This window comes from Allobosea sp. 05T439 (assembly GCF_056396005.1).
In genome coordinates, this window is the sequence record NZ_JBFTKP010000009.1 from 56,145 (window position 1) to 169,871 (window position 113,727).

General features: G+C 64.7%; 113 protein-coding genes and 2 pseudogenes (2 of these 115 running past the window's edge). 63 read left to right on the plus strand and 52 right to left on the minus strand.

The window, feature by feature from the left end; all coding sequences use genetic code 11:
* Together AC1DIO_RS12660 and AC1DIO_RS12665 are read right to left on the minus strand one after the other, a co-directional pair.
* A protein-coding gene (locus tag AC1DIO_RS12660) for a hypothetical protein (RefSeq protein ID WP_441506170.1) crosses the window boundary here: on the minus strand, positions 1-342 show its start. 1,008 nt of this gene lie to the left of the window's left edge; only the first 342 of its 1,350 coding nucleotides appear in the window; it begins with the start codon at positions 340-342; its stop codon lies beyond the left edge, outside the window.
* Positions 343-604: 262 nt separating this feature from the next.
* Positions 605-1,492: a hypothetical protein gene (locus AC1DIO_RS12665; RefSeq protein ID WP_441506171.1), complete on the minus strand. Its 888-nt coding sequence runs from the start codon at positions 1,490-1,492 to the stop codon at positions 605-607.
* Between the two features lie 454 nt (positions 1,493-1,946).
* Between AC1DIO_RS12665 and AC1DIO_RS12670 the strand changes: the two genes are divergently transcribed.
* On the plus strand, positions 1,947-2,876 hold the full coding sequence (locus AC1DIO_RS12670; protein WP_441506172.1) for a DMT family transporter: 930 nt from the start codon (positions 1,947-1,949) through the stop codon (positions 2,874-2,876).
* Positions 2,877-2,947: 71 nt separating this feature from the next.
* Here the strand turns inward: AC1DIO_RS12670 and gpt are convergent, their stop codons facing one another.
* From gpt to AC1DIO_RS12695, 5 genes and pseudogenes are all read right to left on the minus strand, one after another.
* A complete protein-coding gene (gpt, locus tag AC1DIO_RS12675) occupies positions 2,948-3,457 on the minus strand; it encodes a xanthine phosphoribosyltransferase (RefSeq protein WP_476853471.1) in 510 nt (169 codons plus the stop codon).
* Positions 3,458-3,572: 115 nt separating this feature from the next.
* Positions 3,573-4,505, minus strand: coding sequence for a methyl-accepting chemotaxis protein (locus AC1DIO_RS12680; RefSeq protein ID WP_476853502.1), 933 nt, complete (start codon positions 4,503-4,505; stop codon positions 3,573-3,575).
* 159 nt (positions 4,506-4,664) lie between these two features.
* Positions 4,665-5,409 (minus strand): annotated as a pseudogene (locus AC1DIO_RS12685) (PAS domain-containing protein); the annotation flags it as partial.
* Positions 5,410-5,757: 348 nt separating this feature from the next.
* A complete protein-coding gene (locus tag AC1DIO_RS12690) occupies positions 5,758-6,516 on the minus strand; it encodes a competence/damage-inducible protein A (RefSeq protein WP_476853472.1) in 759 nt (252 codons plus the stop codon).
* 221 nt (positions 6,517-6,737) lie between these two features.
* Positions 6,738-7,595 (minus strand): FkbM family methyltransferase, encoded by an 858-nt coding sequence (locus AC1DIO_RS12695; protein WP_441491426.1) that lies wholly within the window; start codon positions 7,593-7,595, stop codon positions 6,738-6,740.
* Positions 7,596-7,801: 206 nt separating this feature from the next.
* Between AC1DIO_RS12695 and AC1DIO_RS12700 the strand changes: the two genes are divergently transcribed.
* The 4 genes from AC1DIO_RS12700 (at position 7,802) to radC (ending at position 11,524) form a co-directional block, all read left to right on the plus strand.
* On the plus strand, positions 7,802-9,196 hold the full coding sequence (locus AC1DIO_RS12700; protein WP_476853473.1) for a selenium-binding family protein: 1,395 nt from the start codon (positions 7,802-7,804) through the stop codon (positions 9,194-9,196).
* Positions 9,197-9,235: 39 nt separating this feature from the next.
* A complete protein-coding gene (locus AC1DIO_RS12705) occupies positions 9,236-9,853 on the plus strand; it encodes a hypothetical protein (RefSeq protein ID WP_441476648.1) in 618 nt (205 codons plus the stop codon).
* Between the two features lie 112 nt (positions 9,854-9,965).
* Positions 9,966-10,790: a type I methionyl aminopeptidase gene (gene map / locus AC1DIO_RS12710; protein ID WP_069880041.1), complete on the plus strand. Its 825-nt coding sequence runs from the start codon at positions 9,966-9,968 to the stop codon at positions 10,788-10,790.
* The gene (gene radC, locus AC1DIO_RS12715) at positions 10,787-11,524 is read left to right on the plus strand and encodes a RadC family protein (RefSeq protein WP_476853474.1); all 738 of its coding nucleotides are present in this window, start codon (positions 10,787-10,789) and stop codon (positions 11,522-11,524) included. The genes map and radC overlap by 4 nt, the downstream gene beginning before the upstream one ends.
* Before the next feature lie 146 nt (positions 11,525-11,670).
* On the opposite strand, the gene AC1DIO_RS12720 is transcribed toward radC, so the two are convergent.
* On the minus strand, positions 11,671-12,678 hold the full coding sequence (locus AC1DIO_RS12720; protein WP_441491430.1) for an NAD(P)-dependent oxidoreductase: 1,008 nt from the start codon (positions 12,676-12,678) through the stop codon (positions 11,671-11,673).
* Positions 12,679-12,804: 126 nt separating this feature from the next.
* Here AC1DIO_RS12720 and AC1DIO_RS12725 point away from each other — a divergent pair, with 126 nt between their 5' ends.
* From AC1DIO_RS12725 to AC1DIO_RS12750, 6 genes are all read left to right on the plus strand, one after another.
* Positions 12,805-13,425 (plus strand): TetR/AcrR family transcriptional regulator, encoded by a 621-nt coding sequence (locus AC1DIO_RS12725; RefSeq protein ID WP_476853475.1) that lies wholly within the window; start codon positions 12,805-12,807, stop codon positions 13,423-13,425.
* Positions 13,426-13,595: 170 nt separating this feature from the next.
* A complete protein-coding gene (locus tag AC1DIO_RS12730) occupies positions 13,596-15,011 on the plus strand; it encodes a circularly permuted type 2 ATP-grasp protein (protein WP_441491432.1) in 1,416 nt (471 codons plus the stop codon).
* A 73-nt stretch (positions 15,012-15,084) separates the two neighbouring features.
* Entirely contained in the window at positions 15,085-16,026 is a 942-nt protein-coding gene (locus AC1DIO_RS12735) for an alpha-E domain-containing protein (protein WP_069882628.1), read from the plus strand.
* 84 nt (positions 16,027-16,110) lie between these two features.
* The gene (locus AC1DIO_RS12740; protein WP_441506177.1) at positions 16,111-16,938 is read left to right on the plus strand and encodes a transglutaminase family protein; all 828 of its coding nucleotides are present in this window, start codon (positions 16,111-16,113) and stop codon (positions 16,936-16,938) included.
* A 100-nt stretch (positions 16,939-17,038) separates the two neighbouring features.
* Positions 17,039-17,788: a proteasome-type protease gene (locus AC1DIO_RS12745; RefSeq protein WP_441506178.1), complete on the plus strand. Its 750-nt coding sequence runs from the start codon at positions 17,039-17,041 to the stop codon at positions 17,786-17,788.
* Positions 17,789-17,873: 85 nt separating this feature from the next.
* Positions 17,874-20,099, plus strand: a complete 2,226-nt coding sequence (locus AC1DIO_RS12750) for a putative bifunctional diguanylate cyclase/phosphodiesterase (RefSeq protein ID WP_441506179.1) — start codon at positions 17,874-17,876, stop codon at positions 20,097-20,099.
* 12 nt (positions 20,100-20,111) lie between these two features.
* Here the strand turns inward: AC1DIO_RS12750 and AC1DIO_RS12755 are convergent, their stop codons facing one another.
* The 6 genes from AC1DIO_RS12755 to AC1DIO_RS12780 form a co-directional block, all read right to left on the minus strand.
* Positions 20,112-20,708, minus strand: a complete 597-nt coding sequence (locus AC1DIO_RS12755; protein ID WP_113514166.1) for an exopolysaccharide biosynthesis protein — start codon at positions 20,706-20,708, stop codon at positions 20,112-20,114.
* Between the two features lie 77 nt (positions 20,709-20,785).
* Positions 20,786-21,055: an usg protein gene (locus AC1DIO_RS12760; RefSeq protein WP_043237212.1), complete on the minus strand. Its 270-nt coding sequence runs from the start codon at positions 21,053-21,055 to the stop codon at positions 20,786-20,788.
* A gap of 220 nt (positions 21,056-21,275) precedes the next feature.
* Entirely contained in the window at positions 21,276-22,877 is a 1,602-nt protein-coding gene (locus AC1DIO_RS12765) for an NTP transferase domain-containing protein (protein WP_441506180.1), read from the minus strand.
* Positions 22,874-23,566 (minus strand): XdhC family protein, encoded by a 693-nt coding sequence (locus AC1DIO_RS12770; protein WP_113514162.1) that lies wholly within the window; start codon positions 23,564-23,566, stop codon positions 22,874-22,876. Before AC1DIO_RS12770 ends, AC1DIO_RS12765 begins: the two co-directional genes overlap by 4 nt.
* A gap of 3 nt (positions 23,567-23,569) precedes the next feature.
* The gene (locus AC1DIO_RS12775) at positions 23,570-24,199 is read right to left on the minus strand and encodes a LysE family translocator (RefSeq protein WP_441506181.1); all 630 of its coding nucleotides are present in this window, start codon (positions 24,197-24,199) and stop codon (positions 23,570-23,572) included.
* Complete coding sequence (locus AC1DIO_RS12780) at positions 24,199-24,522, minus strand: XdhC family protein (protein ID WP_476853476.1); 324 nt, start codon at positions 24,520-24,522, stop codon at positions 24,199-24,201. The genes AC1DIO_RS12775 and AC1DIO_RS12780 overlap by 1 nt, the downstream gene beginning before the upstream one ends.
* 210 nt (positions 24,523-24,732) lie before the next feature.
* Here AC1DIO_RS12780 and AC1DIO_RS12785 point away from each other — a divergent pair, with 210 nt between their 5' ends.
* Both AC1DIO_RS12785 and AC1DIO_RS12790 read left to right on the plus strand, forming a co-directional pair.
* Complete coding sequence (locus AC1DIO_RS12785) at positions 24,733-25,056, plus strand: esterase/lipase family protein (RefSeq protein WP_441506182.1); 324 nt, start codon at positions 24,733-24,735, stop codon at positions 25,054-25,056.
* A 71-nt stretch (positions 25,057-25,127) separates the two neighbouring features.
* Entirely contained in the window at positions 25,128-25,379 is a 252-nt protein-coding gene (locus tag AC1DIO_RS12790; protein WP_441506183.1) for a hypothetical protein, read from the plus strand.
* Here AC1DIO_RS12790 and AC1DIO_RS12795 read toward each other — a convergent pair.
* The 7 genes from AC1DIO_RS12795 to AC1DIO_RS12825 form a co-directional block, all read right to left on the minus strand.
* Positions 25,376-26,578, minus strand: coding sequence for a vWA domain-containing protein (locus tag AC1DIO_RS12795; RefSeq protein WP_476853477.1), 1,203 nt, complete (start codon positions 26,576-26,578; stop codon positions 25,376-25,378). The two genes, AC1DIO_RS12790 and AC1DIO_RS12795, sit on opposite strands and share 4 nt — an antisense overlap.
* Before the next feature lie 54 nt (positions 26,579-26,632).
* Positions 26,633-27,007: a nuclear transport factor 2 family protein gene (locus tag AC1DIO_RS12800; protein WP_162768090.1), complete on the minus strand. Its 375-nt coding sequence runs from the start codon at positions 27,005-27,007 to the stop codon at positions 26,633-26,635.
* A gap of 108 nt (positions 27,008-27,115) precedes the next feature.
* Entirely contained in the window at positions 27,116-28,024 is a 909-nt protein-coding gene (locus AC1DIO_RS12805; RefSeq protein ID WP_113514152.1) for an AAA family ATPase, read from the minus strand.
* 30 nt (positions 28,025-28,054) lie between these two features.
* The gene (locus AC1DIO_RS12810; protein WP_441476659.1) at positions 28,055-28,438 is read right to left on the minus strand and encodes a RidA family protein; all 384 of its coding nucleotides are present in this window, start codon (positions 28,436-28,438) and stop codon (positions 28,055-28,057) included.
* Between the two features lie 79 nt (positions 28,439-28,517).
* Positions 28,518-29,321, minus strand: a complete 804-nt coding sequence (locus AC1DIO_RS12815) for an FAD binding domain-containing protein (RefSeq protein ID WP_441506185.1) — start codon at positions 29,319-29,321, stop codon at positions 28,518-28,520.
* Positions 29,322-29,338: 17 nt separating this feature from the next.
* Complete coding sequence (locus tag AC1DIO_RS12820) at positions 29,339-31,702, minus strand: xanthine dehydrogenase family protein molybdopterin-binding subunit (RefSeq protein ID WP_441506186.1); 2,364 nt, start codon at positions 31,700-31,702, stop codon at positions 29,339-29,341.
* Between the two features lie 84 nt (positions 31,703-31,786).
* On the minus strand, positions 31,787-32,287 hold the full coding sequence (locus tag AC1DIO_RS12825) for a (2Fe-2S)-binding protein (protein ID WP_113514142.1): 501 nt from the start codon (positions 32,285-32,287) through the stop codon (positions 31,787-31,789).
* A gap of 358 nt (positions 32,288-32,645) precedes the next feature.
* On the opposite strand from AC1DIO_RS12825, the gene AC1DIO_RS12830 reads away from it, so the two are divergent.
* A complete protein-coding gene (locus AC1DIO_RS12830; RefSeq protein ID WP_441506187.1) occupies positions 32,646-33,989 on the plus strand; it encodes a methyl-accepting chemotaxis protein in 1,344 nt (447 codons plus the stop codon).
* A gap of 106 nt (positions 33,990-34,095) precedes the next feature.
* Here the strand turns inward: AC1DIO_RS12830 and AC1DIO_RS12835 are convergent, their stop codons facing one another.
* Positions 34,096-34,548 carry an SRPBCC family protein gene (locus tag AC1DIO_RS12835; protein ID WP_069880024.1) on the minus strand — a complete coding sequence of 151 codons (453 nt, stop codon included), beginning with the start codon at positions 34,546-34,548 and terminating at the stop codon, positions 34,096-34,098.
* A 166-nt stretch (positions 34,549-34,714) separates the two neighbouring features.
* Here AC1DIO_RS12835 and pcaB point away from each other — a divergent pair, with 166 nt between their 5' ends.
* Genes pcaB through pcaC form a run of 5 tightly spaced genes read left to right on the plus strand, consistent with a single transcriptional unit; the run spans position 34,715 to position 38,946 of the window.
* Positions 34,715-36,079: a 3-carboxy-cis,cis-muconate cycloisomerase gene (gene pcaB / locus AC1DIO_RS12840; protein ID WP_441506188.1), complete on the plus strand. Its 1,365-nt coding sequence runs from the start codon at positions 34,715-34,717 to the stop codon at positions 36,077-36,079.
* 1 nt (position 36,080) lies between these two features.
* Complete coding sequence (locus AC1DIO_RS12845) at positions 36,081-37,340, plus strand: aconitase X (RefSeq protein WP_441506189.1); 1,260 nt, start codon at positions 36,081-36,083, stop codon at positions 37,338-37,340.
* On the plus strand, positions 37,331-37,741 hold the full coding sequence (locus tag AC1DIO_RS12850; RefSeq protein WP_441506190.1) for an aconitase X swivel domain-containing protein: 411 nt from the start codon (positions 37,331-37,333) through the stop codon (positions 37,739-37,741). Before AC1DIO_RS12845 ends, AC1DIO_RS12850 begins: the two co-directional genes overlap by 10 nt.
* A 19-nt stretch (positions 37,742-37,760) precedes the next feature.
* Entirely contained in the window at positions 37,761-38,540 is a 780-nt protein-coding gene (gene pcaD, locus AC1DIO_RS12855) for a 3-oxoadipate enol-lactonase (RefSeq protein WP_441506191.1), read from the plus strand.
* Positions 38,541-38,550: 10 nt separating this feature from the next.
* Positions 38,551-38,946, plus strand: a complete 396-nt coding sequence (gene pcaC / locus AC1DIO_RS12860) for a 4-carboxymuconolactone decarboxylase (RefSeq protein WP_441506192.1) — start codon at positions 38,551-38,553, stop codon at positions 38,944-38,946.
* A gap of 7 nt (positions 38,947-38,953) precedes the next feature.
* On the opposite strand, the gene AC1DIO_RS12865 is transcribed toward pcaC, so the two are convergent.
* Together AC1DIO_RS12865 and AC1DIO_RS12870 are read right to left on the minus strand one after the other, a co-directional pair.
* Complete coding sequence (locus tag AC1DIO_RS12865; protein WP_441491450.1) at positions 38,954-39,472, minus strand: flavin reductase family protein; 519 nt, start codon at positions 39,470-39,472, stop codon at positions 38,954-38,956.
* A gap of 145 nt (positions 39,473-39,617) precedes the next feature.
* Positions 39,618-40,316 carry a GntR family transcriptional regulator gene (locus AC1DIO_RS12870; RefSeq protein ID WP_441506194.1) on the minus strand — a complete coding sequence of 233 codons (699 nt, stop codon included), beginning with the start codon at positions 40,314-40,316 and terminating at the stop codon, positions 39,618-39,620.
* A 509-nt stretch (positions 40,317-40,825) separates the two neighbouring features.
* On the opposite strand from AC1DIO_RS12870, the gene AC1DIO_RS12875 reads away from it, so the two are divergent.
* The 8 genes and pseudogenes from AC1DIO_RS12875 (at position 40,826) to AC1DIO_RS12910 (ending at position 48,481) form a co-directional block, all read left to right on the plus strand.
* Entirely contained in the window at positions 40,826-41,152 is a 327-nt protein-coding gene (locus AC1DIO_RS12875; protein WP_476853478.1) for a cupin domain-containing protein, read from the plus strand.
* Entirely contained in the window at positions 41,149-42,381 is a 1,233-nt protein-coding gene (locus AC1DIO_RS12880; protein ID WP_441506196.1) for an NAD(P)/FAD-dependent oxidoreductase, read from the plus strand. Before AC1DIO_RS12875 ends, AC1DIO_RS12880 begins: the two co-directional genes overlap by 4 nt.
* A gap of 538 nt (positions 42,382-42,919) precedes the next feature.
* Positions 42,920-43,837 carry a branched-chain amino acid ABC transporter permease gene (locus tag AC1DIO_RS12885; RefSeq protein ID WP_113514119.1) on the plus strand — a complete coding sequence of 306 codons (918 nt, stop codon included), beginning with the start codon at positions 42,920-42,922 and terminating at the stop codon, positions 43,835-43,837.
* Positions 43,838-43,840: 3 nt separating this feature from the next.
* Positions 43,841-45,223 (plus strand): high-affinity branched-chain amino acid ABC transporter permease LivM, encoded by a 1,383-nt coding sequence (livM, locus tag AC1DIO_RS12890; protein WP_476853479.1) that lies wholly within the window; start codon positions 43,841-43,843, stop codon positions 45,221-45,223.
* Positions 45,223-46,032, plus strand: a pseudogene (locus AC1DIO_RS12895) (ABC transporter ATP-binding protein); the annotation flags it as partial. The gene livM and the pseudogene AC1DIO_RS12895, both read left to right, overlap by 1 nt.
* A gap of 26 nt (positions 46,033-46,058) precedes the next feature.
* Positions 46,059-46,790 carry an ABC transporter ATP-binding protein gene (locus AC1DIO_RS12900; protein ID WP_113514113.1) on the plus strand — a complete coding sequence of 244 codons (732 nt, stop codon included), beginning with the start codon at positions 46,059-46,061 and terminating at the stop codon, positions 46,788-46,790.
* Positions 46,791-46,861: 71 nt separating this feature from the next.
* Positions 46,862-47,215: a DUF6867 family protein gene (locus tag AC1DIO_RS12905; RefSeq protein ID WP_441506197.1), complete on the plus strand. Its 354-nt coding sequence runs from the start codon at positions 46,862-46,864 to the stop codon at positions 47,213-47,215.
* 150 nt (positions 47,216-47,365) lie between these two features.
* On the plus strand, positions 47,366-48,481 hold the full coding sequence (locus AC1DIO_RS12910) for a branched-chain amino acid ABC transporter substrate-binding protein (RefSeq protein WP_476853480.1): 1,116 nt from the start codon (positions 47,366-47,368) through the stop codon (positions 48,479-48,481).
* 77 nt (positions 48,482-48,558) lie between these two features.
* On the opposite strand, the gene AC1DIO_RS12915 is transcribed toward AC1DIO_RS12910, so the two are convergent.
* The 6 genes from AC1DIO_RS12915 to AC1DIO_RS12940 form a co-directional block, all read right to left on the minus strand.
* Entirely contained in the window at positions 48,559-49,110 is a 552-nt protein-coding gene (locus AC1DIO_RS12915; RefSeq protein ID WP_441506198.1) for an RBBP9/YdeN family alpha/beta hydrolase, read from the minus strand.
* 78 nt (positions 49,111-49,188) lie between these two features.
* Positions 49,189-49,341: a hypothetical protein gene (locus tag AC1DIO_RS12920; RefSeq protein ID WP_441506199.1), complete on the minus strand. Its 153-nt coding sequence runs from the start codon at positions 49,339-49,341 to the stop codon at positions 49,189-49,191.
* Between the two features lie 9 nt (positions 49,342-49,350).
* Positions 49,351-50,652, minus strand: coding sequence for an adenylosuccinate lyase (gene purB, locus AC1DIO_RS12925; RefSeq protein WP_441506200.1), 1,302 nt, complete (start codon positions 50,650-50,652; stop codon positions 49,351-49,353).
* Positions 50,653-50,798: 146 nt separating this feature from the next.
* Positions 50,799-51,482, minus strand: a complete 684-nt coding sequence (gene rpe, locus AC1DIO_RS12930; protein WP_441506201.1) for a ribulose-phosphate 3-epimerase — start codon at positions 51,480-51,482, stop codon at positions 50,799-50,801.
* A gap of 53 nt (positions 51,483-51,535) precedes the next feature.
* Positions 51,536-52,213, minus strand: a complete 678-nt coding sequence (locus tag AC1DIO_RS12935; protein WP_441506202.1) for a glutathione S-transferase family protein — start codon at positions 52,211-52,213, stop codon at positions 51,536-51,538.
* A gap of 45 nt (positions 52,214-52,258) precedes the next feature.
* Positions 52,259-53,239 (minus strand): hypothetical protein, encoded by a 981-nt coding sequence (locus tag AC1DIO_RS12940; protein WP_441506203.1) that lies wholly within the window; start codon positions 53,237-53,239, stop codon positions 52,259-52,261.
* Positions 53,240-53,502: 263 nt separating this feature from the next.
* Here AC1DIO_RS12940 and AC1DIO_RS12945 point away from each other — a divergent pair, with 263 nt between their 5' ends.
* From AC1DIO_RS12945 to AC1DIO_RS12960, 4 genes are all read left to right on the plus strand, one after another.
* The gene (locus AC1DIO_RS12945) at positions 53,503-54,750 is read left to right on the plus strand and encodes an NAD(P)/FAD-dependent oxidoreductase (protein ID WP_476853481.1); all 1,248 of its coding nucleotides are present in this window, start codon (positions 53,503-53,505) and stop codon (positions 54,748-54,750) included.
* Positions 54,751-54,939: 189 nt separating this feature from the next.
* Entirely contained in the window at positions 54,940-56,082 is a 1,143-nt protein-coding gene (locus AC1DIO_RS12950) for a dipeptidase (protein WP_441506205.1), read from the plus strand.
* Positions 56,083-56,317: 235 nt separating this feature from the next.
* Positions 56,318-58,201, plus strand: a complete 1,884-nt coding sequence (locus AC1DIO_RS12955) for a methyl-accepting chemotaxis protein (RefSeq protein ID WP_476853482.1) — start codon at positions 56,318-56,320, stop codon at positions 58,199-58,201.
* 83 nt (positions 58,202-58,284) lie between these two features.
* Positions 58,285-59,094, plus strand: a complete 810-nt coding sequence (locus AC1DIO_RS12960) for an RNA methyltransferase (protein ID WP_441506207.1) — start codon at positions 58,285-58,287, stop codon at positions 59,092-59,094.
* A gap of 79 nt (positions 59,095-59,173) precedes the next feature.
* Here the strand turns inward: AC1DIO_RS12960 and AC1DIO_RS12965 are convergent, their stop codons facing one another.
* Positions 59,174-61,441, minus strand: coding sequence for a TonB-dependent hemoglobin/transferrin/lactoferrin family receptor (locus AC1DIO_RS12965; protein WP_476853483.1), 2,268 nt, complete (start codon positions 61,439-61,441; stop codon positions 59,174-59,176).
* A gap of 349 nt (positions 61,442-61,790) precedes the next feature.
* Between AC1DIO_RS12965 and AC1DIO_RS12970 the strand changes: the two genes are divergently transcribed.
* A complete protein-coding gene (locus AC1DIO_RS12970) occupies positions 61,791-63,110 on the plus strand; it encodes a flavin monoamine oxidase family protein (protein WP_441506209.1) in 1,320 nt (439 codons plus the stop codon).
* Here AC1DIO_RS12970 and AC1DIO_RS12975 read toward each other — a convergent pair.
* Positions 63,107-64,039: a bifunctional helix-turn-helix transcriptional regulator/GNAT family N-acetyltransferase gene (locus AC1DIO_RS12975; RefSeq protein WP_476770159.1), complete on the minus strand. Its 933-nt coding sequence runs from the start codon at positions 64,037-64,039 to the stop codon at positions 63,107-63,109. The two genes, AC1DIO_RS12970 and AC1DIO_RS12975, sit on opposite strands and share 4 nt — an antisense overlap.
* Before the next feature lie 145 nt (positions 64,040-64,184).
* Here AC1DIO_RS12975 and murI point away from each other — a divergent pair, with 145 nt between their 5' ends.
* Positions 64,185-65,054: a glutamate racemase gene (gene murI / locus AC1DIO_RS12980; protein WP_476853484.1), complete on the plus strand. Its 870-nt coding sequence runs from the start codon at positions 64,185-64,187 to the stop codon at positions 65,052-65,054.
* A gap of 201 nt (positions 65,055-65,255) precedes the next feature.
* A complete protein-coding gene (gene rpsD / locus AC1DIO_RS12985) occupies positions 65,256-65,873 on the plus strand; it encodes a 30S ribosomal protein S4 (protein WP_043237713.1) in 618 nt (205 codons plus the stop codon).
* A 183-nt stretch (positions 65,874-66,056) separates the two neighbouring features.
* Here the strand turns inward: rpsD and AC1DIO_RS12990 are convergent, their stop codons facing one another.
* From AC1DIO_RS12990 to AC1DIO_RS13000, 3 genes are all read right to left on the minus strand, one after another.
* Entirely contained in the window at positions 66,057-66,956 is a 900-nt protein-coding gene (locus AC1DIO_RS12990; RefSeq protein ID WP_476853485.1) for a heparin lyase I family protein, read from the minus strand.
* A gap of 239 nt (positions 66,957-67,195) precedes the next feature.
* Positions 67,196-67,348, minus strand: coding sequence for a hypothetical protein (locus AC1DIO_RS12995; protein WP_476769222.1), 153 nt, complete (start codon positions 67,346-67,348; stop codon positions 67,196-67,198).
* A gap of 216 nt (positions 67,349-67,564) precedes the next feature.
* Complete coding sequence (locus AC1DIO_RS13000; protein WP_441506214.1) at positions 67,565-68,224, minus strand: Spy/CpxP family protein refolding chaperone; 660 nt, start codon at positions 68,222-68,224, stop codon at positions 67,565-67,567.
* 190 nt (positions 68,225-68,414) lie between these two features.
* On the opposite strand from AC1DIO_RS13000, the gene AC1DIO_RS13005 reads away from it, so the two are divergent.
* Positions 68,415-69,416 carry a P1 family peptidase gene (locus AC1DIO_RS13005; protein WP_476853486.1) on the plus strand — a complete coding sequence of 334 codons (1,002 nt, stop codon included), beginning with the start codon at positions 68,415-68,417 and terminating at the stop codon, positions 69,414-69,416.
* A 27-nt stretch (positions 69,417-69,443) separates the two neighbouring features.
* The gene (locus AC1DIO_RS13010) at positions 69,444-69,839 is read left to right on the plus strand and encodes a methyl-accepting chemotaxis protein (protein ID WP_441506216.1); all 396 of its coding nucleotides are present in this window, start codon (positions 69,444-69,446) and stop codon (positions 69,837-69,839) included.
* 41 nt (positions 69,840-69,880) lie between these two features.
* Here the strand turns inward: AC1DIO_RS13010 and AC1DIO_RS13015 are convergent, their stop codons facing one another.
* Both AC1DIO_RS13015 and AC1DIO_RS13020 read right to left on the minus strand, forming a co-directional pair.
* Positions 69,881-70,384, minus strand: coding sequence for a GNAT family N-acetyltransferase (locus AC1DIO_RS13015; RefSeq protein WP_441506217.1), 504 nt, complete (start codon positions 70,382-70,384; stop codon positions 69,881-69,883).
* Positions 70,385-70,442: 58 nt separating this feature from the next.
* Positions 70,443-70,700, minus strand: coding sequence for a YjhX family toxin (locus AC1DIO_RS13020; RefSeq protein WP_441506218.1), 258 nt, complete (start codon positions 70,698-70,700; stop codon positions 70,443-70,445).
* Between the two features lie 264 nt (positions 70,701-70,964).
* Between AC1DIO_RS13020 and AC1DIO_RS13025 the strand changes: the two genes are divergently transcribed.
* Both AC1DIO_RS13025 and AC1DIO_RS13030 read left to right on the plus strand, forming a co-directional pair.
* Entirely contained in the window at positions 70,965-71,753 is a 789-nt protein-coding gene (locus AC1DIO_RS13025; RefSeq protein WP_476853487.1) for an ATP12 family chaperone protein, read from the plus strand.
* A gap of 89 nt (positions 71,754-71,842) precedes the next feature.
* Positions 71,843-73,372: an acyl-CoA carboxylase subunit beta gene (locus AC1DIO_RS13030; RefSeq protein ID WP_441491476.1), complete on the plus strand. Its 1,530-nt coding sequence runs from the start codon at positions 71,843-71,845 to the stop codon at positions 73,370-73,372.
* 11 nt (positions 73,373-73,383) lie between these two features.
* Here the strand turns inward: AC1DIO_RS13030 and fabF are convergent, their stop codons facing one another.
* The 7 genes from fabF to AC1DIO_RS13065 all read right to left on the minus strand — a co-directional run bounded on the left by fabF (position 73,384) and on the right by AC1DIO_RS13065 (position 78,943).
* A complete protein-coding gene (fabF, locus tag AC1DIO_RS13035; protein ID WP_441506220.1) occupies positions 73,384-74,649 on the minus strand; it encodes a beta-ketoacyl-ACP synthase II in 1,266 nt (421 codons plus the stop codon).
* 9 nt (positions 74,650-74,658) lie between these two features.
* Positions 74,659-75,174, minus strand: a complete 516-nt coding sequence (locus AC1DIO_RS13040) for a winged helix-turn-helix transcriptional regulator (protein WP_441506221.1) — start codon at positions 75,172-75,174, stop codon at positions 74,659-74,661.
* A gap of 81 nt (positions 75,175-75,255) precedes the next feature.
* The gene (locus AC1DIO_RS13045) at positions 75,256-75,897 is read right to left on the minus strand and encodes a hypothetical protein (RefSeq protein ID WP_441506222.1); all 642 of its coding nucleotides are present in this window, start codon (positions 75,895-75,897) and stop codon (positions 75,256-75,258) included.
* Positions 75,894-76,511 carry a hypothetical protein gene (locus AC1DIO_RS13050; protein ID WP_441506223.1) on the minus strand — a complete coding sequence of 206 codons (618 nt, stop codon included), beginning with the start codon at positions 76,509-76,511 and terminating at the stop codon, positions 75,894-75,896. The genes AC1DIO_RS13045 and AC1DIO_RS13050 overlap by 4 nt, the downstream gene beginning before the upstream one ends.
* Positions 76,508-77,467 carry an ABC transporter substrate-binding protein gene (locus AC1DIO_RS13055; protein ID WP_441506224.1) on the minus strand — a complete coding sequence of 320 codons (960 nt, stop codon included), beginning with the start codon at positions 77,465-77,467 and terminating at the stop codon, positions 76,508-76,510. Before AC1DIO_RS13055 ends, AC1DIO_RS13050 begins: the two co-directional genes overlap by 4 nt.
* Positions 77,464-78,216, minus strand: coding sequence for an ABC transporter ATP-binding protein (locus AC1DIO_RS13060; protein ID WP_476853488.1), 753 nt, complete (start codon positions 78,214-78,216; stop codon positions 77,464-77,466). The genes AC1DIO_RS13055 and AC1DIO_RS13060 overlap by 4 nt, the downstream gene beginning before the upstream one ends.
* A complete protein-coding gene (locus AC1DIO_RS13065) occupies positions 78,209-78,943 on the minus strand; it encodes an ABC transporter permease (RefSeq protein ID WP_476853489.1) in 735 nt (244 codons plus the stop codon). The genes AC1DIO_RS13060 and AC1DIO_RS13065 overlap by 8 nt, the downstream gene beginning before the upstream one ends.
* Positions 78,944-79,280: 337 nt before the next feature.
* Here AC1DIO_RS13065 and AC1DIO_RS13070 point away from each other — a divergent pair, with 337 nt between their 5' ends.
* The 3 genes from AC1DIO_RS13070 to dksA all read left to right on the plus strand — a co-directional run bounded on the left by AC1DIO_RS13070 (position 79,281) and on the right by dksA (position 82,276).
* Positions 79,281-80,654, plus strand: coding sequence for an MBOAT family O-acyltransferase (locus AC1DIO_RS13070; RefSeq protein ID WP_441506227.1), 1,374 nt, complete (start codon positions 79,281-79,283; stop codon positions 80,652-80,654).
* Between the two features lie 82 nt (positions 80,655-80,736).
* A complete protein-coding gene (locus tag AC1DIO_RS13075) occupies positions 80,737-81,666 on the plus strand; it encodes a hypothetical protein (protein ID WP_441506228.1) in 930 nt (309 codons plus the stop codon).
* Between the two features lie 187 nt (positions 81,667-81,853).
* Positions 81,854-82,276, plus strand: a complete 423-nt coding sequence (gene dksA / locus AC1DIO_RS13080) for an RNA polymerase-binding protein DksA (protein ID WP_113513504.1) — start codon at positions 81,854-81,856, stop codon at positions 82,274-82,276.
* A gap of 238 nt (positions 82,277-82,514) precedes the next feature.
* Here the strand turns inward: dksA and flgH are convergent, their stop codons facing one another.
* Genes flgH through flgF form a run of 4 tightly spaced genes read right to left on the minus strand, consistent with a single transcriptional unit; the run spans position 82,515 to position 85,907 of the window.
* Positions 82,515-83,267 carry a flagellar basal body L-ring protein FlgH gene (gene flgH / locus AC1DIO_RS13085; RefSeq protein ID WP_441491486.1) on the minus strand — a complete coding sequence of 251 codons (753 nt, stop codon included), beginning with the start codon at positions 83,265-83,267 and terminating at the stop codon, positions 82,515-82,517.
* 23 nt (positions 83,268-83,290) lie between these two features.
* Positions 83,291-84,346 carry a flagellar basal body P-ring formation chaperone FlgA gene (gene flgA, locus AC1DIO_RS13090; RefSeq protein WP_476853490.1) on the minus strand — a complete coding sequence of 352 codons (1,056 nt, stop codon included), beginning with the start codon at positions 84,344-84,346 and terminating at the stop codon, positions 83,291-83,293.
* Between the two features lie 5 nt (positions 84,347-84,351).
* Positions 84,352-85,143, minus strand: a complete 792-nt coding sequence (gene flgG, locus AC1DIO_RS13095; protein WP_069879979.1) for a flagellar basal-body rod protein FlgG — start codon at positions 85,141-85,143, stop codon at positions 84,352-84,354.
* A 20-nt stretch (positions 85,144-85,163) separates the two neighbouring features.
* Positions 85,164-85,907: a flagellar basal-body rod protein FlgF gene (gene flgF / locus AC1DIO_RS13100; RefSeq protein WP_069879978.1), complete on the minus strand. Its 744-nt coding sequence runs from the start codon at positions 85,905-85,907 to the stop codon at positions 85,164-85,166.
* Positions 85,908-86,198: 291 nt separating this feature from the next.
* Between flgF and fliL the strand changes: the two genes are divergently transcribed.
* The 5 genes from fliL to AC1DIO_RS13125 all read left to right on the plus strand — a co-directional run bounded on the left by fliL (position 86,199) and on the right by AC1DIO_RS13125 (position 92,736).
* Positions 86,199-86,708, plus strand: a complete 510-nt coding sequence (fliL, locus tag AC1DIO_RS13105; protein ID WP_441491488.1) for a flagellar basal body-associated protein FliL — start codon at positions 86,199-86,201, stop codon at positions 86,706-86,708.
* Between the two features lie 39 nt (positions 86,709-86,747).
* Positions 86,748-87,884: a flagellar motor switch protein FliM gene (gene fliM / locus AC1DIO_RS13110; RefSeq protein ID WP_113513509.1), complete on the plus strand. Its 1,137-nt coding sequence runs from the start codon at positions 86,748-86,750 to the stop codon at positions 87,882-87,884.
* Positions 87,885-87,901: 17 nt separating this feature from the next.
* Entirely contained in the window at positions 87,902-88,360 is a 459-nt protein-coding gene (locus AC1DIO_RS13115) for a DUF6468 domain-containing protein (RefSeq protein WP_441491489.1), read from the plus strand.
* Entirely contained in the window at positions 88,357-89,190 is an 834-nt protein-coding gene (locus tag AC1DIO_RS13120; protein ID WP_441506230.1) for a MotE family protein, read from the plus strand. Before AC1DIO_RS13115 ends, AC1DIO_RS13120 begins: the two co-directional genes overlap by 4 nt.
* 114 nt (positions 89,191-89,304) lie before the next feature.
* The gene (locus tag AC1DIO_RS13125) at positions 89,305-92,736 is read left to right on the plus strand and encodes a hypothetical protein (RefSeq protein WP_476853491.1); all 3,432 of its coding nucleotides are present in this window, start codon (positions 89,305-89,307) and stop codon (positions 92,734-92,736) included.
* Positions 92,737-92,739: 3 nt separating this feature from the next.
* On the opposite strand, the gene fliP is transcribed toward AC1DIO_RS13125, so the two are convergent.
* Together fliP and AC1DIO_RS13135 are read right to left on the minus strand one after the other, a co-directional pair.
* On the minus strand, positions 92,740-93,441 hold the full coding sequence (fliP, locus tag AC1DIO_RS13130) for a flagellar type III secretion system pore protein FliP (protein ID WP_441506289.1): 702 nt from the start codon (positions 93,439-93,441) through the stop codon (positions 92,740-92,742).
* A 197-nt stretch (positions 93,442-93,638) separates the two neighbouring features.
* Entirely contained in the window at positions 93,639-94,946 is a 1,308-nt protein-coding gene (locus AC1DIO_RS13135) for a hypothetical protein (RefSeq protein WP_441506232.1), read from the minus strand.
* A gap of 258 nt (positions 94,947-95,204) precedes the next feature.
* Here AC1DIO_RS13135 and flgB point away from each other — a divergent pair, with 258 nt between their 5' ends.
* The 11 genes from flgB (at position 95,205) to AC1DIO_RS13190 (ending at position 106,426) form a co-directional block, all read left to right on the plus strand.
* A complete protein-coding gene (gene flgB / locus AC1DIO_RS13140) occupies positions 95,205-95,606 on the plus strand; it encodes a flagellar basal body rod protein FlgB (RefSeq protein WP_113513518.1) in 402 nt (133 codons plus the stop codon).
* Positions 95,607-95,633: 27 nt separating this feature from the next.
* Positions 95,634-96,044: a flagellar basal body rod protein FlgC gene (gene flgC / locus AC1DIO_RS13145; RefSeq protein WP_043237671.1), complete on the plus strand. Its 411-nt coding sequence runs from the start codon at positions 95,634-95,636 to the stop codon at positions 96,042-96,044.
* 29 nt (positions 96,045-96,073) lie between these two features.
* Entirely contained in the window at positions 96,074-96,400 is a 327-nt protein-coding gene (gene fliE, locus AC1DIO_RS13150; RefSeq protein ID WP_441506233.1) for a flagellar hook-basal body complex protein FliE, read from the plus strand.
* 26 nt (positions 96,401-96,426) lie between these two features.
* Positions 96,427-96,693, plus strand: a complete 267-nt coding sequence (fliQ, locus tag AC1DIO_RS13155; RefSeq protein ID WP_069879968.1) for a flagellar biosynthesis protein FliQ — start codon at positions 96,427-96,429, stop codon at positions 96,691-96,693.
* Positions 96,694-96,767: 74 nt separating this feature from the next.
* Complete coding sequence (gene fliR, locus AC1DIO_RS13160; protein WP_069882615.1) at positions 96,768-97,526, plus strand: flagellar biosynthetic protein FliR; 759 nt, start codon at positions 96,768-96,770, stop codon at positions 97,524-97,526.
* A gap of 9 nt (positions 97,527-97,535) precedes the next feature.
* Positions 97,536-98,603, plus strand: coding sequence for a flagellar biosynthesis protein FlhB (gene flhB / locus AC1DIO_RS13165; protein WP_441506234.1), 1,068 nt, complete (start codon positions 97,536-97,538; stop codon positions 98,601-98,603).
* Between the two features lie 75 nt (positions 98,604-98,678).
* Positions 98,679-101,180, plus strand: coding sequence for a cell cycle histidine kinase CckA (gene cckA / locus AC1DIO_RS13170; protein ID WP_441491497.1), 2,502 nt, complete (start codon positions 98,679-98,681; stop codon positions 101,178-101,180).
* A 57-nt stretch (positions 101,181-101,237) separates the two neighbouring features.
* A complete protein-coding gene (locus tag AC1DIO_RS13175; protein ID WP_441506235.1) occupies positions 101,238-101,717 on the plus strand; it encodes a hypothetical protein in 480 nt (159 codons plus the stop codon).
* A 166-nt stretch (positions 101,718-101,883) separates the two neighbouring features.
* The gene (gene recA, locus AC1DIO_RS13180; protein WP_113514031.1) at positions 101,884-102,930 is read left to right on the plus strand and encodes a recombinase RecA; all 1,047 of its coding nucleotides are present in this window, start codon (positions 101,884-101,886) and stop codon (positions 102,928-102,930) included.
* 181 nt (positions 102,931-103,111) lie between these two features.
* Positions 103,112-105,754 (plus strand): alanine--tRNA ligase, encoded by a 2,643-nt coding sequence (gene alaS / locus AC1DIO_RS13185; protein WP_441506236.1) that lies wholly within the window; start codon positions 103,112-103,114, stop codon positions 105,752-105,754.
* A gap of 27 nt (positions 105,755-105,781) precedes the next feature.
* Complete coding sequence (locus tag AC1DIO_RS13190) at positions 105,782-106,426, plus strand: hypothetical protein (RefSeq protein WP_441506237.1); 645 nt, start codon at positions 105,782-105,784, stop codon at positions 106,424-106,426.
* A 323-nt stretch (positions 106,427-106,749) separates the two neighbouring features.
* Here the strand turns inward: AC1DIO_RS13190 and AC1DIO_RS13195 are convergent, their stop codons facing one another.
* Positions 106,750-107,964: an NADP-dependent isocitrate dehydrogenase gene (locus AC1DIO_RS13195; RefSeq protein WP_441491501.1), complete on the minus strand. Its 1,215-nt coding sequence runs from the start codon at positions 107,962-107,964 to the stop codon at positions 106,750-106,752.
* A gap of 221 nt (positions 107,965-108,185) precedes the next feature.
* Between AC1DIO_RS13195 and AC1DIO_RS13200 the strand changes: the two genes are divergently transcribed.
* The 4 genes from AC1DIO_RS13200 (at position 108,186) to AC1DIO_RS13215 (ending at position 111,876) form a co-directional block, all read left to right on the plus strand.
* Positions 108,186-109,025 carry a hypothetical protein gene (locus tag AC1DIO_RS13200; protein WP_441506238.1) on the plus strand — a complete coding sequence of 280 codons (840 nt, stop codon included), beginning with the start codon at positions 108,186-108,188 and terminating at the stop codon, positions 109,023-109,025.
* A gap of 62 nt (positions 109,026-109,087) precedes the next feature.
* Positions 109,088-109,810: an SDR family NAD(P)-dependent oxidoreductase gene (locus tag AC1DIO_RS13205; protein ID WP_441506239.1), complete on the plus strand. Its 723-nt coding sequence runs from the start codon at positions 109,088-109,090 to the stop codon at positions 109,808-109,810.
* A 106-nt stretch (positions 109,811-109,916) separates the two neighbouring features.
* The gene (locus tag AC1DIO_RS13210) at positions 109,917-110,462 is read left to right on the plus strand and encodes a 2,4'-dihydroxyacetophenone dioxygenase family protein (RefSeq protein ID WP_441506240.1); all 546 of its coding nucleotides are present in this window, start codon (positions 109,917-109,919) and stop codon (positions 110,460-110,462) included.
* A 121-nt stretch (positions 110,463-110,583) separates the two neighbouring features.
* Positions 110,584-111,876, plus strand: a complete 1,293-nt coding sequence (locus AC1DIO_RS13215; RefSeq protein ID WP_476853492.1) for an alpha/beta fold hydrolase — start codon at positions 110,584-110,586, stop codon at positions 111,874-111,876.
* A gap of 31 nt (positions 111,877-111,907) precedes the next feature.
* On the opposite strand, the gene AC1DIO_RS13220 is transcribed toward AC1DIO_RS13215, so the two are convergent.
* Positions 111,908-112,315 (minus strand): flagellar assembly protein FliX, encoded by a 408-nt coding sequence (locus tag AC1DIO_RS13220; protein ID WP_113513540.1) that lies wholly within the window; start codon positions 112,313-112,315, stop codon positions 111,908-111,910.
* Between the two features lie 227 nt (positions 112,316-112,542).
* Between AC1DIO_RS13220 and AC1DIO_RS13225 the strand changes: the two genes are divergently transcribed.
* On the plus strand, positions 112,543-113,676 hold the full coding sequence (locus AC1DIO_RS13225; RefSeq protein WP_476853493.1) for a flagellar basal body P-ring protein FlgI: 1,134 nt from the start codon (positions 112,543-112,545) through the stop codon (positions 113,674-113,676).
* Positions 113,676-113,727, plus strand: partial view of a rod-binding protein gene (locus AC1DIO_RS13230; protein WP_113513544.1) — the start only. Its footprint extends 317 nt past the window's final position; only the first 52 of its 369 coding nucleotides appear in the window; the start codon lies at positions 113,676-113,678; its stop codon lies beyond the right edge, outside the window. Before AC1DIO_RS13225 ends, AC1DIO_RS13230 begins: the two co-directional genes overlap by 1 nt.

The following is a 113,727-nucleotide window of genomic DNA, read 5'->3' on the forward strand; positions in this document are numbered from 1 at the left end:
CGCCGAATGTGATGAGGCTGCCGGAGGCGGAGCGCCGGCTCCGGAGCGAGACCGGGTTTCAGCCGGCGCCTGAGTAAAGCTGAATGTGACAACCAGGCAGGCTGCCAGGAGCAGCAACGCACCAGCGCCGATACTGCGCGACTTAAGTTGAAGGAATGAAATCATTCCGCCCCTTTCTTTATTCTTATGATAATTGACAATATAATTCACCGCGAACCACCCTTCGCGGGGAACGTCAATCGACCATAGAGAGAAGGATCTCGGACTTATGACCAAGAGGAAGGCATAGGTAGCGATGATAGGCTTAAGCGCAGGCACAGAGTTGGCAAATTCAATTTGCAAACGCTGCCGGACGACCGCTCACTAACCTTGGTTTACGGCAAAAATGTGCACCGCAACAAATGTTATGTCACAATGAAGTCGAAGCAGTGCAGTGAGAGGGATGGTCGCGCGTCCAGGAAACGACGATGTCGCAAGACCTTAATTGGTTCTCCTCACCCATATCGCCGGAACGGTTGCATGCGCCGCGAACGACCGGGCGCCCACCGGATTTGCACCGCCAACGTTCTGCTGGAACGAGCACCCGAGCCGAAATCGATCCGACTCAGATTGCTTCGGCAAGGGTGAACGCGAACGCCGCCGATATCGTCATGGCCACGGGTAGCCAGTTCCTCGGCCGCTCCTCGCCAATCGTGAAGAAATTGAGCGGAAAAAGGTGCCGGTGCGCTGCCGTCGCCGAGGCCTCCCTCGGCGCTTCCATGAAGCATTCCTCGTCGAACCATGCCCAGTTATCGTCCCAGGTCCAGCAATTGTGCTTGCGGTAGACGTCCGCGACCGCATTGGCGAAGACCTTGTCGGTCGGCAATCTGATGTAACCGCCGGGCGCACGCGAGAAATGACGCATCGCCAGGGGCAAGGCGCGTTCGGTGCAGTAATTCGACATCCAGAGCCGAAAGCCGATCTCCTCGCGCAGCACATTCAGGGCGCGGAACACCTGGATGTGCTCTTCATGCCCGTACTCGCCCCAGGGATTATGCGTGAAGACGTTCATCTCTGGCCGCAGGCGCCGTCTCAGCAACTCGCATATGATCTGGAAGTTCGTTTCATAGGCCCTGGATACGCTGGCGGCGGCGATGCGCTCGAGCTTCACCGCCGGCAGGGCTGCAACGGACTTGCGGGCGAGGCGCGTCATTGCCCGGCGCTCGGCCTCGATGCCGAAACCGATACCGGCCCCGGTCAGCACGGGATCAGCCCAGTTGGCGCAGCCATAGGCGCCCGACTCGTCGACATCGAGACAGGTGACGTTGCCGCGGGGATATTCGGCGATTGCGGCCGCCCGCGCTTCGCCAATCCCGGGCTTCCCCCAGAAATGGCGGTAGACGATGATGACCTCGTCAGCGTCGCGCAGGATTGAATTGAACCAGAGCAGTTCATCGTCGGGGTGGGCGCCGATGATGACGGAATTTTCCAGAAATCCTGGCCTTTGCTGCATTGCCCTTGCCCTCGCCGTCCTGCTCATCTCATTTCGGGCTGCCATCAGCGGGATCGCGCTGCAAACAGAGGGGAACAATATGCCCCCGAAAACGCACGCACCGCCGCGCCTGCGACCATCGACGCTCATAGCCCGGCCGCCGCCGGCCATGACGTAACGGCAAACAATGCAAAAGCTGTTAAGGCAATGACGATCTAACGGAGGAGCTGCATCCCTCGTGCAGGGCTTTCTCTCCTCCCCAGCGCTCGTCCGACCTGAGTTAGCGGGCCTGTGTGAGGGGCCTGCAGAAGCAGTGCAGAGGGCAGGCTCCATCGTCGCGACGGCTCMATGCCAGGCAAACTCGCATTGCTGCGCCATGCGCCGCCAACAGCCCCGTCGCCTGTCCGCCGCGCTTGTCGCGCGATGGCTAGAGCCCGCATATGGCGCTGCCTCGCCGCCCTCCGAGAGTTTTCGCGTGAACCAAGCCATCCGGCCGCAATCGCTGTCTCTCGCCAGGCAGCAACGCCCCTGGCTCGGCTTTGCCTGCGGCATCCTGGCGGCAGCGATCTGGGGCATTCAGGCCGTGATCTCACGGCAATCGGTCGCAGATGGCATGACCGCAGCCGATGTCACGATCCTGCGCTTTGCAGCCGCCGCACTCGTGCTGCTGCCCTTCGCGCTCAGGCGCATGAAGCCTTTTCCGGTCGGCAAGCTCGGCTGGMGGCGAGCCCTCATCCTGACCGCGATCGTAGGCCCGACCTACAGCCTAATCCTCGTCGGCGGCGCCCATTTCGCCCCCGCCCTGCATTCCTCGGTCATCTCGCCCGGACTGATCCCGGTCTGCACCGCATTGCTCGCATGGTGGGTGCTCGGCGAGCGCGCGAGCACGGCCCGCCTCGCCGGTCTCAGCGTCATCGTTCTCGGCGTCGCGCTGTTCTCGATGGAGGCCCTGGCCAACACGCCGACCCGCGAAGGCGCCTGGATCGGCGACATGCTCTTCGTGCTGATCGCCTTGCTCTGGTCGGCCTTCGGCCTGCTCTGCCGGCGCTGGGGCGCTGATGCGATCGAAGTCACCATGGCGACATGCCTGCTGTCGGTGCCGCTCCTGCCGCTCGTCGCACTGGTGATGCCCGTGCATCTGACGCAGGCGGCACTTTCAGCCATAGCGCTGCAGGCGATCTATCAGGGATTGCTGGTCGGCGCCTTCGCGCTGTTTCTCTACACGCAGGCCGTCGCCATCCTTGGCGCCGGACGGGCGGCCCTGTTCCTGCCGCTGGTACCGGTCGTGACCGCGCTCTCCGGCACGCTCCTGCTCGGCGAGCGACCGTCCCCAGTCGAGATCGCCGGCATGGCGCTCGCAATCACCGGCATGTTGATCGCGCTGCGCGCGCGCAGTCTGGCGTAACGAGCCCTTGCCGGTCATTCCAGACAGGTTGCCGCGCCCGGAATGACCGCTCAAGCGGCGAAGCCCGGGGCTCAGCCCTTGTGATCCTTGGCGATCGGCTCGACATAGGCCAGCCCCATATCCCAAGGAAAATAGATCCAGGTGTCCTGGCTGACCTCGGTAACGAAGGTGTCGACCGTCGGCACCCCAGCCGGCTTCGCATAGACCGTTGCGAAATGGGCATTGGGCAGCATTTCGCGCACGACACGTGCCGTCTTCCCGGTGTCGGTGAGGTCGTCGACCACCAGCACGCCCTTCCCCTTGCCGTCACCGATCGCCCTGATCGAGGGAGCGACGTCCTTCAGCACCTTGAGCTCGKACTGGTTCTTGTAGTCGTGGTAGCTCGCGACGCAGACCGTCTCGATCAGGCGCAAGCCCAGTTCGCGGCAGATGATCGCCGCCGGTACCAGACCACCGCGGGTGATGCAGACGATGGCCTCGAAGGGCCCCTTCTCGGCCAGCCGCCAGGCGAGCGCGCGCGCATCGCGATGGAACTGGTCCCAGGAGACGGGGAAGGCCTTGTTGGAGGTCGGTTCGGCCATTGGGGGCTCCGGAGCGGCTGTCACGGTTTCTGTGACAATCCGGAAAGCCTATAAGCGGGGCGCTGGCAAGAGGCGCGTCCCGCTTCATCCCCAATCGGTCGTGTTTCAGCGGGTATCAGAACTCCGACCAGCCATCGGCAGTGCCGCCCGACATGACGCGCCTCAGCTTCGGCGCCCCCTTGGCAGGCGGCGAAAGCGGAGCGGTAATGGCCCTGGTGAGATGTGGCGCCCACTGCTCGATCTGGCGCGCAATCACGGTCTCGAAACCTGGTCCGCCATCTTGCAGCCGGAATGCTGCGACCATCGCGCTCAAGCGCTCGGTATCCTGCCTCAGCTCCTGCGCCACCTTCGCGCTCTCATCGGCAAGCAGGGCATTCTGCTGGGTGATCTCGTCCATATGAGCGACGGTCCTGGCCATCTCATCGATACCATTGGCCTGCTCGGCCGTTGCTTCCGAGATTTCGTTGACCGTGGAGGCGACGCGGCTCGCAGCCGAGACGATTTCCTGAAGTGTCGCGCCGGCATTCTTCACCAGACTGACGCCGGTTTGGATCTGCTCGCTCGAATTGGCGATCAGCGATTTGACGCCGTTAGCGGATTCGCTGCAACGCGCGGCAAGAGCCCTCACCTCGGTTGCCACGACCGCGAACCCGCGCCCGGCATCCCCCGCGCGGGCCGCCTCGACCGCGGCATTCAGCGCCAGCAGATTGGTCTGGAACGCGATGCCGTCGATCATCGAGATGATCTCGGATATGCCGGCCGAAGCCTGCTCGATCCGCGTCATCGCACTCACCGCCTCGGCAACGATCGTGCCGCCACGCTCCGCGACGTCGCGCGCCTCGTGGCCGAGGCTGACGGCGGTGCGGGAGTGACCCGCGCTGTGCTTCACGGACKCCGCGAGCTCCTCGGTTGTCTTCGCAGTCTCCTGCAGGCTGGAGGCATTGGCTTCGGTGCGCTCGGCGAGCTGGGCACTGTCGGACGAGATCTTGCTCAATGCGCTGGCGATCTGGTGCGAGATGTCGCGGACCGAGCCAACCATCTCGGACATGGTGTCGAGCAGATCGTTGACGCCGGCGCAGAGCTGCGCAACCTCGCCGCTCTTGCCCGCGAGCGCGATGCGCCCCGTCAGGTCCTTGCCCTTGGCACGAGCGATGACTTCGCCAGTCTCCTTCACCGCGGCCTCGAGCTGCTGACCGCGGAAGGTCGCGGTGATGTCGGTTGCGAACTTCACGACCTTGAAGGGCGTGCCCTTGGCGTCGAAGATCGGATTGTAGGATGCCTGGATCCAGACCTCCTTGCCGCCCTTGCCGATGCGGCGATATTGCGCGGCATCGTATTCGCCACGCCCGAGGCGCTCCCAGAACTGGCGATAGGCCAAGCTCTCGCGCTCGACCGGATCGACGAACATGCGGTGATGCTGCCCCTGGATCTCGCCAAGCGAATAGCCGAGTACAGCAAGAAAGTTCTCGTTGGCCGTCAGCACATGCCCCTTGAGGTCGAATTCGATCACCGCCTGCGCCTTGCTGATGGCAGCCTGCTGCCCTTCAAGGTCAGCGAGGCGGTTCTTCTGTGCCGTGACATCAAAGGCGTATTTGATCACTCCCCGCGGTTTGCCGCCGGCACCAAGGAGCGGGTTGTAGCTGGCCTGGATCCAGACCTCCTTGCCTCCCTTGCCGACACGCAAGTACTGGCCCGTCGAGAATTCACCACGCCCGAGATCCTCCCAGAACCTGCGATAGGCCGCGCTCTCCCGCTCGGCCGGATCGACGAACATGCGGGTGGTGCTGCCCCCTGATTTCGTCGAGGGTATAGCCCAGCACGTTCAGGAAATTCTCGTTGGCGTTGAGGATCATGCCGTTCAGATCGAATTCGATGACGGCTTGTGAGCGGTTGATCGCCGCGACCTGGGCGGCAAGGCGTCGATTGGAGAACAGGCTGGAAAGGCGCGACATACAACCTCCCGATCGCTGTTCCGGCACGGGAGCGCAGAGCACTCCGCACGGGCCGGACACATGCAGCCCACACCGACACCGTTCCCCCCGGAACCGCCGGAACCGCCGCGTCGACATGAGCGCTGCCGGCAAGCCGACCGCAAGTCGAGGATGAATTATGACCGTTTATAAATTGTTTAACAGGCACTATTAGCGATGTATTCACGGCAACGAATACATCAAAAACTATAGTTTTCTATTCATAAAGACTTAAAATCAATTGATTCTGACAATCATCAAAAGTAAACAATGCAATAAAAAGAATAATCTTAAAATATATGATCAAAAATAACTAAAGAAGGAAAGAGATCACCGACGTAATCGAGCGCGCTCATGCTMGATCATCTGCTTCACCGCCGCCATCGCCTGATCTAATTTCTCAGGATCGCGCGAGCGCACCACGACATTCGTATCAGGACCAGTCTCGGACCAGAAGGGATAGGAGCCGATCGCGACCTGCGGATGAGACTGAGCGATCTCGCCGAGAGCCGTGCCGATATCGCCTTCACGCAGACCGGCCCGCACGGTGTCGGACAGGATGCGCGTTCCTGTCTTGAGAGTGGGTCCGACCACGTCGAGCATCGCCTGCATGATCGCCGGCACGCCCGCCATGACGATGACATTGGCGATGATGAAGCCCGGAGCCTTCGAGACGGAGTTCGCGATCAACTCCCCGCCCTCGGGGATGCGCGCCATGCGCATGCGCGCTTCGTTGAGCTGGTCCGGCGGAAAGCGCTCTGACAGCATCGCAACCGCGCGCGGATCGACATTGATCGGCACGCCGAAAGCCGCTGCAACCGAGTCGGCCGTGATGTCGTCATGGGTCGGGCCGATGCCGCCCGTGGTGAAGACATATGTATAGCGAGAGCGCAATGCATTGACCGCAGAGACGATCTCGTCAAGGGAATCGGGCACGACACGAACCTGGCGCAACTCGATGCCGATATTGGTCAGATACTCGGCGATGTAGCCGATATTCTTGTCCTTCGTCCGCCCCGACAGAATCTCGTCGCCGATCACCAGGATTGCGGCCGTGACGGGGGGACGATTCAGCGGTGCGTCGGTCATGGCCGGCTCCTCTCAGGTGCCGGACGGCAAGACATGCCGCCAGCTCGTGACGATGATGCTGATCCGCCGCCCGCTCATGCCGCGCCGGGTTAGGAGCGCTGCGACATGAGCTTTCCTGATCACGCTTTAGAGCTAGGACCTTGGCGCAAACGGCTCAAGCGGCAGAAACGCCGTGTATGGCCTGCCCGCTATGCATGAGGCGCTGAACAGCAGCGAAAACGTCAGCCGCGCTTGCGTTCGAAGATGAGGTTGATGCGTGTCTGAGCTGTGAGCACATAACCGCTCGCGGTCAGGAGGGCGATGAGATCGCTCTGCCAACGGTTGCGCGAATCCTCGATGATGATCAGCTCGGGCCAAAGCGCTTCGGGCGCATCGCGCAGGAAGGGCTCGAGGATCAGGTCCTCAGCCCCCTCGACATCGAGCTTGACTGCGTCGAGGCGGTCATAGCCCTCGTTCTCCATCAGGGCGAGCAGTGTCGTCGCCGGCACCCGAACCGTGCTGCCGGCACTGGAGCGCAGGATGCGGACGCTCGACTCGCCACGGTTGTTCGGGTCGAGAAACAGCGTCAACTCGCCCGGCTTATCGGCCAGCGCGCACGCAATGGCCTTGACCGAGCCAAACGGATTTTGCGCAATGTTGAACGTCAGGCGCGAAAAGATCTCGGGCTGCGGCTCGACGGCCAGGATACGCGCTCCCGGGCCAGCTGCCGCCGCAACGCAAAGCGAATAGGCGCCGATATTCGAGCCGATATCGATGAAGCGGAAACCCTCACGCTGGCGCGCCCGCCCCGTCAGCAGTTCCCGCTCGTAAGGATCAAAATATTGCGGCGTRAACAATACGCGCTTCTCGCAGACATTGCCGTCTGGATGGAGGCGCATCTGCACGCCAAGCGCTTCGATATCGACGGGCTGGCCCGCAAGCGAACTCAGCCCGATGCGGCGCAGCGCATAGGCGAATTTGCGACCGAGGTAGCTGTCCGGAGCCCCGCGTGTCCAGTTGATGATCTGGGCCACGAGGCCCTGAGGTGCGAAAGCGCCGAAGGGACGGGCTTCCGTCGATTGGATATCGTTCATTGCCATTGGAGCGCCTGATACACGTCAAAGCCGTCGCGCGCCAGCAACTTGATCGATCGAGGGGTACCAGGCCCTCCGCCATGGTGCAGCGGGCCCCCACGGATCAGGCAGACCGCTTCAACGTCGAGCCAGAAAACAGCAAGCCGCAACGCAAGGTCTGGGCTATAGAGAGGCCTGTTGTCCGGGGTGCTGGGGTGCTCGGGAGAATGATCATGGTAAGCTGGCGACCCGATCCTTCCTTTTACCCCTCGCCGCGGCTGGCGGCCAAGGCTCCCGCCGAGCGGCTGGCCTACGTGGCCTCCTTCGATCCGGAGCGCAGGAAACCCGACGCGATCGCCGTCGTCGACGTCGATCCCGCGTCGTTGAGCTATGCGCAGATCGTCGGTCAGGTCGAGATGCCGAATACCGGCGATGAGCTGCATCATTTCGGCTGGAATGCTTGCTCGTCCTGTCTGTGCCCGAATGCGCCGCACCCCCATATGGAGCGACGCTACCTCGTCGTTCCCGGCCTGCGCTCATCGCGGCTGCATATCATCGACACCAGACCCGATCCGAGGAAACCGACGATCGCGCGGGTCATCGAGCCGGAGGAGATCGCCGAGAAGGCCAGGTATTCGCGGCTGCACACCATTCATTGCGGGCCGGAGGGCATTTACGTGAATGCACTTGGCAATGCCGAAGGCAAGGAACCCGGCGGCATCTTCCTCCTCGACCCCGTCAGCTTCGACGTACTGGGGCAATGGGAGATGGATCGTGGCTCCCAGAAGCTCGCCTATGATTTCTGGTGGCATCTCGGCCACGACACCATGGTGACCAGCGAATGGGGCACGCCCGATACGTTCGAGAATGGACTGGTTCCGGAAGTTCTGCTCAGCAGCAAATACGGGCGGCGGCTCCATTTCTGGGACCTGCACACGCGCAAGCATCAACAGGAGATCGATTTCGGCGAGGAGCATCAACTCGTCTTTGAACTGCGCCCAGTCCATGACCCGAGGAAGGCCTATGGCTTCGTCGGCTGCGTCATCAGCTTGAAGGATCTCTCCGCCTCGATCTGGACCTGGTATCGCGAGGGCACGAAATGGGCGGTCAGGAAAGTCATCGAGATCCCTGCCGAGCCGGCTGATCCTGATCTCCTGCCACCGGTCCTGAAGGGGTTCAAGGCGGTTGCGCCCCTCGTCACCGACATCGACCTCTCGATGGACGATCGCTACCTCTACGTGTCCTGCTGGGGCACCGGCGACATGATTCAGTACGATGTGTCGGATCCGTTCAAGCCTGTGGAAACCGGCCGGGTCCGCATCGGCGGCATCGTTTCCCGCGCCTCCCACCCCGGAGCGAAGAACGGGCATCTCAACGGCGGCCCGCAAATGGTCGAGATCAGCCGCGACGGCAAGCGGGTTTATTTCACGAACTCGCTCTACGGGGCCATCGATCCGCAATTCTATCCCAATGGAATCGACGGTTGGATGGTAAAGCTCGATGTCGGGGAGAAGGGCGGCATCCGCTTCGACGACAAGTTCTTCGTCGACTGGCCCAAGGGGCACCGGCCTCACCAGGTCAGGCTGGAGGGCGGTGACTGCTCGTCCGATTCCTATTGCTACCCCTGACGCCCCTGCCCGGCATGATCGCTCGAACGGGAGCCTGAKATGTCGCCTTGGCTCATGCTCGCCGGGCTCGGTGCCTTCCATGGCCTGAACCCGGCCATGGGCTGGCTCTTTGCGGTTGCGCTCGGTCTGCATCGCGAGAGCCGTCGCGTTGTGTGGTTGTCCCTCCTTCCGATCGCGCTGGGGCATGCGGCCTCGGTCGCCGTGGTGGTCGCGGCGGTAGTTGCCCTCGGGACCATCATTGACCACGAAGCGCTGCAAAGGCTCGCGGGCCTTCTGCTTCTGGGGTGGGCAGCCTCCCATGCCGTCTTCGGTCACCGGCATCGCGTCCGGGTCGGCATGCAGACGGGGCTTGCCGGACTCGGCGCCTGGTCATTCCTGATGGCGACCAGCCACGGGGCCGGCCTGATGCTTGTACCGGTCATCATCCCGCTCTGCCTTGCTGCGACGCCGGCGCGGGAATTGACTGCCGCGGGGTCGTTGCCGGTCTCGCTGGCCGCCATCGCCCTTCACATGGCTGCAATGCTGGCTGTGACAGCAACGATTGCGGCGATCGTCTATGAATGGCTGGGGCTGGCCTTCCTGCGGCGGGGCTGGATCAATCTCGACACACTCTGGATCATCGTTCTGGCGGCGACAGGCCTCAACCTGGTCCGCTAAGCACCGCCAAAACAGCGCCTGCACCCTTCAGTTCGAGCTGGCACGGGCGCAATCATCTTGCGCAGCCGGCCAAACGCAATAGATATGATGGGCAAGGAGCTTCTTGCCCATCATGACATTCGACGAAAATCTGGGACGGGCGCGGATGCGCGAACCGGCCATCAAACTTCATGGTCCCGAAGCCTTCGCGGCCATGCGCAAGGCCGGCCGCCTGACGGCAGAAGGCCTCGACATGCTCGGCGAGCACGTCCGGCCAGGCGTCACCACGCAACGCCTCGACGAGCTTGCCTTCCAGTTCGCCATGGACAATGGCGCCTACCCGGCGACCCTGTTCTATCGCGGCTATACAAAATCGATCTGCACCTCGATCAACCATGTGGTCTGTCACGGAATCCCGGACGACAAACCCCTGCGCGAAGGCGACATCCTCAATATCGACTACACGCTGATCGTCGATGGCTGGTATGGCGATTCCAGCCGGATGTACGGGGTCGGCGACATTCCCCGCAAGGCCGAGCGGCTGGTCGAAATCACCTATGAAAGCCTGCTCCGCGGTATCAAGGCCGTGCGCGCCGGCGCGACGACCGGCGATATCGGTTTCGCCATCCAGCGCTATGCCGAAGCCGAGCGTTGCTCGGTGGTGCGCGATTTCTGCGGCCACGGCCTGGGCCAGGTCTTTCACGATGCACCCAACATCCTGCATTACGGCAGTCCCGGCGAAGGCGTCTTGCTCAAGCCCGGGATGCTTTTCACCATCGAGCCGATGATCAACCTCGGCAAGGCGGGCGTGAAGGTGCTTTCCGACGGCTGGACGGCGGTCACCCGCGACCGCTCGCTTTCGGCCCAGTTCGAGCACACGGTCGGTGTCACAGAGACCGGCTGCGAGATCTTCACGCTGTCGCCGGCAGGCCGCGACAATCCGCTCGCGGCACGATGAAGCAAGAGGACGGTCAGCGCGGATCACAAGTCCCGTTGCCGGAAGAACCCACGGCCGTTGCCGTGCCGCACTACCACGGTCATCGCCAAAGGCTTCGCGATCGCTTCCAGGAGTCGGGCGCCGACACCCTGCCCGATTACGAGTTGCTCGAGCTTCTGTTGTTCCGCTCCATCCCGCAGCGCGACGTGAAGCCGCTCGCCAAGGACCTGATCCGGCGCTTCGGCTCATTCGCCGAGGTGCTTGGCGCGCCGGCCGCGCGATTGACTGAGGTCAAGGGCGTCGGCTCCGGCGTTGCGCAGGATCTCAAGATCGTCGCGGCCGCCCTGCAGCGCATGGCGAGGGGAGCGGTGGCGAAACGCCCGGTGCTGTCATCCTGGTCGGCGGTTCTCGACTATTGCCGAATGGCGATGGCCTTTGCCGAACGCGAGCAGTTCCGCATCCTCTTCCTCGACAAGAAGAACGCGCTGATCGCCGACGAGGTCCAGCAGACCGGAACGGTCGACCACACTCCCGTCTACCCCCGCGAGGTGATGCGCCGCGCCCTGGAACTCTCAGCAAGTGCGATCATCCTTGTCCACAACCATCCGTCAGGCGACCCGACCCCCTCGGGCGCCGACGTGAAGATGACGCGCGATCTCGTCGATATCGCAAAGCCCCTCGGCATCGTGATCCACGACCACGTCATCGTCGGCCGCGATGGCCGTGCGAGCTTCCGGGGGCTCGGGCTGATCTAAGGCATCGGCCCGAAAAGTGGATTGTGGTTTTCGGGAAAGCCGATGCAATCACAGAAGGTTAGGTCATCGGATTGGATACGATATCCGATCCGAGGATCAAGGCGGCGCGAAGMCTMGCGCCGCCTTGATCCTGCTCAGTCTCTGTCTCAGGTCTGGCGGAACTGAGCACCGAACTCCTTCATGCGGCCGACATAGTAATCAGGAGCCAGGATCGATTCCGGCAGATAGAGGCCGGGCTGCGGAGCGGCGCCGCCTGCGAGTCCCAGCATCCTTTCGACGGCGAGCGCGACGCCAAGTGCAGTCAGGGGCGCCTGGCCATCGGGATGGACGATCTCGTGGCGCATCGTGCTGCGCTCGCCATTCCTCAGCACGCCGTCGATCGCGATCGTGATTTCGGTCGAGAAGGGCTCGCCACGGCGGCGGCTGGCGGATTCGGAGAAGGCAAGGTCGAGCCGCACCGATCTGGCATCGGTCACCGCGGCGAGGCTGACGATATCGAGTGGAGAATAGGCGGTTGCGTCGAGCTCGACACCATCGACGCTACGATAGCGCGCCTTGGCATCCTCACCATTGACCCAGCTGAACTTGCCGCCCGTCAGCGTCAGCGCGGCCGGTGCCGCTCCCGTGATGCGGTTGTAGTCCGTCAAGGCCGCCGGGCCACCCATATCCTGCTCGTCGAGCAGTGCGCCGATCGCAATGGAATCGATCGTGCGGAAATCCTTGGCAATGACCAGGGCCGGAAACACCGCAGCACCGGCCAGCCACTGGCTTGCGAGAAGCACCGGGGCCTTCGTTGCCGCGTGAATGAACTGCGCGACCTCCGGACCGATCTCGAAGGTGCCGCTCGATACGCTGATATAGGGGATACCGTGATCCTGCGCGTAGCGCATCGAGTTCAGGCCATCGTCCTTCACGAAGACGACTATGGCGCTGTACTGCGCTCCCTCCGGCTGGCCGAGGTCCCGGCGGTCAAGATCGACCCGCGTCGCAATCGCGCCCCCGACCTTCTGAGCAACCACCTGCGCCTTGGCGAGATCGCGCCCGCCGATGGCGATCGGAAGGTCGAATTGCAAGCGGCGCAGCGCTGCGGCCGCCTGGCCGCCTACGACGCCCGATCCACCAATGATCAGGACGGGGCGTTGGGGGGTGGACATGGACAAATCTCCTGGAGCGCCAAGCCGCGATCGGTCTATTGATCGCCTACTAAAAGTAAGTTACCTTTAGTAGGATTGCATAGAAGCATTGTCAACTGCGCTGCAAGGGGAGAAGCGGAGACGCCGATGTCGACGGGATCTGCGAAGAAGCTGCCCAGGGTGGAGCGCCGCGAGCAGTTGCTCGATTGCGCCATGACGATGGTGGGCGAAGACGKCGCAGACGCGCTGACGCTCGGGCGCGTCGCMGAACGGGCCGGCGTCAGCAAGCCGGTGGCCTATGATCATTTCGGCTCGCGCKAGGCATTGATGATCGCGCTCTATTGCCGGATCGACGAACAACAGGGCGGAGCACTGGCGGAGGCCCTCGACCAACTGGAGCCGCGCCTCGACAAGGTCGCACGCGCGGTCGCCGAATCCTATCTCTCCTGCGCAACGTCGATCGGCCCGGAATGGCACTCGCTTTCAGCCGCCCTCAAGGGCACGGAAGCGATGGAGGCCGTCCAGCGGGAGCTCGTCGACGGCTATATCTCACTCTATCGCGAGGCACTGGCTCCCTATGCCGGCCAGCTCCCCGCAGAGGACCTGCACCTACGCTGTGTCGCGATCCTAGGAGCTGCCGAATCCGTGTCAGGCGAGGTGCTGCGCGGCGAGGCCAATGAGGCAAGAGCGACCGAATTGCTGGCCGCGCTGATCGTCCGGCTGATCGGTAAGTCGAGCAGCGCATCTTCAGGCGAGGACGCATCGTAAACCGCACCAGGCCCAATGCGCCCAGGCCCGCCTGCACCTCGGCCACGTTGCAATCGGCCCGAATGCTGCCCAAGGATTGGGCAGGGCTCGATTTATCCGTGATCAAGCGCCCCCTTTCCGAACCGTCACGAATGCGCATAGGCTGGTCAAAATGGGGAAAGACGCCTGACATGGTCGCCTTCGACGAAATGACCGGTATCGGTGCCGAATTGCGGCCCGCCTACGCAGCGCTTGATCGTTGGTTGAAGGAAGCCCCACCCGAAATGCTGGCTCTGCGACGCAGCCAGGCTGAACTCTTCTTCCGGCGCATCGGCATTACCTTTGCCGTCTATGGCGACGAAGAATCCACCGAACGGCTGATCCCGTTCGACATCATCCCGCGCGTCCTGACCAAGCCGGAATGGGCCAAGCTCGAGAAAGGCCTGCGCCAGCGCGTCACCGCTCTGAACATGTTCCTCGCCGACGTCTACGGGCCGAAGGAATGCCTGAAGGCCGGGATCATTCCGCCGGACCTGGTCTACCGCAACGCCTGCTACCAGTTGGAGATGGTCGACTTCCAGGTGCCGCACGGCATTTACTGCCATATCGCCGGCATCGACATCGTGCGCGTCGACGCCGACACATTCTATGTGCTCGAAGACAATGCCCGCACCCCCTCCGGGGTCTCCTACATGATGGAGAATCGCGAGGTGATGCTCCGGCTCTTCCCGGAGCTCTTCGCGATGCACCGCGTCGCACCGGTCGACAACTATCCCGACCAGTTGCTCGCGACCCTGCGCTCGGTCGCGCCGCGCCGCGCCTCGTCAGATCCGACGATCTGCCTGCTCACGCCCGGACAGTATAATTCGGCCTTCTACGAGCACTCCTTCCTCGCCGACAAGCTCGGCGTCGAGTTGGTCGAGGGCTCGGACCTGCTGGTCAAGGACGATGTCGTCTATATGCGCACGACGCAGGGGCCGAAGCGCGTCGATGTGATCTACCGCCGCATCGACGACGACTTCATCGACCCGCTGGTCTTCCGCGGGGATTCGGTGCTTGGCGTGCCGGGCATCATCGGCGCCTACAAGGCGGGAAATGTTACGCTCGCCAATGCGGTCGGCACCGGCGTCGCCGACGACAAGGCGGTCTACAGCTACATGCCGGAGATCGTGAAGTTCTTCACCGGCGAGGAGCCGATCCTGAAGAACGTCCCGACCTTCCGCTGCCGCGAGCCGGAGGCCAATGCTTATGTGCTCGACAATCTCGACAAGCTCGTCGTCAAGGAGGTCAACGGCTCCGGCGGCTATGGCATGCTTGTCGGCCCCCATGCCAACAAGGCCCAGATCGAAACATTCCGCAAGAAGCTGAAGGCCCAGCCGGAAGGCTTCATCGCCCAGCCGACGCTGGCGCTCTCCACCTGCCCGACCTTCGTCGCCTCCGGCGTCGCACCGCGGCATGTCGACCTGCGGCCCTATGTGCTCTCCGGCGCCAACGGCATTTCCTGCGTGCCCGGCGGCCTCACCCGCGTTGCGCTGAAGGAAGGCTCGCTCGTGGTCAATTCCAGCCAGGGCGGCGGAACAAAGGACACCTGGGTGCTCGATGCATGATGGCAACAGCGCATTTCCGCATTCCCGCTTCCAGGACGCAGCCCCGCGCATTGCGAAAAGGCCGGATCTGACCATGCTCTCCCGCACCGCCGACAGCCTCTACTGGGTCTCCCGCTACGTCGAGCGCGCCGAATATCTCGCCCGCATCCTCGATGCGACGATGCGGCTCACCAACCTGCCCTCGTCCTATGGTGGCGCCGGGACCGAATGGCACAGTGCGGTCGCGACCGCCGGTTGCGAAGAGACCTTCGCCAAGGCCTATGGCGAGGCGAATGAGCGCAATGTCTGCGATTTCCTCACCTTCAACCCGGATAACCTGTCCTCGATTCGCAATTGCTTCGCGCTGGCCCGCTCGAATGCTCGTGCGGTACGCACCGCGCTCACCTCGGAAATGTGGGACGCGCTGAACAGCGCCTGGCTGGAACTGCAACGGTTCGAGAAGAAGCGCATGGACCGCGAGGAGTTCGCCCGGTTCCTCGACTGGGTGAAGAACGTCTCACTGGTCTTCGACGGCTCGGCCTACCGGACCATGCTGCGCGACGACAGCTACTGGTTCTCGCGGCTCGGCGTCTATATCGAGCGCGCCGACAACACCGCCCGCATCCTCGACGTGAAATACCATGTGCTGCTGCCCGAGAGCGAACAGGTCGGCGGCTCGCTCGACTATTTCCAATGGACCACGGTGCTGCGCGAGGTCTCGGCACTGACTGCCTATCACTGGGTTTATCGCGAGGCCGTGAAGCCGCAGCTGATCGCCGATCTGCTGATCCTCAACCGCCGGATGCCGCGCTCGCTCGCCGCCTGCTACGAGAACATCTCACGCTTCCTCGACGCTCTCGGCGATGCCTATGGCCGGCACGGCCCGGCTCAGCGCCAGGCTCGCAAGACGCTGGCAAGCCTTTCGAACGCGCGCATCGACTCCGTCTTCCAGCACGGGCTGCACGAATTCATCGAGGATTTCATCAGCGAGAACGGCCGCCTCGGCCTCACGATCTCGGAGCAGTATCTGCAATAAAGAACGCGGCGGGCTCGCCTGCCCGCCCGCAGAACACTAGATATGGACCGGAAACCAACGCGCCCGTCGAGACAGCGATCGCCCATGCGGATCAGGATTTCCCACTCGATTACCTATGCCTATGACGAGCCCGTACGCCAGCTGACGCAGATTCTGCGGCTGACCCCGCGCGATCATGACGGCCAGCATGTGATGTCCTGGCGCATCGAGCCGACCGTCGACGGAAATCTGCGCGCGGGCCAGGATGCGCATGGCAACATCGTCCATACCTTCTCGGCCGATGGCCCGATCTCCGATCTCGCGATTCATGTCGGCGGCGTCATCGAGACTCTGGATCTGGCCGGTGTCATTCGCGGAACGATCGAGCGCGTGCCGCCCGAAGTGTTCCGGCGCGATACCTTGCTGACGACGCCCGACGACGCCTTGCGCGACTTCGCCGTGGCGGCAACGCGCGCCGACTCGACACCGCTCGCCAAGATGCACGCGTTGACAGAAGCGCTGCACGACTTGCTTGCCTGCGACCGTTCCGGCCAGCGTACCGGCGTAGGGGCTGCAGCCGCCTTCGCGGCCCGCGGCGGCATCCCGCAGGATCTCACACACGTTTTCATGACCTGCGCGCGCCAGCTCGGAGTCCCTGCCCGCTACGTCTCCGGCTATGTCGCGCAATCCGATGCCCTGCCCGAGGCGGAAGGGGCGCATGCCTGGGCCGAGGTCTATCTCGAAGATTATGGCTGGATCGGATTCGATTGCGCCAACGGCTTGTGCCCGATCGACACTCATGTCCGCATCGCAGCCGGCCTCGATTTCGCCGATGCGGCGCCTGTCCGCGGTGCGCGCAAGGGCGGCAGCGGCGAAAACCTCGCCGTGCTGGTCAGCGCCCGCGCTGCGAACGCACAGCTCGCCAATCAATAGGCTACGCGATTGCGACCGCCACAGCAGCCAGGGCGGCCCGATCAAGATTTCCCGGCGCGCATGAACGCGCCTGGACCGGCAAGCTGAAGGAACCGACCCCGTGACCTATTGTGCCGGACTTCTCGTGCAGGACGGGCTCGTGATGATCGCCGACACCCGCACCAATGCCGGGCTCGACGACATCTCGACCTTCCGCAAGCTGCATGTCTTTTCCTGGCCGGGCGAACGCAGCTTCGCGCTGGCGACGGCAGGCAATCTCTCCGTCACCCAATCGGTGGTGAGCCTGCTCCATGAAGGACTTCTCAATCCCGAGACCGGAGAACTCGATACGCTCCAGAGCGTTGGCTCGATGTTTAGGGCAGCGCAGCTCGTCGGCCGCGCCGTCCGCACCGTCAGGGAGATGGACGGTCCGGCCCTGGCGGAGGCCGGGCTGAAATTCGATATCTCTCTCCTCTTTGGAGGCCAGATCATGGGCCAGCCCATGCGGCTCTTCATGGTCTACGGCGCGGGAAACTTCATCGAATGCGGCATGGACGCGCCCTTCCTCCAGATCGGCGAGCACAAATATGGCAAGCCGATTCTGGACCGCGCCGTGACCTTCAAGACCCATCTCTACGACGCACTGAAGGTTGGTCTGATCTCGATGGATTCGACGATGCGTTCGAATCTCGGAGTTGGCCTGCCGATTGACCTGATCGTAATGCGGCGAGATGGCGAAGAGCCCGAGCTCAATCGGCGTATCGAGGCGGGGGAACCCTATTTCCACGACCTGCGCGAGCGTTGGTCCGCGGCACTGCGCGCGGCGCATCAGGCGATCCCGCGACCTCCTTACGGACCATCCGGAGGTTGAAATTTGATGTCTGCCTGCMCGTTTAGCAACCGGATATCAAGAATCGGCTGCAAAGGTGCAGGTTCCGACGGTTCTGAGACCCTTGATGCATTCGCCCTTTGTCGCGAAGACGACCAACGCGGACTCCTCGGCGCGGATGCTCACCAGCACCGTGACGACGCTCGCCTGTGCCTTTTTGCTGGTCATGGCTGCAGCGATCACCGTCGTCCTGACGATTGCGCATAACGCGAATACCGTCGAAGCAACCCGTCAGCGCGACCGGATCGAGGCCGCGATGGAGAACCAGCTTCGGCTGCGGCGCCTACGGCTGGAAAGCCTGGCGTCTACCGGCACGCTTCAGGCGGCCTTCCACCCGGCCATTCCGGCGGCAACACTGAGGTGGGCCTTCACGAAGCTGAGCCAGCGCTTTGAGGAATTTGACGGCGTCTATCTCGTCACCAGGAGCGGCCGCGTCCTGGCAGGCGTCGAGAACAACGTCGAAGCCTATCAGGCGGGCTACGAGGGCCTGCGTCTCTTTGACCCCACACTCCCGAGCCCGTCACAAAAGCCAGCGAACGACAATGCAGCCACCCGCGCAGGGTTCATGCCAGGCTTTCGTTCGAGCCTGATCTATGATGGCCACGAAGTCCTGGCCATTTTGACCGCCGATCTCGAGCAGCTTCTCAATCTCCACCTTCTGAAGGCGGACGCGCCGGTCAACCTTATCGGCTATCGGCGCGTGACGAGCACGATCTTCGACGAGATGGCCACGCGCTATCGCATCAACGGCCTGCGCATCACCCGGACGATGCCAGCCAATCCCTTGGTGCGCCGCGACCTCGCCGCCCCCGACGGCGTCACCAGGGCCTGGTTGACCTGGACACCGGAGCGCCCCGGGGATGCCATGATCCGGCAGTTCATCTGGGCGCTGGCGGCAGCCGGGCTGATCTTTGCCGGCATCCTGCTCTATGCGATCCGCCGTCTGCGCGGAGCGGCCAATGAAATCCGGCTGCGCGAAGTGCAGATCCAGCGCCTTGCCGCACAGGACGAACTGTCGCTGCTGCCCAACCGTCGGACCTTCGATCTCAGGCTCGACCAGGAGCTGGCTCAGATCAGCCGGACCAAGACCGGGCTGTCCGTACTCCTGCTTGATCTCGATCGCTTCAAATCCGTCAACGATACCTATGGCCACAAGGCCGGCGACGAGCTGATCCGGCAGGTCGCCGAACGACTCGCAGGCGTCATGCGGACCGGCGATACCGTCGCTCGCATTGGCGGCGACGAGTTCGGCATCATCCAGACCAACCTGCACGATGCCAGCGGCAGCGCTGCACTGGGAGAGCGCATTCTCGAAGCGCTGACGCGCCCCTTCAACCTGATGGGCATCGACACCGTGATCGGTTGCTCGATCGGCATTGCGCTCGCTCCCCAGGACGGGCACGACCGCGAGACGCTGCTCAGACTGGCCGATACGGCGCTCTACCAATCCAAGAACGAGGGCCGGAACCGCTACTCCTTCTTCGAGCCGCGCATGAACCGCGCGCTCCAGATGAAGCGCGTGGTCGAAGAAGACCTGCGCAAGGCGATAGCAAGAGACGAGCTGCAGCTGCACTTCCAGCCCCAGGTCTCCGTCGACGGAACCGTCATCACCGGTGTCGAGGCCCTCGTGCGGTGGCCACATCCGCTCCATGGCATGGTTCCCCCCTCGGAGTTCGTCGCCATCGCGGAGGAGCGCGGGCTGATCGTGCCGCTGAGCGAATGGGTGCTGCGCCGCGCCTGCCTCGAGGCAAAGCACTGGCCGGAGTTGCGGCTTGCCGTKAACGTCTCGCCGGTGCAGTTCCGACACAAGGATTTCGTCCAGAATACCATCCGGATCATCGAGGAAACCGGTTTCGATCCGAGCCGTCTCGAGCTGGAGCTGACTGAAGGCGTCGTCGTCGAAGACGCCGACGCCGCCGAGGCCGCGCTGATGGATCTGCGCGCCTATGGTGTCGGCCTCGCGCTCGACGATTTCGGGATCGGCTATTCCAGCCTGATCTACTTGCGGCGCTTCGCCTTCGACAAGATCAAGATCGACCGGTCCTTCCTGGAATATATGGAGACGACTGGCGAATCCGCGATCCTTGTCCACTCGATCGTGCATCTCGGCCGGGCTCTCGGCCTGCGGGTCTGCGCCGAGGGCGTCGAGACGCCCGAGCAGCACCGCTTCCTGCAGGCGATCGGTTGCCACGAACTGCAGGGCTTCCTGTTCTCCAAGGCAGTTCCGCCTGAGGAGATCGAGCGGCTGCGCGCCCTCGACATGCCATTCGCCGCCAGTCTCGTTGCCGCCTGACCGGGCCGATCGTCAGATCAGTTCGGAGATTCCGCTGACGATCGCGTAGGCAAATCCGGCGCTCAGGACAAGGCCGCCAATACCGACCAGCGTCCCCGCGATGATGAACAGCCCGTCGCGCTCGACCAGCCCCAGCCCCACCAGGCACACGGCAAGACCGAGCGGGATCTGTCCGATGAACGGTGCCGACACCACGAGGCCAAGCGCGAGGATCAAGATCAGCAGGCCAAGGATCGGGATCGCGACCGTCCCTCCCAGCATCGTCAGGCGCGGCCGCGAAATCCGTTCCAGCCGGACCAGTGGAGGCAACGCGCGCGACACGGCCTTCGCCAGTTCCGGTTTGCCGATGGTCTTGTCGAGCAGCCCCTCGGGCAACCACGGCATGGCGCGCCCGGCCAGCATCTGCGCCGCCACGAAGGCAAGCACGAGCCCGCAGACCAGCGGAATGGGCGGCGGCATAGGCAGGCAGTTCGGCAGCCCGAGCAGGACCACGAGCAGTGCGTAGGTCCGATCCTTCAGAGCTGCGACGATGGTTCCGACGGGAATACGCTCACCGGGTAAGGTCGCGAGAGCCGTCAGCAGTCCGGATGTGCGCAAGGGCGATGACAAGCGTGATGGTCTGCCATTGGGGAGCTGCGACCTAGCACGCTCGCCCTTTGCCCAACAAGCGCCCTTGGCGCAGACGCTCAATGCAGCGTCAGCACGCCGTTGACGTTTACGATCTCAGCCGGCCTGAGCAGACGCGAATGCGCAACGACCACTGAATGCAGCGGTCCATCGAGTTCACGACGCCAGAAGTCGAGGAAATCGCGGAGCACCGGAAAGCGCGGCGCCACATCATAATGCTGCCAGATGAAAGTCTGCAGCACACTGGGATGATCCGGCATGCGATAGAGGATCGTCGCCGTGGTCAGTCCGTAGCCCTTGAGCTGCTTTATGAAGTCCTCTGATACCATCGCCCCCTCCCTCGTCGCGATGCGATGAAAGTGTAGCCGATTTCTTGAGGCTGCGCCTGCCTGGTTAACAAAAGCCTGCAAAACCAATGCCAAAGCGACAGCACATCGCCTGCATCCGCGACCATCGTTGGTCGCCGCGGCGCGAGCGGGCCCCCCGCGTGGCTGCGCGTATCTAGGTTACAGCGTACAGCCCGCGGGCAATGTCAGGTCTACCAGGGCTCTATCCCGTCAGTGCCTTCAGGGCCTCAGGCGTATCGACATCGATCGCAATCGCGGGATCGTCGAGCGGCACCTCCACGACCGACTCTCCGGCGGCGTCCAGCAGGCGGCGAGCCCCCTGGTCGCCCGAGAGGCGCTCCACCGCCGGGAAAAGCGCACGCGACAACAGCGCCGGGTTGCCGCGCTGACCGAACAGGGTTGGCACCACGGCGAGAGCGTCGGGCCGGTCGGCGAAGGCCTCGGCCAGCCGATTGATCACCTGCGGGGTCACGTTCGGCATATCGCCGAGCGAGACCACCGCACCCGGGACATCGTCCGGCAAGGCTCTGAGGCCGGCGCGGACCGAGCTGGATAGGCCGGCCGCGAAATCGGGGTTGTCCACAAATGCGACATCGAGCCCCGCGAGCGCMGCCCTGACCTCGGCCGCCTGATGCCCGGTGACCACCAATACGGGCGCAGCGCGGGAGGCGAGCTGCGCCTTCACGGCATGACGAACGAGAGGCTCGCCACGTACCGTCTGCAGCAGCTTGTTGCATTCCCCCATCCGGGTCGAGCGCCCGGCCGCGAGCACAAGCCCGGCAACGGGTGCCACAGCCTGATGGCCAGGTGCACGCGGCTGCGGCCGCGTGACGATCTCCATCAGCAGGCCGCCGACCCCCATCTTCTGAATGTCCGCACGGGTCACGGGAACACCGGCTAGCGCGCGCTGCAGCACCCAGTCGAACCCATTCTCCTTGGGCGAACGGGCGCAGCCCGGCGCGCCGATCACCAGCTTGCCGTCAAGATCACCGAGCAGCAGCAGGTTGCCGGGGTCGACCGGCATGCCGAGATGTTCGATGCGGCCGCCTGCCTCTTGCAGAGCCAGCGGGATCACGTCGCGGCGATCGGTGATCGCCGAGGCACCGAAGACGACGACGATATCGGCAGGTCCCGCCACCGCCCTGCGGATGGATTCCGCGAGCGGCCCCGATTGATGCGGCACACGCTCGTCCGATTCGACCCTTGCACCTGCCGGAGCAAGACGCTCCGCCATTACCCGCAGCGTCTTGTCGACCACCGAAGGCTTGAGACCGGGCAGTAATGTCGAAACCACGGCCACCGATTTGAGGTGGTATTCGGTGACCGCGATCGGCCGGATCGCTCCGATCCGCCCGATCGCGTCGTCGACGCGCTGACTCGGGACGCCATAGGGAATGATCTTCACGGTGGCGACCATTTCGCCCGCAACGACCGCTCTGAGGGCTGGCAGCGTCGCGACGGTGATGGCCTCGTCGATCGTGTTGAAGGCGTCGAGCGCCGGCACGTCGAGCATCAGAACACCCGCAGTCGCGGCAAAGAGATTGACCCTGCCGGTAAAGGGAGCCTCGGTCACCACGCCGCGCCCGGCGAGCGCCCGGGCAAGACGTTCGGCAGCCACATTCTCGTCGACGTCGCCGGCTTCGAGCTGGACTGCGACCAGTTCGGTGACGCCAGCTCCCGCCAGGCGGCGCGCATCATCCTCCGTGATCGTCGCCCCCTTGCGGACGATGACCTCGCCTGCCCGCACCGAATGCGCCGTAACGGAGCCGACGGCATCGGCGATAGCGACCGGGCCGAATTTCATGAGAGTGCCCTGCGCGGGCCACGCAGTGTCATCACGATCTCACCGAGAATGGCGAGCGCGATCTCTGATGGAGAGACCGCGCCGATGTCCAGGCCGATCGGCGCATGGATGCGGGCCAGCGTCGCCTCATCGAAGCCAGCCGCCGTCAGGCGCTCGATGCGCCTGCCATGCGTCTTCCGGCTGCCCAGCGCCCCGATATAGAAGCAGTCCGAGCGCAAGGCCGCCTCCAGCCCGGGATCGTCGATTTTCGGATCGTGGGTCAGGGCGACGAAGGCGGTATAGCTATCGAGGCCGAGCTGCTTGATCGCTTCATCCGGCCACTCCGGCAGCAGCGTCACGTCGGGAAAGCGTTCGGGCGTAGCAAAGGCGGTCCGCGGATCGATGATGGCGACATCGAGATCCAGCAACTTCGCCATCGGCGCCATCGCCTGCGAGATATGCACCGCACCGGTGACCACGACGCGCGGCGGAGGCACCTGCACGGTCAGGAAGTAACGTGTCCCCTCCGTCTCGACCGTACCGCTCTTGCCGGTACGCAATTGCTTGTCGAGCAGGCCAGCCAGCGGATCGGTCGCGAGATCGGCCTCCCCTACCAGCCGTTGAGCACCGCTGCCGATATCAGTGACCAGCACTGCGGCACGGCGGGCGGCGCGCTCGACATTGAGCGCGGAGAGCAGCGAAAGATCCATGCCTCAGCCCCTGTCGGTCGCAAGCTTGACGCCAAGGCCGATCATCAGAGAACCACCGAGCCAGCGGCCGAAGGCAAATCCGGACTTGGTCTTCTTCATCGTCTTGACGACCGCCGATGCTCCCAGCACCGTCACGAAATCGGCCGAGGAAAAGGCGAAATTCACGATCGTGCCGAGGATCAGGAACTGCGCCCAGACCGGCAGGGACGCCGCGGGGTTAACGAACTGCGGCAACAACGCGATGAAGAACAGCGCCACCTTGGGGTTCAGCACCTCGACGATGAAGGAATCGAGCAACGCCCGTTTCACGGTCTTGGGCGGCGAGACATCGACATCCGTTCCGCCGAGCCTGGAGCGGATCATGCCGATGCCGAGCCAGACCAGATAGAGCGCGCCGGCGAGCTTCACCGCGACATAGAGTTCCGGCACATGCTTGAACACGGCCGAGAGGCCGAAGGCAGCTGCGATGACATGCAGGTAGCAGCCGAGATGGATGCCCAGCATCGCCATGAAGCCAGCGCGGCGGCCATGAGTAATCGTCTGCGCCGCCGTGTAAAGCAGAGCCGGGCCGGGGAAATAAGCGACAGCGATCGTCAACACCGCGAAGGCGGCAAGTGTTTCCCAGGAAGCCATCAGTGCACCTTCTCGACATAGACCMGAATGCGACCGCCGCAGGAGAGACCGACCTTCCAGGCCGTCTCGTCCGCGACGCCGAATTCAAGCGTGCGCGCCTGTCCATCGGCGATGACGTCGGCAGCCTCTTCCACCACGGCGCCCTCGACGCAGCCTCCGGAGACCGAGCCGAGGAAATTACCCTCTTGATCGATGACAAGATGCGAGCCCACCGGGCGGGGGGCGGAGCCCCAGGTCTCGATCACAGTGGCAAGCGCCACGCCGCGCCCGGCCTTGGCCCAACTCTCGGCCGTGGCGAGAATATCGGTGTCGGTACTGATCATGGCTATCGGTCCCTGTTCGGCCCGCGGCGCCGGAGCGCAGTTTAGACGCACCGCATCATACGCGCGAGCGGGCCGCGAGCCCCGCCTACTTAAGCATAGTCGCCGCAGGTTTCGAGCATGCGGCGGGCATCCGGATGGCGAAAACACGTGCCCCTCCTCGACCTACGGTAACGATCCCTCTATCCAGCGCGCAGTAAGGCATGGCGGCCCATGGACGGCATCGTTCTACTGCACGGCATTGCGCGGCGCTCCGGATCGCTCTCGGGGCTCGAACGCATTCTGAAGGCCGATGGCTACGGGACCCTGAACCTCGACTATCCCGCGCGCAGCAACGGCCTCGACGACATTGCCTCGCAACTGCATGAGCCGATCGCGCGCTTCAGCGGCGGGCTCGACGGCCGACTGCATTTCGTCACTCATTCGATGGGAGGGCTAGTGGCGCGCTCCTATATCACCCGCCACCGCCCAGAGCGGCTCGGCCATGTCGTGATGCTGGCGCCCCCCAACGAGGCAGCGAGATCGCCGATCTGCTGAAGGGAAACCCGCTCTATCGCGCGTTCTTCGGTCCGGCCGGCGCGGAGCTGGTTACGGCAAGGCCGGAGCAGTTGCTCCGCATCCTCGGCCCAGTCGACTATCCGCTCGGCGTGATCGCTGGCCACCGCTCGTTCTATCCACTCTCGTCCCTGCTATTGCCGCGGCCAAATGACGGCCGGGTCTCGGTTGTGCGCACCCGCGCCACCGGGATGAGCGATCACATCACGCTGCACGCGACACATCCACTGATCATGCGCAACCGCGAGGCGATCGAGCAGACGCGGCACTTCCTACAGCATGGCCGCTTCAGCAGACCCGCCTAGCCCGCCTTCTTCAACCACAGGCGTGGATCACTTCTCCGGTCTGCGTCCGGCGAGAGTGCGGCGCAGAGATCAGCCATCGCCGCGAGGTTGTGAATCGGCCTGAACGAATCGACATGCGGCAGCATCGCCCGGATGCCGCTGGCCCGCGCCTGAAAGGCATCGAAGCGCAGCAGCGGATTGAGCCAGACGAGCTGGCGGCAGGAGCGGTGCAGCCGGTCCATCTCGAAGGCGAGCTCGCCATCGAGATGTCGCTCCAGCCCGTCGGTGAAAAGCAGCACGATCGCCCCGCCCGAAAGCACGCGCCGCGACCAGACGCGATTGAAGCTGTGCAGGGCATCGGCAATGCGGGTGCCACCTTCCCAGTCCGGCGCTGCCCTGCCGGCAAGGGCCAGCGCCTCGTCAGGGTCCCGCGCCCTCAGGCCCCGCGTGACATTGGTCAAGCGCGTGCCGAAGACGAAGGAATGCACCCGGCGGCGCTTCTCCGTGATCGCGTGCAGGAAATGCAGAAAGATGCGCGAATACTCTGCCATCGAGCCCGAGATATCGACGAGCGCGACCACCGGGGGATGGATCTCGGCGCGCTCGCGAAATGCGAGGTCGATCGAGCCGCCTCCCCCCCTGAGCGAACGCCGGAAGGTGCGGCGTGGGTCGATGCGCGCGCCGACATGCGATGCCTGGAAACGCCGCGTCGGCACGGTATCCCGCGGCAGGCGCAGCTCGGACATCAGCTGCTTGGCCTTGGCGATCTCCGCCGCACTCATCTGGGCGAAGTMGCGTGACTTCAGCATTTCGCGATCGGAGACGGTCAGGCGCGCCGAAAGCTCGGTCAGTTCGACCGGGGGTTCGTCATGCTCGTCTCGCGGCGGAGCAAATGCTTCAGCGACCCGCAACGCACCCGCTTCCGCCTTCTCCGGCTGACTATCCGCCCCCGGAGAGACGGGGGACATTTGCGCCATGATCTTCTCGATCAGATTGCGCCGCCGCCAGAACAGACGAAAGGCCTGGTCGTAGATCACGCTGTCCTCGTGCCGCTTCACGAAGATCGCATGCAGCGCCCAGTAAACGTCGTCGCGTGCACCGAGCGCACCATCCGCCAGCGCCTCGACGGCCTCGACCACCGCCCCCGCACCAACGGGCACACCGGCGATGCGCAGCGCCCGCGCGAAATAGACGATGTTCTCAGGCAGCTTGCCGGTCACGAGGTTCTCACCGTCATGGTAGACGCGGATCGCCGGCCAGGGCTTGCCGCGCGATCACGCAGCGGTCTCGGTCATGAAGACCTTCTGCGCAATGACCCATTTGCCGTCGACTTTTACGAAGGAGAGCAGATCCGTGAAATAGCGCGGCGGCATCTGGCATTTTAGCTTCACCAGAGCCAGGGCCGGGCCCACGAGATCGATGGTCAGGATATGGTCGCTGCGCTCCATCCCAGCAGCCTTCGGAGACTGGCGATTGCGCACGGCCTCGAACCACTCGGCGCGCGGCACGATCTTCAGTTCGCCGTGGAGCGATTGGGTCAGTGCGCTTGTCGGATGAAAGATCTGGCTCAGCTTGCCGACATCGCCCTCATAGAGCCCGTCGAGATAAGTCCAGGTAGCGGCTTCGATCGCCTTGATGTCGTCGTTCATCGCTTGCTCCATCATGCGCGGGCCGGTCCCGCGCATCCACCTGCTGCGACGCGAATGAGAGGAAAGACCTGGGTCGGTACACAAGGCCTGTCCTCACGGCAGGCGCGCCTATCCCCGCACGTCGGCCTTCACCTGGTCCAGCAGTTCCTTCACCTTCGAGCCCTGCATCGCCTGGATGTCGTCCTGGTACTTGAGCAGCGCCCCCAGCGTGTCCGAGACGATCGCGGGGTCAAGCGCGACTGCGTCGAGTTCGACCAGCGCACTTGCCCAATCGAGTGTCTCCGCGACGCCCGGCGCCTTGAACAGCTCCTCCTTGCGGATCGCCTGCACGAAGGCGACGACCTGCTTTGCCAGCTTGGCCGGGGCCTCCGGTGCGCGCGCTTTCAGGATGGCAAGCTCGCGAGCCGTGTCGGGGTAGCCGACCCAGTGGTAGAGGCAACGGCGCTTCAACGCGTCGTGGATCTCGCGTGTACGGTTCGAGGTCAGGATMACGATCGGCGGCTCCGCCGCCTTGATCGTGCCAAGCTCGGGAATCGTCACCTGCGCGTCGGCCAGCACCTCGAGCAGGAAGGCCTCGAAGGCCTCGTCGGTGCGGTCGAGTTCGTCGATCAGCAGGATTGGCGCCCCGCCCTCCTGCGGCTCCAGCGCCTGTAAGAGCGGGCGCTTGACCAGATAGCGCTCCGAGAAGATGTCGGATTCGAGTCGGGCACGATCCCCCGCAGCGCCACCCGCCTCCGCGAGACGGATCGCCATCATCTGGCCCGCATAGTTCCACTCATAGACTGCGGAGGCGAGATCGAGCCCCTCATAGCATTGCAGCCGGATCAGGCGCCGCCCGAGCGCGGCCGCCAGCACCTTGGCAATCTCGGTCTTCCCCGTGCCGGCCTCGCCCTCCAGCAGGAGCGGTCGCTTCATGCGCAGAGCCAGATAGAGCACAGTCGCCAGCGCCCGATCGGCGACATAGCCCTGCGATTGCAGGAGAGAAAGCGTGGCGTCGATGGAACCGGGAGTTTTCAAGGGCTTCTCGCGACAAAAGAGCAGAGCCGGTCAGGCGGCAGCTATGGCCTCGATCTCGAGAAGCCAAGCCTCGTCGAAGATCCCAGCGATGACGACGGAGAGCGCAACCTTCCGGTCGCCGAGGATCTCCTTGCGCGACTGCCGGCTCTCGGCGGCATAGCGGCGATCGGAGAGAAAGGTCGTGACCTTGACGAGGTTGTCGAGCGTCATGCCGGCAGCGTGCAACTGGGCCTCGATATTGCGCCAGACCAACCGTGATTGCTCGGCAAAGCTCTCCGGCACCGTTCCATCGCGCGTGCTCGGAATCTGCCCGCTGATGTAGAGCTGTCGGCTCGCGCCGGAAACCAGCAGGGCCTGGGCATAGCCGCCGGCTGCTTCGGGCGCTTCGGGCGCCGTGATGACCATCTTGTCCATGTTCCGCTCGCAACCAGCCAATCAGCAAAAATCCTCCCCTGTGTGGGGGAGGATTCCGTCGCAGGTCAATCGGCTTCGGCTATTTGCCCGTCGCCCTGGCAACCGCTTCCCGTGCCATCACGCCAATCAGATGGGCCCGATACTCGGCATCGGCATGCATGTCGGCATTGATGCCCTTGGCCGTGTGCTTGATGCCATCGAGAGATTTCGCAGCGAACCGGGCCTTCAGGGCGGCCTCGGCCTCCGGCCAGCGGAAAACGCCGCCTTCGCCGGCTCCCGTCACCGCGACACTGACCTCCGAGCCCCGCTTGGCCACGAAGACGCCGACCAGTGCATAGCGGGAAGCCGGGTTGCGGAACTTGGCGTAGCCCGCCTTCGACACTAGCGGGAAGGAGATCCTGACAACGATCTCGCCCTCCTCCAGCGCCGTCTCGTAGAGGCCGGTGAAGAACTCTTCGGCCGTGAGCTTGCGTTTGTTGGTGACAATGGTGGCGCCGAGCGCCATGAGCGCCGCCGGATAATCCGCCGCCGGGTCGTTATTGGCGACAGAGCCGCCGATCGTGCCACGATGGCGCACATGCGGGTCGCCAATATGCGAGGCGAGATAGGCCAGCGCTGGGATCGCCTCCCGGACGACAGCCGAGTCCGCCACTTCGGCATGGGTCGTCATCGCACCGATGACGACATTGCGCCCCTTGCGCTCGATGCCCTTGAGATCGGCGCAACCGCCGAGATCGACGAGGTGTGTCGGCGACGCGAGGCGCTGCTTCATGGTCGGCAGCAGGGTGTGCCCGCCGGCCAGCAGCTTGGCATCCTCCTTCTTGGCGAGGAGGCCAGCGGCCTGGCGGGCCGTGGCCGGGCGATGATAGGTGAAAGCGTACATCGTGTTGTCCTTTCAGATCACTCGGCGGCCATTCGCTTGATGCTCTTCTGCGCTGCGCGCCAGACCACCTGCGGCGTTGCCGGCATGGTGACCTCCTCATGGCCGAGCGCATCGGTGATGGCGTTGATCACGGCCGGCGGGGAGGCAATCGCGCCCGCCTCGCCGCAGCCCTTGATGCCCAGCGGGTTGGACGGGCACGGCGTCACCGTCATGCCAACATCGAAGGACGGCAGATCGTCCGCGCGCGGCATGCAGTAATCCATGAAGCTCGCAGTCACGAGCTGGCCGTCCTGATTGTAGCGCGCCCCTTCGAGCAGCGCCTGGCCGACGCCCTGGGCAATGCCGCCATGGACCTGGCCCTCGACGATCATCGGGTTGATCACGATGCCGAAATCGTCGACGGCCGCCCAGCGCTCGATTCTGGTGATGCCGGTCTCGGGATCGATCTCGACCTCGCAGATATGGACGCCGGCCGGGAAGGTGAAGTTCGTCGGATCGTAGAACGCACCTTCCTTCAGCCCCGGCTCGAGATCCTGCCCGTTGAACTTGTGGGCGACATAGGCCTGCAGCGCACAGGAGCCGAAATCGAGCGTCTTGTCCGTGCCCTTCACGCGGAAGTTGCCATCCTTGAAATCGATATCGGCCTCGTCCGCCTCGAGCACATAGGCCGCGACCTTCTTGCCCTTGGCGATGACCTTGTCGACAGCCTTGGCGATCGCGGACATGCCGACCGCGCCCGAACGGGAGCCGTAGGTACCCATGCCCATCTGCACCTTGTCGGTGTCGCCATGGATGATCGAGACATTCTCGATCGGGATGCCGAGCCGGTCGCTGACGAGCTGGGCAAAGGTCGTCTCATGGCCCTGGCCGTGGCTGTGCGAGCCGGTCAGCACCTCGACGGTCCCAACGGGGTTGACCCGCACCTCCGCCGATTCCCACAGGCCGACGCCAGCCCCCAGCGAGCCGACCGCAGCCGACGGTGCGATACCGCAGGCCTCGATATAGGAGGAGAAGCCGATGCCACGCAGCTTGCCGTTGCGGGCCGAGTCGCGCTTTCGCTTGGCGAGCCCCTTGTAGTCGATGATCTCCAGCGCCTTCTTCATCGAGGCAGCATAGTTGCCGGTGTCGTACATCATGATCACCGGCGTCTGATGCGGGAACTTCTTGATGTAGTTCTGCATCCGGAACTTGGCCGGATCCTTGCCGAGTTCGCGCGCCGCAATCTCGACCAGGCGCTCGACCACGAAGGTCGCCTCCGGCCGGCCGGCGCCTCGATAGGCATCGACCGGAGCCGTGTTGGTGTAGACCGCATCGACCTCGCAATAGATCGCCGGGATATCGTACTGGCCCGACAGCAACGGGGCGTAGAGATAGGTCGGCACCGAGGACGAAAAGGTCGAAAGGTAGGCGCCGAGATTGGCCGTCGTCTTCACCCGCATGCCGATCATCTTGCCATCAGCGTCGGTCGCGAGCTCGGCATGGGTGACATGGTCGCGGCCATGCGCGTCGGAGAGGAAGGCCTCGGTACGGTCCGAGGTCCATTTCACCGGCCGGCCCACCTTCTTGGCGGCCCAGACGCAAACCGTCTCCTCGGCATAGATGAAGATCTTGGAGCCGAAGCCGCCGCCGACATCCGGCGCGACGACACGCAGCTTGTTCTCCGGCGCAATGCCGATGAAGGCGGAAAGGACGAGCCGCGCGACATGCGGGTTCTGGCTCGTTGTGTAGAGCGTGAAGGCGCCCTCGCCCTGGTCGTAATCGCCGACAGCCGCGCGCGGCTCCATCGGGTTCGGCACCAGGCGGTTATTGACGAGGTCGAGCTTCGTGACGTGCTTGGCCGCCTTGAACGCCTTTTCGGTCGCAGCCTTGTCGCCGAGATGCCAGTTAAAGACCGTGTTGTCGGCAGACTCGGCATGGACCTGGGTCTTCGAGCTCGCGGCACTCGCCGTGTCGACCACCGCCGGCAGCACGCCGTAATCGACGTTGATCGCCTCAGCCGCGTCCCTGGCCTGCGCCAGCGTCTCGGCCACCACGACCGCGACATGGTCGCCGACATAGCGGACCTTGCCCTGCGCCAGCGCCGGGTGCGGGCCGGCCCGCATCGGCGAACCGTCCTTGTTATGGATCATCCAGCCGCAGATCAGCCCACCGATCTTATCGGCGGCAAGATCCTCGCCTGTATAGATCCCAAGCACGCCCGGCATCGTCGCCGCGGCCTTGGCGTCGATCCTGTTGAGCGTGGCATGGGCATGCGGCGAACGCAGGAAATAGGCGTAGGTCTGGCCCGGCCTGTTGATGTCGTCGGTGTAGCGGCCCTGGCCGGTGATGAAACGGTGATCTTCCTTGCGGCGGACAGCGGCGCCGATTCCGGTTGCGGACATGGTGTTCCCTCCTCGCACAGCGCCTCTGGCGGACGCCTCATGGCTTGAGAACCGGCCTGCGCGGGAGCGCGCCGGCCGAAGGCGTCACTCGGCAGCCTTGCGCGTCGGCGTCGCCGCCTTGCCCATCGCCTCCGCCCCGGCAGCGATCGCCTTGACGATGTTGTGGTAGCCCGTGCACCGACAGATATTGCCATCGAGATCATCACGGATCGTCGCTTCATCGAGCGAATGGCCACGACGGCTCACCATATCGACCGCAGCCATGATCATGCCTGGAGTGCAGTAGCCGCATTGCAGGCCGTGATGCTCGCGAAATGCCTCCTGCATCGGATGCAGCACGCCGTTCACGGCGAGCCCTTCGATCGTCGTCACCGTGGCGCCATCGACCGAAAGAGCAAGCGTCGTACAGGACTTCACGGCTTTGCCGTCGAGATGGACCACACAGGCACCGCACTGGCTGGTGTCGCAGCCGACATGCGTACCGGTCAGTCGTAGGTTCTCGCGCAGGAGCTGCACCAGCAGGGTGCGAGGATCAACATTCGCGGTGACGGCCTTGCCGTTCACCGTCAACGAAACCGTGGCCATGAGCACATCTCCTGGGACCCTACGTCCGGCGCCCGGCCAGTGACCCTCCCAGCCACTGAAATCCGGAGCCGGAGCCGTTCGCGAAACCTCTAGCCTCATCAGGCAGTTTTTTCTTGGAACAGCTCGAAACGGAATGTGGACCCGGGATTTTGCGCGGTCAAGCGCGATGGCGACAAGATGAAGCGGCGATTTTGCGGACTTTGAGTGCTGTTTTCGCCAAGCATCAACGCTGCACTGCAACAAACACACGCGTACGAAAACGCGCGCGAGAACGGCCTGCATTCGCAGAATGTTAACGCCGGAGATCACAGCTTTGCTGATCGCTATCGAAGCCTTGCTCGGGATCATGAACGTGTCGGTGTCGACCATCTCTGATCAAATCCAGCGGCGCCTGCGCGCCATCGGCTTCGACGAGGCCCAGCGCGAGCGCCTGCGAAGCTATCGCTCCATTGTGGACCGTGTGATCGAGGGCCTCGTGGCCAAGGATTTTGCCCGTGCCTTCGTGATCCATGCGCCCCTGCGCAGCACGGTGGAGCCCGTCGCCGAAACGCTCTATCCGGCCGAAGCCGCACATTTCAAGCAGCTGTTCGATGGAGAGTTCGGCGAAGCCTATTGCAATTCGATCGAGCGCTTATGTGTGCTGGAGCGCGTGGCCAAGGTCGGTCCACGCCCGCGGGTCTCGATCGCCTTCGCATTGTACCAGGCGATCTCGGTCGCCAGCCGTTGGCGCCTTGTCCTGTCGCCGAAGAAGGTGGGCCGCGATCTCTACATCATCGAGCGGATCCTGACCTACGACATCAATACCGCGATCACGATCGATCAGCAGATCGAGGCTGGCGAGGCCGAACGGCGCGGACAGGCCCTCGACAACGCCGCTGCGCTGATGAAGTCCCGCATCGGTCAGCTCGATACGACGATCAGCGGCGCGGTCGACCAGTTCGTCTCGACCTCGTTCGAGACGACCGAAGCCACCACCTTCATCAAGAATCAGATCGGTAGCCTCGCCCACGCCTCCGCCCTCGTGCGCGAAAAGGCGATCCAGACGGCTGCCGCCACAGAAGAGATGTCGGCCAATATCGCCGAGATCGGACACCGCGCCCGGCAAAGCCTCGCGATTGCCAATCGGGCCGTCGACGACGCGGAGGCGATGAATTCGGCCGTCGCAAGGCTGCGCGAGGTCACCGGCAGCATCGGTACCGTAGTCGGGCTCATCGCCGATATCGCGGCACAGACCAATCTGCTCGCGCTGAACGCAACCATCGAGGCCGCACGCGCCGGGGAGGCTGGCCGAGGCTTCGCGGTCGTCGCCTCCGAAGTGAAATCGCTGGCGACCCAGACCGCCAGCGCGACGCAGGATATTGCCCGGCAGATCGCCGAACTGGCCGCCAGTGCCGAGGTCTGCGGCGTCCGCTCTGCGTCGATCGGCAAGACGATTGGTGAGATCAGGGGCGATTCCGAAGCGATCTCGGATGCCGTCGCCCAGCAAAGCTTCGTCACGACCAGCATCGCCCGCGATGCGGCCGAGGTCGCAAACAGCTCCGACGAAGCCATCGCCAGTGCGACCGCCGTCAATGACGGACTTGCCACGACGGCAAGAGCGCTCGAGCGTGCCAACACAGCCGCGTCGGACATCGCGCTCCAGATCGGAGCGGCGGAAGCGTCCGTCAGCGAGGCTCTCGCGTCGCTGCGCAAGGCCTCGTAGATCACCGAACCGGATAGTGTATCCGGTTCGGTGATCTAACCTCCTGCGTTTGCATCGGATTTTCCGAGAACCGCATCCACGTTTCGGGCCGATGCTTTGGGCGCGCTCAGCCTTCGCTGACCGCCTTGGCGAAATTCGCAAAGAATTCGTCGGCAAGCTTCTTCGAGACCGAATCGATCAGTCGGGATCCAAGCTGCATCAGCTTGCCGCCGACCTGCGCCTCGACCTCGTAACTCAGCAATGTCTGCCCTGCTTCCGCGTCACTGAGCACGACCTTGGCGCCGCCCTTGGCGAATCCGGCGATCCCGCCCTCGCCCTCGCCCGCGATCCGGTAGCCATTCGGCGGATCGAGATCGGCAAGCTCGACCTTGCCGCGGAAGGTCGCCTTCACCGGCCCGAGCTTGACCTTCACCACCGCCGAGAAATGCGTATCGTCGTCCTTGGTAAGCTGTTCGCAGCCGGGAATGCAGGCCTTCAGCACCTCGGCATCGTTGAGCTTTGCCCAGACCACATCCTTGCTGGCGGGTAAGGTGACCTCGCCATTCATCGTCATCGCCACGGCGTCACTCCTCCATCTTGGCTGCGCCGAACGGCCCATATTGCGGGCGAGCGCGCCTCGGGTCTATCCAAGGACCCATTGGTCTATCCTTGATCGGAAAGCGCCAGCCTAGACAAGGGGAGCGAGCCTGCATTGCGCCACGCATTTCCGAACACGCGGAGCCGCCATGACTGACCTGCCCGGTCTCTATGGCGAGCTCTTCGCCGATCACGAGATGGCAAGCCTGTTCGAAGACCGGGCACTTCTGCAAGGCATGCTGGATTTCGAGGCCGCGCTCGCTCGCGCCGAAGCGGCCGCCGACGTCATCCCCGCGGCCGCCGCCGACGTGATCGCGGCGGCCTGCAAGGCCGAGCTTTATGACATCGGCGCCATCGGCAGGGCCGCGACTCTTGCAGGCAACCCCGCAATCCCGCTGGTCAAGCAATTGACCGCCCAGGTCGCTGCGGTCGATCCGGAAGCGGCCAAATGGGTGCATTATGGCGCAACCAGCCAGGATGTGATCGATTCCGGCCAGGCCCAGCAATATCGCACGGCCTACCGGCTGATCCTCCGGCGCTCCGCCCGTCTCGCCCACGCCCTCGCCGAACTGACGAAGCGCCATCGAAACACTCCGATGATCGGGCGCACCTTCCTCCAGCATGCCGTGCCGATCAGCTTCGGCGTCAAGGTGGCGCAGTGGCTTGGGCCGATCGTTCGCTTCCATGACGATTTCATGATCTACGGCCAGGCTTCGCATCAGTTGGGCGGAGCAGCCGGGACCCTGGCCTCGCTCGGCGACAAGGCTGAAGCCGTGCTCCAGAATTTCTGCAGGACGATGCCGGCGATCGGCGCAGTCCTGACGCCCTGGCACACGGAGCGGCACCGGCCGGCGCGGATCGCGGCCGAGCTTGGCATCGTCCTGGGGCATCTCGGCAAGATCGCCCAGGACACGGCGCTGATGGCGCAGACCGAAATCGGCGAACTGGCCGAGCCGGAAGCGCCCGGAAAGGGCGGCTCCTCCGCCATGCCGCACAAGCGCAACCCGGTGCTGTGCACGCTGATCCTCGCCGGAGCGAAGCGCGCTCCGGGGCTGGTTTCGACCATGCTCGCAGCGATGCCGCAGGAGCACGAGCGCGCCATGGGCGGCTGGCATGCCGAATGGCGCACGCTTGCCGAACTCTTCATCATCGCCGGTACGGCACTCCATCAAAGTGTGGCGCTGATCGAGGGCCTGCAGGTCTTTCCGGAACGGATGCGGCAGAATCTCGAGCTCACCCACGGCCTGGTCATGGCCGAGCGGGTTTCGCTCGCGCTTGCGGCGTCGATCGGCCGGGCCGAGGCGCATCACCTGCTCGAGGAGGCAAGCCGCGACTGCGTGGCCAGCGGCAGGCATCTCAAGTCCATTCTCGCCGAGCATCCGGCGCTCGCCGGCCGCCTTGGTGAAAACGAACTCGACATCTTGTTCGATCCGGCGACCTATCGCGGAGCGAGCGACTGCATCATCGACCGGATACTCGCGCTCTACGAAGAAGAGCGCGAGTATATGGACTGACATGCTGCAACTGACCGACGAGGAGCGGGCGATTGCCTCCGGCGCGCGAGGCGGTGGCTCAGCGATGGCCTTGCGTATCGTCGCCGAAGCCGCTCGCCTGATGGGTGCACGGAGGTTGATACCCGTTGCCTCGGCCCATATCGACGGCGCGCTCTACCACGGTGATTCCGGCACGCTCTTCGCGGAGAAACTGGTCGAGGGCGGCGCCAGGGTCGCTGTGCGGGCGACGCTGAATGTCGGCTCCCTCGCCCCCGCCGGCTGTGCCGTGATCCGCCTCGCCGCACATCAGCGCGATATGGCGGCCCGCATGATGCGCGCCTATGAGGCGATGGGCTGCGAACCGAGCTGGACCTGTGCGCCCTACCAGGCCGGACACCGCCCCGCACAGGGCAGCGACGTCGCCTGGGGCGAGTCGAATGCCGTCGTCTTCTGCAACTCGGTGCTGGGCGCGCGCACCAACCGCTATGGCGATTTCCTCGACATCGCCTGCGCGATTGCCGGGCGCGCCCCGGATTACGGCCTCCACCGCGCCGAGAACCGTGTCGCGGAGTTGCTGCTCGACGTCGGAGGGCTCTCGAAGGAGCTGCGCCGGTCGGATGTGTTCTATCCCGTGCTCGGCACCTTTCTTGGACGCGCTGCCGGGAGCACGGTCGTCGTCATTGAGGGGCTTCAGGATTGTACGACCGAGGACCGTCTAAAGGCGCTCGGTGCGGCTGCTGCCTCGACCGGAGGCGTCGGCTTGTTTCATGTCGCCGGTGTCACGCCCGAAGCTCCTGATCTCGCCACGGCACTCGGGGACCGCCCCCCGAAACAGCGCATCGTGCTGACGCATCTGGAGGTGCAGGCGACCCTTGCGCGGCTCTCCACGGCAGGCACCACCGACCGTATCGACGCAGTCGCGATCGGCTCGCCACACCTTTCCCTGAAGGAGATGGGTGAGCTGGAAAACCTGCTCGCGGACCGCACGCTCTCTCGCCCGCTTTACGCCAATACCGGTCGCCACGTGCTCCAACCTCTGGAAGCGCAGGGGCGCCGCAAGCGCCTGGAAGCCGCCGGCGTCATCTTCGTCGTCGATACCTGCGTGGTGGTGACGCCGATCCTGCCCGAGATCGAAGGCGCGGTGCTGATGACGAACTCCGGCAAGTTCGCGCAATATGCACCGGGCAATACCGGCTACGCCGTGACCTACGGCTCGCTCTCCGAATGCGTCGAGAGCGCCGTCGCCGGTCGCCTCGTCAGGGAGCCCCGGACATGGTCTTGAAGGGCGAAATCCTGATCCCCGGCGGCGACGTGAAGGGCGAGTGCCTGGCGCTCAGCGCAGCAATCAGCTTCTGGGGCGGCGTCGATCCGCGCACGGGCATGATCATCGATGCGCGCCATCCCGAGCGAGACCGCAACATCGCTGGCACTGTGCTCGCCCTGCCCGGCACGATCGGTTCGTCCTCTGCCTCGGCCGTGCTGCTCGAACTCGTCCATGCCGGGAACGCGCCCGCGGCGATCCTGATGGATGCGCCCGATGCGATCCTGCTGCTCGGCCTCGTCGTCGCGCGTGAGATGGGTTGGCCGACGCCGCCGGCTCTGCGGCTGCCCGCATCGCAGCAAGCGGCGCTTGCAGGTAAGACGCTTCTGATCAGCAGCGACGGCAACATCGCGGTACAATAGGCCAGGGAGAGACAGGACGATGCCGATCGAGACCATCCGGGGCGAGCCCTTCAATATCCGCTTCGACGGGCCTGAGGACGCACCTGTCCTGATGCTCTCGAACTCACTCGGCACCGATCTGCACATGTGGGATCCGCAGATTCCCGAATGGACCAAGCAGTTCCGCGTCCTGCGCTACGACTCGCGCGGCCATGGCAAATCGACGGCGCCAGACCGGCCCTATTCGCTGGCCGAACTCGCCGGCGACGCGATCGGCATCACGGACCATTTCGGCCTGGACAAGGTGCACTGGTGCGGCGTGTCCATGGGCGGAATGGTCGGGCAATGGCTCGCAACCCATGCCCCCAGGCGGCTCCACCGCGTGGTGCTGGCCAACACCTCCGCCCGGATGGGACCGCCCGATCTCTGGAACGGCCGCATCCGCAATGTCCGCGCCAATGGCATGGGGCCGCTGGTGCAGTCGACGCTGGAACGCTGGTTCAGCCCGGGTTTCCGCGAGCGCGACGGAAAGACCGTGGAGGCCGTGAGTGCGATGCTCACGACCACGCCACCGCTCGGCTATGCGGGCTGCTGCGCCGCGATCCGCGACATGGATCAGCGCGAGGCGATCTCGGCAATCGTCCTGCCCGTGCTGGTGATTGTCGGCGCGCTCGACCCGGCCACACCGCCCGCCGTCGGCCAGCAGATCGCCGATTCCATCCACGGTGCAGAGCTTGTCACGCTCGATGCCGCCCATCTCTCCAATCTCGAGCAGCCCGAGGCCTTCGGCCGGGCTGTTCTCGACTTCCTGAACGCCTGAGGAGGCCGCCATGGACGACGCCACCCGCTATGCCAATGGCATGAAGACCCGCCGCGCCGTGCTTGGTGAGGCCTATGTCGACAAGGCCAGTGCCGGTGTCACCGAGTTCAACCGCGACTGGCAGGAGTTCATCACCCGAACCGCCTGGAACGACATCTGGAACCGGCCGGGGCTGATCAAGCGTGAGCGCTCGCTCATCGTGCTTTCGATTGCAGCCGCGCTCGGCTCCTGGGGCGAATTCCGAATCCATGTCCGTGGCGCATTGAACAACGGATTGACGCGCGACGAGATCAAGGAAGTGCTGATGCAGACAGCGATCTATGCCGGCGTGCCAGCCGCCAATCACGCCTTCAAGGAAGCGGCCATCGTCTTCGCCGAGGTCGCCGAGGAAGCCGGAGAGGTCTGACGGCCCTTCAGACCTCGGAGAAGCCGCGCCGCCGGTAGACCAGCCCGCTGCCCTGGCCCCGGCCGCCGATCGCCACGACCTCTCCGATCAGGATGCGGTGGGTCGCGACACGGTGCACCTCGATCAGCCTGCAGTCGAAGGCGACAAGCGAGCCGACGAGTGCCGGCGCTCCGGTCACGAGCGTCGTCCACTCGGCCGTCGCGAAACGGGCCTCGCCTTCGATGCCCCGACGCCGCGCAAAGATCTCGGCGAGATCCCCGTCATCGCCCGCCAGCGTGTTGATGCAGAAAGTCCCGCTCGCCTCGATCGCGGCGAGCGTGCGGCTGATGCCGTCGACACAGACCAGCATGGTCGGCGGCGCGTCGGACACCGAGGCGACCGAGGTCGCAGTCAGGCCCGCGCGGCCCGTCGTGCCCCGCGTGGTGACGATATGCACGGCGCTCGTGACCTGCGCCATTGCCTGACGGAAGGCCGGCGCATCAGGAATGGCCGTTACATGGGGCACGGCCTGGAACGTCTTGGTCATCAGCCCGATCTGCAGGAATGGAGGTCTTCGCCGGCTGATGTAGGGATTTTCCGGCGCGATGGCCAGCGCACAGCCGCAATGTCATGCCGTCATGGGCTCCACGGCCCTCGAAATAGATATATCAATGGCGCGCGCCCCTCAATTCTCAGTCGCGGCCGAGCGTCGCCAGCAAGCCGGCGCGCAAGTGCTGCATCAGGGCATCGCTGGCTGCACTCGCCGCGGCAGGATCCTCCGTTGCCAGGGCCTGGGCGAAGGCGACATGATGCCCCGCCGCGGGCACCAGATCGTCCTCGCGCTCGAAATAGTACCAGGCGCGCCGGATCAGGGCCTGCAGCGGTTCGACGGCGCGTGTCGCATAGGGGCTGCGTGCGGCGGCGGCGACCGCCGCATCGAGCTCCTTGTCGAGCCGCATATAGGCATTGGCATCGCCGGCCTCGGCTGCAACGCGCATGGCGCGCGCCTTCTCGATGATGACGATGCGCTCGCGCGGACTCGCCCGCTTCGCCGCATCCGATGCGATCAGCCTCTCCAGCACCTCTCGCGCATCCAGAGCAGCCATGATGTCGATGGCGTTGATGCCGGTGACGACGACGCCCTTGCGCGGCAGGATGTCGACCAGCCCCTGCTGTGCGAGGCGGATCAGGGCCTCGCGAACCGGCGTGCGCCCGACCCCGACGAGATCGATCAACTGGGCTTCGGTCAGCACCGCGCCGGGCCTCAGGGAGAGCGTCACGATGGCCTCCTCGAGACGGCGATAGGCGGTCTCCGAGAGGCTCGTCGCAGCGCCGGGCGGAACACGCACATCCGTCTCGGGAGGCAGCTGGGTTTCTTCGTTGGAGCGCATGCTCATTTCGCTCCCGCGGGACGGAAGGCGAGGATTGACGCGACATCCAGCATTGATATATCACCATGACCGATACGGGCCGGCCGCAGCCGCAATGCAATCTGCAAGCGAAACGTCCTCATACGCAAGAAGCATTCTGCGATGACGAAATGCATCAGCGCCCTGCCTTCCGGACCACCAGGCTCACGCCCCACTGACGAGCTCGACTTCGCCGAGATCGCCCCGCGCCGATCGCTTCGCGGCGCATATCGGCGTCGACGATCTCTCGCCAAATCTGGTTGCAGGGCCGAGACCGGAGCAATCCGTCGCTGGACCTATTCGCGGCTCGACGTCGCGGCGCGACTCGGCCAGAACATCAAGCTGGTCGAGGCGGCGGTGATCAACTCGCGTGATCGCCACATGTATCGCACGGGAGGGTGCGGAGCGCGCCTGCCTTGCGGCCGTCGTCAAGGCAGCGAAAGCCAAGTGGCTAGCCTGCCGAAACTCTGATCCATTCTCCGGGAGGTACCGTGGCCTTTACCTGCACGACACCCGCCGTTCCAACCGTCCAGCAGGACGACGAGACGATCCGCATCACCCGTTGGGACTTCGAGCCCGGTGCCGTGACCGGCTGGCACAGCCATGGCTGGCCCTATTTCGTCATCATGCTGTTCGACGGCACGCTGCGCATCCATGACGGGACGAATGTCACCGACGTTCCGTTGGCTCAGGGCCAGGCCTATATGCGCCCGGCCGGCATCCAGCATGACGTGATKAACGGCTCGGACCATCCGATCGCCTTTATCGAGATCGAGGTGAAGAAGCCGGGCGCCCTGAAGGAGCTCAGCCTTTCATGAAGATCGCGATCGTCGGAGCAGGCATTGTGGGCATCGCCACTGCGCATGCCCTGCTTGACGACGGTCACGAGGTTCTGATCATCGATAAGGAAGGGCCGGCCTTCGGCCCTTCACGCGGCAATGCCGGCTGGATCGCACACACGGACATCCTGCCGATTGCGAGCCCGAAGAACCTGCGGCAGGTGCTGAGATTCCTGGCCGATCCGCTTGGACCGCTCGCCATCCGCCCTGTCTATCTGCCAAAGCTCCTGCCCTGGCTCGTCCGCTTCATCCTGGCCGCGCGCCCAGCCGCCTATGAACGCTCGATCCAGGGCCTCGGCGCCCTGCAGCAACAGGCGTTGCCGGCCTGGCTGAAACTGGCCCAGACCACGCATCTCAGCCGCCACATTCATCGCAATGGCGGTCTCTACGCCTTCACCGACAACGCCGCCTTCGCGGAAGCTAGGCGTATTGCGCAGCGGCAGGCCGAATTTGGCATCAAGGTCGAGATGATCGGCCCTGACGTGCTTCGCCAATTCGAACCCGCCCTGAAGGACCGCTTCGTCGGAGCAGCGTTCCACCCCGAGACCGCCCATATCAGCGACCCGCTCGAACTGTCGCTCGCCCTTTTCGAGGCGGCGCTGGCGCGCGGCGCCCAATTCGAGAAGGCCGAGGTCATCAACCTCTCAATGGCCGCGCGCCCTGCCCTGATCGGCCGCGACGGCTGGCAGCGCGTGGTCGACCGCGCCGTGATCGCCGCAGGAGCCTGGTCGAGGCCGCTCGCTGCCGCTCTCGGAAACGCTGTGCCGCTCGAGACCGAGCGCGGCTACAATGTCAGCTTCCCCGGCAGCACGGGGCTGACATCCCGGCCCATCGGTTTCGAAGGGCATGGCTTCGTCATGACCCCGCTCGACAGCGGCTTGCGCATTGGCGGCGCGGTCGAGTTCGGTGGCCTCGATGCACCACCCAATCCCGCGCGGACGCGGGCGCTCTATGATAAGGCCGCCAACCTCGTCGACGGCTTGCCTGCCTTCGGCAGTGGCCGTCTCTGGATGGGTTTCCGGCCGTCATTGCCGGATTCCCTACCGGTGATCGGCAAGGCAGCGCGCAACCCAAGCGTCGTGCTCGCCTTCGGACACGGCCATTACGGCATGACGCAATCTGCGGTGACCGGCGGCCTCGTCGCCGATCTGATCGCCGGTCGCCCGTCGGCGATTGATCTCGGCCATTTCAGCCCGAACCGGTTCTGAGGGGCGGCATGGCTGATCCCGACCTGATCATCCATATCAATGGTTGGCCGGGCTGCGGGAAACTGACCATCGGCCGCGAGCTGGCGAAGCGGCTGGGCGCGCCCCTCACATCCCCCGACGCACGACCATGCCGCCAAGGGCGGCAGTGCCAGGACGTTATTATACCTTCGATCGAGGGCTGGCCCCGGATGATCGACGACAGCACGATCGTCACCGACGATCGCGCCCCGCAGACCCGCGGCTGCAAGGTGACCGATCGCACCCGACAGCCCCTGCCAACACCCGTTTTACTTGCACGAAGGAGGATGCCGCACCGCACAACAGACAATCATCTTGCGCCAAATTGGCGCTGCACTGCACAGAATTCTGCCTGTTTCGAGAGCAAGCGGTCCGAGATTGCTTTTGACAGAAATATGGCATGGGTGGATTGTCGCAGGCGCAAGCCATTGGTAGCTCTGCATAGCAATCGCATCCCGCATGCGTCGGCGTCATGCCGGCGAAGAGAACGGGAGCTGGTTCGAGGGGTTAGACGTCGTCAATGGAAGTATTCCTCCAGCAGCTCATCAACGGGCTGACCCTGGGGTCGATCTACGGCCTCATCGCCATCGGCTACACGATGGTCTTCGGAATCATCGGCATGGTGAACTTCGCCCATGGCGACGTTTTCATGCTCTCCGCGTTCATTGCGCTGATCTTCTTCATGCTGATCGCCTCCTGGTTCGGCGCCGGCCTCATCGTCCTGGCATTGATCTTCGTGCTGGTGCTGGCGATGTTCTTCACGTCGCTGTGGAACTGGACGATCGAGCGTGTCGCCTACCGGCCGCTGCGCGGTTCCTTCCGACTGGCCCCACTGATTTCGGCCATCGGCATGTCGATCTTCCTGACGAATTTCGTCCAGGTCGTGCAGGGCCCGCGCAACAAGTCGATCCCGCCAATGCTGAACAAGTCGATCACGCTGATCGACAGCGCGACCTACACGGTCCAGATCTCCTACAAGCAGATCGTCATCATCCTCACCACCGCGATCCTGCTCGCCGCCTTCTGGTTCATCGTGCAGAAGACCTCTCTGGGTCGCGCCCAGCGCGCCTGCGAACAGGACCGCAAGATGGCCGGCCTGCTCGGCATCGACGTCGACCGCACCATCTCCATCACCTTCGTGATGGGCGCAGCGCTCGCCGCCGTCGCCGGTGTGATGTACCTCGTGCTCTACGGCGTCGTGAATTTCGCCGACGGCTTCACGCCAGGCGTGAAGGCCTTCACCGCGGCGGTTCTGGGTGGCATCGGCTCCCTTCCCGGCGCCGTGATCGGCGGATTGCTGATCGGCCTGATCGAAGTGTTCTGGTCCGCCTATTTCACCATCGACTACAAGGACGTCGCCGCCTTCTGCATCCTTGCGGTGGTGCTCGTCTTCATGCCGTCCGGGATCCTCGGTCGTCCCGAAGTCGAGAAGGTCTGACGCATGGCTCCCGTCACACAGTTACCGGCCGCACGCCAACTCGACATGATGAAGGCGCTGAAGGAAGCCGCCTTCGCCGCCGTCGTCACCTTCGGCCTGTGCATCCCCATCATCGCCTGGGGCACACGCCAGAACCTCKACAACGTCCTCGTCCTCGATCCACGTTGGGACGCCGTCGCCTGGGCTGTTGCGATCATCTTCGTCGGCCGCTTCCTGATGGCGTTGCGCCAGCAGAAGCGCGGCGAAGGCAAATCGGTGGTGCGGCTGCTGCCACATGGCACGATCGGCTTCTTCCAGCGCCATTCGCGCCTGTTCTCACTGGCCGGGCTCGGCTTTCTCGTCACTTTCCCGATCATTGCCATCACGCTGGCGGGCTGGGGCGGCGCGCTGAAGTGGATCGACAATTTTGGCGTTCAGATCCTGATCTACGTCATGCTCGGCTGGGGGCTGAACATCGTTGTCGGCCTCGCCGGCCTGCTCGATCTCGGATATGTCGCCTTCTACGCCGTCGGCGCCTATTCCTACGCGCTGCTCGCCAAGAATTTCGGCCTGTCCTTCTGGATCCTGCTGCCGATGTCCGGGATCCTCGCGGCCTTCTGGGGCATGCTGCTCGGCTTCCCCGTCCTCAGGTTGCGCGGCGACTATCTCGCTATCGTCACCCTCGCCTTCGGCGAGATCATTCGCCTCATCCTGATCAATTGGGTCGAGTTTTCGAACGGCTATGCCGGCATCTCCGGGATTCCGCGCCCCACCTTCTTCGGCATCCCGTTCACGGCCGCCGATGATGGCTTTGCCGCAGTGTTCGGGCTCGAATTCTCGCCGCTCTATCGCACCATCTTCCTCTACTACGTCATCCTCGGACTGGCCCTGCTCACAGCGTTCGTCACGCTGAGGCTGCGTCGCCTGCCGGTCGGACGCGCCTGGGAGGCGCTACGAGAGGACGAGATCGCCTGCCGCTCGCTCGGCATCAACACCACCAACACCAAGCTGACGGCCTTTTCGCTCGGTGCAATGTTCGGTGGCTTCGCTGGCTCATTCTTTGCTGCACGCCAGGGCTTCATCTCGCCTGAGTCTTTCGTCTTCATGGAATCGGCGATCATTCTCGCCATCGTCGTGCTCGGCGGCATGGGCTCGCTCTGGGGCGTCGCCATCGCGGCCAGCGTGATGATCGGCGGCACCGAACTCCTGCGCGAACTCGATTGGCTGAAGCAGATCTTCGGCCCCGATTTCGATCCGACCAAATACCGCATGCTGATCTTCGGCTTCGCCATGGTCGTAATCATGATCTGGAAGCCACGCGGACTGATATCGACACGCGAGCCGACAGCCTTTCTCAAGGAGAAGAAGGCGATCTCGGCCGATATGGTCCAGGAAGGCCACGGCTGATGACAACCCCTCCTCTGCTTCAGGTCGAACATCTGACGATGCGCTTCGGCGGCCTCACCGCCGTCAACGATCTTTCCTTCGAGGCACGCAAGGGCGACATCACCGCCCTGATCGGCCCCAACGGAGCCGGCAAGACCACCGTCTTCAACTGCATCACGGGCTTCTACAAGCCGACCGAAGGCATGATCACGCTGACCCAGGACAGCGGCGCGAGCTTCCTGCTCGAGCGCATGCCCGACTTCCGGATTTCCTGGAAGGCCAAGGTCGCCCGCACCTTCCAGAACATTCGCCTGTTCGGCGGCATGACCGTGCTGGAGAATCTGCTTATCGCGCAGCACAACCCGCTGATGATCGCGTCGGGCTTCACCTTCCTCGGCGTGCTCGGCATCGGCGGCTACAAGGCGCGCGAGAAGGAAGCGATCGAGAAGGCCAAGTTCTGGCTGGAGAAGATCAACCTGATCGATCGCGCCGACGATCCGGCCGCCGACCTGCCCTATGGCGATCAACGCCGCCTCGAGATCGCGCGCGCCATGTGCACCGACCCCGTGCTGCTCTGCCTGGACGAACCCGCGGCGGGCTTGAACCCGCGCGAGAGCCACGATCTCAACACGCTTCTGCTCTCGATCCGCAAGGATATCGGCACGGCCCTGCTGCTGATCGAGCATGACATGTCGGTGGTGATGCAGATTTCCGATCACGTCGTGGTGCTCGACTATGGCACCAAGATCTCCGACGGCACCCCGGCCGAGGTGCAGGCCGATCCGCGCGTGATCGCGGCCTATCTCGGCGTCGACGACGAGGAAGTCGCCAAAGTGGAAGCAGAGGTCGGATTGTGATGACGGACGCCGCGCCTCTGCTCTCCGTTCGCGGGGTCAAGACCTATTACGGCAAGATCATCGCTCTGAAGGGCGTCGATGTCGACGTGCATGAGGGTGAGATCGTGACGATGATCGGCGCCAACGGCGCCGGCAAATCGACGCTGATGATGACGATCTTCGGCAATCCGCAGGCCCGCGAAGGCACAGTGACCTATGAGGGCCGGGACATCACGAAGCTGCCGAGCCACGAGATCGCCCGGCTGGGCATCGCGCAATCGCCGGAAGGACGCCGCATCTTCCCGCGCATGACCGTGTTCGAGAACCTGCAGATGGGCGCCGCAGTGCGCGACCTCGCCCATTTCGAAGAGGATCTCGAAAAGATCTGCGAGCTCTTTCCGCGCATTCGCGAGCGCCTGCAGCAGCGCGGCGGCACACTTTCGGGCGGCGAGCAGCAGATGGTGGCGATCGCGCGCGCGCTCATGGCGCGGCCGAAGCTGCTGCTGCTCGACGAGCCGTCGCTCGGGTTGGCGCCACTGATCGTCAAGCAGATCTTCGAGGCGATCCGCGAACTCAACCGGACGCAGGGGCTGACCGTGTTCCTGGTCGAGCAGAACGCCTTCCACGCCCTGAAGCTCGCCCATCGCGGCTATGTCATGGTCAACGGCGTCATCACCATGAGCGGCACCGGCCAGGAACTGCTGGCGAACCCGCAGGTGCGCGCCGCCTATCTCGAAGGCGGGCGGCACTAGAGCCGTATGACGTATCGCGTTTCAGAGCGACATGCGGTCGACATCAGGCTCACGATCCTAGGAGCACAACGATGCAAGGCATAATCTACGAGGAGCCGACCATCTGGTTGTTCCTGCTGGTCACCGTCATCATGGGCGGCTGGGCGGCCTGGATGACCGGGCGGGCGGTGGCGATGACCTGGCGGCCGGCATTCCAGCTGGTGCTCTATATTCTCGTGCTGGGCCTCTTCGTCCGCTTCATCCATTTTGCCCTGTTCCAGGCCACCCTGCTGACCCTGCACTATTATATCATCGACACGATCGTGCTGATGGCCTTCGGCTTCGCCGGCTGGCGCTACAACCGCGCCCGGCAGATGACGACGCAATATCGCTGGCTCTATGAGCGCACCGGACCCTTCGGCTGGAAGCCCCGGGAAGGCGGCTAACCCCCTCCGAAAGAGCGAAAAACCACACCGAGCTTGCCGCGTGACAGACCGTCGAAAAAGCGCAAGACTGCATTTCACGGTGGCACCACGCGCCGAGACGGGCCGAAACTTTGGCCCGTTCATAGTGACAATACAGGGGAGTCTCATCTCATGAAGAAACTGCTGTTGGGCGGTATCGCGCTCGGCGCGGTCCTCGCCTTCTCCGGCGTGGCCAATGCTCAGATCAAGCTCGGCGTAGGCGGCCCGATCACCGGCCCGAACGCAGCCTTTGGCGCGCAGCTCAAGAACGGCGTCGAGCAGGCGGTGGAGGATATCAATGCGGCCGGCGGCGTGCTCGGCCAGAAGATCACCGTCTCGGTCGGCGACGACGTCTCCGATCCGAAGCAAGGCGTCTCTGTCGCCAACAAGTTCGTCGGCGACGGCGTCAAGTGGGTGGTCGGTCACTTCAACTCCGGCGTCACGATGCCGGCATCCGAAGTCTATGCCGAGAACGGCATCCTGATGATCAGCCCCTCGGCCACTAACCCGAAGGTTACCGAGCGCGGTCTCTGGAACACCTTCCGGACCTGCGGTCGCGACGACCAGCAGGGCAGCGTCGCCGCCGCCTATCTTCTGAAKAACTTCAAGGACAAGAAGATCGCCGTCGTCCACGACAAGACGACCTATGGCCAGGGCCTCGCAGACGAGACCAAGAAGGGCCTCAATGCCGGCGGCGTCAAGGAAGTGCTCTATGAAGGCGTGAATGCGGGCGAGAAGGACTTCTCGGCCCTCGTCTCCAAGATCAAGGCGGCCGGTGCCGACTACCTCTACTGGGGTGGCCTGCACACCGAAGGCGGCCTGATCGTACGCCAGATGCGCGACCAGGGCCTGAAGACCGTGCTGGTCTCCGGCGACGGCATCACCACCGACGAGTTCGCCACGATCGGCGGTCCCGGCGTTGAAGGCACGCTGATGACCTTCCCGCCGGACCCGCAGAAGCGACCCGAGGCGGCTGCCGTCCTCAAGAAGTTCGAGGCGCGCAAGTTCAAGCCGGAAGCCTATACGCTGTACAGCTACGCCGCCGTGCAGATCATGGCCGAAGGCGCCAAGCGCGCGAACTCGACCGACCCGAAGAAGATAGCCGCCGCGCTCCATGGTGGGGAGGCCGTGAAGACCGTGATCGGCGACATCTCCTTCGACAAGAAGGGCGACATCACCCGTCCGGACTACACCGTCTACACCTGGAAGAAGGGCGCCGACGGCAAGATAACCTACGTCGAGAATTGATCTCGGCTGCTAATCGATCCTGATCCGACCATCCCGTCCCGGAGCGATCCGGGGCGGGTTTCGTTTGCCGGGCAGTACTACAGTGTCTTGAGGAAGGTTGCGAAGCGCAGCAGACCGTCCGGCCAGGGACCATGCCCGGATTCTGAATTGAGATGGCCGCCATCGCCGGCATCGACGAACTCGGCGCCCCAGGCCTCGGCCAGCGCCCTTGCTTCATCCTGCGTGCAGTAGGGATCGGTCGTGCTGGAGATGAGGATGGCGGGGAACGGCAGTTTCTCGCGCCGATGCGCGATGAAGTCGTGCGCCATACCGGGGATCGCCTGCTTCGCGCGCTCGGAGGCCGGCGCAACCAGGAAAGCTCCCGCGACTTCGCCGGGCTTCAGATGCTCTGCCGCATGCGCCACCGCGCTGACGCCGGCGGAATGGGCAACCAGAACCACCGGCCGCTTGGCTGCGCGGACGGCGGCGACGATCCGGTTTGCCCAGGCGTCCCGGGCGGGTTTGTACCAATCGTCCTGCTCGATGCGCCGGGCGGTGGTGAGCTTGGCCTCCCAGCGGCTCTGCCAATGGTCCGCGCCGGAGCCGGACCAGCCAGGAATGATGAGGATGTCGGCGTCGGACGAGCGCATTGCAATCAATCGGGTTTCAGGGCGAGGCCACGCGACAGGGCATAAGCCTAGTCGCGTCGGCCCCGGGACAGGGCAAGGTCAGCCGCAGCGGACCAGGTCGTAACGTAGGGTGTGAAACGAAAAGCGCCAGCCCGCGCGGCAGCGCTCGGTAATGCCGTAGCGCGCATGCGGGCTTCCGCCTGCGAGCGCAGCGAGATTGCCATGGATATCGGCGAGGACGGCAATCCGCATGGGTTCAGGCTACCCGAAGACGCGCGCGAAGATCGTATCGACATGCTTGAAGTGATAGCCCTCGTCGAACATCGCCTCGAGCTCGGCAGCCGAGAGCTTCGCCGTCACGTCCTTGTCGGTCTTGAGATTGGTGAGAAAATCCTCGCCATGTTCCCAGGTGCGCATCGCGTTGCGTTGAACCAGCGAATAGCTCTCCTCGCGGCTGGCGCCGGCCTGCGTCAAGGCGAGCAGGACGCGCTGCGAATTATGCAGGCCGCCGAGCCGGTCGAGATTCTTGCGCATGTTCTGCGGATAGACCAGCAGCTTGTCGACGACGCCTGTAAGCCGCGCGAGCGCGAAATCGAGCGTCACCGTGGCATCGGGGCCGATCATGCGCTCGACCGAGGAATGCGAGATGTCCCGCTCGTGCCAGAGCGCGACATTCTCGAGCGCCGGCGTCACCATGCCGCGAACGAGCCGCGAAAGACCGGTCAGGTTCTCGGTCAGCACCGGATTGCGCTTGTGCGGCATCGCCGAAGAGCCCTTCTGGCCCGGCGAGAAAAACTCCTCCGCCTCATAAACCTCGGTGCGCTGGAGATGGCGGATCTCGGTCGCCAAGCGCTCGACGCAGGAGGCAACGACGCCAAGCGTCGCAAAATACATGGCGTGACGGTCGCGTGGGATCACCTGTGTCGAGACCGGCTCGACGGCCAGGCCCATCTTCTCGGCGACATGGGCTTCGACCTGCGGGTCGATATTGGCGAAGGTGCCGACCGCGCCGGAAATCGCGCAGGTCGCGATCTCGGAGCGCGCCGCAACCAGACGGTCCCGGCAGCGGCTGAACTCGGCATAGGCCTGCGCCAGCTTGAGGCCGAAGGTCACCGGCTCGGCATGGATGCCGTGCGAGCGGCCGATCGTCGGCGTGAACTTGTGCTCGAACGCCCGGCGCTTGATCGCGGCCAGCAGCGCATCGACATCGGCGATCAGGATATCGGTGGCGCGGGCCAGCTGCACCGACAGCGTCGTGTCGAGAATGTCCGACGAGGTCATGCCCTGGTGCACGAAACGCGCCTCGGGGCCAACGATCTCGGCCAGGTGCGTCAGGAAGGCGATGACGTCATGCTTGGTGACGCGCTCGATCTCGTCGATGCGGGCGACATCGAAGACCGCGTCCCTGGCCTTGGCCCAGATCGTCGCCGCGGCCTCCTTCGGCACGACGCCGAGCTCGGCCAGCTTGTCGGTGGCATGCGCCTCGATCTCGAACCAGATCCGGAACCTCGTCTGCGGCTCCCAGATGGCGACCATCTCGGGACGGGAATAGCGCGGGATCATGGTTGGCCTTTCAGGACAGCGCGCGACGTGATTCCGGACAAGCGGCGAAGCCACGCCGATCCAGACACCATCGCAGAGCAAGGCGCACTGCAATGGGCTCCGGAGCTTCGCTTCGCTGCGCCCGGAATGACGGCGCAGTTACAAATTCAAACCCAGTCGCCGCGGGCGGCTTCCGCCGCCTGGCGGATCGCGGCGATATTGCCGGCATAGGCCGATGGCCCGCCCTTGAACACTGCCGAGCCGGCGACGAGCACGTTGGCGCCGGCTTTCGCGGCCAATGGTGCCGTTTCCGGCGTGGCGCCGCCATCGATCTCGAGTGCGATCGGACGCTCGCCGATCATGGCGCGCACCCGCGCGATCTTCTCGACCACGGAATGGATGAAGCTCTGGCCGCCAAAGCCCGGATTGACGGTCATCAGCAGAATCAGGTCGACATCGTTCAGGAGCGGCTCGATGGCGCTTTCCGGCGTGCCGGGATTGAGCACGATGCCGGCCTGCTTGCCTTGCGCCTTGATGGCCTGCAGGGTCCGATGCGCGTGCGGGCCGGCCTCGACATGGAACGAGATCAGGTCAGCGCCCGCCTTGGCGAAGGCTTCGACATAGGGGTCGACCGGCGCGATCATCAGATGCACGTCGAAAAACTTCTTGGTGTGCGGGCGGATCGCCTTCAGCACGTCCGGGCCGAAGGTGATGTTCGGCACGAAATGCCCGTCCATCACATCGCAATGGATCCAGTCGGCGCCCGCCGCATCGATGGCGCGAACCTCCTCCCCGAGTTTCGAGAAATCTGCGGAGAGGATGGAAGGGGCGATGCGGATGGGGCTGGTCATGCGCGAAGCGTTTAGCGCCCGCAGGCCAGCGCTGCAATCGAAACCGGGAGCTTTCAGCGGCGTTTGACGGGGTAGGACAGTCGCCGGTCCGCTTCCTCGACCTCCTCCACCGCTGTTGCAAAGGCCGGCCGACTGCCCAACCGGCTGAACCAGGCTGAGAGGTCGGGATAGCGTGCAAGCGCCGGGCCGCCGAGGCGCACGGCCCAGAACACGCTCATGAACATGCCGATATCGGCCACCGAGAGGGCCTCGCCGAAATAATCGCGACCCGCCAGCCTCTCGTTGAGCCCGCAATAGCGCTGCTCGAGCTCGGCCTCGGCGATCAGCGCGTCCGTCTCCTGTGCTGCGCGCTTGTTGCGATCCGTCGTCGGCGGCTCGTTACGGTGCATCAGCGGCCGCAGCGCGGCAAACAGGATCTCGTCGGCGAAAAGCTCGTCCAACCGCGAGCGCGCTCTGGCCGCTGGATTGCGGGGAAGGAGCGGTGGCTGGGGATAGGCCTCGTCGAGATATTCGAGAATGATGGTGGAATCGTAGAGGACGAGCCCCTCGTCATTGATCACCGGAACCTGCCGCTTCGGGTTGAGCGCCAGCACTTCGGGGTGGCGCGGATCGTAGCCAGTCACCTGGTTGAACGGCACCATGATACGCTCGAAGGCGAGGCCCTTCTCCCGCAGCGCGATCTCGACCTTGCGGGAGAACAGGCTCAGAGGCCCGGAATAGAGAGTGATCATGGCATCGCTCCTGGATTGCTGGAGCGATCGTCTCAGGCCGGATCGTCAACCCGCGTCAGCAGGCGTTTCAGCGCGCTTGATCTTCCCGGCGATGCCGCGCAGCAGCCAGGGCAGCAGGTAGATCGGGAACTGCGCCAGCGCAAAATACAGGAAAGTCGTCTGCGGCACGCCGGCCCCAAGCGCCGCAACCAGCAACCCCATGTTCCGTTGACCGGTGCCATAGCCGATCATGAAGCGTTCCGAGCGCTTGAACATCCGCAAGGCGAGTGTCGTGAGCAGAAGGCCGGCGGCGGAAACCGAAAAGGCGATGGCCAGGAACAGCATGACCTGTCCGGGATTGGCCATGGCTGTCCGCGTCACGCCATCCATCGCCGCAATGGCAAAGATGAAATACATCAGCACGCCAAAGCCATCGAGATTGGCCTTCATCGCCCGGATCCGGGCTGCGCCGAGCCAGTGCCGCAGGATCGCCGCCACCACCATGCCGCCGCCGACGAACAGCACGAGACGGAGCGTCAGCGCCCAGCGATCGAGCGGCACGGCAGCCCCCGCCAGCAGCTCCACCACCACCGGGGCCACCAGCGGACTGAGCACCGTGGTCACCACCACGCCCGCGATGATCAGCGAAGGCTCGAAGCCGTAGAGGATCGCGACCGCCGGCGAAGACATGATCGGCGGCGCCGCGCCCATGATGGCAAGCCCGAGGATCAGGCCGGGATCGAGTGCCGCGCGACCGACGAGCAGGAACGCAGCGCCGATCAGCACCGCCGGGCCGAGAATGAGCCACAGGCAGGTGACGATCAGCTTGCCGGGACGGCGGATCAGCCCGGTTATGATGCTGAAATCGGCGCGCAGGAAGACGACCGTGGTGAAACAGAAGATAGTGACCGGCAGCAGCGGCCGCGCCGCCGCCGAGAACTGCGGCAGTGCCAGCCCCAGAAAGATTGAAAGTGCGAAGCCCTGCGTGCCGTAGCGGCCGAGAAGGGCAAGGCCTGCAGCGAGGAAGGCGGCGAAACGCGAGAGCATGAAGGCCTGAATCGGTGCGACAACTGCGCCACACTGGCCGATCCCGGCGCCGGCGTCACCCGCCGTTCGGGAAGACCGGTTCTGCGTGGCGCAGAATCTTGCGCGGAAGGGAACAGTTTGTAAGCGCAGCGCGCGATCCGCACCTGGTTGGCGCAAAACTTGCGAAACTTTCGCCGTTCKACCGCAAAGATACACCATGCCGCTGACATCGCGGCGCAGAGCGGTATTTTGAGCGCGGCAACAGGGCTGACAGGAGCGTAAAAATGCGGACCGATACGATTGTTCTCGGCGCGGGGATCGTCGGCATCTCGGTGGCGCTGCACCTGCAGAAGGCCGGCCGGTCCGTGTTGCTGGTCGACCGGCGCGGACCAGGCGAGGAAACCAGCTATGGCAATGCCGGACTGATCCAGCGCGAAGGCGTTTATCCCTACGGCTTCCCGCATGATTTCGGCGCCTTGTTCCGCTACGCGATGAACAACACCATCGACGCGTCCTATCATTGGAACGCGATTCCCAAGCTCGCGCCCTTCCTGCTGTCCTACTGGCTGCATTCGCGCCCCTCCAAGCACGAGGCGATCGCTCACCAATACGCCACCCTGATCGAGCATTGCGTCACCGAGCATGACGCGCTCGCGGCCGAAGCCGGGGCGACGCATCTGCTGCGCCGCAAGGGCTGGATGAAGGTTTTCCGCTCTGCGGCCGAGCAGGATGCAAGGCTGGCCGAGGCGGCCAAGTGGAACAAGGAATTCGGGCTGAACTACCGCCCGCTCGATGTCGCGACGCTGCGAGCCGAGGAGCCCCATCTCGACCAGAGCCTGATCGGCGGCCTGCACTGGACCGACCCGGTCACGGTGATCGACCCGCTTGGCCTGTCGAAGGCCTATGTCGCTCTGTTCGAAAAGCTCGGCGGACAACTTGCGCAGGGCGATGCCGGCACGCTCGCGCAGGACGGCCAGGGTTGGAGCATCGCGCTCKCCGACGGCACCCGCGCCAGCGCACATGACGCAGTGATCGCGCTCGGCCCCTGGGCCGATGTCCTGACCAACCGGCTCGGCTACCACCTGCCACTCGCGGTCAAGCGCGGGTACCACATGCACTACAAGCCGCTCGGCAACGCCGTGCTGAACCACCCTGTCCTCGACACCGAGCGCGGCTATTTCCTGGCTCCGATGGTGAAGGGCATTCGGTTGACCACGGGCGCCGAGTTCGCGCTGCGCGACTCGCCAAAGACGCCGGTTCAGCTCGCTCGCGCAGAACCGATCGCCAAGACGCTGTTCCCGCTCGGCGAGCGGGTCGATGCCGAGCCCTGGCTCGGCAACCGCCCCTGCACGCCTGATATGATGCCGATCATCGGCCCGGCGCCGAAGCACCGCAATCTCTGGTTCTCGTTCGGTCATGCCCATCACGGGCTGACGCTGGCCGCAGTGACCGGGCGCATGGTTGCCGAGATGGTGACCGGCGAGAAGGTCTTCGTCGATCCTGCCCCGTTTGCACCGGCCCGTTTCACCTGAGGCGAAGATGCCGTCATTCCCGGGGGCGCTTGCCGCCGCCGGGAATTATGCTTCGCCAGGAGACCGGGTCAGGCTCGGGCCTGACGCCGCACGCACCAGACAGCGAGCCGGCATGCGTCATCGCCCCTCGCCTCGCCTGCAAAGCCCTGCCACGATCCCCACCGTTTCGAATCCCCTCCAAGGTGCGCCATGGCCCTCGCCAAAACTCCAGTCCAGGACAATGCCTATGCCGCGGCGCTCGCTCTGCTCGAGCGCGCTCCGCTGATCGACGGCCATAACGACCTGCCCTATGTGATCCGGCTCGATGCCAAGGCGAAGGGCGATGTCGCGGCCTATGACCTGACCAAGGTCCATCCCGAGACCGACACCGACATTCCGCGCATGCAGGCGGGCAAGCTTGCGGGCCAGTTCTTCGCAGCCTATGTCCCGCCGAACCACCCGAAGCCCGCCGGCTTCGCGCTGGCCCAGATCGCGCTGATGCAGAATGTACTAGCGAAGCATCCGAAGGTCTTCCGCCCGGGCCTCTCCGCCGCCGATGTCGAGGCTGCGAAGGCCGAGGGCAGGATCGCCCTGTTCATGACGATCGAGAACGGCTCGGCGATAGACAACGAGCTCGACGCCCTCGATGCTTATTCAGCCCTTGGCGTGCGCCTGATGACGCTCTGCCATAACGGCACGCATGACTGGTGCGATTCGGCGACCGATGCCCCGCGCCATAACGGGCTTTCCGCCTTCGGCAAGGACGTGGTCCGTCGCATGAACAGGCTCGGCATGATCGTCGACCTGGCCCATGTCTCGCCGAAGGTGATGCATGATGCGCTCGACGTCAGCAATGCGCCGCTCGTCTGGTCCCATTCGAACGCGTTCACGCTCTGCGACCACCCCCGCAACGTGCCTGACGATGTGCTCGATCGCGTCGCCGGGAACAACGGCATCGTCATGGCGACCTTCGTGCCTGACTTCATCAACCAGGCCTCGCGCGACTGGCACCGTCCCGCCAAGGACCAGTACGGCAAGACACCGGACGGCATGGACTACAAGAAGGCCGAGGCAGAGATCGTCGCCAAATCCGGCCCGCGCCCGACGGCGACGCTGGCGCAGTATTGCGACCATCTCGACTATCTCGCCAAGCGCATCGGCTACGACCATATCGGCATTGGCTCGGACTTCTTCGGCGGCACCGCGCCGGAAGGACTGGAGGACAACTCGACCTTCCCGGCCCTGATCGCCGAATTGATTCGCCGTGGCTGGTCGGAAGAGAACCTGGAGAAGCTCGCGGGCGGCAACATGCTTCGCGTGATGCGTGCTGTGGAGGCGGCGGCGGAGCGCTGAGGCGCTCCCCTGCCGTTTCGGGGTCCCGGCGGGGCCCGAAAGGACCAAAACAGGGCGCCGGCCATGCAGTTCAGGCCGCAAGAATACTTGCGCGGCTCATGGCCGGACCCCGCCTCCAAAGGTCTCGTACAGAAAACAAACGCGCGCCGATCGATCAATTTCAGCTTTCTTAACGCCGAAATGCCACGGAGCTGCGCAGCTCCAGCTGTTGCGAGCGCTTCGAGGGCCGATCAGCATGACGTTAGGTAATATTCGTATCAGCATCAAGATCGCAGCTGCGATGCTGATTGTCGGGTTGATTGGCGTGGCCGCGACGATTCTTGGCAGCGTGCAGTTGAGCAAAGTCGACAGCACTTATTCCGAGCTGATCAATTCGCGCAGCAAGGCGACGCTTGCCACAGCCCGTTCGGCGCGCGCCGCAAATGATATTCTGGCTCAGGCCTACAAGGTCATTGCCTATCCTCGCGAGACGGATGGTGCGCGCAATGCCCAGAGCCAGTTGCAGCGCTCCTATGGTCAGGCGCTCGAACTGCTGAAGGAGGGACAGTCCCACCTTCCGGAGCGGGCCGCCGAATACGATGCCCTGACCAAGCAGGTCACCGACATCAAGGTGGGCGTCGATCGCGCCCTCTATTACGGCGCCAATGACGAAAACGAACKGGCGTTGGCCGTGATGGACGAACTCGACGGCAAGCTCACCGCGGTCGTCCGCAACATCACCGATTTCAACAACATGCTCGGAAAGGATACCGAGACGACCAGCGCAAGGTTGAGCTCGGAGACTAAGCGCACCATCGCCATTGTCATCGGCGGCAGCCTGCTTGGCCTGTTGATTGGCCTGGGTGGTGCGATGTGGATGTCGGCGAAGAGCATCACCGGCCCCTTGGCCCGGTTGAAGGGCACGATGGAGCGGCTCGCCGCCAGCGATTTCGATGCCGAGATCGAGGGCCAGACGCGTCGCGATGAAGTCGGCGAAATGGCCCGGGCCGTGCTGATTTTTAAAGAAAACGGCCTCGAGATGCGCCGGCTCGAAGCTCAGACCACCGAGCAGGAACGCCTGACCGATGCAGAGCGTCGCCGCAACGAGGCAGAGCGCCAGCGCGTCGAGGCCGAGCGGGCGATGCTCGCTAGGGAACAGCAGCATGTCGTCGGGCTGCTCGCCGCTGGCCTGGAAATGCTCGCTCAGGGCGATCTGACCTACCGCATCGACGACAATGTCGCAGCCGACTATCTCAAGCTCCGCGACGACTTCAACCGCGCGGTGAACCGCCTCTCCGAGACCGTCGCGACGATCCAGACGACCTCGGTCGACGTCGCCAATGCCGCACGCGAGATCAATATGGGCGCCGACGACCTCTCGAAGCGCACCGAGGAGCAGGCCTCCTCGCTCGAGGAAACCGCCGCGACGACGGAAGAGCTCGCCGCATCCGTCAAGGCATCGGCCTTGTCGTCCCGCCAGGCCGTTCTGCTGGCCAACGAGGCGACCGAAGTTGCAGAGAAGGGCGGTGCGATCGTCACCGATGCCGTCGCCGCGATGGCGCGGATCGAGCAGGCCTCGCGCAAGATCTCGGATATCACGTCGGTGATCGACGAGATCGCCTTCCAGACGAACCTGCTTGCGCTCAACGCAGCCGTCGAGGCAGCCCGCGCCGGCGATGCCGGCAAGGGTTTTGCGGTGGTCGCCTCGGAGGTCCGCACCCTGGCCCAGCGCTCCTCGGAAGCGGCCAAGGACATCACCTCGCTGATCAGCGAATCGGGTGTCGAGGTCGCACAAGGTGTCGGACTGGTCCGTTCGGCCGGCGAGGCGCTCGGAAAGATTGTCGAAGCCTCGAAAAAGGTCTCCGCCACTGTCTCAGACATCTCCGCAGCCTCGGCCGAGCAGGCCAACGGCATCGATGAGATGAGCCAGACCGTCGCCCATATGGACGAGATGACCCAGCAGAACGCAGCCCTCGCCGAGGAGAGCGCCGCGTCGGCCAGCTCGCTCACCGGCCAGATCCAGCGCTTGAACGGCCTCGTCTCCAGCTTCCGGATCAAGGAAGAACGGATACCGCAGCAGCGCAGGATGGACACCAAGGTGGAGGCCGGGTTCGGCTTTGGCCTGCGCCGTAGCGCTTGACGCCGCTCTTGCCGCAGGCTGATAGGATCGGGCTTTCKAGCCCGGTCCCAGAACCGGGCGAGACCGATATCACAGAGTACCCGATGACCGGCTCAGGCACTGACCGCACCCGCCCCGCCACGCGAACCCCCGCCCCGGTCATCATTCTGGTCGAACCGCAAATGGCCGAGAACATCGGCATGAGCGCTCGCGCCATGGCGAATTTCGGCCTTTCCGAGATGCGACTCGTGGCCCCTCGCGATGGCTGGCCCGCCGGTGGAGGCCTCAAGAAGGGTGCAACCGCCGCAGCCTCCGGTGCGACCCATATCCTCGAGAATGCCCGGCTCTACCCTGACGCCGCCGCCGCGACGGCCGATCTCAATCATGTGCTCGCCACCACCGCCCGCGAACGCGGCCAGATGAAGCGCGTCTTCACGCCAGCCGAGGTGATGCCGTCCCTGGCCGAGCGTGTCGGCGGCGGCGAGCGCGTCGGMATCCTGTTCGGTCGCGAGCGCATCGGCCTGACCAATGAAGAGATCTCGCTCGCCGACGCGATCCTGACCTTTCCCGTCAACCCGGCCTTCGCCTCGCTCAATCTCGCGCAGGCCGTGCTGCTGGCCGGCTACGAGTGGTTCAAGACGACGGATGGCGAGCCGCCCTTCCGCGAGAACAATCCCTCCCCGCCCGCGACTCGTGAGACGGTGTTTTCGATGTTCGGCTATCTCGAAGGCGAACTCGAGCGCTGCGGCTTCTTCCCGCCCGGCAAGAAGCCGGTCATGACCGCCAATCTGCGCGACATCCTGCATCGCCTGGAGATGACCGAGCAGGAGGCGCGCACCCTGCGCGGCGTGTTCAAATCCCTGGCGGAGGGGCCCCGACATCCGCGCCCGGTGAAAGCCCCCGAGGGCGAATAGACGTTCCCCTTCGTGACGAACCGGAAGGGCCGGAGCATCCCTGCCCGGCCCTTCTTGTTACTCCGCCCGCGGGGTGACTCTAGAACTGGTACTTCAACGTCGCCTTCACCGTGCGGCCCGGCTCGGTGTAGTAGTCGCGCGCCTGGGCAAGCGTGCCCGTCGGAACGTTGACCGCATCGAAGTACTTGCGGTCGAAGATGTTGTAGACGCCGACCCGCAGCTCGATATCGGCKAGCTTCGTCGGCCGCCACCACGCCGAAGCATTGAAGAGCGCATAGCCCGGAGCCTTGAAACCGGCATTCGTGCCGGTCGTTGCAGCGACGTCGTCACGTGCGGCAGCGAGCTTGGTCGAGACCTCGGCGCCCCAGATGTCTGTTCCATAGGCGATTGCGACGATACCCTGCATCGGCGGAATCGAGTTCAGGAACGTGTCGGTGTCCTTGTTCTGACCCCGGGTATAGGCGAAGGAGCCGCGCGCCAGCCAGTTCTCGGCGAAGGCATACTGGAAATTCGCCTCGACGCCCTGGATCTCGGCCCGCGCGACGTTCCGCGGCCCCTGAATGCCGCCCTGCGGATAGAGTGCATTCGGCGGCGCGATCTGCACGGTCTCGATGAAGTTGCGGTAATTGGTGTGAAAATATGTCACCGAACCACCGAAGGCCCGGTCACCGAAGCGGAAGCCGACATCGATGCCGTTGCTGGTTTCAGGGCGCAGCGTGGGATCGCCGATGCGCAGATAGGTCCCAACCGCCCCGAAGCGGCCATAGAGCTCACTTGCAGTCGGCGCGCGAAAACCCTTCGACCACTGCGCGAAAGCTGTAACATCCTTGAACATGCCGGCGTCCTTGAGGACGTCGTATTCAAGCCGCACCCGCGGCGACCAGGCGCTGTCACTGGAGGACGGCGGCAAGCCGACCGGGCTGGAGCCGCCATTGGTGTAGGCCGGCGTGTTCTGCGGCTTCTCCTCATACCAGTCGAACCGAACACCGGGCGTGAGGCGCAGGCGGTTGTCGAGCATGCCGATCTCGTCATACGCGAAAACGCCGATCGCATTGCCGTCGACCTTCGGCTGGTCGGCCTGATTGGTGTGCAGGTTGTTGCAGGCGGTGAAGGCGCCGGTATAGGGGCGGCGGCAATTGTCGACACCGGCCGAATACTGGTTCAGCGTCGTCGTGCGCAGTTCGGTGCCGAGCGTGATGCCGTGCGAGAAGATGCCAGTCTGGAAGCTCTTCACGACATGGCCGTTGAAGCCGAAGGCCTCCTGCTCGGTTTCGTTGTTGCGGGTATAGGGACCGATGACGCTGGTGAAGCGGTAGGCTGAGACCAGCGCGTTACGCTTGACGTTCTGCCAGTAGAGATTGGCGTGGGCCTCGTCGAGGAAGCCACCCGGCAGCTTGTAATCATAGGTCAGCGAGACGCGCTGACGCTCGACATCCTCGCCGGTGTCATAGTTTCCCGGGCGGAAATTGCCGGTGGGCGACACGGTCGAGGTGAGGACGTTGACCTTGTCCTCGCGCTTGAACAACTCGCCGGTAATGCCGAGCCGGTGCACATCGTCGACATAGTGCTGGATCTTCGCGAGCAGCCCGTATTGCGTGAAATCCGTCGGGTTCGGCATCGTCCGGGTCGGTCCGATGCTGTCGATCGTCCCCCTGTTGCCTGTTTCATGCCCGTCGCGGAAACTACCCTGGAGCAGGAAATAGGTCTGCTGGAGCCGCGCCGCGACTGCGGCACTGCCGAACCAGGCCTCGTCGGTACTGTCATAGCCGGTCTTTGCGAGCGCACCGAACTGGCGGCCGCCCTTGATCAGGTCCTTGGGGTCGAGCGTTCGGACGGCAAGCACGCCCCCCAGAGCCCCGGAGCCGAGCACGCTGGCGCCGCTGCCGCCTCGCAGCAGGTCGAGCGTGGACAACGCATCGAAGTCGAAGGCGTTGGTCGAACTGCGATCGATCCGGGTGTCGGTCAGGAACGGCTGCCTGATGCCGTCGACCGTGGTCAGCACGCGCGGGCCATCGAGACCACGAATATTGATGCTGTTATTCTGGCGATTGAAGCTGATGCCCGCTTCGACCCGGTTGGCCAGGTCGGAAATGCTCTGGACCTGCTGCCTGTCGAGTTCTTCGCGGGTCGTGCGGGTCGTCGTCGGCCCGGCGATCAGCGGCGCACCACTGATTCCCTCCCCCTGCACGGTAATGGTGTCCAGAACGACGGGTCCCTCGGCCGATTGAGGAAAAACCGGCTGCTGTGCGGCCTGAACACGCTGCTGTGCACCAGCTTGTGACGCTGTCATCAACACAAGAACGCCAAGCGCCACGCCGCAACGCAGCCCGCCAGAATGCCCACCCATAGTCAGAACCCCGCCCCTGCCGGCGCTGCCAATGCATTGKATGCGCAGCCTGCAGTTTAAAATTGCTGAAAACTAAGCTTTATCAATTCAGTAAAGCCAGCACTCGATAGAAATAGAGTCGAATTCTGTCAATCGATTCTCAATCAAGGAAGTAACAATAGAATCCATCCAATGGAGAAGCGTTCTAATTTATATGTATTCTATACTGCAGACATCCCCCCGGAACTCAGCCCCGCTCGCGCCCTCCTCCCGATCTCGTGATTGCCGTGATCCGGCCGCAAAGCAGGTTGCGTATTGCAACGCACAAGCAGTCGCGCATCATGGCGCCAGACCGCTGCGGACATTGTTGATGATGCTCGACCGCCGGACCTTTCTCATGGGCTCAACTGCGCTCGCCGCAGCCGCTGCGGGCGCGCCCGGCCCTGCCTTGGCCGGCGATCTCGATGTCGTCGTCATCGGCGCAGGCGCAGCCGGAATCGCAGCCGCACGCGAACTGAAAGCGGCGGGACGCCAGGTCGTGATCATCGAGGCCCGCAACCGGGTCGGTGGCCGTGCCTTCACCGACACCTCGCTTGGCGCCGCCTACGACGCCGGCGCGATGTTCATCCACTGGGCGGAGCGAAATCCCTGGGTGAAGATCGCCGCCGATCTCGGTATCCCGACGCCGAATGAATCCTGGGGCGGCGGCTTCCAGGTTTTCGCCAACGGGCAACCGATGTCGGATGCCGAGCGGGTCAAACGGCGCGGTGCCTTCAGGCAAATCGACCGCAAGCTCGAAACCGTCGATATCTCGAAGCGCGATCTCTCGGTTGCCGAGCTGCTCGGAGACCTCGGCCCGGATATGACGCCCGTCGCCACCTCCGGGTTGCTGCTCTCGATCGGGGAGGAATCCGATCGCATCTCGGCGCGCGACTACCAACGCCTGTGGAGCGGCGACGATTTCGTCGTCCCTTCGGGCTACGGCAATCTTGTCGCGCGCCATGGCGAAGGGCTCGATATCCGCCTTGGCGAACCGGTCGAAGCCATTCGCTGGGACGGGCCCGGCGTCGAGATCACGACGCGCTCGGGAACGCTGAAGGCACGCGCCTGCATCGTCACCGTGCCGGTCGGCGTTCTGAAGGCCGGCGACATTCGCTTCACGCCTGCACTGCCTGCCCGAACCCGCGACGCCCTGAATGGAATCGGCATGGGCGCCCTCACCAAGATCGCGCTCAAGGTCGAGGGTGATCGCTTCGGCATCAAGCCCGGCATGAGCTATCTTGAAGCCGGTTCACCCAAGGCGATGATGAATGTCGACCTCTTCCCGGACGACAAGGACATCGTCATCGCCTATTGCGGCGGGGACTATGCGCGCGACCTTTCCCGCGCGGGAACCGCCGCCGCACGGGATCATGTGACCGAGCTTTTGGCCAAGATGGTCGGCGCGAGCTTTCGCAAGGCCGTCACCGGCGTGTCATTCCCCGCCTGGTGGACCGATCCGTTCTCGCATGGCTCCTATTCGGTATGCCGCCCCGGCTTCGAGGCGGCCCGGGACAGGCTTGCCGAGCCGATCGGCGGTCGCATCTGGATCGCGGGCGAGGCGACGGCCGGCGGCGGTGCGATGACGGTCGGCGGCGCGACCTTGGCGGGGCGGGCGGCGGCGGCGGCCGTGGCGCGGCTGAAGGCTTAGCGTCCCAGTTCCAGCTCCCAGTTCTGCCCCACCAGATCCTGCCCGAAGGAATGGTGCGCCTCCTCGGCGATGAGCCTGAAGCCGGCGGCAAGATAGATACCACGCGCAGCGTGCAGTATATCATTGGTCCACAGGATCATGCGCCGATAACCAGCCGATTGCGCGAAGCCGACCGCCTCCTGCACCAGCGCCTTGCCGAGACCGAGCCCCTGCCCGCGCTTCTCGACCAGCACGAGCCGAAGTTTGGCGACCTCGTCCGACTCTCGAACTACGAAGGCCGAGCCCACGGGCATCCCGTCCAGTTCCGCAATGAAGCAGCGCTCCTTGCCAGGCACGAAGTCCCGCAGGAATTTCGCCGCGATCTCCGCGACCAGCGCTTCGAAGCTGATGTCCCAGCCATAGTCTTCCGCATAGAGCCGGCCATGCGCCGATATCACCCAACCGATATCGCCGGGTCTGTGCTCGCGAATGAGCGGTTGCCACTTCCGCTCGCAGGCTCCTGACAATAGCCGCTCGGCGGTTCCCAGCGCCTCGACCAGATCCGCCTGTTCAGCCTGTCCGAGCCGCGCCAGAATCGAGCCGGCCTGATCGCGCGACGCTTCATCCAGCGGCCGAAAGGCGTCATGCCCCTCTCGCGTCAACAGCAGGTGCGAAGCCCGCCCGTCGTCGGGAGAACGCTCGCGTCTCAGCCAGCCGGCAGCAGCAAAGCCCTTGAGAATGCGGGAGAGATAGGCGGGATCGAGGGCAAGCTCGCGTGCCAACTCGCTTGCGAGCCAATCGTCACGTTGAGCCAACTCATAGAGCACGCGCGACTCGGCCAACGCGAAACCGGAGCCGTGCAGGCTGCCACCAAGTGCTCCAATCCAGCGCGTGTGGAAGCGGTTGAAGCGTCGGATCGCAGCGATCGCGGGGCTATCTGTGGCGGCCATGATGATCTCCGAGGATCAGGATCGTGCCAATTAGTGGACAGAGTCAATTAAATAGAATCATGGCGGCCAGGAGTTCCTTGACCACTCCTTAACCGGGCTCTGGCCCAATGAAGCGCTCATCCATCTCCTGTGCAGGCGCCGACGCATGCGGGTCGATCTTCTGGCCGGAACAGCCTATGGCGCAGCCGTGATGCCACGCCGCCAACCCACCATTCTGGTCTTCGATTCCGGGCTGGGCGGCCTGACAGTGCTGGCCGAAACCACGCGCGCCCGCCCGGACGCACGCATCGTCTACGCCGCCGATGACGCCGGCTTCCCCTATGGCCGGCTCAGCGAGGCGGAGCTTGTCGACCGCGTCCTGCAGGTCATGGAGCGGCTGATTGCGCGCTGTCATCCTGATCTTGTGGTGATCRCCTGCAACACCGCCTCGACTCTGGTGCTGCCGGCGCTGCGCGCCCGCTTCACCATCCCCTTCGTCGGCACCGTCCCGGCGATCAAGCCAGCAGCCGAGACCACCCGCAGCGGACTGATCTCGGTCCTGGCGACGCCTGGAACCGTCGCCCGCGACTATACGCGCGGCCTGATCGAGGCCTATGCGGCGCGCTGCGAGGTCACGCTGGTCGGCTCGACCGGCCTTGCCGGCCTCGCCGAAGCCGCGCTCAAGGGTGAAACGGTCGACGACGCGGCAATCCTTGCGGAACTCGAGCCCTGCTTCGTCGAACGCGACAGCGTACGGACCGACGTGATCACCCTCTCCTGCACGCATTATCCACTGCTGCTCGAACGCATGCGCCGGGTGGCACCGTGGTCCGTCAGCTGGATCGACCCTGCCCCGGCCATCGCCCGGCGGATTTCCCAATTGCTGGGCCCTGCGGCGCCCCCACCGTTCAGCGCGGCTGGCGACGCACCGGCGATCTTCACGAGCGGGGCCTGCATCAGCGGACCGCTGCGAATTGCCCTCGCGGGTTACGGGCTGTCCCAGGTCTTGATCGAGCCATTTCCACTGATGAACTGAGCAGCGATCCCCAGGCATAGCCCCAAGGGATTTGACTTGCGGGGGCTCCTGCGCCTATAGGGCTCTCGTCGCGCGGGTCCATCAGGGCCCGCGCGACTTTTTCCGCACCCGTGATCCGCTCGTCGAGAGCCGGATCTGTCGCCCTGGAAACGGGGACAGGAGGGCGCGGTCCTCAACTCGCGAACCAAGAGGACACGCGATATGTCGAAACGTCATGAGGCGAAATACAAGATTGACCGCCGCCTCGGTCAGAACATCTGGGGCCGCCCGAAGTCCCCGGTCAACCGTCGTGAATACGGCCCCGGCCAGCACGGCCAGCGCCGCAAGGGCAAGCCGTCGGACTTCGGCACGCAGCTGCGCGCCAAGCAGAAGCTGAAGGGCTATTACGGCTCGATCTCCGAGAAGCAGTTCCGTCGTTACTACGCCGAGGCGATCCGCCTGAAGGGCGACTCGGGTGAGAACCTCGTCGGCCTGCTCGAGCGCCGTCTCGACGCGGTGATCTACCGCGCCAAGTTCGTCCCGACGGTGTTTGCTGCTCGCCAGTTCGTCAACCACGGCCACGTCACGGTCAACGGCAAGCGCGTCAACATCGCGTCCTACCAGGTCAAGCCGGGTGACGTGATTGCGGTGAAGGAATCCTCCCGCCAGCTCGCCATCGTGATCGAATCGGCTGCGCTCGCCGAGCGCGACGTGCCGGACTACATCGATGCCGACCACACCAAGTTCTCGGCCACCTACACCCGCACCCCGACCCTGTCGGACGTGCCTTACGCGGTGCAGATGGAACCGAACCTGGTCATCGAGTTCTACTCGCGCTGATCCTGCATTGCAGGCTCGGGCTGCGAAGCTCCGATCCGCATCAGAAAAGGGCGGCTCTTCGGAGCCGCCCTTTTCAGTTCGAGCCCTCGGCAGGTGCGTCCCGCGGCCTGCCCAGACGGGCGCGCACGACGAATGGACCGGGCCGTCCGCGTACTGGTCCGCCGTCTTCCCCAAGCAGCGCCTTCAATCCGATGGGATATCGATACCGCTCCACGCCGGATGTCCGGCGGGGCTCCGGGTCCAGAAGGCGATGTCATTGAACTGGATGGTCTGCGAGACATCGGGCAAAGCATCGCGATAGATGCCGAAGCGCGGCTGCGCGTCGATGACCGGCTTGCCTGCCTTCGTCATGCCGTAGCGCGGATATCCGAGTACGCCGCGATAGGCTGGGCAGGCGCGCCCATCGAGCCAGAGCTGCAGATGGCTCTCACCGGCCTTCTGGCTCGGCCGTATCGAAACATTGACCCGGTGCCAGTGGCCCGGGGCGATTGGCCAGTCGCCACAGAAATGGACCTGCCMGACGCTGTCGCCACATGTCTCGGTGCCGGCACTCTTCGCGCGGAAGACCGGAGTCTTGCCGTCCGAATCCACCTCGATCTTGAAAAGCGGATTGCCGGGATCGCAGATCTCTTCTCCGCCCCTGCCCTTCTCGTAGCGCGGATCGATATTCTGCTTGATCTGCTGGATGACGGTGCGGTTCTTTCGTGTCAGCCACGGGGCCTCGACACGGAACTGAAAGCTGTACCAGGTCGTGGTATCGAAGCGGATGAGCTCGCGCGTCATCTGAATCTCGGCGCGCTCCGTCGCCGAGGAGCCAGGATCGGGATTATAGGCATCGCCCGGCTTGACGGTAACGCTGAGGACGCGCCCGCCATCTCCGGTCCCCTGTTCGCCGACGCATCGGATACGATCGGCACGAACCGATTTGTCCAGCAGCGACGAGATCTTCCAGTCCTCGGCCGCGATGCAGGCTGTCTCKAAATCCGCCTGGAACGCCGGAAGGACTTCCTCCGCGCGACCAAAGCCTGGGCAGAACAAGGACAGGGAGGCCAACCCCGCCGAGGCAAGAACGCGAAGAACCACGGCGTCTCTCATGCGTTGCCCCACCCCCCAGATCCCGCATGGAAGCTATCTCAACCTTGCGCGGGATCAACATGTTTGATCCCGCGGGATGGAAGCGGGGGAGCTACTACAGGCTCCGGTTCAGCGTTGCAGGATTGGCCGCAGGGCCTGAGCAAAACAGCAAAAGGAGCGGCCCGCAGGAGCCGCCCCCCTCTATGAAGCACGCCCAGATGGCCGCAGCGCCGCCGGATGATCCTTCGTCAGAGATGCGATCCGACCTCGTCGCGAAAGAAATAGCAGCCGAGCCCGACGCAGCCGATCAGGATCGAAAGACCATACGGGCCGAACAGGCAGAGTATGAAAACGAAGGCGATGAAAATCCTCATCAGCCAGTTTGACGATTGAGCCTTCATGAGACGCCCCTCTCACGAGATTTACTGAGAGGACCCTAGGCGCTCAAAAATGAACTCAATTTGAAGGATTATGGTAAACTCCCGTTTTTCATGACCGCGGTCGCCTCAACCTTCGCAATCCAGCTCTTCCGCATCGTCACCCGGACCGCCCCACCGACAGCAGCACAGAAAAAGGCGGCTCCGAGGAGCCGCCTCGTGAAGGCGATCGCGCTGCGATCAGTTGTTGTCGTCGTCGCTATGGTAGCGGCCGCGACGCGAGCCGCGATCGTCACCATCGTGATCCCGGCCGCCGCGTCGATCCTGCCAGCGATCGCGCATGTTCTCCCCCATCCGCTCCATGCGGGCGCGCCCCTCGGAGAATGCTTCGCGCACAGCCCGGCGCGCCACCGTCTTCTGTTCGTCGCTCAAGGTAGACCAGAGCGGACGAACGGCATCCGCGAGCTCCTTGCTGCGCGTGGCACGTGCCGCCTGACGGCTGGCCATCGCGTCCAGGCGCTCCATGATATCGGCGTGGCGGAAATTCTCACGCTGCTCGCGCATGGCCGCAAAGCCCTGACGACGCTGCTCCATGCCCTTCTTCACCGTGTTCTCGACCGCATCGAACAACGGGACCTGCTCGGGCTTGAGCTTCATATCGGCGCGCAATTTGGCAAAGCGCTCGTTCATGCGTGTCTGCGCGCGTTCGAGCCGCTCCTTCATGCGGGCTTCCATCTGCTCGGTGCGGCGCTGGTCGCGCTGGTCGGTACGCTCCTGCTGCGTCATGTCACGCGAGGATCCGGAGCCGCCGGCAGGTGGAACCGGCTGCGGCTGCGCGACCGCGAACGTCGCAGCCAGGGCGGCTGCCGACGAAGCTGCGATAAGTGCGATGCGTTTCATCCTGGGTCTCCGTTTGTCGTATCGACAAGGTCAGGTCGCTGGCGGGTCTCGAAGCCGGTTCGCGATCATGGCAAGGCTGACCTCGCGCCCCTGACCCTGCGATGGCGCAAGCATGAAAAGATCGTAATGTAGCGATGACGCGCCAGCGAGCGCGAAGTTCCCCCACGCCCCCCGGTGTCATTCCCTCGTGATGCGCAACCTGATCACCGATGTTCGCGGCCTGCTCGTCGGGCAAACCCAGGATATTGCCGCAGCGACCGGCGTCACCGTCGCCCTGTTTGACCGCCCGACCGTAGCCTCGGTCGCCATTCTCGGCGGCGCTCCCGGCACCMGCGATACCGCATTGCTGGAACCGGAAATGACTGTCGAGCATGTTGACGCCATCGTCCTCTCTGGCGGCTCCGCCTGGGGGCTGGCCGCAGCTGACGGGGTCATGGCGACGCTTGCCGCAAACGGTCGCGGCTTCCCCGTCGGCGGCATGCGCGTGCCGATCGTGCCGCAGGCGATCCTGTTCGATCTCCTGAATGGCGGCGACAAGGGCTGGGCCAGGGGCAATGGCGCAGAGGCCCCTTATCGGGCGCTGGCGCAGGCGGCAGCAGAGAATGCCGGCACTGAGTTTTTTCTCGGAAGCGCCGGCGCTGGCTACGGTGCGACCACCGCTACGCTCAAGGGGGGGCTCGGCTCAGCCAGCGCGCGCGCCGCCACCGGTCAGATCGTGGGCGCGCTCGTCGCCGTCAACGCCGTTGGCAGTGCCACGATCGGCGACGGGCCTTGCTTCTGGGCCGCCCCCTATGAGCAAGCGAGTGAGTTCGGCGGCCTCGGCTGGCCATCCCTGATCTCGCCCGATGATCTCGGGCTGCGCTTCAAGGGCGGGGCCGGACAGAACACCACGATCGCACTCGTCGCGACCGACGCGGCACTGACCAAATCGCAGGCGAAGCGGCTGGCGCTTGCGGCGCATGATGGCTTGGCCCGGGCGCTCAGGCCGGTCCATGCGCCGCTCGACGGCGACGTGGTCTTTGCCGCGGCAACCGGTCATAGCGGCGCGCCGCCCGATGCCTTCGCCCTGGCAGAACTCTGCGCGACCGCCGCCGACGTCCTCGCTCGAGCCGTCGCGCGCGGCGTCCACGCTGCAACCGCCCTTCCCTTTGCCGGAGCCAAGCCCGCCTGGCGCGACAGGTTTGGGACCTGAGGCCCGGTCCCGCTCCCGCGGCGTTTAGTGGCTCAGGAGGTCAAGGCGCTCGCCCACCAGACCTCGCTGGCGACAGACGATATCCAGCGCCAGATCGAAGCGATCCGCAACTCGAGCGGTGAAGCCGTCCGCGCCATCGACACGATGAACACGACCATCGGCTCGCTCAATGAGGTTTCGGCGGCAGTCGCGACCGTCGTCGAACAGCAGAACGCAGCCACCTCGGGGATTGCCCGCAACATCGAGGCTGCAGCACACGAGACCATCGCGGCCTCCGGCAATATCGAATTCGTCAGCAAGGTGGCCGCGGAAACMGGTCAGGTCGCGGCCTTCGTAGCCGAGTCCGCCGACAGGCTGGCCGCCCAATCCGCGCATCTCGATACCGAGGTCGCGCAGTTCCTGGGCCGGATCCGGGCAACCTGATTCTGACGCCTGCTCAGCCGCAAGACCCGGGCTCGTGTTCCTCAGGATTCGCCTGCGTCGAACGCTGCGTGGTAGCGAACTTCGCCCGCCGGTAGCGGGCCGCCAAAGCCAAGCACCTGGAAATACTCCTGCGGCACATCGGCAAGCCAGAGCCGGGGATCTGCAGCGAAACCGAAGCGAGCGTAATAACCCGGCGCCCCCAGCAGGACGCAGCCCTTCGCACCGGCCGTCTTCAGCCTGTCGAGCCCGGCGCGCACCAGAGCCTGCCCTATGCCTCTCCCCTGCATGCCCGGCCGAACAGCCAGAGGCCCGAGACCGAACCAGCCAAGCTCCTGCCCGCCGATCGTGACCGGGGAGAAGGCGACATGGCCAAGCAGGGCCTCGCCATCGGAGGCGACAAGGGACAAGGCCAGCATACCGCCCCGGCGCAAGCCATCGACGATCGCCGCTTCCGCCCCGTTGCTGTGGAAAGCGTCCTTGAAGGCGTCACCAATGAGCGCCTGGATTGCGGGAATGTCAGCGGGTTGCTCGTCGCGGATGATCATGTTGCGTCCTTGGTTCTCGCAAGAGCGGGAGGGCCCATGACGGGCCCTCCCCTTGGCCTCACCGGTTGTCGGCCTGAGACCTCACTGCGAGCCGGCCCTGTCGCGAGATGCGATAGGGCCGCCCCTGCCTCGATTCGATCATCCGCTTGCGCCTGAGGCTCCCGAAAAGCTCGAGCGTGCGGTTGGTCAACACGTAGCCCTCATGGGTGAAGCAGTCGACATGGTGGATGCGGCCATCATCGCCGCGATGGTGACGGATATGCCCGCCCTGGGCCAGCACGTGCAGCACGCGCTGCTCGCCCCTGGAGATATTCATGTTTGTAGAGCCTGTGCATGAAACCATGACAAGCGCCGGAGCCCCATGCAGGCATCGAATGCTGCATTTCAGACCCGGCGCTGCATCACGTTCCGCCGAAGCGAAACGTCACCGGGTTCCCGCACTCTCAAACATGACATTCTCCAACACGTTCATTTCCGCGCGCATAGGCGCGGGAGGACGGGCGTTTAGAGCACGCTCCTCCTAACGTCAACCACCGCCAGAACCGTTTCCCGCCGGCGCCGAATGCGCTATGGGACCCGCATGTCGACAGATGCATTTCTCCAGCGGTTCGGTGCGCCGGGTACGCCTCAGCCCGATCCCGTTGCCGCGGCGCAAAGCGCGATGCGCAACGCCCTGCCCAAGCGCTTCTACGAAACCGCTGGTGTGCTCGAACGCGACGGGCTCTTCCATGTCGCGCTCGATGGCAGGACGGCCCGGACACCGGCCCGGAATCCCTTGGCCATCACCTCGCGCCCGGTCGCCGAGGCACTCGCTGCGGAATGGCAGGCGCAGGGCGAGCGGATCGACCCCGCCGTCATGCCGCTGACACGACTGGTCAATTCCGCGCTCGATGGTGTGTCCGACCAGCATGAAGCCGTGCGCGCCGAGATCGTACGCTATGCCGGCAGCGACGCGCTCTGCTATCGCGCCAGCGAACCGGACAATCTGGTCGAACGCCAGCGTGATGTCTGGGACCCGATCGTCGCCGGCACCGAGGCCGCCCTCGGCGCACGCTTCACCMTCACTGAGGGCGTGATGTTTGCCGCGCAACCGGCCGGCTTGCTCGACGCCGTCGCCCGGCGTGTTGCCGATCTCTCCGCGCCTCTGGCGCTCGCCGGAGCGCATAATGTGATGACACTTTCAGGCTCGGCCATTCTCATGCTGGCCCTCGCCGACGGACGGCTGGACGAAGAGCAGGCATGGACTGCCGCCCATCTCGACGAGGACTATCAGATCGAGATCTGGGGACAGGATGAGGACGCCGCCGACAGGCGAACGATCCGCCGCCAGGAATTTGCGGCGGCCGTGCTTCTGCTCCAACACGGATAGCGCAAGCCCGAACGAACGGCTGATGGACAGCATGGCCTTCGCCCCTTAAGCCGGAACGCAGGCGTTCTGACCGGCGACGGGGCATTTCCATGAAGGACATTCTCGAGCAGCTTGAATCCCGCCGCGAGGGCGCGCGCAAGGGTGGCGGCGACAGGCGCATCGAGGCGCAGCACAAGCGCGGCAAGCTGACGGCTCGCGAGCGTATCGAACTCCTGCTCGATCACGGCTCCTTCGAAGAATTCGACATGTTCGTGCAGCACCGCTGCGTCGATTTCGGCATGGAGAAGGGTGAGAAGATCCCGGGTGACGGCGTCGTCACCGGCTGGGGCACCGTCAATGGGCGCACCGTCTTCGTCTTCTCCAAGGACTTCACCGTCTTCGGCGGCTCGCTCTCCGAAACACATGCCCAGAAGATCACCAAGATCCAGGACATGGCGCTGAAGATGCGGGCCCCGATCGTCGGCCTGTTCGACGCGGGCGGCGCCCGCATCCAGGAAGGCGTCGCGGCGCTCGGCGGCTATGGCGAGGTCTTCAAGCGCAATGTCACGGCCTCGGGCGTCATTCCCCAGATCTCGGTGATCATGGGCCCCTGCGCGGGCGGCGACGTCTATTCCCCTGCCATGACCGACTTCATCTTCATGGTCCGCGACACCAGCTACATGTTCGTCACCGGCCCGGAGGTGGTGAAGACCGTCACCAACGAGACCGTCACGTCCGAGGAGCTGGGCGGGGCCAAGGTCCACACCTCGAAATCCTCGGTGGCCGACGGCTCCTTCGAGAACGATGTCGAGGCACTGCTGCAGGTGCGCCGGCTGATCGACTTCCTGCCGGCCAACAACACGGTCGGCGTCCCGGAATGGCCGAGTTTCGACGTGCCGGACCGTGTCGACATGAGCCTCGACACGCTCGTACCCGACAATCCGAACAAACCCTATGACATCAAGGAACTGATCCTGAAGACGCTCGATGAGGGCGACTTCTTCGAAATCCAGGCGGCCTATGCCGGCAATATCGTCACCGGATTCGGCCGCATCGAGGGCCGCACCGTCGGCGTCGTCGCCAACCAGCCCATGGTGCTCGCCGGCGTGCTCGATTCCGATGCCAGCCGCAAGGCGGCCCGCTTCGTGCGCTATTGCGACGCCTTCGAGATCCCGATCGTCACCTTCGTCGACGTGCCGGGCTTCCTGCCGGGCACGGCGCAGGAATATGGCGGGCTGATCAAGCACGGCGCCAAGCTGCTCTTCGCCTATAGCGAATGCACGGTACCGCTGGTCACGGTCATCACCCGCAAGGCATTCGGCGGCGCCTATGACGTGATGGCCTCAAAACATATCGGCGCCGACGTCAACTATGCCTGGCCGACGGCGCAGATCGCGGTGATGGGCGCCAAGGGCGCGGTGGAGATCATCTTCCGCGGCGGCGATGCCGAGACCATCGCACGCCAGACCAAGGAATATGAGGACCGCTTCATGTCGCCCTTCGTCGCCGCCGAGCGCGGTTATGTCGACGAGGTGATCATGCCGCACTCGACCCGTCGCCGGATCGCCCGGGCCCTGGCCATGCTCAGAACCAAAAACGTCGAGCGGCCCTGGCGCAAGCACGACAATATTCCGCTGTGAGCTGACGCGAGCTACTGCCACCGCCTTAACACCACGCTCGCATTCACTCCGCCAAAGCCGAATCCGTTGGAGATGGCATGCTCCATCTGGAGCGGGCGGGCCTCCTTCGCCACGAGATCGAGCCCCGCCGCATCCTCGTCCGGGTTGTCGAGATTGAGCGTCGGCGGGGCAATCTGGTCGCGCAGCGCCAGGATGGTGAAGATCGCTTCCAGGCCGCCGGCCGCGCCGAGCAGGTGCCCCGTCGCCGATTTGGTGGCGCTGATCGCGATGCTGCGCTCGGAACCGAAAAGCGCTCTGATTGCCGCCAATTCGCCTCGGTCGCCGACCGGCGTCGAGGTCGAGTGCGCATTGAGATGACGGATATCGTGCGGCTGCAGGCCGGCCTGTTTCAGGGCGATCTCCATGGCGCGCCGCGCGCCCGAACCATCTTCCGGGCCTGAGGTGATGTGATAGGCATCGGCGCTGGTGCCATAGCCAGTGATCTCGGCCAGCGGCGCAGCCCCTCGCGCCTGCGCATGCTCCAGGGCCTCGATCACCAGCATGCCGGCGCCCTCGCCCATGACGAAACCGTCGCGGTCCCGGTCGAAGGGGCGTGAGGCACGCTCGGGCTCGTCATTGAAGCCGGTCGAGAGCGCACGCGCCGCGGCAAAACCACCAAGCGCGACAAGATCGATGCAGGCCTCGGCGCCGCCGCAGAGCGCGATATCGGCCTCTCCCGCCCGGATCAGCCGCGCCGCATCGCCGATCGCCTGCACGCCGGCGGCGCAGGCCGTGACCGGCGCACCGATCGGCCCCTTGAAGCCGTGGTCGATCGAGACATGACCAGCCGCAAGATTGACCAGGAAGGACGGGATCGTGAAGGGCGAAAGCCGTCGCACACCGCGCGTATCGGTGACGCGCACCGCTTCGGCGATCGCGGGGAAGCCGCCAATGCCGGAGGCGATGACCGTCGCGGTGCGCTCCCGCTGCACGTCATCGGTCGGCGCCCAGCCGGCCTGCTCCAGCGCCTCCTTCGCCGCCACCAGCGCGAACTGAATGAAGCGATCCATCTTGCGCTGGTCCTTGGGAGCAATAGCGCTGTCGGGATCGAAGCCCCCCTCAGCGTCCTCCACCTTCGTCGGCACGGCACCGGCAACCTTGGCCGGCAGGGTCTCGACAATGCTGTCGGGCAGGCGCCGCAGCCCGGAACGGCCAGCGAGCAGCCGCGACCACGCCAGTTCGGTTCCACAGCCCAGGGGCGAGACAACGCCCATACCGGTTACAACGACGCGGCGCATCGGCAGATCCTATTCGATGTGAGAGGGAGAGAGCGGTCGCAAACCTCTCTGCGCGGCAATGTGCCTGCGCATCTGTTCGCTGGCTCGCGGACCGGGAATGAGAGCGACATTATCGGACGTGATCGGCGTCGCGCTGGCGGCATCGACCAGGATCGGTTCGAGCGGCTGGCCGGAAACGCGCCCTGCCAGCAGCACGGACACGCCCTCGGGGGCGAGATACCGGTTGCCCCAGGCGAGCATTGCCGCAATCACCGGGAAGAAGTCCCGCCCCTTGGCGGTCAGCAGGTACTCATATCGCTTTGGCCGCTCGCGATAGAGCCGCCGCTCGAACAGGCCGCTCTGCGTGAGATGCTTGAGACGGCGAGCCAGCATATTGGGCGCAATGCCGAGACTCGCCTGAAACTCGTCGAAGCGCGTGAGCCCCCGGAACGCATCGCGCAGGATCAGGAGGCTCCACCATTCGCAGACGGTTTCGATCGTCCGTGCGCAGGGGCATTCGGAGAGTGAAGCGGGCCTGGATTGCATGCTCACTCCGGCTAGACCAGTTACTATCATTTTGCAAGTAACTGATCTGGCCGGAGCGCAGGGCCTTTCGCGGTGGGGCCGCTAACCCGGGGTTCGGAACGCCTCATCCGTCCAGTCGAGCAGCTTGCCCAGAAAGCGCGAGGCCGCCGGCATGAAGAAGCTGCCATGATGGTAGAACGGGTCGAGCGTGGTCACGATCATGCGCCCGGCCCCACCGCCAACATGACGGTGGTCGTAGAGGATCGAGCCGCCCTTGCCCTGAGGGTCGCCGTCCCGCGTGATGTCCACCAGTGAGGTCGCCCCCGGCGGGGGCGTCAGCAGGCCGTGATAGTGCCAGACCAGTTCCTTCATCCCGACATGGCGGAAAAGTTCGTGCTCGGGCGCGACGATGCGGTGGCCGGGATCGGCACCCTGCTCCAGCCACCACCAGAAATTGGTCGGACGGAACTCCCATGAGACGCCGGGCGCCCATTGCTGGGCGCTGTTCTCGCCAAGCACGATCAAGGTGCCGCCACCGGCCAGATAGTCGAGGAGGATCGGGCGCTTGCCCCGCAGAACGCCCGGATGAATGCGATCCGCCACCATCAGGGCGTCGCAGCCGGCAAGGTCGGCCGCAGCCAGTTCAGGCGCGTAGATCGTCCGGTCGAAGCGACCACCGAGCCGCTGACCATAGATTGCTTCCTGGTGGTAATAGGTTCCGCCGTCCAGCACCGCGAGTGTCATGCTGCCTCCGATGGCTTGGCGATCCAGTCGAACAGTTGCGGCATGATCCGCTCCGAGCTGTTGCCCGAGCCGAAATAGCCCCACAAATCCGCGCCGGCATGGACCAGCAACCGCCCTCCCACCGCCGGCCGGCAATCGAAATCGACCGGAGACCGGCTCGGTCCCAGGCTGTTGATGATGCGCGCACCGGGCGGTGGCGGGTTGGAACCGCGCCCATAGAAGCCCGCCACGCCGCGCCGCTTCGAGAGATCCGCAGGATCGACGCCGGCCCAGACCGGGTGCTCCGCCTCTCGGTTGACCGCGAGATCGTCGACCCGATAGCCGGGGATCGGCTGGAACCGCGAGAGTTCGGCCAGGAAAGGGTGCCCGATATGGCCGCAGACGACGATCGTGCCGCCATCGGCCAGGAAGGCTTCAAGCTGTCCCCGGCGCGAGGCAAGATAGCGCTGGTCCGAATGCAATCCGAGCAGCAGGCCGCGCGTGCGGGAAAGCGCGGTCCGTTCGAGATCGTAGAACGGCACGAGGTCGATTCGCGGGCCGAGCGCGAGATCCGTGATCAGGGCCTGGGCACCGGTCTCGCTCTGCTCGCAATCAAGGAGGATGGCGTCGATCACGGTTTGAACGCCATCGGATCGATGAGGTCGCGGCGCATGTCGATGGTCTTCTGTAACATGCCGGCCTCGATCATGAAGGACTGATCGGCTTCAAGGTTCTTCACATCGGCATCGGTCATGGCGAGCGTGAAATCATACCAGGGCAGTTGCTTGCGCGCGTCCTCGACCGAGATCTTCTGGTCCTCGGCCGCGATCTTCAGGGCTTCCTCGGGATTGGTCTTCATGAACGCGAGTGCCTTCCCGTGAGCCGCGAGATAGGCCTGCACCAGGTCCGGATGGTCCCGGAGAAAATCGGTTCGTACCGCGATCACCGAGGTCGGAGCGATCAGCCCCTCGCCGCTCGCCAGGATGCGCCCGCCGGCAGCTTCCACCTGCAGGGCATTGGCGCCGGCCAGCGTCGCCGCATCAACCTTACCCGCCAGAAGTGCTGCCCGCGCCGCCGGGATATCCATGTTGAGATACTCGACATCGCCGAGCTTCATGCCATTGGCGGCCAGCGCCGCGGCTAGGAGTTGGTTCAGCGTCGTCCCCTTGGGGCCGCCCACGCTCTTGCCCTTCAGATCCTTGACCGAAGCAGGGCCGTTCGCCGTCGTCATCACGAAGAAGGCCTTGGGCGAACGCGAATAGGCGGCAATCACCTTGAGGTCGATGCCGTTCGCGCGCCCGAGAATGGCCGAGGTCCCGCCCAGTACGCTGGCAATGTCGACCGCACCGGCGGCAAGCGCCTGGATCTGCGCCGCGCCCGAGGTGATCTCGGGATTCTCGACCTTGTTGATGCCCGCCGCCGCAAAAGCTTCCTCGAGAAAGCCCTTCTTGCGCATGACGATGGAGGGAACGTTGAAGGGTGACGCCACATAAGTAACGCGCACGCTCGATGGCTTGTCGGCAGCATGGACCGAGATCGCAGGCGCAGCCGCAACGATGACCGCAAGGGCGATCAGCTTCAGAAATTTCACGACACAATCTCCTTCTGTAAGGGATGCCTGCTCGTTTCGAGCAGGCGCTCGAGCACGGCACGGCGATGAGCGAGCAGCGCGGGATCCGTAGGGTCTCGCGGGTAGGGAAGATCGACCCGGCGCAAACCGACGAGCCGGCCCGCCGACAATTCGGCAATGGCCTCGCCGAGCAGAACCGCCTCCTCGACGTCATGGGTGACGAAGACGACGGTCKGCCGGCGCTTGCGCCAGATTTCGACGAGCTCCTGCTGCATGGTGCGGCGCGTGAAGGCGTCGAGCGCGCCAAAGGGCTCGTCCATGAGCAAAAGATCCGGTTCGAGGACGAGCGCGCGGGCAATCGCGACCCGCTGCGCCATGCCGCCCGAGAGCTGCTCCGGCGTTGCCTCTGCAAATCCCGAAAGCCCGACGAGGGCCAACGCTTCGCCGACGCGCTGATCGATGACCTCTTGCGGGATGCGGCCGCAGAGCCCGAATCCGGCGTTGCGCGCGACGCTGAGCCACGGCATCAGCCGCGGCTCCTGGAAGACATAGCCGATGCGCGGGCGCCCGCCGCCAGCAAAACTCAATGTGCCGGACGTCGGTTCGGCAAGCCCGGCCAGGATACGCAGCAACGTGGTCTTGCCGCAGCCGCTGCGCCCCACGATCGCTGTGAAGCTGCCGCGCGGCAGATCGAGATCGACGTCTTCGAGAGCGGCGACGCTGCGCCCCGCAACCGAATAGCTCATGCCGAGATTGCGGGCCTCAAACACGGCCGAGCTCCAGATGGGAGCGCAGCCACGGCGCGCTGCGGCGGATCGCGGCCCGGGCCAGGGCATCGGCGATCAGCCCGAGCACGCCGATGACAAAGACCCCGACGAGAACGATGTCGGTGCGCGCAAGATTCTGGGCGTCGATGATCATGTAGCCGAGCCCCGAGCTCGACGCGATCAGCTCGGCTCCGACCAGAGCCCGCCAACTATAGCCGAGCCCGATCCGCAAACCGACGACGAGGGCCGGAAGCGAGGCCGGAAGAACGATCMGACGCAGGATTTCCGAGCTGCTCAGGCCACAGGCCCGGCCGACCTCGACGAGCTTCGGATCCGCCTGGGCAATCCCCCCAAGGGCTCCCAGGAAGATCGGGAAGAAGCAGGAGAGCATGATCACACCGATCTTCTGCACTTCGCCGATACCGAGCCACAGGATCAGCAGAGGCAGCAGCGCAAGCGGCGGAACCTGGCGCAGGAATTCGAGCGCCGGCTCGACCAGCGCGCGCAACCGCGGCAGCAGACCGAACAGCAGTGCCAGGGGCAAGGCAGTGGCGACGGAAAGGCCATAGCCGAGGATCACGCGCTGCAAGCTGATCGCCACATGCCTGACAAGGGAGCCATCGGCGATGAGTTGACGTCCCGCCTCCATGACCGCGACCGGCCCAGGCAGCAGGAAGGGCGAAACGAGACCGAGCACACTGGCTACAGACCAGAGCAGTCCCAACAGCAAGAATATGGGCAGTCCCTTGGACACGGCTACTACGATTGTTTCAGAGCAAGGCGGCGGCGCCCGCGCGACTGACTAGCATTGTTTCGTAGCGCATCAACAATATTACGATATTTATCACGCGAATATTTATTATAATTATTCTAATGAGAAGAATACGCTTTCGACAAGCGACACAGAACGGCGCGCATGCTTTGCAGATCGGAATAACTGCGCGTTTGACGAGCATCTTCGTCCCAAAGCCCGCTTCACCGGGCCTCCCGGCCCGCGACCCCGGACATGACTCCCGGAAGATAATCGTCTAAGGCGGCGCTCGCCCCCAAGAGATTTCCCGCTCTCGATGCTGTTCAATTCCTTCGTCTTCCTGCTCGGCTTCTTGCCGCTTGCACTCGCCCTGCACTGGCTGGTCGAGCGTTTTCAGCCAAGCCTGCGGCTGCCTGTTCTGGCGCTCCTGTCCTTTGTCTTCTACGGCTATTGGGACTGGCGCTTCGTCCCGCTGCTGGCTTTCTCGATCCTGCTCAACTGGTGGACCGCCGAAGCCTTCCTGAAGACCAAGCGAAGCGGCCTGATTTCGCTGGCGATCGCACTCAACCTCGCCGTGCTGGCGCTGTTCAAATACTTCAATTTTTTCGCTGAGTTCGCAGGCATGGTTCCGGGATTACCCGTCCCCAAGCTTGATCTGGCGCTTCCGCTCGGCATCTCCTTCTTTACCTTCCACCATGTGATGTACCTGACCGATCTCAGGCGCGGCGAGGCCCCGCGCTACGATCTGGTGCGCTATGCGCTCTACATCGCCTTCTTCCCGCAGGTCCTGGCCGGACCGCTGGTGCGCTGGCGCGAGATCATGCATCAGTTCGACGAACGACCMTATTTGCGGTCCGACGCGGCCGAACGCATCGCACGTGGGCTGATGCTCCTGACTGCCGGTCTCGCCAAGAAGGTGCTGCTCGGCGACCCGCTGGCCGAATACGCCAACCCCGTCTTCGCCGCGGCAGCCGCCGGACAGGTCGTTTCAGTAGCCGAGGCCTGGCAAGGCACACTTGCCTTCACCTTCCAGATCTATTTCGACTTCTCCGGCTATACCGACATGGCGCTCGGCCTGGCCCTTCTCTTCGGCATCGTGCTGCCGCAGAATTTCGATGTGCCCTATCGCAGCATCAGCATCCAGGATTTCTGGCGGCGCTGGCACATGACGCTGTCGCGCTTCCTCCGCGACTACCTCTACATCTGGATGGGCGGCTCGCGCCGGGGACTGCCGACCCAGATCTGGGCGCTCTTCGCCACCATGGCGCTTGGTGGCCTCTGGCATGGCGCCGGCCTCACCTTCATCGCCTGGGGCGTCGCCCATGGCGTGGCCCTGATCATCTGCCTGCTCTGGCGCCGTGCCAAGCTGCCGATGCCGGCGCTGCTCGGCTGGGCCCTGACCCTGCTCTTTGTGACGCTGTGCTGGGTCTTGTTCCGCGCCTCCTCCTTCCCGGCGGCGCTGACGATCTACAAGGGCCTCTTCGGCTTCGCGCCCTTCGGCTCCGGCTTCAAATGGCGCGCTTTGCTGCCCGCAGCCGCCTTTGCGATGCTCGGCCCGACCGCATGGGCCCTGGTGCACCGGCTGCCGCCGGCGCGGTGGATCGCCGTGCTGATGGCAGTGCTCTTCGTGCTTGTTTTGTTCAAGATCGGCGACGACGCCAATTATGAATTCATCTACTTCCAGTTCTGAACGGCTCAGCGCCGAGGCCAACCCCGCCGCAGGAATGAGCTGGCAGCGGTTTATCCGCGTCTCTCTGACTGCGGGAGGCCTCTTGCTAGCCGCCTTCTTCACCGCGGCCATCCTGATCGACCCCTATGACAGCGGGCGCTCACCACTGTCATTGAAGCAGGGCGTTCGCCCGCAGGGTCCGCGCACAGCCGCCGCCAGCCGCGGCCGCGACCCTGCATTCTCGGGAGCGATATTCGGCAATTCCCATATCCAACTGGTCAAACCCGACCTCCTGAAAACGCTGACTGGAATCCCCTTCGTCTCGCTGATCGCCCCCGCGACAGGCCCCAAGGAGACGCTGGTGCTGATCGACTGGTACCTGCGCCATAGGCAAGAACCGGCCAAGGCTCTGGTCATCAGCGTCGACCACACCTGGTGCACGCCCGACCCGGCCATGCCCGTCAGCAAACCCTTCCCGTTCTGGCTCTTCAGCCGCAATTTCGCGGAGTATCTCTTCGGATTGATGCGCTACGACGTCGTCGAAGAACTGCCACGCCGCATCCGATATGAGATCAGGAACGCACCGAAACGCGCTAGCCCGGATGGATACTGGGACTATGAGGCTGGCTATGTCGGCCTGGGATATGTCGAAAAGCCCGAGCTTCGACGCAGGTTGTTCGAGCACCAGGATATGAGTGGTGGTAACGAGACCGGACCTTTCCCGGCGGCCACCGCGCTCGCTGCTCTTCTTGAGGCAGAATCAAAGGGCGCTCCCGTGGTGCTGGTGCGTCCGCCGCTCCATATTACCGCGCTGCCGGCACCTGGCAGTCCCGAAGGGCGCGCCGAGGCGGCCTGCCGGGCCGCTTTCCAGGCGCTAGCCGACGAACGCCCTGCAACGAAGCTTGTCGATCTGCGTCGCGACACGCCCCTGATCCGTGAGCCTTCCAATTTCTTCGACCATAGCCATTACCGTCAGATTGTCGCCCGCGAGGTCGAAACGAGCATTGCGGCAGCGCTCACGTCTCTGCGATAAGCTTGGCAAAGATGCCCGGAGAACGACGGATTTCATTTTTATGACAACGACTTCGCGAGATTGGTTGAAACTGCATCGATCGCGATTGTTACTGTCTCTCTCCCTCGCTATAAGGGCGCCAAATCGGCGGCCCGACTAAGGCAGAGTCGGTAGGCACGCCGGAAACAGACACTCAGAGAGCGCGCCTATGTCGAAACAGATCATCCTGGACGCCGACTACCGACCCTCCGACTCCGAACCCTTTATGAACGAGCGTCAGCGCGAATATTTTCGCAGCAAGCTGCTCGCCTGGAAGGAGGAGATCCTCAAGGAAGCCAAGGAGACGCTGGTCACCTTGCAGAGCGAGAGCGAGAATCACCCTGATATCGCCGATCGCGCCTCATCCGAGACCGATCGCGCGATCGAGCTGCGCGCTCGCGACCGTCAACGTAAGCTGATCGCCAAGATCGAAGCTGCGATCGCACGGATCGACGAGGGCAACTACGGCTATTGCGAGGAGACCGGCGAGCCGATCTCGCTCAAGCGCCTCGAGGCCCGGCCGATCGCAACCCTTTCGCTGGAGGCGCAGGAGCGTCACGAGCGCAACGAACGTGTTTTCCGCGACGACTGAACCTTTTCCGCCATCCACGGTCTGAAGAGAGCCTTTCGCCGCCGGCGAAAGGCTTTTTTGTTGGAATGGAGGAAACCCCGCGCGGGAGGCGCGGGGTTTCACTGGATGCCACCCATAAAAGCTTGGGGAGCGTGGCTGGCATCCGGGACAGGGGCTTGCCTCGGGAGGAAGCAGCCCGCCGGCCAGGGAGGGAAAGGCGGGGAGCGTACCTCGCCTGGCCGGGTTTCTCGAAGGGCCGTCAGAAGGGCAGCAGGATATCCATGACCTGCTGGCCGTAGCGCGGCTGCTGGACATCGGTGATCTGACCGCGGCCTCCGTAGGCGATACGCGCCTGGGCAATCTTGCTGGAATCGATCGTGTTGTCGGATTCGATGTCCTCGGGCCGGATCACACCGGCGACGATCAGCTCGCGCACCTCGAAATTGACCCGGATCTCCTGCTTGCCTTCGATCACGAGATTGCCGTTCGGCAGGGTCTGGGTCACCACGGCAGCGACATTGGTGGCAAGCTGCTCGGCGCGGCGGACCGAGCCCGAGCCTTCACTMGACCCCTCGGAATCGAGCTTGAGCAGTTCGCCTGCGCTGGAGCCGTCCGGCAGGAACTTGTCGAGCTTGTTCTCGAACCCCATGATCCTCGCTGCGCCGAAATCCTCGCCGTTCTTGCGGCTGCGCTTGGTGGTGTTGTCGAGCTGGGCCCGGTCGGTGACCTTGACCTTGACCGTGACGAGGTCCCCGACCATGCGGGCACGCTGGTCCTTGAAGAAGGCGCGCGAGCCTGTGCGCCACAGCGAGTTCGGCGCGAAGGAGGCATGTTCGACTGCCGGCATCGGCATCTGCACGGGCTTGTAGCCCTTCACCGCGGTCGGATCCTCGATCGGCGAGAGCGCTGGTGCCTGGCCAACATTGGCAAGCCGGTCGGCAGCACCGCAGGCGCCGAGCGCGAGACCGAGCGCAAGGATGCTCGAGAACCTGAGAAGCTTGGCCTGGGACATGATGATATTCCGCATCTTCGTGACTACTGCGCGTTGGCGACGCGGCCGATACCGGCCGACTTGACCGTGATCCGGCCGGGACCGCTGACCGTGCCCTGCAACACACGCTTGGATTGGGGATTGGTGACGCTGACGACATCGCCCTTCGCGCCAGCCTCTCCGGCGCGCCCACGCATGGTGAGAAGCAGGCCCGGCGCCTCGTAGACGATGGTGACAAGATCGCCTCGGCCAACGATCTCCTCGCGCTGCACATCGCCATTGCGCAGCGGCATTCCGGCCATCAGCGCACGTCGTGCAACCTTGTCGACCGCGCCCTTCATCTCGGCGATCAGCTCCCCGCCCTGGCCTTCACGCGGGCGCCGCTCGACAATCACGTCTGCGGCGGTCAGCGTCTCGCCGCGGGCAATCGCGCGGAGCGGAACCACGACTTCCGTCGTTTCGACCAGATGCCCCGAGATCCGTACCGGCTTCAGGCGCAGCGCAGCGCTACCGGGCACCGTCAGCAAAGCCTGGAGGCGACGCGAGCGGGCGTCATAGCTCAGATCGACCACCGTCATGGCGCCCGTCAGTTCGGGCTCGACCGCAATCGAAGGCGTGCCCCCGTCCACGGCCAGCGCAAAGATCCGGCTATCGACACCGAAGCGTTCCAGCAGCCCGGTCTTCACCGCAGCCTCGACATCGGAGGCCATGACGCGGCGAGCCGCACGGGTAACGACGACCTGCGCGATGCCCTGGCTGTCGATATCGCTGGCCTCCCGGATGACGCCGCCATTTTTCGCGGCTTCGATGATGCGGGCGGCCTGGATCGTGCCGGTCTCGCCGAGCGCCGGCGCCCGAAAGGCCGGCATGGCGGCGTCCTGCGGGGAAAGGCCGGCGATCAGATCGCCGAAAGTGACGAGGTCGCGCGACAGCGTGAGTTCGTTGCGCAACTGCATCCGGCGCAGGGCCGGGGCCGGATGCGCCTTTTCCGCCGGCAAGACGGCCGTCGCGACAGACGCGGCCTGGTGCGGCTGAGCCGCCAGCGCAGATCCAGCGAAGAGCAGGGAAACAAGAAGGCCGGAGGAGCAGATCATGAGCATGGTCCTCATCCTCGGAACATCTGGGTCGTCGCCGACAGCATCTGGTCGGCGGCGGTGATGACCTTGGAATTCATTTCATAGGCACGCTGGGCCGAGATCAGCGAAGACAGCTCGATGACGGCCTGCACATTGCCTTCTTCGAGCGAATACTGCTGGAGCGTGCCGAACCCCTCCGCCCCGCCGACGCCATCGATCGCCTGGCCCGAGGCAGCCGTCTCGATGAAGAGGTTGTCGCCGAGCGACTCAAGTCCGACCTTGTTGATGAAGCGGGCAAGTTGGATCTGCCCGATCTGCTGTGGCGCGGTCTGGCCGGGGAGCCTGACTTCGACCGTGCCCTGCGCGTTGATGCTGACGCTGGTCGCATTGTTCGGGATCGTGATGCCCGGCTCGACCTGATAGCCGTCGCGGGTGACGAGTTGCCCCTGCGAGTCGAGATCGAACGAGCCGTCGCGGGAATAGGCGGTCCGTCCATCCGGCATGCGGATACGGAAGAAGCCCTCGCCCTTGACCGCGAGATCGTATTCCTTCTCGGTCGACGTCATGTTGCCCTGCGTCATCACGCGACCGGTCGAAACCGTCTTGACGCCCGAGCCGATGAAGGTCCCCGCCGGCACCTGCGTGTTCTGATCGGAGGTGGCGGAACCGGCCCGACGAAAGTTCTCGTAGAGGAGATCCTGAAAGTGGACGCGCTGCCGCTTGTAGCCAGTGGTACGCACGTTGGCGATGTTGTTCGAGATGACCTGAACGTTGAGTTCCTGGGCCATCATGCCGGTCGCGGCGGTCTGAAGGGCGCGCATCGTGCTGGCTCCTTTTCCTGTCAGGCCTGCTGGTCAGCCAGGCGCGAGATCGCCCGGCTGCGCAATTCGTCGGATTTCGACATCAGGTTCGCCATGCTCTGGTAGGAGCGCTGGACCTCCATCAGCCGCGTCATCTCGATCACCGCCTTGACATTGGATGTCTCGACCGCGCCGGGCTCGAGGCGGGCCAGTGGCCCGGCCGGCTGAGCCGGAGCGGTCGAAGCGAAGAGATTGGTGCCGTCGCTGCTCAATGCAGCCGGATTGGCGAAACGCACCTGGCGGAGCTTGCCGCGCGTGCCGAGATTGGTCGACACAGTGCCGTCCGTAGCGATGCTGGCGCCGGTTTCGGTATCGCCGAACTGGATCGGGCCGCCCTCTCCCAGGACCGGCTGGCCACCCTGGGTGACGAGCTGGCCGCGGCCATTGATGGAGAGCGAACCGGCGCGCGTATAGCGCTCGCCCTGCGGGGTCTGCACCACGAGGAAATTGTCGCCGCGCAACGCCACATCGAGCGGGTTGCCGGTGCGCTCGATCACGCCCTGAGACAGATCGACCGGGGTGCCCTTGTCGATGACATAGGAGAGCTTGCGGTCAGGCGCCTTGAAGCCCTCGGCACTCGCCTGGGGCATGAGAAACTCATTGAAGCGCGCCGAACGCGCCTTGAAGCCGTTCGTGCCGACATTCGCCACGTTATTGGCGATAACATCCAGCTCACGCGCCAGAGCCATCTGGCGCGACAGGCCGACGAGAAGCATGTTCTCCACGGCGGTAACTCCCGATCATGTCCCGCGAAAGCCTCGACGCTCCCCAGCGCAGCCTTCGCAGATCAGTCACCGCAACCCCCGTGCCAACGTGGTTAACTGATATCATCGCTTTGAAATATAAGAGATATTATTCAACCCGGACTGCGCCACCCGCTCGGCAACAGCGTGTCGACGGGCAGAAACGACCCGGCAAAAACTGCCGTCCTTAACGAGACATTAACCCTGTTTCGGCAGATTTGCGGGAGTGAGCCGCCCAGAATGGAGCCGCGCTCCGGACCCGGGCAGACAGGTATGGCCAAGAAGACCAAGAGCAGCGACGACGAGGCCGCAGACGGCGCCGGCGCGCCGAAGGCGGGCAAGAAGAAGCTCGTGATGATCGTCGGTGGCGTTGTGCTGCTGGCCGCTCTCGGTGGCGGTGGCTGGTTTTTCCTGAAGAAGCCTTCACCAGAGCAGCTTGCGGCAGCGGAAGCGGCCAAGAACGTCAAGAAGCCGGCAACCTTCGTCGAAATGAAGGACATGATGATCGGCATTTCAAGCGGCGGCCAGCAGGACCGCCAGCCGATCATGAAGATCAAGGTCGTGCTCGAGATCGCGGATGCCAAGGCCTCCGAGGAGATCAAGCCGCTGCTGCCGCGTGTCGAGGATGCCTTTCAGGTCTTCATGCGCGAGCTGCGCCCCGCCGATCTCGACGGCTCCGCCGGAATTTACCGGCTGAAGGAAGAGCTTCTGCGTCGCGTGAACGTCACCGTCTATCCGGCCAAGGTCGAAGCGGTGCTGTTCAAGGAACTGCTGGTCCAGTGAGCCGGCCTCTCCGATCCCTGACCATCAGCCGAGCGTCCCATGGCCGATAGCGAACTCGAACAGACCGGCGGCCTTCCCAAGGACCAGCCTCTGACGCCGGAGAACATGGCGGCGGAATGGGCCACCATGCCGGACACCGTCGAGGAGGAAGGCGAGGCCGAAGGCGGTACCGACCGCCTGATGAGCCAAGACGAAATCGACACGATGCTCGGTTTCTCGGCTGGAGACGACAAGGACAGTCGCAACGGCATCCAGGCGATCGTCGAATCCGGCTCGGTATCCTATGAACGCCTGCCGATGCTCGAAATCATCTTCGAGCGTCTGGTTCGGCTGCTCTCGACCAGCTTGCGCAACTTCTTCACCGACAACGTCGAGGTGTCCCTCGAGAGCATCCGCTCCGTGCGCTTCGGCGACTACATCAACTCGATCTCTCTGCCCGCCATGCTCTCGGTCTTCAAGGCAGAGGAATGGGACAATTTCGGCCTGATCACGATCGAGTCCTCCCTGATCTACTCGGTGCTGGACACGATGCTCGGCGGCAAGCGCGGGCAGCCTGCCCCGCGGGTCGACGGGCGTCCCTTCACGTCGATCGAATTCAATCTGCTGAAGCGGGTGATCGCGCTCGTCCTGAGTGATGCCGAAGCGGCATTCCAGCCGCTCTCGCCGGTGAATTTCAAGGTCGACCGGATCGAGTCCAATCCGCGCTTCGTCTCGATTTCGCGCCCTGCCAACGCAGCGATCCGGGTCGAACTGCGCTTCGACATGGAGGGGCGCGGCGGCTCGCTGCACATCCTCCTGCCTTATGCGACGATCGAGCCGATCCGTGAACTGCTCCTCGAGAGCTTCATGGGTGAGAAGCTCGGCCGCGACCCGATCTGGGAAAACCACCTCGCAACCGAGGTCTGGCAGACGGACGTCGCGGTGAAATGCGTGCTCCACGAAACCCAGATGCCATTGAAGCGCGTGATGAAGCTCGAGATCGGCGACACGCTGATGTTCGACGCGCGCCCCGATTCAGTGGTTTCGCTGCGTTGCGGGGACTTCATGGTCAGCGAAGGTCGCATCGGGCGCGTCGACGACAAGATCGCCGTCCAGGTCGTCAGCCCGCTACGCCGCTCCAAGACCACGATCGCAGCCTTCGACAGCGCCACCAGCCATCTCGGCTCGCCGATCTGACGCCCGGGGACAACGCCATGACGATTACCCTTATCGCCGATGCGCTGGTCGCCAGCCTCCTCGTCGCCACCATCATCACCTGCTATGTCCTGTCCAAGCGAATCGAGCGGCTCAAGGCGGATGAAGGCGCGATGCGACAGACCATCGGCGCCCTGATCTCCGCCACCGACACGGCCGAGCGCGCCATCGCCGGCCTGAAACTGACGCTTGGCGACTGCGACCGGACGCTGGCCGAGCGACTGCGTACGGCCGAGCGCTATGCCGCCGATCTCGCGGCCCAGGTCGAAGCCGGTCAGGACGTCATGGAACGCATCGCCCAGATCGTCAGCGCCGCCACGCTGGTTGCGCCCAAGGCCGCGGATGCTGTGCCCGAGGTTGCCGAAGAACCGACCGTCTCGCGCCTGACGAATGCCGCGCACGCCGCCGCCGCGATCCGCGCCCGTGCCGCCAAGCGGCTGGAAGGTCAGGCGGCGTGATCGAGAGGCCCCGCCTCATCCCGGCAGTGATCCTCGGCGCCATGGGCCTCCTGGCGCTGAAGCTGATCGCCTGGACGTCGGAGCCTTATCCCGCCAAGGGGCCTGCCAGCGCGCAGGCGCTTGCGAAGACCCAGCCCGCCGCACAGCCTCTCAAGACGGAACCCGAAGTCTGGGGCCTCGCCAAGGTCATCGCCCGCGCACACGCTCCCGATACGTTCCTCGATCCCGAAACCACCGGCACGATCGAGAAGCCCAAGGCCAATCCGGAGGAAGAGGCGAAGGCCGAGGCTGCACGCGCGGCCAACCCGAACAACAAGGCCGATGTCCTCAATGGCACCGCCAGGACCACCTCGCCTGCCGAGCGCGCGATACTGGAGCGCCTCGGCGAGCGGCGCGAGGAGATCGAGGCGCGCATGCGCGAGTTGGAGATGCGCGAGCGCCTGCTCGACACGGCAGAGAAGAAACTCGACGGCCGCGTCGGCGACCTGAAGCAGCTCGAGGACAAGGTCGACGGCCCCAAGGCCAAACAGGCCGAGGAAGAGAGCAAGGCAATCAAGAACCTCGTCATCATGTACGAGACCATGAAGCCGAAGGACGCCGCAAAGGTCTTCGACCGTCTGAACCTCAGCGTGCTGGTTCCGGTGGTCCAGCAGATGAACCCGCGCAAGATGTCGGATGTGCTCGCTGCAATGTCCCCGGATGCCGCGGAGAAGCTGACCGTTGCCTTGGCGACCCCGGCGCGCGCGCCCAGCCTCCCGCGTCTTGCCGCCGAATCGGCGCCCCTGTCGGGCAATGAGCTGCCCGCCGTCGCGCTGCCGCAGCGACGCTGACCCTCCCGCGTCCTTAACCGGCCATTATCCTTGACGCCCTATCGTCGGTAGCGCTCGGGCTGCCGTCTTGCGGTCGTGCCGGGCACTGGTGTCGCGTTGCGTGAGTGTACCGGTTTGCGTTTCCCGCGTTCTCTTGCCTTTGGTGTCGGACTGGCCGCGCTTGGCGTTGCCGCCAGCCTTTCCATGCCCGCGCTTGGGGCAACGGCGACCTTGCAGGGTGCCGCCATGCCGCCCGGCTTCGGGCGCCTGTCGCTGACGTTCGACGAGCCGATGCCAGTGCGCGTCAGGGTCGCCAATGGCGTTCTGGTCGTTGCCTTCGGCGGTCCCGTCAAGATCGACGTCAACAAGATCGCCAAGCAACTCCCGGACTATGTCTCGATCGCGCGGATCGACCCTGATGGCCGCGGCATGCGCTTTGCTCTCGCTCGCCCCTACAAGGCGAACCTGATCGAGGCCGGCGACAAGGCCTTCATCGACCTGCTGCCGGAGACCTGGAAGGGCGTGATGCCCGGCCCTCCGCCCGAGGTCATCGCCGCTTTGGCCGAGCGTGTCCGGTTGGCGGAGGCCCGCGCTCGCGAGATCGACCGCCGCCCACCACCTGCGCCCAAGCCTCTCCTGCTGACCAGCGCCAAGCTGCCGACGCTCGAGCGCCTGATCTTCCAGGCGCCCTCCGACACCAAGCTTGCGCATGAGCTTGTCGACGGCACGCTCAGGCTCACCTTCGACCAATCGCTCACGGTGGAGCCCTCCGCGATCCGGTCGGCCCTGCCGGAACGGGTCGGGCTCGTCTCGACCGAGACCGGTGCGCAGAATACCCAGCTCGACCTTTCCCTGCCCAAGGACTGGCAGGCTCGCAGCTTCCGCGACGACGACCGCCTCGTCGTCGATCTGCTGCCGCCGGCCAAGGCCGGCGTGCTCAGCCTGACCGGCTTCCAGGCGAGTGCCGCCGATCAGCCGGACAAGCCACCCGCCCCTGCCGTCAAGCCGGCAGCTGCAAGCGAGGCACCGGCACCACAGCAAGCTGCTCCAGTCGCCAAGCCAGCCGCAGAGCCTACCGCGCCGGCCATCGACCCGACGCCTCAGCTCGTGAAGATCCAGTCATCGGCGGGCCCGGATGGCAGTCGCATCGATTTCCGCTTCCCGCGCCCGACCGGGGCTGCGGCCTTCGTCGATGCCGGCCTGGTGACTCTCGTCTTCGACACCCGCGACACGATCGACCCCGCGAGCTTTCGGCAGATGCTTCCGGAGCTGATCGAGGAAACCGTTGTCACGCGCGAAGGCAAGGCCACGCTGGTCCGGCTGCGCCTGTCCAACCAGCAGTTGGTGCGCTTCAGCGATGACGGCACCGGCTGGACGCTTGGCTTCGGTGAGCAGGCAGGCAAGCCGACGAACCCTGTCGCCCCTGCACGCACGGTCGATGAGCGCGGCCAGACGATCCTCGCCATTCCCCTGCCCGGCATKACCGGCGTGCATTGGATCGAGGGCGGAACCGCGGGCATGCCCATGGCCATCGCAACCGCGCTGGGACCAACGCGGGCTGTGACCAAGCCCTATCGCTTCGTCGAGTTCGGGTTGATGCAGACCGCCCATGGCCTCGCCATCATGCCGCGCTCCGACGACATCGTCGTCCGCGCCGGCACCGAGCAAGCGCTGATCGGGCGCGCCGGCGGCCTGACCGTCACCCTCGATCTTCCGCAGAGCGAGGAAGACAAAACGACGACGCCGGTCGCGGCGCCCCCGCCCCTGCTGAGCCCGGAGCTCTGGGCGAAGCTGCGCGTTGCAGCCGTCCGTGACCGTGCGCGTGAGCTGCTGCGCGATGTCGCCGACGCCTCGCGCAGCCGCAAATCCGAAGCACGGCTGGCTCTCGCCCGCTTCTATGCCGCAAACGGGTTGATGCCGGAGGCCGCGGGGCCTCTCCAGGCGATGCTGGCCGACGATGCCGCCATGCGCGGCAATCGCGAGGCTCTGTTCCTGAAGGGTGTGATCGCGGCGAAGATGCACCGTAATCCCGAGGCTCTCGCTTCCTTCGAGGCCGGCCCGCTCAAGGACGATGCCGAGGCGGGACTCTGGCGCGCATTGATCGAACAGAGGCTGGGGCGGCAGGCCCAGGCGCTTGCCGGTTTCCGGCGCGCCGAGGCGACGCTCGACGGCTACCCAGATGATCTGCAGGTGCAGTTCCGCCCGGCGATGGCGCGCGCAGCCATGGCCATGCAGGATATGACGACGGCCGAGCGCCAGATCGAGCGGCTCTCGGAATTGCCGCGCGATCTTGTGGACAAGGAGGAGCTCGCACTCCTTCGCGCCATGCTCGATGATGTCAGCGGTCGCCCAGAGGCCGCGCTGAACGGCTACAAGCCGCTATTCGAGGCCGCCAGCAGGCCAGTCGCAGCGGAGGCGCAACTGCGTGCCATCCGGCTGGTACAGACCGAGAAACGCCAGGACATTTCGCCTGATGAGGCGACCCGCAGGCTCGAGACGGTGTCGATCATCTGGCGCGGCGGCGAGATCGAGATCGAGGCTTTGTCCGAGCTCGGCCGACTCTATACCGCGCAGCACCGTTGGCGTGACGCCTTCCAGATCGCGCGCCGCGCCAACAACAACTACCCCGACAATCCGCTGACGCGCCGCCTTCACGATGAAACGGCCCAGCGCTTCGCCGAGATCTTCAGCAATCGCGACGCAGCGCAGGAACAATTGCCGCGCATCGAAGCGCTGGCCCTGTTCTACGACTTCAAGGAATTCCTGCCGATCGGCCGGCGCGGCGACGAAATCGCCCGCCTTCTCGCCGACCGGCTGGTGGAACTCGACCTGCTCGACCAGGCGAGCGAGATTCTGCGCTATCAGATGCAGGCCCGCCTGACCGGCGCCGCGCGGTCGACGATGGCTGCACGCCTTGCGATGATCGCGCTGATGAACGGCAAGCCAGCCGAAGCGCTGCAAGCGATCTCCTCGACGCGGCTGATCGAACTGCCGGGAGACGTCAAGCGGGCGCGGCTCCTGCTCGAGGCGAAGGCCCTCTCCGATCTCTCGCGCACCGACCAGGCGCTCGAGATGCTCGAAATCGAGCGCGGTCCGGAAGTCGACCGACTGCGCTCGGATATCTACTGGACGGGCCGCCGCTGGCGCGAGGCTGGCGAAGCGCATGAACGCATTCTGGGCGAAAACTGGCGCGGTAACGCGCCGCTGAACGAGCGTGAGCGCGCCGACGTGATGCGCGCCGCCGTCTCCTATGTGATGTCGAACGAGGCTCTGTCGCTCGACCGGCTGCGCACGAAATTCGCCGCCAAGATGGCCGAGAGCACGGATGCTCGCACCTTCGCCTTCGCGACCGGGGCCAACCGGGCCAATGCCGCCGATATCCGCGAGATGGCGCGCGCCGTTTCCGGTGCCGACAACCTGTCGGAGTTCATGAGGGCCTATCGCGAGCGCTATCCKGCCTATTCAAGCGCGGTGCGCAGCCGGCCCAAAGCCGAGCCCGAACAGGCAGCACCACCCAGCTCGACCGGCGCCGAGGCGAGCCCGGGCGCAGCGCCAGGCCGCGGTTGACCGCTACGTTCCGTAACTCTTGATCAGCGATCCCGTGACGAGGCCCCAGCCGTCCACCAGGACGAAGAAGATCAGCTTGAACGGCAGCGCGACCGTCACCGGCGGCAACATCATCATGCCGACGGACATCAGGATCGAGGCCACGACGAGATCGATGATCAGGAATGGCACGAACAGCAGGAAGCCGATTTCAAACGCCCGGCGCAGCTCCGAGATCATGAATGCCGGCACGAGAATCTGGATCTGGATATCTTCCGGCTGCGTCGGGCGGGGCTCCCGCGACATCTCGATGAACAGCATCAGGTCCTTCTCGCGGACATGCTTGAGCATGAACGCCTTGAAGGGCACGACGCCGCGATTATAGGCCTCCTGGGGCTGGATCTGCCCGGCAACCAGCGGCTCGACCGAGACGCGATAGGCCTCTCGCAAGGTCGGCGCCATCACGAAGCCGGTGAGGAACAGCGCCAGCCCGACGATCACGGCGTTGGGCGGCGCGGTCTGCGTGCCGATGGCCGAGCGCAGCAGGGACAGCACGACCGCGATCCGCGTGAACGACGTCACCATGATCAGGATAGACGGCGCCAGGGAGAGCACCGTGATGACGGCGATGAGTTGCAGCGCCCGTTCGGCGACGCCCCCACCCTGCCCGAGATCAAGCGAAAGCGTTTGCGCCCGAGCCGGCTCGCAGAGCGCAAGCGCGACCATCGCGCCGGCACAAGCGACGCGGCAACCGCGATGCCATCTCGCATCCGTCAGGGTCAGGATCACGCAAAGCCGCCATCAAAGCCCGACTCAACCGATCGGGCGAGACGACGCTAGGGCGCCCATGTCCGCCAGGGCAACCAAGCCGGCGGCATCAGGATCGTCGCAGCCCGACAATCCTGTTGATCACGCCCGTCCGGTCAGGACTTCGACTTCGGATCACGCCCGAGCAGTCGCGCGAACTCGGCTTCGATCGCATCGACCGAGAACGGATCGATCTGAATGGGCTTCTCCTCCGGCTTCGATTCGGCCTTCGGCTCTTCGGCGGCGGGAACAGAGGATGGCTCAGGCTTTGGCTCGGCCTCGGTCTCTGACTCGGCGATCTCTGCCTCGGCCTCCGTATCGGCCTCGTCCTCACTGACCTCCAGAGCGTCGTCCTCGTCCTTTGCCGAAAGCCTCTCCCCAAGCTCCGCTGGTGTCGGTTCGGGATGCATGACCGGTGCAGGCTCAGGCAGCTTGGCGGCTTCGGGAGGCTCGCGGAAGGGAGCGGGCTTCGGTTCGACGGCGGGCACCGGTGGCGTCACCACGTCCGAGGGCTTGGGCTTCAGGCCCAGGGCCATTTCGAGTTCGGCAGCGACATCCGGCGGCACGCCGACGGGCCGCCCGAAGACCGGCGGAGGGGCAGTCGGAACCGGAGCGAGAACCGGCGCGGCTGCTGCGGGCTTCGGCTCTTCAGGCTTGACCGGCGCAGGCGGCGTCACCGGCAGAACGACGTCCGGAACCGGGATCGCCGGCGCCTGGGACGACCGGACAGCCGAGTGCGGACGCTTCAGCGCCTCCTCGAGCTGACGGGCCATATCGTCAAGCTCATCGGAACTCACGCTTGGCGCGGGAGCCTGATTGCGCCCGAAATTCGGAGCCTGTGAGGCCACAATCGCAGCTCCTGCCGCGAGGCCGGCCATGCCAGCCGCTGCAGCGCCTGCCGGTGCCACAGCCGGTTCGAGGCGCGAAACAGGCCCAGGGGTACGATGCGGCAGCGGCGGCAGGCTATCCGGCTGCGGGGCGGCCGGCGGCGGCGGAGAGGCGCGACGCGTTTCCTCCTGCAGATCGGCGCGAAGAGCCTCGAAACCGAGCGCCGGGTCGATCGCCAGAGGGCGTTCAAAGACCGGGGCCTCGGCCTGCGCAGGTACCGCAATCCGTCCGCTGCTGCTGCCGCGCACGATATTGGTCTCGACCACCACGTCGGACGCGCCGCCGATCATCACCAGATGCTCGACATTGTCGCGTCGGATCAGCACGAGCTGTCGCTGCCGGTCGAGGTCATGGATATCGACCACCCCGAGGCGCGGTTGCCGGGCGCGGCCACCGCCTTGCCCTCCTATCCTGAGTCGCCCGCCGGTGATGCGCCGCAACAGGAAGGCGAAGAGCGCCACCAGAATCAGGACGATAGCGAATGCAATGATCCAGCGGAGGCCGGTCGAGAGTTCGAAGCCAAACAACGTCTGCAAGGTTTGCCTCATGTGMGACGGCGACAGCCCTTGGCGGACCGCAATTCCACCCAAGGTTCAACACGTTGGCTATAGCATAACGCCCGCATTTTCGGGAAACAGGGTTAGCACTTGGTTAATTTGGTTCACCGGATTCGTGGATCTTAACGCGAAATTAACCAAGCACCCGGCAATATTTTCCCAGTGGATCGCCTGTCAGGACGGAATCGCTCGGCGGCTCCGATCACGGCCATCCCCTGAGGAAACGGAACAAACTCCATGTCTGGCAATGCTTTAGGCACTGGCGGCAACCTGATGCAGGCGCTGAAGACGCGTATGCACTGGCACCAGTCCCGGCAAAAAGTGCTGTCCGAGAATGTCGCCAACGCCGACAGCCCCGGATTCCGCCCCATGGATCTCAAGGCGCCGGCCATCGGCACGGCTTCGTCCGGCGTCTCCCTGGCCCAGACCTCTGCCGGCCATATGGGCCCCTCCGGACAGCGCAATGGATTCGATACCGCCAAGGCACCCCGCTTCGAGGTCACTCCCAACGGCAACGGCGTAAATCTCGAGGACGAGATGATGAAGGTGGCCCAGAACCAGTCCGACTATCAACTCGCCGCTTCGCTCTACAGCAAGGGCCTCGGACTGATGAAGATCGCGATCGGTAAGGGCCGCTAAGGCAGCGGACGCAGGAGCAGCAGCCTCATGGATCTTCTCAAGAGCATCGCGGTGGCGACATCGGGCCTGCGCAGCCAGTCCGGCCGCATGCGGATCATCGCCGAAAACCTGGCCAACGCCGATTCGGGACCGGATCGCGCCGGCGTCGATCCCTACCGCCGCAAGATTCCGACGTTCCAGCGGCGGGTCGACCGTGAGCTCGAAGCCCAGGTCGTCGATCTCGGCCGCGTCCAGCGCGACCAAAGCGCCTTCCGGACGAAATTCGAGCCCGGCAACCCCGCCGCCGACGCCACCGGCAATGTCAGCATGCCCAACGTGAACTCGCTGGTCGAGACCATGGACATGCGCGAGGCACAGCGCAGCTACGAGGCCAACCTCAACCTGATCTCCTCCACGCGCCGGATGATCCAGCGCACCATCGACATCCTGCGCGTCTGACCGGCGCCAGCGGAACGGAACCTCGCACCATGGCCACATCCAGCTTCGCCGCCGGCGCTTACGCCTCGACGCAGGGTCTCGGCGCCGGCAACCTGATGCGCAAGCCGCTCGGTGCGGCCGCCGGCGCCAGCGCGGGCATGCCGGATTTCTCCTCGCTGATCGGCAAGGCGCTGGAAGCAACCGCCGATGCCGGCCGCAAGAGCGACATCCAGACCGCGAGCGTGGCCGCCGGCCGCTCCGATATCGTCGATGTCGTCACGGCGGTCGCGGAAAGCGAGGCCGCGATCGAAACGCTGGTTGCGGTTCGCGACCGCGTGATTGCGGCCTATGAGGAAATCATGCGGATGCCGGTCTGATTCCCGGCTCGATCAGGACGCAAACCATGACCTCAGGCGCCATCCTCGACGTCGCGCGCGACGGCATCGTCGTTTTCCTCAAGGCCGGCGGCCCGCTGATGATGGTCGCGCTCGGCGTCGGCCTCGCCGTCTCGCTCGTCCAGGCCCTGACGCAGATTCAGGAGCAGACCCTGATCTTCGTCCCCAAGATCGTTGCGGTCTTTGCCGCCATGATGCTGTTTCTGCCGTTCATGGGCGATGCGCTTGCAGGCTATATGGGGCGGGTCGCCGTCCGAATCGCCACGGGCGAATGAACCTTACGCTGCCGCGACCGGCTCTGGGGCTGCCGCAGTGGCGTCCCGAGTGGCGCAGGGGCCCAGCCGGCACGATGCAGATCGCGATCCTGCCCGAGATCGGCGCGCTCTTCGTGCTCGTCTTCGCGCGTGTCGGCACCCTCGTGATGCTGATGCCCGGCATCGGCGAACGCTTCATCTTCTCACGCGCGCGACTGTCGCTGGCCTTCTTCATCGCATTGATGATCGTCCCCATGGCGCGCACGATCATCACCCCGCCCGGCGACATGCCTGCGCTGGTCGGCCTTCTCATCAGCGAACTCCTGATCGGACTGACCATCGGGCTCAGCGTGCGCCTTGTGATGGCCTGCCTGCAGAGCGCCGGCGCGATCGTGGCCCAGACCATGGGCCTGGGTTTCGCGATGACGGTCGATCCGACCGGAGGCATGCAGAACCCGTCGATCGGCAACTTTCTGACGATGCTCGGCATCACACTGATCCTGGTCACCGACCTCCATCACGTCGCCATCGCGGCGATTCATGAAAGCTACCGGCTCCTGCCGCCCGGGGGCTTTCCGGACGTCGGAGACATGATGACCCTGGCGATCCGTGCGGCGACGCAGGGCTTCGCCCTCGCCGTTCAGATTTCCGCGCCCTTCATCGTCTTCGGTCTGCTCTTCAATCTCGGGCTCGGCGTGCTGGCGCGGATGATGCCGCAGCTTCAGGTCTTCTTCCTCGCCGTACCGGCCTCGATCCTCGGCGGCATGCTCGTGCTGCTCGCCGTCGTCGGCGTGATGATGGGCGTCTTCCTCGAGGATCTCGGCAACTTCCTTCGCCAGTTCACCGGCAACTGAGGAGCGGCGATGTCAGAGGATGCCGACAACGAGGACAGGACAGAAGACCCGACCCAGCGAAAGCTGGACCAGGCGATCGAGAAGGGCGACATCGCCCGCTCGCAGGAGATCGGCACCTTCTTCGTCCTTTGCGGTTTCACGCTGGCGCTGCTGGTCGGAGCCGGCTGGTCGGCGAGCAGTGCGGCGCTCTCCCTGCGCTCCTTCCTGATGAACGCGCATCAGGTGCCTTCCAGCGGCGAGGCCTTCTTCAACGTCACCAAGCAGGGCGTGATGGCGGGCTTCATGGCGCTCGGCCTGCCCTTCGCCTTCATCCTCTGCGCCGGCCTTGCCGGTGCGCTGATCCAGCACAAGCCGCTCTGGACCTTCGAGCCGCTGATGCCGAAATTCAGCCGGATCTCGCTGATGGCTGGGGCCAAGCGGATCTTTGGCAAGGAGGCCTGGGTCAATTTCGCCAAGGGGCTCGCCAAGATCCTGTTGATCGGCACCGCCGTCGGCCTGACGCTCTGGAAGGAGCACGACCGGCTCGAGAGCTTCGCGCAGATGAGTGTCGCCGCGATGCTGCCGGCGACGCTGTCACTGACGATCAAGCTGATGGCGAGCGTACTCGCGCTCTTCGCAGTGATCGCGATCGGCGACTTCGTCTATCAGCGCTTCAGCTGGTACCAGCGTCAGCGCATGACCAAGCAGGAGCTCAAGGAGGAGTTCAAGAACTCCGAAGGTAATCCCGAGGTCAAGGCGAAGCTGCGGCAGATCCGCGCGCAGCGGGTCAGGAAACGCATGATGGCCGCGGTGCCCAAGGCGACCGTGATCATCACCAACCCGACCCACTTCGCCGTCGCGCTGCAATACGAGCAGGGCATGGGCGCCCCGCTCTGCCTCGCCAAGGGCGTCGACGCGCTTGCCCTGAAGATTCGCGAGGTCGCGGGGGAGCATCGCGTGCCGATCGTCGAGAACCCGCCGCTGGCCCGCGCGCTCTATGCGACGGTCGATATCGACGAAGAAATTCCTGTCGAACACTATCAGGCCGTCGCCGAAGTCATCGGTTACGTCTTGCGCCTGAAGGGTAGGCGCGCCTAACTCGCAATCTGCGCGACCTGCGCGCTAAGCCCCTCGCTGGCGGCGAGGAGGCGTGAAACGGGACGGACCAGCCGCATGAGCGGAACCACGGCGACAACCGCGATCGATCGCTCCGACAAGCCGGGCCGTATCGGCCTGATCCTGCTTGTCGCCGGCTTGCTCGTCGGAGCCGCGATCGCGCTCGGCTTCATCGCCAATGAATGGGCGCAGCCGCTGATCCTGGGCCTGCTGGCCCTGCTTTCAGTGATCGGTGTCTTCGGCCTCTTTGCCTTTTCCATCGGCCTTGTTCAATTCTCGGGCCGCGCAGCGCGCAATGACCTGACCAAGGCCATCGTCGACAGCGCCGATGACGGCGTCGTCGTCACCGAGGGCGAGAACCGCATCGTCTACGCCAACGAAACCTATCTGGCGCTCGCCGGAGCCCGCGGAGCCAGCGACATCAAGCCGGTCGAACGCCTGTTTACCGGCCGCCCGGAGGTGTCGGAAGCGATCTACCGTTTGGCGACCGCCGCGCGCGAAGGCCGCCGGCTGGCGGAGGAAGTTCGGCTCGAGCCCGCCCTCAACGGTCGCGACACGGTCGGTTGGTATCGAATCCGGGTATCCCCCGTGCGCCGCGAGGGCAAGGCCGCCATGCTCTGGAGCGTCTCGGACGTAACGCCCGAGCGTGAGCGTCAGGAGAACGCCTTCCAGGAACTCCAGCACGCGATTGACTATCTCGATCATGCGCCGGCCGGCTTCCTCTCGATCGACGCCGATGGCGAGGTGCCCTATCTCAATGCCACGCTCTCGGGCTGGCTCGACTATGACCTCGCGCGGTTCGGCTCGGGCGGACTGCATCTCGACGACATCGCGACCTCGAACGCGGCTGCCCTGATCCAGGCCATTCGCGGGCAGCCCGGCGATGTCCGCGTCGAGGTCCTCGATGTCGATCTGCGCCGGCGCAATGGCACGACCCTGCCGGTCAGGCTGCATCATCAGGTCGCCTTCGGCAGCGACAGCCGCGCTGGCCCCTCACGCACGCTCGTGCTCAACCGGACGACCGGCGAAGCCGGGTCCGACGGACGCAGCGATGCCGAAGTGCGCTTTGCCCGCTTCTTCCACTCGACGCCGATGGCGATCGCGACCGTCGACCGCAACGGCGCGATACTGCGCTCCAACGCCGCCTTCACCCGGCTGACGCAGCAGGGCCGCCAGCCCGCGACGATCCAGGATCTCGTCGCGCCGGGCAGCCTCGACGAGGCGCTCGCAGCGACCATGGCCGGCAGCAGCGACATCGCCCCGCTCGATGCCAATCTCTCGGGCGAGGACGGACGTTCGGCCAAACTCTATCTCTCTCCGGTCGCAGCGACCGAGGACAGCGATGGTGAGCGGGCCATCGTCTATGCGCTGGAGACCACCTCCGAGCGCAAGCTCAAGGACAATATCGACCAGGCCCAGAAGATGCAGGCTGTCGGCCAGCTCGCCGGCGGCATCGCGCACGATTTCAACAACGTGCTCCAGGTCATCATCAACGCGTCCGAGTTCCTGCTCGCCAGCCACAAGCCGACCGACCCGTCCTTCCCGGACATCATGCAGATCAAGCAGAACGCCTACCGGGCGGCCTCGCTGGTCCGGCAGTTGCTCGCCTTCTCGCGCCGCCAGACGCTGCGCCCGCAGGTGCTCGAGCTCGGCGATGTGCTCTCCGATCTCTCGCTGATGCTGAAGCGCGTCGTCGCCGACAAGGTCTCGCTCGACATTCGCCAGGGCCGCGACCTCTGGTCGGTCAAGGCCGATCTCGGTCAGCTCGAACAGGTCATCGTCAATCTCGCGGTCAATGCGCGCGATGCCATGCAGGACGGCGGCAAGCTGCAGGTCCGCACGCGCAACGTCGCAGCGGAGGAATGCGCCGGGTTCGGCCATCAGGCCCTGCCCACCGCGGACTATGTCATGCTCGAAGTCGAAGACAGCGGCACCGGCATCCCGGCCGAACATCTCGACAAGATCTTCGAGCCCTTCTTCACCACCAAGGAGGTCGGCAAGGGCACGGGCCTCGGCCTTTCCATGGTCTATGGCATCGTCAAACAGACCGGTGGCTTCGTCTTCGTCGATTCGACCCTCGGCAAGGGCACGACCTTCCGCATCTTCCTGCCGCGTCACGTGCCGACGGAAGAGGAGATCGCCGCCGACAACGCCGCCAAGGAAGCCCCAAAGAAGGTCGCAGCCGATCATACCGGCGCCGGCGTCATCCTGCTGGTCGAAGACGAGGACGCGGTGCGTGCGCTCAATGCCCGCATGCTGATCTCGCGCGGCTATACCGTGCACGAAGCGGCCTCGGGCGTGGAGGCCCTCGATATCTTCCTCAAGCATGACGGCAAGATCGATCTCGTCGTCTCCGACGTGGTCATGCCCGAGATGGACGGCCCGACCCTGCTTGGCGAGCTGCGTCAGCGCAACCCGGCCACCAAGGTCGTCTTCGTCTCCGGCTACGCGGAGGAGGCCTTCCGCAAGAACCTGCCGGAAGGCGAGCAGTTCCACTTCCTGCCCAAGCCCTTCACGATGAAGCAGCTGGTCGAGACAGTGAAGGCCGCGATGAGCTGAGGCGCGACGCCGCGCAGGTAGCGAGGCGCGGCGTCCACGAACGATGCGGGCAGCGCGATGTCGGACGGGAACTCACGCAGATACCTGATCCTGCTTCTCGCCCAGACCCTGTGTGCGATGGTCGTGCTCGCCAATGTGCGGGGCATTTTCCTCCTGCTGATCGACAATATCGGAACGATCATGACTGCCACTCGCGGCAGCGCGTTGCAGACCGCGCTCGCGGTCCTGATCGGCCAGGCCTGCTACTGGTGGCGCCTGCGTCATGTGACCATCCCCGCCACCTATGGCGGCCTGGTGATCGGCCATTTCGTCTCCTTCGCAGCCCGGATCGGCTTCATCTTCGGCGGCGCTCTGTTCTCGCTCTATTATCTCCGGCACGTCCCGGAGCTCGATCTTGGCTATCTCGATCTCAGCTGGCGCGGGGCACTCCTCATCGCCGTCATCTTCGCGCTCTACTGCTATACTCTGGAGCTGGAGCGKCTCGGCAACGCGATGCAGATCCGGGCCATGCAAGCGAAGGGCGACAGCCGGGCTTAAACAGCTCTGCAGGGAGGCGACGAGTGAGAACAAAAAAAGAACTTGAAGACAGGAACAAACCGTGACCATATTTGCTCACGGCGCACATTGAGAAGTGATCGCGCCCCTGCCATAAGGAGCGCACGTTGTGAATCAGGCAAATCTCCGGCTCGTGGAAGGCTCTTCGATGGACAAGGCTAAAGCGCTCGATGCGGCGCTCTCGCAGATCGAACGGGCTTTCGGCAAGGGCTCGATCATGCGCCTGGGCAAGAACCAGCAGGCGATCGAGATCGAGACCATCTCGACCGGCTCGCTCGGGCTCGATATCGCGCTCGGCGTTGGCGGCCTCCCCAGGGGCCGCGTCATCGAAATCTACGGACCAGAATCCTCCGGCAAGACCACGCTTGCGCTCCACACCATTGCCGAAGCCCAGAAGAAGGGCGGCGTTTGCGCCTTCGTCGATGCCGAGCACGCACTCGATCCGGTCTATGCCCGCAAGCTCGGCGTCAATCTCGACGACCTCCTGATCTCGCAGCCCGATACCGGCGAGCAGGCGCTCGAGATCACCGACACCCTGGTTCGCTCCGGCGCCATCGACGTGCTGGTGGTCGACTCCGTTGCGGCCCTCACGCCCCGCGCCGAGATCGAAGGCGAGATGGGCGATGTCCAGCCCGGCCTCCAGGCGCGCCTGATGAGCCAGGCCTTGCGCAAGCTCACCGCGTCGATCTCGCGCTCGAACTGCATGGTCATCTTCATCAACCAGATCCGCATGAAGATCGGCGTGATGTATGGCTCGCCCGAGACCACKACCGGCGGCAACGCCCTGAAATTCTACGCCTCCGTGCGCCTCGACATTCGCCGCGTCTCGACGCTGAAGGAGCGCGACGAGGCCACCGGCAACCAGGTCCGCGTCAAGGTCGTCAAGAACAAGGTGGCGCCGCCCTTCAAGCAGGTCGAGTTCGACATCATGTTCGGCGAGGGCATCTCGAAGGTCGGCGAACTAATCGACCTCGGCGTCAAGGCCGGGATGGTCGAGAAGGCTGGAGCCTGGTTCTCCTTCGACAGCCAGCGCCTCGGCCAGGGCCGGGAGAACGCCAAATCCTTCCTCAAGGCCAATCCGGACGTCGCGGCGCGCATCGAGGCCACGATCCGGCAGAATTCAGGCCTCGTTGCCGATCGCATCCTCGATGAGGCGACACCGACCGACGATGATCTCGACGAGGGCGACGCCTGAGCCTTATCTCCGCGCCAGCGGCAGGGTATTTTCGTCGGGCGGCCCTTCGGGGCCGCCCGTTTCTTTTATGCGCCAAGGCCTTGTCACGGGAATTCTGGACAGGTGCAAAGCCGCTGACTAGAACCGATCCCAACCAGCAGGCCCGCCCGGCCACCCATCCTGAAGCAGAGTTCGAATTGCGATGAGCGGCGTCAACGAAATCAGGTCCACCTTCCTCGATTATTTCAAGGCGAACGGCCATGAGGTGGTGCCATCGAGCCCGCTCGTGCCACGCAACGACCCGACGCTGATGTTCGCCAATTCAGGCATGGTGCAGTTCAAGAACGTCTTCACCGGACAGGAAAAGCGCTCCTACCAGCGCGCCACGTCGGCGCAGAAATGCGTGCGCGCCGGCGGCAAGCACAATGACCTCGACAATGTCGGCTACACCGCGCGCCACCACACCTTCTTCGAGATGCTGGGGAACTTCTCCTTCGGCGACTACTTCAAGGAGCAGGCGATCACCCACGCCTGGACGCTGGTCACGCGCGAATTCGGCCTGCCCAAGGAAAAGCTGACCGTCACGGTCTATTCCGAGGATGACGAGGCGCACGCGCTCTGGAAGAAGATCGCCGGACTTTCGGATTCGAAGATCATCCGGATTCCGACCTCGGACAATTTCTGGCGCATGGGCGACACCGGCCCCTGCGGCCCGTGCTCCGAGATCTTCTACGACCATGGCGACCATATCCCCGGCGGCCCTCCCGGCTCGCCCGATGAGGACGGCGACCGCTTCATCGAGATCTGGAACCTCGTGTTCATGCAGTATGAGGAGGCCGCCGGCGGCATCCGCACCAATCTGCCGCGGCCCTCGATCGACACCGGCATGGGGCTGGAACGTGTCGCCGCCGTGCTTCAGGGCACGCATGACAATTACGAGATCGACCTCTTCGCGACCCTGATCCGCGCTATCGCGGACATGACATCGGTCTCGTCCGACGGACCGATGAAGGCGAGCCATCGTGTCATCGCCGACCACCTGCGCTGCTCTGCCTTCCTGATCGCCGACGGTGTTCTGCCCTCGAATGAAGGCCGCGGCTATGTCCTGCGCCGCATCATGCGTCGCGGCATGCGCCATGCCCAGCTGCTCGGCGCCAAGGAGCCGTTGCTTCACCGGCTCGTGCCGGTCCTGACCCGCGAGATGGGCCAGGCCTATCCCGAACTGCTGCGTGCAGAGGCCCTGATCACCGAGACCTTGAAGCTCGAGGAGAGCCGTTTCCGCACCACGCTGGCGCGCGGCCTCTCGATCCTCGACGATGCTGCCAAGGATCTCGGCGCCGGCCAGAAGCTGAAGGGCGATGTCGCCTTCACGCTTTACGATACCTACGGCTTCCCGCTCGACCTGACCCAGGATGCGCTCCGCGCCCGCGATATCGGCGTCGATCTCGACGGGTTCGACGCGGCGATGCAGCAGCAGAAGGCGAAGGCGCGTGCCGCCTGGTCCGGCACCGGCGAGGCTGCGACGGAAAAGCTCTGGTTCCCGCTGCGCGACCGCGTCGGCGCCACCGAGTTCCTTGGCTACGACACCGAGACGGCCGAGGGGGTCGTCACCGGGCTGATCCGCGACAATGCGGAAGTCGAGAGCCTGAAGGCCGGCGAGACCGGTTTCGTCGTACTCAACCAGACCCCGTTCTATGGCGAGTCCGGCGGCCAGGTTGGCGATACCGGCACGATCACCGGGGCGGGCTTCGCCGCACAGGTTTCGGATGTGCAGAAGAAGCTCGGCGACATCTTCGCCCACGCGGTCAAGGTCACTTCGGGCGAAATCAAGCTCGGCACACCGGCTGAGCTTACAGTCGATCATGCGCGCCGGAGCACGATTCGCGCCAACCACTCCGCGACCCACCTGCTGCATGAGGCGCTCCGGCTCGTCCTTGGCGATCATGTCGCCCAGAAGGGCTCGCTGGTCTCGCCTGAGCGGCTGCGCTTCGATTTCTCGCACCCCAAGCCTATCTCCGAGGCGGAGCTGGCTCAGGTCGAGGATATCGCCAACGCAGCCGTGCTGCGGAACGAGCCGGTGGCGACCCACCTGATGAGCGTCGACGAAGCCATCGCTTCGGGTGCCCGCGCCTTGTTCGGTGAAAAATACGGCGATGAGGTCCGTGTCGTCTCGATGGGGACGACCGAGGCGGGCAAGGCCTTCTCGGTCGAGCTCTGCGGCGGCACCCATGTTTCGCGCACCGGCGATATCGGCATCGTCAGCATCGCCGGCGAAAGCGCGGTGGCGGCTGGCGTGCGCCGTCTCGAGGCGGTGACCGGCACGGAAGCCCGGCGTCAGCTCAATACAGATTCGAGGCGTCTGCGCGACCTCGCCAGCCTGCTCAAGGTCCCCGCGGCCGAAGCCGAGGCACGCCTCGCCGCCCTGGTCGAGGAGCGCCGCAAACTGGACCGCGAACTCACCGAGGCGCGCAAGAAGCTCGCCATGGGCGGCGGCGGCAGCGCCGAGGATCCGATCCTCGAGATCTCCGGGGCCAAGCTCCTGGCCCGCGCCGTCACCGGCGTCGAGATGAAGGATCTGAAGAGCCTCGCCGACGAAGCCAAGTCCCGCGTCGGCTCGGGCGTCGTCGCCATTGTCGGCGTCGCGGAAGACGGCAAGGCCGGCGTCGTCGTCGGTGTGACCGAGGATCTGACCTCGCGCTTCGACGCGGTGGCGCTGGTGCGCGCCGCCTCCGAGCAGCTCGGCGGCAAGGGCGGTGGCGGGCGCCGCGACATGGCGCAGGCCGGTGGCCCGGACGGCTCCAAGGCGCAGGCTGCGCTCGACGCCGTCGCAGCCGCGATGAGCTGACCGGGTTCGGACGACGGAGAAGACGGGGTGCAGTATCGTCTCGCCGCCACCATTGCTCTTGCCCTGGTGGCAGCGAGCGCCCCAGGCTTTGCCCAGCAGGTGCGCCCCCGCGCTGGCGCACCGGCCCAGCCCGTCCAGCCAACCCTGTCGGCCTCGCGTAGCGCGATGGCCGGCTCCATGCTGACGGTGTTCGCCAGCAAGGCTCCGGCACAATCACAGCTTACCATCGCGCACCCCGGCGATCCTGCTGAAGCGGCCATCGTCTCGGTCATTCTCGGCGCCGTGTCCGCAACCGCGATCACGACGCCCGGCGAGCCCGGCAGCTATGAACTGCGCCTCCTTCGCCAGGATTCCGGCAAGCCCGAGATCCTGGCCAGGCAGCCCCTGGCAACCACATCCCCTTCGGCGACCTTGTCGGCGCCGGACCGCGCCAAGGCCAAGACAAACGTCCCGGTTCGCGGGATCGGTCCCAATGGCGAGCGCGATCGCGTCGTCATCACGGCGCCTGATGCAGCCGTGGACGCGGCAGGCCCATCCTTCTATCCGGCAGAGAATGTCGAAGCGCTGCTGGAAGCACCGGACAAGCCGGGCAGCTATGAACTTCGCTATGTCATGAACGCACCGCTGAGCGGCCAGCGTATCCTCGCTCGCCGCCCCCTCACGATCGAGTAGCGATCATCCCGGCCGCGTGCCCAGGCATCGCGATCGGCGTTCTCAAGGCGAGCGATAGCGCGGAGCTCTCCGAACGAGACGGCTCCGCAGTGAGTTTGCTGGTCATCCCGCAGAGCCCGCCCAACCGAGCGACCAGGTTCCCTTCGTCGAGGACGKATGTCGGCAGCAGCGCGTGCGGATCACCCCGCTGACGTTACGCCAGCGGCTGACCTGGTCTGCACGGCACGACACGCTGTGTCGTCGCATGCACCTTGGCCTCGACAGCAAAAAGCGCCCGGATCGGGATCCGGGCGCTTCAAGTCATTCACTCAGGATCGCAGAGATCAGGCAGACATCGCCTTGCGCATGTTCTCGCTGACCTTCTCAAGGAAGCCGGTGGTCGAGAGGAACTTCTGGTCGGGACCGACCAGCAGCGCCAGATCCTTGGTCATGTCGCCAGCCTCGACAGTGTCGACCGTGACCTTCTCGAGCAGCGTCGCAAACTTCGCGAGTTCGGCATTGTTGTCGAGCTTGGCGCGGTGGCTGAGGCCACGCGTCCAGGCAAAGATCGAGGCGATCGAGTTGGTCGAGGTCTCCCTGCCCTTCTGATGCTCGCGATAATGGCGCGTCACCGTGCCGTGCGCGGCTTCAGCCTCGACGGTCTTGCCATCCGGCGTCATCAGCACCGAGGTCATCAGGCCGAGCGAACCAAAACCCTGGGCCACGGTGTCGGACTGCACGTCGCCATCGTAGTTCTTGCAGGCCCAGACATAGCCGCCCGACCACTTCATCGCCGAAGCGACCATGTCGTCGATCAGACGGTGCTCATAGGTGATTCCGAGCTTGTCGAATTCGGCCTTGAACTCGGCCTGGTAGATCTCCTCGAAGATATCCTTGAAGCGGCCGTCATAGGTCTTGAGGATGGTGTTCTTAGTCGAGAGATAGACCGGGTACTTGCGGATCAGGCCGTAGTTCAGCGAAGCGCGTGCGAAATCCCTGATCGAATCGTCGAGATTGTACATCGCCATGGCGACGCCGGCGTCCGGAGCCTTGAAGACCTCCTTCTCGATCACGGCGCCATCATCTCCGACGAACTTGATCGAGAGCGTGCCCTTGCCGGGGAACTTGAAATCGGTGGCGCGGTACTGGTCGCCATAGGCGTGGCGGCCGATGACGATCGGCTGTGTCCAGCCCGGCACGAGGCGCGGCACGTTCTTGCAGATGATCGGCTCGCGGAAGATCACGCCGCCGAGAATGTTGCGGATCGTGCCATTCGGCGACTTCCACATCTGCTTGAGATTGAACTCCTTCACCCGGCCCTCGTCCGGGGTGATGGTGGCGCACTTCACCGCGACGCCGTGCTTCTTGGTGGCGTTGGCGGCATCGATCGTGACCTGGTCATTGGTCGCGTCGCGGTTCTCGACGGACAGGTCGTAATAATCCAGCTCGAGGTCGAGATAGGGGAAGATCAGCGTGTCTTTGATCTTCTGCCAGATGATGCGGGTCATCTCGTCGCCGTCCATGTCGACGACGGGATTGGCGACCTTGATCTTGCTCATGTGATTTCGACCCCTGCTGCTGGCCAGTCTGGAACGTTTCCGGGCTGCAGCCATAGCTCCGCAGCCCGCCCGCGCGCTTCCTAGCGGGTTACGTGCCACTGGGGAAGCACGGCTTTTGGCCGAGTTGCCCAAGCCTCATGCCGCACTGCCTTCATGCTGCACTGCCGCAAAAACTGCACCTTCCCGTTCTAACTTCGATTTGAGATCGCCGCCGAGGAAGAATGCCGACTTTGTATCACCATCGCTGCAGTATTCGTGCTGGCCGGTCCATCGGGGCTCGGGCCGGCATCGTTGCCCTCCTGCTCGTCACGGGCTGGGCGGCGAAGGCCAATGACGACGGTGCCTACAGCCCGCGCTTCCCCATTCCCAAACCTATCCTCACCCACGAAGAGCCTGACGACGCGGTCGAACCACAGGCTCAAGAGGCGCAGGACGATCTGGACGCCGTGCCGTTCGATCCGGCTCTGAGCGCGCGCGCAAACTGGCCCGCCACGCCGAAGGCCAACCGGCAGTTGCCTAGGGAAATCCCGCTCAGCGTCATTCGCCAGGGCTTTTCGACACGTGGCCCGACAGGGTCTGCGCCCGAACGGAGCGTCGGCCTCCAGCTCGGCGCCGACACGTTCTCGATCTCGACCAAGCTGATCGCACCGCCCGGGCACGAGCAGGTCGGCGACGCACGGATCGACTGGAAATTGGCCCGGCCTGTCGCCAACAAGGGGCCCGGCTTCATCTGGACGATCTCGACGGGAGGCGGCAGCAGCACGGCGGGAAAACCCGAGCAGAACGCCAGTCTGCTGGTCGGGTTCCGCCACCAGCTCTTTCAGTACCTGACCATGAGCTCGCAGCTCTCCATGGCCGGCAGCTACGTCTTCGCTCCCGATGGTGGCCCGCACTCGACGCTTGTGCCGGAGGTCAAGTTGAGCGCCGATTTCGCAGCTCTGGCGAATCTCTCCTGGGAGGCCTCGCTCGATCTGGCGCTGGCACGTCAGATGCCGCTCGTCGCGAGCCAGTACGAGACGCGCGGCACCGCCCTGCTGCGCCTGAAATACAGCCTCGAATGAAGGGACCCTGCTCTGCCTTTGCCGGCCTTCCGTGATCGCCCCGGTCGCTCTAGCCTTTAGGCATGACAGATACTCCCGTTCCCAAATTCGCTCTCGTAACCGGCGGCACACGCGGCATTGGCGCAGGCGCTGCGCTTGCGCTCGCCCAGGCCGGCTACGAGGTCATCGCCACCGGCCTCACCGATGATGAGGTCGCGGCGTCCCCGCCTCACCCCGCGATCCGTCACGCCAAGCTCGATGTGACCAGGGATGATCAGGTCGCGGCCATCGTCGCGCTCTGCCCCCGTATCGATGCGCTGGTGAACTGCGCCGGGATGATCCAGCGCGGCGGCAAGGAATTCGAGATCGAAGCCTTTCGCCTGACGATCGAGGTCAACCTCACCGGTTCGATGCGGATGTGCGTGGCGGCCAAGGACAAGCTCGCCGCCAATGGCGGGGCGATCGTCAACATCGCCTCCATGCTGACTTTCCACGGCTCGCCCTTCGCCCCGGGCTACTCCGCATCGAAGGGCGGCATCGGCCAGCTCACCAAGTCGCTCGCGGCCGCCTGGGCACCTGAAGGCATCCGCGTCAACGCCGTCGCTCCCGGCTGGATCGCGACCGAGTTGACCAGGCCCCTGGTCGAGGATGCTGCCCGTTCGGCGCCGATCCTGGCGCGTACACCACAGGGTCGCTGGGGCGAACCCAGCGATGTCGGCGGCGCCATCGCCTTCCTGCTCTCGGATGCGGCCAAGTTCGTGACAGGTGCCATCCTGCCCGTCGATGGCGGGTATCTCGCCATCTGACGCCATCCACATCAACACCAGAAACGCCAAACACGGCAACGGCATGCAACCGCTTCCGGAATCACTCCGGCAACGACTTGAATCAAGATCTCAGCCAGGAAACGCCATGACCAACCCGAACCCCATGCCAGTCGAGGCGAGCGCCGAGGACCGCTGGACGCCCTATCGCCACCCTCAGCCGAAGGATTCCCCACCCGAACTGATCGTGCCCAATGTCATTCCAACCGACGAGCGGGTCTGGGTGCCGGTCGATGACAATGTCTGGTTCCGTCCGCTGCTCTTCTGCGTGACGCGCGGATACTGGATGAACCTCCTGAAGGTACGCCGCGCCGGCGTGCTCTCGCGCCACCGCCACCCCCTGCCCGTGCACGGCTATGTCCTCAAGGGAAAGTGGCGCTACCTGGAGCACGACTGGGTGGCGACCGAAGGGTCCTATGTCTACGAGGCGCCGGGCGAGACCCATACGCTCGTCGTAGATCCTGACGTCGAAGAAATGATCACCATGTTCCAGGTCAATGGCGCGATGATCTATGTCGATCCCGACGGCAAGTGCCTGGGCTATGACGACGTCTTCACCCGCCTCGACAAATGCCGCACGCATTACGCGGGCAACGGGCTCGGAGCGGATTACGCGGACCAGTTCATTCGCTGACGACCAGTTTCCGTGCCGGATCGACACGCGTCGGTTCGGCAGCACGGACGAATCCTAAACGGTCTCTCGGCTAGTTCCGGTCAAACCGACCGAAGCCTATGCCACCTCTGGAGAACCGTTCATGCGCGCCGTCCTCGCCCTGCTGATGTGGATGTCGGCGGCCGGCCTCCTCTCGCCAGCCAACGCGCAATCGGACTTCTATACGGCGACGCCTGCCGAGATCGCCGGAGGGCGCCCCGGAACGCTGATCCGGACCGAGATTCTGAACGGAACGCCCGAGGGCGCCAGCGCCTACCGGATGCTCTATCGCTCGGTCGGTCTCGACGGGCGGCCGATCGCCTTGTCTGGCGTCGCGATCGTCCCGCCCGGCCCCGGTCCGGCCGAGGGACGTCCCGTCGTCGCCTGGGCGCACCCGACGACCGGGGTCCAGCCGCAATGCGGACCGTCGCGCTCCGGCGGTATCTTCCAATCCATTCAGGGCCTGCGTCCGATGCTCGCGCGTGGCTACATCGTCACGGCGACGGACTATCCGGGCCTGGGTGCACCGGGGGTCCATCCTTATCTCGTCGGCCCCAGCGCGGCCCGTTCCGTCGTCGACTCGGTGCGCGCAGCCGGCCAGCTCCCCAATGCCTCCGCCGGGCGGCGCTTCACCGTCTGGGGCCACTCGCAGGGCGGGCACGCGGCGCTGTTCACCGGCATCCTGGCGAAGCGCCTCGCGCCCGAACTCGACCTCGTCGGTGTCGCCGCTGCAGCGCCTGCGACCGAACTCGCCACATTGCTGTCCGACGACATCGACACGGATGGCGGCCGGAACCTGACGGCAATGACCTTGTGGTCCTGGACGCGTGTCTACAAGGCGCCCCTGAACAAGATCGTCAGTTCGGATGCGATCCCGGTGGTCGATCAGTTGGCCGCAGATTGCCTGGAGAGCCTGACGGACATCTTCAGCAGGCTGCGCCCGACCAAGGCGCTGGAGCGCCGCTTCCTCGTCGACAACGCCTTTGCTGAGCAGCAGCCTTGGCGCGCGCTTCTCAGCCGCAATACCCCCGGCCTCCTGCCGCGCAGCGTCCCGGTCTATATCGCGCAGGGCACGAGCGACACGCTCGTCCGGCCCCAGGTGACACGCGACTACGCAGACAAGCTCTGTCGCGCCGGCAGCGCGGTGCAATTCGATGCGTTGCCCGGCGTCGGCCATCTCCCGGCTGCGCGTGACAGCGCCGACGCGGCGATCGCCTGGATGGATCAGCGCTTCAAGGGCGTGACGCCGCCGAGCGTTTGCGTCAGGTCGCAGCAAGGGTCTCGCCGCGATCGCTCGGTCCTCATCGGACCGGCGGCAGGTTCAAAGGCTGTTGCATCGGCCCGAAAAGTGGATTGCGGTTTTCGGGGCAAAGCCGACGCAAACACAAAGGGTTAGGTTATCGGTCCGATACGATTTCCGGTCMGATCTAACGCCCGAGCTTGGCGAGCTCGACCGCCGCCCGCAGCTCGATATGAGCCAGCACATCGTCGAGGCGCGGATCATCGGTGGTCTCGCGCCGCAACGAGAGCGTCGTCTTGAGGCGTTCCAACTCGGCGATCTGGACGCGGCCGGAGAGGAGCGCAGCCTTCAGCCTGTCGAGCCCGTCGAGCAGGTCATGCCCGCGCCGTGCCTGACGCTTCTTGCGCTCCTGCGCATCGCCTTCGGCCTGGACCGCGAGCAGGAGGTCGAGCGAACCCGCATTGCTGACAGTGCTGCCCTGTGTCGCCGTCGCGGATTCGCGACCGGGCAATGAGAACGACGCCGCGCCGGCCCGCCGGGTCTGGCTGGCCGAGCCTGCCCCGATAACGGGCGTGCGCGGGTCGATACGGATCATGACGGCCTCGGTTGACGATGCGCCAAGCCTTGGACCCGCATGGTTAACAAGCGGTAAATCGCCCGGCAAAAACTGCCGATCCGGCAGGAACGACATAGCGACAACGGCAAGCGCCTGACAGAGCCTACCTCACAACAGGCTGGCAAATAAGGGCTTTCATGAAATCGGCAGTTGGCACGCCCCTCGCAAGGCATGAGCCGCTACTGTCTCATTCCCGCCGGTGCCCTATGGTTCGCCTGCCCTCCCTGAAACGCCTTGTGACGCCGCTGGCCGCGCTGCTGGCCATCGGCCTGTCCTGGGCGGCCGAGCCGGCGCAGGCGCTCTCCCGCATCAAGGATCTCGCCGCCGTCGAAGGCGTGCGCAGCAACCAGATCCTCGGCTACGGCATCGTCGTCGGCCTCAATGGCACCGGCGACACGCTGAACAATACGCCCTTCACCAAGCAGTCGCTGCAGGCGATGCTGGAGCGGCTCGGCGTCAATACGCGCGGCGCCAATATGCGCACCGCCAATGTCGCCGCCGTGATGGTGACCGCGAACCTGCCGCCCTTCGCCACCCAAGGCACGCGCCTCGATGTCACGGTCTCGGCACTGGGTGACTCCAAGTCGCTTCAGGGCGGCACCCTGCTCGCAACCCCGCTGCTCGGCGCCGATGGCGAGGTCTACGCCGTCTCGCAGGGGCCGGTCGCGATCTCCGGCTTCTCGGCCGAGGGCGACGCCGCCAAGATCACGCGTGGCGTGCCGACGGTCKGCCGCATCGCCAATGGCGGCCTGGTCGAACGCGAGATCGACTTCGCGCTGAACAAGCTGAAGACGCTGCGGCTCTCGCTGCGCAACCCGGACTTCACGACGGCGCGCCGCGTCGCCGCTGCGATCAATGATTTCCTCGGCGGCGATGCGGCAGAGCCGACCGATCCCTCGACTGTCGTGCTGCAGATCCCCCCGCGCTTCCAGGGCAACATGATCCGCATGCTGACCGAGATCGAACAGCTGCGGGTCGAGCCCGACCAGCTCGCCCGCATCGTCATCGACGAACGCTCCGGCATCATCGTCATGGGCAAGGACGTCCGCGTCTCCACCGTCGCCGTCGCGCAGGGCAACCTGACCGTGACGATCAGCGAGCAGCCGGAAGTCAGCCAGCCCGAGCCTTTCGCCCGCGGCCGCACCACCGTCGTGCCCCGCACCAACGTCAAGGTCGACACCGAAGGCGGCAACAAGCTCGCCCTCGTCAAGGAGAGCGTGACGCTCGCCGAGCTCGTCGACGGACTGAACGCCCTCGGAATCGGCCCGCGCGACATGATCTCCATCCTTCAGGCGATCAAGGCCGCCGGCGCCCTCCAGGCAGAAATCGAGGTGATGTAATGACCGCCGCACTCGCCCTCCCCGCTGCGAAACTGGCGCTCGGCGTTGCCG

Bases quoted from the DNA above. Each gene is read 5' to 3' on its own strand.
- AC1DIO_RS12665 (WP_441506171.1), bottom strand. From the start codon at position 1,492: ATGCAGCAAAGGCCAGGATTTCTGGAAAATTCCGTCATCATCGGCGCC.
- AC1DIO_RS12700 (WP_476853473.1), top strand. From the start codon at position 7,802: ATGGTAAGCTGGCGACCCGATCCTTCCTTTTACCCCTCGCCGCGGCTG.
- AC1DIO_RS12705 (WP_441476648.1), top strand. From the start codon at position 9,236: ATGTCGCCTTGGCTCATGCTCGCCGGGCTCGGTGCCTTCCATGGCCTG.
- map (WP_069880041.1), top strand. From the start codon at position 9,966: ATGACATTCGACGAAAATCTGGGACGGGCGCGGATGCGCGAACCGGCC.
- radC (WP_476853474.1), top strand. From the start codon at position 10,787: ATGAAGCAAGAGGACGGTCAGCGCGGATCACAAGTCCCGTTGCCGGAA.
- AC1DIO_RS12720 (WP_441491430.1), bottom strand. From the start codon at position 12,678: ATGTCCACCCCCCAACGCCCCGTCCTGATCATTGGTGGATCGGGCGTC.
- AC1DIO_RS12730 (WP_441491432.1), top strand. From the start codon at position 13,596: ATGGTCGCCTTCGACGAAATGACCGGTATCGGTGCCGAATTGCGGCCC.
- AC1DIO_RS12735 (WP_069882628.1), top strand. From the start codon at position 15,085: ATGCTCTCCCGCACCGCCGACAGCCTCTACTGGGTCTCCCGCTACGTC.
- AC1DIO_RS12740 (WP_441506177.1), top strand. From the start codon at position 16,111: ATGCGGATCAGGATTTCCCACTCGATTACCTATGCCTATGACGAGCCC.
- AC1DIO_RS12760 (WP_043237212.1), bottom strand. From the start codon at position 21,055: ATGGTATCAGAGGACTTCATAAAGCAGCTCAAGGGCTACGGACTGACC.
- AC1DIO_RS12770 (WP_113514162.1), bottom strand. From the start codon at position 23,566: ATGGATCTTTCGCTGCTCTCCGCGCTCAATGTCGAGCGCGCCGCCCGC.
- AC1DIO_RS12775 (WP_441506181.1), bottom strand. From the start codon at position 24,199: ATGGCTTCCTGGGAAACACTTGCCGCCTTCGCGGTGTTGACGATCGCT.
- AC1DIO_RS12785 (WP_441506182.1), top strand. From the start codon at position 24,733: ATGGACGGCATCGTTCTACTGCACGGCATTGCGCGGCGCTCCGGATCG.
- AC1DIO_RS12800 (WP_162768090.1), bottom strand. From the start codon at position 27,007: ATGAACGACGACATCAAGGCGATCGAAGCCGCTACCTGGACTTATCTC.
- AC1DIO_RS12810 (WP_441476659.1), bottom strand. From the start codon at position 28,438: ATGGACAAGATGGTCATCACGGCGCCCGAAGCGCCCGAAGCAGCCGGC.
- AC1DIO_RS12815 (WP_441506185.1), bottom strand. From the start codon at position 29,321: ATGTACGCTTTCACCTATCATCGCCCGGCCACGGCCCGCCAGGCCGCT.
- AC1DIO_RS12820 (WP_441506186.1), bottom strand. From the start codon at position 31,702: ATGTCCGCAACCGGAATCGGCGCCGCTGTCCGCCGCAAGGAAGATCAC.
- AC1DIO_RS12825 (WP_113514142.1), bottom strand. From the start codon at position 32,287: ATGGCCACGGTTTCGTTGACGGTGAACGGCAAGGCCGTCACCGCGAAT.
- pcaB (WP_441506188.1), top strand. From the start codon at position 34,715: ATGACTGACCTGCCCGGTCTCTATGGCGAGCTCTTCGCCGATCACGAG.
- AC1DIO_RS12845 (WP_441506189.1), top strand. From the start codon at position 36,081: ATGCTGCAACTGACCGACGAGGAGCGGGCGATTGCCTCCGGCGCGCGA.
- AC1DIO_RS12850 (WP_441506190.1), top strand. From the start codon at position 37,331: ATGGTCTTGAAGGGCGAAATCCTGATCCCCGGCGGCGACGTGAAGGGC.
- pcaD (WP_441506191.1), top strand. From the start codon at position 37,761: ATGCCGATCGAGACCATCCGGGGCGAGCCCTTCAATATCCGCTTCGAC.
- pcaC (WP_441506192.1), top strand. From the start codon at position 38,551: ATGGACGACGCCACCCGCTATGCCAATGGCATGAAGACCCGCCGCGCC.
- AC1DIO_RS12865 (WP_441491450.1), bottom strand. From the start codon at position 39,472: ATGACCAAGACGTTCCAGGCCGTGCCCCATGTAACGGCCATTCCTGAT.
- AC1DIO_RS12870 (WP_441506194.1), bottom strand. From the start codon at position 40,316: ATGCGCTCCAACGAAGAAACCCAGCTGCCTCCCGAGACGGATGTGCGT.
- AC1DIO_RS12880 (WP_441506196.1), top strand. From the start codon at position 41,149: ATGAAGATCGCGATCGTCGGAGCAGGCATTGTGGGCATCGCCACTGCG.
- AC1DIO_RS12885 (WP_113514119.1), top strand. From the start codon at position 42,920: ATGGAAGTATTCCTCCAGCAGCTCATCAACGGGCTGACCCTGGGGTCG.
- AC1DIO_RS12900 (WP_113514113.1), top strand. From the start codon at position 46,059: ATGACGGACGCCGCGCCTCTGCTCTCCGTTCGCGGGGTCAAGACCTAT.
- AC1DIO_RS12905 (WP_441506197.1), top strand. From the start codon at position 46,862: ATGCAAGGCATAATCTACGAGGAGCCGACCATCTGGTTGTTCCTGCTG.
- AC1DIO_RS12915 (WP_441506198.1), bottom strand. From the start codon at position 49,110: ATGCGCTCGTCCGACGCCGACATCCTCATCATTCCTGGCTGGTCCGGC.
- AC1DIO_RS12920 (WP_441506199.1), bottom strand. From the start codon at position 49,341: ATGCGGATTGCCGTCCTCGCCGATATCCATGGCAATCTCGCTGCGCTC.
- purB (WP_441506200.1), bottom strand. From the start codon at position 50,652: ATGATCCCGCGCTATTCCCGTCCCGAGATGGTCGCCATCTGGGAGCCG.
- rpe (WP_441506201.1), bottom strand. From the start codon at position 51,482: ATGACCAGCCCCATCCGCATCGCCCCTTCCATCCTCTCCGCAGATTTC.
- AC1DIO_RS12935 (WP_441506202.1), bottom strand. From the start codon at position 52,213: ATGATCACTCTCTATTCCGGGCCTCTGAGCCTGTTCTCCCGCAAGGTC.
- AC1DIO_RS12940 (WP_441506203.1), bottom strand. From the start codon at position 53,239: ATGCTCTCGCGTTTCGCCGCCTTCCTCGCTGCAGGCCTTGCCCTTCTC.
- AC1DIO_RS12950 (WP_441506205.1), top strand. From the start codon at position 54,940: ATGGCCCTCGCCAAAACTCCAGTCCAGGACAATGCCTATGCCGCGGCG.
- AC1DIO_RS12970 (WP_441506209.1), top strand. From the start codon at position 61,791: ATGATGCTCGACCGCCGGACCTTTCTCATGGGCTCAACTGCGCTCGCC.
- AC1DIO_RS12975 (WP_476770159.1), bottom strand. From the start codon at position 64,039: ATGGCCGCCACAGATAGCCCCGCGATCGCTGCGATCCGACGCTTCAAC.
- rpsD (WP_043237713.1), top strand. From the start codon at position 65,256: ATGTCGAAACGTCATGAGGCGAAATACAAGATTGACCGCCGCCTCGGT.
- AC1DIO_RS12995 (WP_476769222.1), bottom strand. From the start codon at position 67,348: ATGAAGGCTCAATCGTCAAACTGGCTGATGAGGATTTTCATCGCCTTC.
- AC1DIO_RS13000 (WP_441506214.1), bottom strand. From the start codon at position 68,224: ATGAAACGCATCGCACTTATCGCAGCTTCGTCGGCAGCCGCCCTGGCT.
- AC1DIO_RS13015 (WP_441506217.1), bottom strand. From the start codon at position 70,384: ATGATCATCCGCGACGAGCAACCCGCTGACATTCCCGCAATCCAGGCG.
- AC1DIO_RS13020 (WP_441506218.1), bottom strand. From the start codon at position 70,700: ATGAATATCTCCAGGGGCGAGCAGCGCGTGCTGCACGTGCTGGCCCAG.
- AC1DIO_RS13030 (WP_441491476.1), top strand. From the start codon at position 71,843: ATGAAGGACATTCTCGAGCAGCTTGAATCCCGCCGCGAGGGCGCGCGC.
- fabF (WP_441506220.1), bottom strand. From the start codon at position 74,649: ATGCGCCGCGTCGTTGTAACCGGTATGGGCGTTGTCTCGCCCCTGGGC.
- AC1DIO_RS13040 (WP_441506221.1), bottom strand. From the start codon at position 75,174: ATGCAATCCAGGCCCGCTTCACTCTCCGAATGCCCCTGCGCACGGACG.
- AC1DIO_RS13045 (WP_441506222.1), bottom strand. From the start codon at position 75,897: ATGACACTCGCGGTGCTGGACGGCGGAACCTATTACCACCAGGAAGCA.
- dksA (WP_113513504.1), top strand. From the start codon at position 81,854: ATGTCGAAACAGATCATCCTGGACGCCGACTACCGACCCTCCGACTCC.
- flgA (WP_476853490.1), bottom strand. From the start codon at position 84,346: ATGCTCATGATCTGCTCCTCCGGCCTTCTTGTTTCCCTGCTCTTCGCT.
- flgG (WP_069879979.1), bottom strand. From the start codon at position 85,143: ATGCGCGCCCTTCAGACCGCCGCGACCGGCATGATGGCCCAGGAACTC.
- fliL (WP_441491488.1), top strand. From the start codon at position 86,199: ATGGCCAAGAAGACCAAGAGCAGCGACGACGAGGCCGCAGACGGCGCC.
- fliM (WP_113513509.1), top strand. From the start codon at position 86,748: ATGGCCGATAGCGAACTCGAACAGACCGGCGGCCTTCCCAAGGACCAG.
- AC1DIO_RS13115 (WP_441491489.1), top strand. From the start codon at position 87,902: ATGACGATTACCCTTATCGCCGATGCGCTGGTCGCCAGCCTCCTCGTC.
- fliP (WP_441506289.1), bottom strand. From the start codon at position 93,441: ATGGTCGCGCTTGCGCTCTGCGAGCCGGCTCGGGCGCAAACGCTTTCG.
- flgB (WP_113513518.1), top strand. From the start codon at position 95,205: ATGTCTGGCAATGCTTTAGGCACTGGCGGCAACCTGATGCAGGCGCTG.
- flgC (WP_043237671.1), top strand. From the start codon at position 95,634: ATGGATCTTCTCAAGAGCATCGCGGTGGCGACATCGGGCCTGCGCAGC.
- fliE (WP_441506233.1), top strand. From the start codon at position 96,074: ATGGCCACATCCAGCTTCGCCGCCGGCGCTTACGCCTCGACGCAGGGT.
- fliQ (WP_069879968.1), top strand. From the start codon at position 96,427: ATGACCTCAGGCGCCATCCTCGACGTCGCGCGCGACGGCATCGTCGTT.
- fliR (WP_069882615.1), top strand. From the start codon at position 96,768: ATGCAGATCGCGATCCTGCCCGAGATCGGCGCGCTCTTCGTGCTCGTC.
- flhB (WP_441506234.1), top strand. From the start codon at position 97,536: ATGTCAGAGGATGCCGACAACGAGGACAGGACAGAAGACCCGACCCAG.
- cckA (WP_441491497.1), top strand. From the start codon at position 98,679: ATGAGCGGAACCACGGCGACAACCGCGATCGATCGCTCCGACAAGCCG.
- alaS (WP_441506236.1), top strand. From the start codon at position 103,112: ATGAGCGGCGTCAACGAAATCAGGTCCACCTTCCTCGATTATTTCAAG.
- AC1DIO_RS13195 (WP_441491501.1), bottom strand. From the start codon at position 107,964: ATGAGCAAGATCAAGGTCGCCAATCCCGTCGTCGACATGGACGGCGAC.
- AC1DIO_RS13200 (WP_441506238.1), top strand. From the start codon at position 108,186: ATGCCGACTTTGTATCACCATCGCTGCAGTATTCGTGCTGGCCGGTCC.
- AC1DIO_RS13205 (WP_441506239.1), top strand. From the start codon at position 109,088: ATGACAGATACTCCCGTTCCCAAATTCGCTCTCGTAACCGGCGGCACA.
- AC1DIO_RS13210 (WP_441506240.1), top strand. From the start codon at position 109,917: ATGACCAACCCGAACCCCATGCCAGTCGAGGCGAGCGCCGAGGACCGC.
- AC1DIO_RS13215 (WP_476853492.1), top strand. From the start codon at position 110,584: ATGCGCGCCGTCCTCGCCCTGCTGATGTGGATGTCGGCGGCCGGCCTC.
- AC1DIO_RS13220 (WP_113513540.1), bottom strand. From the start codon at position 112,315: ATGATCCGTATCGACCCGCGCACGCCCGTTATCGGGGCAGGCTCGGCC.